This window comes from Salinivibrio sp. ML323, assembly GCF_001995745.1.
GTDB classification, from domain to species: Bacteria; Pseudomonadota; Gammaproteobacteria; order Enterobacterales; family Vibrionaceae; genus Salinivibrio; species Salinivibrio kushneri.
Map to the genome: position 1 here is coordinate 1 of NZ_MUES01000007.1, position 115,343 is coordinate 115,343.

Annotated in this window: 93 protein-coding genes, 1 pseudogene and 2 riboswitches (1 of these 96 running past the window's edge); of the genes and pseudogenes, 38 read left to right on the forward strand and 56 right to left on the reverse strand. The window is 51.1% G+C overall.

Features of this window, described 5'->3' with window-relative positions; genetic code table 11:
• Positions 1–750: 750 nt before the first annotated feature.
• Positions 751–1,020, forward strand: a complete 270-nt coding sequence (locus BZG13_RS06960) for a TIGR03643 family protein (RefSeq protein WP_077458187.1) — start codon at positions 751–753, stop codon at positions 1,018–1,020.
• Between the two features lie 325 nt (positions 1,021–1,345).
• Here the strand turns inward: BZG13_RS06960 and BZG13_RS06965 are convergent, their stop codons facing one another.
• Together BZG13_RS06965 and BZG13_RS06970 are read right to left on the reverse strand one after the other, a co-directional pair.
• A complete protein-coding gene (locus BZG13_RS06965) occupies positions 1,346–2,524 on the reverse strand; it encodes an amidase family protein (RefSeq protein ID WP_077486039.1) in 1,179 nt (392 codons plus the stop codon).
• 200 nt (positions 2,525–2,724) lie between these two features.
• The gene (locus BZG13_RS06970; RefSeq protein ID WP_077486041.1) at positions 2,725–3,891 is read right to left on the reverse strand and encodes a J domain-containing protein; all 1,167 of its coding nucleotides are present in this window, start codon (positions 3,889–3,891) and stop codon (positions 2,725–2,727) included.
• 259 nt (positions 3,892–4,150) lie between these two features.
• Positions 4,151–4,238: riboswitch (glycine riboswitch) on the forward strand.
• A 3-nt stretch (positions 4,239–4,241) separates the two neighbouring features.
• A riboswitch (glycine riboswitch) is annotated at positions 4,242–4,319 on the forward strand.
• 81 nt (positions 4,320–4,400) lie between these two features.
• On the opposite strand from BZG13_RS06970, the gene BZG13_RS06975 reads away from it, so the two are divergent.
• Positions 4,401–5,819 carry an alanine/glycine:cation symporter family protein gene (locus tag BZG13_RS06975; RefSeq protein WP_077458193.1) on the forward strand — a complete coding sequence of 473 codons (1,419 nt, stop codon included), beginning with the start codon at positions 4,401–4,403 and terminating at the stop codon, positions 5,817–5,819.
• Between the two features lie 117 nt (positions 5,820–5,936).
• Here BZG13_RS06975 and BZG13_RS06980 read toward each other — a convergent pair whose 3' ends face one another.
• Positions 5,937–6,611, reverse strand: a complete 675-nt coding sequence (locus BZG13_RS06980; protein ID WP_235607524.1) for an HAD family hydrolase — start codon at positions 6,609–6,611, stop codon at positions 5,937–5,939.
• Positions 6,612–6,935: 324 nt separating this feature from the next.
• Between BZG13_RS06980 and BZG13_RS06985 the strand changes: the two genes are divergently transcribed.
• The 5 genes from BZG13_RS06985 to BZG13_RS07005 all read left to right on the forward strand — a co-directional run bounded on the left by BZG13_RS06985 (position 6,936) and on the right by BZG13_RS07005 (position 12,203).
• Complete coding sequence (locus tag BZG13_RS06985; RefSeq protein ID WP_077486043.1) at positions 6,936–7,520, forward strand: FMN-dependent NADH-azoreductase; 585 nt, start codon at positions 6,936–6,938, stop codon at positions 7,518–7,520.
• Between the two features lie 216 nt (positions 7,521–7,736).
• Positions 7,737–9,158, forward strand: coding sequence for an exodeoxyribonuclease I (gene sbcB / locus BZG13_RS06990; RefSeq protein WP_077486045.1), 1,422 nt, complete (start codon positions 7,737–7,739; stop codon positions 9,156–9,158).
• 268 nt (positions 9,159–9,426) lie between these two features.
• Entirely contained in the window at positions 9,427–9,930 is a 504-nt protein-coding gene (locus BZG13_RS06995) for a hypothetical protein (RefSeq protein WP_077486047.1), read from the forward strand.
• Positions 9,931–10,315: 385 nt separating this feature from the next.
• Positions 10,316–11,206 (forward strand): cytidine deaminase, encoded by an 891-nt coding sequence (gene cdd, locus BZG13_RS07000; protein ID WP_077486049.1) that lies wholly within the window; start codon positions 10,316–10,318, stop codon positions 11,204–11,206.
• Between the two features lie 97 nt (positions 11,207–11,303).
• Positions 11,304–12,203 (forward strand): DMT family transporter, encoded by a 900-nt coding sequence (locus tag BZG13_RS07005; RefSeq protein WP_198935507.1) that lies wholly within the window; start codon positions 11,304–11,306, stop codon positions 12,201–12,203.
• 99 nt (positions 12,204–12,302) lie between these two features.
• Here the strand turns inward: BZG13_RS07005 and BZG13_RS07010 are convergent, their stop codons facing one another.
• Complete coding sequence (locus tag BZG13_RS07010) at positions 12,303–12,923, reverse strand: thiopurine S-methyltransferase (RefSeq protein ID WP_077486053.1); 621 nt, start codon at positions 12,921–12,923, stop codon at positions 12,303–12,305.
• Positions 12,924–13,112: 189 nt separating this feature from the next.
• Between BZG13_RS07010 and BZG13_RS07015 the strand changes: the two genes are divergently transcribed.
• Positions 13,113–13,529, forward strand: coding sequence for a hypothetical protein (locus BZG13_RS07015; RefSeq protein WP_077486055.1), 417 nt, complete (start codon positions 13,113–13,115; stop codon positions 13,527–13,529).
• 35 nt (positions 13,530–13,564) lie between these two features.
• Here BZG13_RS07015 and BZG13_RS07020 read toward each other — a convergent pair whose 3' ends face one another.
• Together BZG13_RS07020 and BZG13_RS07025 are read right to left on the reverse strand one after the other, a co-directional pair.
• Entirely contained in the window at positions 13,565–13,996 is a 432-nt protein-coding gene (locus tag BZG13_RS07020) for a hypothetical protein (protein ID WP_077486057.1), read from the reverse strand.
• 292 nt (positions 13,997–14,288) lie between these two features.
• Positions 14,289–14,654 carry a MarR family transcriptional regulator gene (locus BZG13_RS07025; protein ID WP_077486059.1) on the reverse strand — a complete coding sequence of 122 codons (366 nt, stop codon included), beginning with the start codon at positions 14,652–14,654 and terminating at the stop codon, positions 14,289–14,291.
• Positions 14,655–14,917: 263 nt separating this feature from the next.
• Between BZG13_RS07025 and BZG13_RS07030 the strand changes: the two genes are divergently transcribed.
• Positions 14,918–15,604, forward strand: a complete 687-nt coding sequence (locus BZG13_RS07030; protein ID WP_077486061.1) for a DUF2982 domain-containing protein — start codon at positions 14,918–14,920, stop codon at positions 15,602–15,604.
• Between the two features lie 55 nt (positions 15,605–15,659).
• Here the strand turns inward: BZG13_RS07030 and BZG13_RS07035 are convergent, their stop codons facing one another.
• Positions 15,660–16,304 (reverse strand): MBL fold metallo-hydrolase, encoded by a 645-nt coding sequence (locus BZG13_RS07035; protein ID WP_077486063.1) that lies wholly within the window; start codon positions 16,302–16,304, stop codon positions 15,660–15,662.
• Positions 16,305–16,514: 210 nt separating this feature from the next.
• Here BZG13_RS07035 and BZG13_RS07040 point away from each other — a divergent pair, with 210 nt between their 5' ends.
• On the forward strand, positions 16,515–18,269 hold the full coding sequence (locus BZG13_RS07040) for a GNAT family N-acyltransferase (RefSeq protein WP_077486065.1): 1,755 nt from the start codon (positions 16,515–16,517) through the stop codon (positions 18,267–18,269).
• A gap of 73 nt (positions 18,270–18,342) precedes the next feature.
• Here BZG13_RS07040 and BZG13_RS07045 read toward each other — a convergent pair whose 3' ends face one another.
• From BZG13_RS07045 to BZG13_RS07065, 5 genes are all read right to left on the reverse strand, one after another.
• Positions 18,343–20,118, reverse strand: a complete 1,776-nt coding sequence (locus tag BZG13_RS07045) for a L,D-transpeptidase family protein (protein WP_158074870.1) — start codon at positions 20,116–20,118, stop codon at positions 18,343–18,345.
• Positions 20,119–20,268: 150 nt separating this feature from the next.
• The gene (locus tag BZG13_RS07050; RefSeq protein WP_077486069.1) at positions 20,269–21,366 is read right to left on the reverse strand and encodes a DUF1513 domain-containing protein; all 1,098 of its coding nucleotides are present in this window, start codon (positions 21,364–21,366) and stop codon (positions 20,269–20,271) included.
• The gene (locus BZG13_RS07055; RefSeq protein WP_158074871.1) at positions 21,356–22,369 is read right to left on the reverse strand and encodes an imelysin family protein; all 1,014 of its coding nucleotides are present in this window, start codon (positions 22,367–22,369) and stop codon (positions 21,356–21,358) included. The genes BZG13_RS07050 and BZG13_RS07055 overlap by 11 nt, the downstream gene beginning before the upstream one ends.
• A 25-nt stretch (positions 22,370–22,394) precedes the next feature.
• Positions 22,395–23,792, reverse strand: a complete 1,398-nt coding sequence (locus BZG13_RS07060) for a di-heme oxidoreductase family protein (RefSeq protein ID WP_077486073.1) — start codon at positions 23,790–23,792, stop codon at positions 22,395–22,397.
• 60 nt (positions 23,793–23,852) lie between these two features.
• Entirely contained in the window at positions 23,853–25,109 is a 1,257-nt protein-coding gene (locus BZG13_RS07065) for an imelysin family protein (RefSeq protein ID WP_077486075.1), read from the reverse strand.
• Between the two features lie 412 nt (positions 25,110–25,521).
• Between BZG13_RS07065 and BZG13_RS07070 the strand changes: the two genes are divergently transcribed.
• The gene (locus BZG13_RS07070; RefSeq protein ID WP_069362512.1) at positions 25,522–26,019 is read left to right on the forward strand and encodes a MarR family winged helix-turn-helix transcriptional regulator; all 498 of its coding nucleotides are present in this window, start codon (positions 25,522–25,524) and stop codon (positions 26,017–26,019) included.
• Positions 26,020–26,295: 276 nt separating this feature from the next.
• On the opposite strand, the gene BZG13_RS07075 is transcribed toward BZG13_RS07070, so the two are convergent.
• Entirely contained in the window at positions 26,296–27,156 is an 861-nt protein-coding gene (locus tag BZG13_RS07075; RefSeq protein WP_077458279.1) for an aldo/keto reductase, read from the reverse strand.
• 289 nt (positions 27,157–27,445) lie between these two features.
• Here BZG13_RS07075 and BZG13_RS07080 point away from each other — a divergent pair, with 289 nt between their 5' ends.
• The 3 genes from BZG13_RS07080 to BZG13_RS07090 all read left to right on the forward strand — a co-directional run bounded on the left by BZG13_RS07080 (position 27,446) and on the right by BZG13_RS07090 (position 32,883).
• Complete coding sequence (locus tag BZG13_RS07080) at positions 27,446–27,943, forward strand: GNAT family N-acetyltransferase (RefSeq protein WP_077458229.1); 498 nt, start codon at positions 27,446–27,448, stop codon at positions 27,941–27,943.
• A gap of 100 nt (positions 27,944–28,043) precedes the next feature.
• Positions 28,044–30,359 (forward strand): methyl-accepting chemotaxis protein, encoded by a 2,316-nt coding sequence (locus tag BZG13_RS07085; RefSeq protein ID WP_077486077.1) that lies wholly within the window; start codon positions 28,044–28,046, stop codon positions 30,357–30,359.
• 208 nt (positions 30,360–30,567) lie between these two features.
• A complete protein-coding gene (locus BZG13_RS07090) occupies positions 30,568–32,883 on the forward strand; it encodes a methyl-accepting chemotaxis protein (RefSeq protein ID WP_077486079.1) in 2,316 nt (771 codons plus the stop codon).
• Between the two features lie 54 nt (positions 32,884–32,937).
• Here the strand turns inward: BZG13_RS07090 and mukB are convergent, their stop codons facing one another.
• Genes mukB through cmoM form a run of 4 tightly spaced genes read right to left on the reverse strand, consistent with a single transcriptional unit; the run spans position 32,938 to position 40,268 of the window.
• Positions 32,938–37,389, reverse strand: a complete 4,452-nt coding sequence (gene mukB, locus BZG13_RS07095; protein ID WP_077486081.1) for a chromosome partition protein MukB — start codon at positions 37,387–37,389, stop codon at positions 32,938–32,940.
• Positions 37,386–38,117, reverse strand: coding sequence for a chromosome partition protein MukE (mukE, locus tag BZG13_RS07100; protein ID WP_077458237.1), 732 nt, complete (start codon positions 38,115–38,117; stop codon positions 37,386–37,388). The genes mukB and mukE overlap by 4 nt, the downstream gene beginning before the upstream one ends.
• Positions 38,098–39,462: a chromosome partition protein MukF gene (mukF, locus tag BZG13_RS07105; RefSeq protein ID WP_077486083.1), complete on the reverse strand. Its 1,365-nt coding sequence runs from the start codon at positions 39,460–39,462 to the stop codon at positions 38,098–38,100. Before mukF ends, mukE begins: the two co-directional genes overlap by 20 nt.
• Positions 39,459–40,268 (reverse strand): tRNA uridine 5-oxyacetic acid(34) methyltransferase CmoM, encoded by an 810-nt coding sequence (cmoM, locus tag BZG13_RS07110; RefSeq protein ID WP_077486167.1) that lies wholly within the window; start codon positions 40,266–40,268, stop codon positions 39,459–39,461. Before cmoM ends, mukF begins: the two co-directional genes overlap by 4 nt.
• A 115-nt stretch (positions 40,269–40,383) precedes the next feature.
• Between cmoM and elyC the strand changes: the two genes are divergently transcribed.
• Positions 40,384–41,157 carry an envelope biogenesis factor ElyC gene (gene elyC, locus BZG13_RS07115; RefSeq protein ID WP_077486085.1) on the forward strand — a complete coding sequence of 258 codons (774 nt, stop codon included), beginning with the start codon at positions 40,384–40,386 and terminating at the stop codon, positions 41,155–41,157.
• Between the two features lie 86 nt (positions 41,158–41,243).
• Here the strand turns inward: elyC and kdsB are convergent, their stop codons facing one another.
• The 5 genes and pseudogenes from kdsB to BZG13_RS07140 form a co-directional block, all read right to left on the reverse strand.
• Positions 41,244–42,011 (reverse strand): 3-deoxy-manno-octulosonate cytidylyltransferase, encoded by a 768-nt coding sequence (kdsB, locus tag BZG13_RS07120; protein ID WP_077486087.1) that lies wholly within the window; start codon positions 42,009–42,011, stop codon positions 41,244–41,246.
• Positions 42,008–42,190, reverse strand: coding sequence for a Trm112 family protein (locus BZG13_RS07125; protein ID WP_046073143.1), 183 nt, complete (start codon positions 42,188–42,190; stop codon positions 42,008–42,010). The genes kdsB and BZG13_RS07125 overlap by 4 nt, the downstream gene beginning before the upstream one ends.
• A pseudogene (lpxK, locus tag BZG13_RS07130) lies at positions 42,171–43,195 on the reverse strand (tetraacyldisaccharide 4'-kinase). The gene BZG13_RS07125 and the pseudogene lpxK overlap by 20 nt, the downstream one beginning before the upstream one ends.
• A 2-nt stretch (positions 43,196–43,197) precedes the next feature.
• Positions 43,198–44,952: a lipid A ABC transporter ATP-binding protein/permease MsbA gene (msbA, locus tag BZG13_RS07135; protein ID WP_077486089.1), complete on the reverse strand. Its 1,755-nt coding sequence runs from the start codon at positions 44,950–44,952 to the stop codon at positions 43,198–43,200.
• Positions 44,953–44,995: 43 nt separating this feature from the next.
• Positions 44,996–47,209, reverse strand: a complete 2,214-nt coding sequence (locus tag BZG13_RS07140) for a DNA internalization-related competence protein ComEC/Rec2 (protein WP_158074872.1) — start codon at positions 47,207–47,209, stop codon at positions 44,996–44,998.
• 116 nt (positions 47,210–47,325) lie between these two features.
• Between BZG13_RS07140 and BZG13_RS07145 the strand changes: the two genes are divergently transcribed.
• Complete coding sequence (locus tag BZG13_RS07145; RefSeq protein WP_077486092.1) at positions 47,326–47,883, forward strand: DUF2062 domain-containing protein; 558 nt, start codon at positions 47,326–47,328, stop codon at positions 47,881–47,883.
• 204 nt (positions 47,884–48,087) lie between these two features.
• On the opposite strand, the gene lolE is transcribed toward BZG13_RS07145, so the two are convergent.
• The 3 genes from lolE to BZG13_RS07160 are packed head-to-tail and all read right to left on the reverse strand — an operon-like array spanning position 48,088 to position 51,192.
• Positions 48,088–49,326 (reverse strand): lipoprotein-releasing ABC transporter permease subunit LolE, encoded by a 1,239-nt coding sequence (gene lolE / locus BZG13_RS07150; RefSeq protein ID WP_077486094.1) that lies wholly within the window; start codon positions 49,324–49,326, stop codon positions 48,088–48,090.
• Positions 49,323–50,012, reverse strand: coding sequence for a lipoprotein-releasing ABC transporter ATP-binding protein LolD (gene lolD, locus BZG13_RS07155; RefSeq protein ID WP_077486096.1), 690 nt, complete (start codon positions 50,010–50,012; stop codon positions 49,323–49,325). The genes lolE and lolD overlap by 4 nt, the downstream gene beginning before the upstream one ends.
• A complete protein-coding gene (locus BZG13_RS07160; protein ID WP_077486098.1) occupies positions 50,005–51,192 on the reverse strand; it encodes a lipoprotein-releasing ABC transporter permease subunit in 1,188 nt (395 codons plus the stop codon). Before BZG13_RS07160 ends, lolD begins: the two co-directional genes overlap by 8 nt.
• Before the next feature lie 194 nt (positions 51,193–51,386).
• On the opposite strand from BZG13_RS07160, the gene BZG13_RS07165 reads away from it, so the two are divergent.
• Genes BZG13_RS07165 through BZG13_RS07175 form a run of 3 tightly spaced genes read left to right on the forward strand, consistent with a single transcriptional unit; the run spans position 51,387 to position 56,350 of the window.
• Positions 51,387–51,980: a PilZ domain-containing protein gene (locus tag BZG13_RS07165; RefSeq protein ID WP_077486100.1), complete on the forward strand. Its 594-nt coding sequence runs from the start codon at positions 51,387–51,389 to the stop codon at positions 51,978–51,980.
• A 4-nt stretch (positions 51,981–51,984) separates the two neighbouring features.
• On the forward strand, positions 51,985–55,449 hold the full coding sequence (gene mfd, locus BZG13_RS07170; RefSeq protein WP_077486102.1) for a transcription-repair coupling factor: 3,465 nt from the start codon (positions 51,985–51,987) through the stop codon (positions 55,447–55,449).
• Between the two features lie 28 nt (positions 55,450–55,477).
• Complete coding sequence (locus tag BZG13_RS07175) at positions 55,478–56,350, forward strand: peptidoglycan binding protein CsiV (RefSeq protein ID WP_077486105.1); 873 nt, start codon at positions 55,478–55,480, stop codon at positions 56,348–56,350.
• A gap of 130 nt (positions 56,351–56,480) precedes the next feature.
• Here the strand turns inward: BZG13_RS07175 and BZG13_RS07180 are convergent, their stop codons facing one another.
• The 9 genes from BZG13_RS07180 to hinT all read right to left on the reverse strand — a co-directional run bounded on the left by BZG13_RS07180 (position 56,481) and on the right by hinT (position 64,740).
• Positions 56,481–57,812, reverse strand: a complete 1,332-nt coding sequence (locus BZG13_RS07180) for a DEAD/DEAH box helicase (protein WP_077486107.1) — start codon at positions 57,810–57,812, stop codon at positions 56,481–56,483.
• Between the two features lie 236 nt (positions 57,813–58,048).
• Positions 58,049–59,050, reverse strand: a complete 1,002-nt coding sequence (locus BZG13_RS07185) for a cytochrome-c peroxidase (protein WP_077486109.1) — start codon at positions 59,048–59,050, stop codon at positions 58,049–58,051.
• A gap of 167 nt (positions 59,051–59,217) precedes the next feature.
• On the reverse strand, positions 59,218–60,507 hold the full coding sequence (locus BZG13_RS07190; protein ID WP_069362532.1) for an NAD(P)/FAD-dependent oxidoreductase: 1,290 nt from the start codon (positions 60,505–60,507) through the stop codon (positions 59,218–59,220).
• 263 nt (positions 60,508–60,770) lie between these two features.
• Entirely contained in the window at positions 60,771–61,313 is a 543-nt protein-coding gene (gene ycfP, locus BZG13_RS07195) for an alpha/beta hydrolase YcfP (protein WP_069362533.1), read from the reverse strand.
• 181 nt (positions 61,314–61,494) lie between these two features.
• Positions 61,495–62,358 (reverse strand): DUF6279 family lipoprotein, encoded by an 864-nt coding sequence (locus BZG13_RS07200; RefSeq protein ID WP_131825393.1) that lies wholly within the window; start codon positions 62,356–62,358, stop codon positions 61,495–61,497.
• Positions 62,359–63,222 (reverse strand): phosphotransferase, encoded by an 864-nt coding sequence (locus BZG13_RS07205; RefSeq protein ID WP_158074873.1) that lies wholly within the window; start codon positions 63,220–63,222, stop codon positions 62,359–62,361. It lies immediately after the preceding gene.
• On the reverse strand, positions 63,215–63,925 hold the full coding sequence (locus tag BZG13_RS07210; RefSeq protein WP_158074874.1) for a hypothetical protein: 711 nt from the start codon (positions 63,923–63,925) through the stop codon (positions 63,215–63,217). Before BZG13_RS07210 ends, BZG13_RS07205 begins: the two co-directional genes overlap by 8 nt.
• Positions 63,926–63,984: 59 nt before the next feature.
• On the reverse strand, positions 63,985–64,362 hold the full coding sequence (locus BZG13_RS07215; RefSeq protein ID WP_069362537.1) for a DUF1425 domain-containing protein: 378 nt from the start codon (positions 64,360–64,362) through the stop codon (positions 63,985–63,987).
• Between the two features lie 27 nt (positions 64,363–64,389).
• On the reverse strand, positions 64,390–64,740 hold the full coding sequence (hinT, locus tag BZG13_RS07220; RefSeq protein ID WP_046073123.1) for a purine nucleoside phosphoramidase: 351 nt from the start codon (positions 64,738–64,740) through the stop codon (positions 64,390–64,392).
• Positions 64,741–64,943: 203 nt separating this feature from the next.
• Between hinT and BZG13_RS07225 the strand changes: the two genes are divergently transcribed.
• Together BZG13_RS07225 and BZG13_RS07235 are read left to right on the forward strand one after the other, a co-directional pair.
• The gene (locus tag BZG13_RS07225; protein WP_077486117.1) at positions 64,944–66,299 is read left to right on the forward strand and encodes a dihydroorotase; all 1,356 of its coding nucleotides are present in this window, start codon (positions 64,944–64,946) and stop codon (positions 66,297–66,299) included.
• Positions 66,300–66,934: 635 nt separating this feature from the next.
• Positions 66,935–68,566 (forward strand): ABC transporter ATP-binding protein, encoded by a 1,632-nt coding sequence (locus BZG13_RS07235; RefSeq protein ID WP_077486121.1) that lies wholly within the window; start codon positions 66,935–66,937, stop codon positions 68,564–68,566.
• Positions 68,567–68,726: 160 nt separating this feature from the next.
• On the opposite strand, the gene BZG13_RS07240 is transcribed toward BZG13_RS07235, so the two are convergent.
• A complete protein-coding gene (locus BZG13_RS07240; protein WP_069362562.1) occupies positions 68,727–70,244 on the reverse strand; it encodes a fumarate hydratase in 1,518 nt (505 codons plus the stop codon).
• A gap of 255 nt (positions 70,245–70,499) precedes the next feature.
• Here BZG13_RS07240 and pabB point away from each other — a divergent pair, with 255 nt between their 5' ends.
• From pabB to BZG13_RS07260, 4 genes are all read left to right on the forward strand, one after another.
• Positions 70,500–71,897, forward strand: coding sequence for an aminodeoxychorismate synthase component 1 (gene pabB / locus BZG13_RS07245; RefSeq protein WP_077486168.1), 1,398 nt, complete (start codon positions 70,500–70,502; stop codon positions 71,895–71,897).
• Positions 71,894–72,658 carry an NUDIX hydrolase gene (locus tag BZG13_RS07250; RefSeq protein ID WP_077486123.1) on the forward strand — a complete coding sequence of 255 codons (765 nt, stop codon included), beginning with the start codon at positions 71,894–71,896 and terminating at the stop codon, positions 72,656–72,658. The genes pabB and BZG13_RS07250 overlap by 4 nt, the downstream gene beginning before the upstream one ends.
• 237 nt (positions 72,659–72,895) lie before the next feature.
• Positions 72,896–74,164: a serine/threonine transporter gene (locus BZG13_RS07255; RefSeq protein WP_069362540.1), complete on the forward strand. Its 1,269-nt coding sequence runs from the start codon at positions 72,896–72,898 to the stop codon at positions 74,162–74,164.
• 243 nt (positions 74,165–74,407) lie between these two features.
• Complete coding sequence (locus BZG13_RS07260; RefSeq protein ID WP_077486125.1) at positions 74,408–75,769, forward strand: L-serine ammonia-lyase; 1,362 nt, start codon at positions 74,408–74,410, stop codon at positions 75,767–75,769.
• Between the two features lie 84 nt (positions 75,770–75,853).
• On the opposite strand, the gene BZG13_RS07265 is transcribed toward BZG13_RS07260, so the two are convergent.
• Both BZG13_RS07265 and nfsA read right to left on the reverse strand, forming a co-directional pair.
• On the reverse strand, positions 75,854–76,441 hold the full coding sequence (locus tag BZG13_RS07265; protein ID WP_077486127.1) for an acetate uptake transporter: 588 nt from the start codon (positions 76,439–76,441) through the stop codon (positions 75,854–75,856).
• A gap of 254 nt (positions 76,442–76,695) precedes the next feature.
• On the reverse strand, positions 76,696–77,418 hold the full coding sequence (gene nfsA, locus BZG13_RS07270) for an oxygen-insensitive NADPH nitroreductase (protein WP_077486129.1): 723 nt from the start codon (positions 77,416–77,418) through the stop codon (positions 76,696–76,698).
• A 247-nt stretch (positions 77,419–77,665) separates the two neighbouring features.
• Between nfsA and BZG13_RS07275 the strand changes: the two genes are divergently transcribed.
• A complete protein-coding gene (locus BZG13_RS07275; protein ID WP_077458277.1) occupies positions 77,666–77,932 on the forward strand; it encodes a GrxA family glutaredoxin in 267 nt (88 codons plus the stop codon).
• Positions 77,933–78,062: 130 nt separating this feature from the next.
• Here the strand turns inward: BZG13_RS07275 and BZG13_RS07280 are convergent, their stop codons facing one another.
• The 7 genes from BZG13_RS07280 to BZG13_RS07315 form a co-directional block, all read right to left on the reverse strand.
• A complete protein-coding gene (locus BZG13_RS07280; RefSeq protein ID WP_077486131.1) occupies positions 78,063–81,272 on the reverse strand; it encodes a response regulator in 3,210 nt (1,069 codons plus the stop codon).
• Positions 81,269–84,127: a PAS domain-containing protein gene (locus tag BZG13_RS07285; protein ID WP_077486132.1), complete on the reverse strand. Its 2,859-nt coding sequence runs from the start codon at positions 84,125–84,127 to the stop codon at positions 81,269–81,271. Before BZG13_RS07285 ends, BZG13_RS07280 begins: the two co-directional genes overlap by 4 nt.
• 24 nt (positions 84,128–84,151) lie before the next feature.
• A complete protein-coding gene (locus BZG13_RS07290) occupies positions 84,152–85,801 on the reverse strand; it encodes a diguanylate cyclase (RefSeq protein ID WP_077486133.1) in 1,650 nt (549 codons plus the stop codon).
• Entirely contained in the window at positions 85,794–86,183 is a 390-nt protein-coding gene (locus BZG13_RS07295) for a response regulator (RefSeq protein ID WP_077486169.1), read from the reverse strand. Before BZG13_RS07295 ends, BZG13_RS07290 begins: the two co-directional genes overlap by 8 nt.
• A gap of 322 nt (positions 86,184–86,505) precedes the next feature.
• Positions 86,506–87,321 carry an arylamine N-acetyltransferase family protein gene (locus tag BZG13_RS07305; RefSeq protein WP_077486134.1) on the reverse strand — a complete coding sequence of 272 codons (816 nt, stop codon included), beginning with the start codon at positions 87,319–87,321 and terminating at the stop codon, positions 86,506–86,508.
• A gap of 60 nt (positions 87,322–87,381) precedes the next feature.
• Positions 87,382–87,624 (reverse strand): hypothetical protein, encoded by a 243-nt coding sequence (locus BZG13_RS07310; RefSeq protein WP_077486135.1) that lies wholly within the window; start codon positions 87,622–87,624, stop codon positions 87,382–87,384.
• 567 nt (positions 87,625–88,191) lie between these two features.
• On the reverse strand, positions 88,192–90,102 hold the full coding sequence (locus BZG13_RS07315) for a hypothetical protein (protein ID WP_077486136.1): 1,911 nt from the start codon (positions 90,100–90,102) through the stop codon (positions 88,192–88,194).
• Positions 90,103–90,805: 703 nt separating this feature from the next.
• Here BZG13_RS07315 and BZG13_RS07325 point away from each other — a divergent pair.
• The 3 genes from BZG13_RS07325 (at position 90,806) to BZG13_RS07335 (ending at position 94,632) form a co-directional block, all read left to right on the forward strand.
• On the forward strand, positions 90,806–92,485 hold the full coding sequence (locus tag BZG13_RS07325) for an aspartate:alanine antiporter (RefSeq protein WP_077486138.1): 1,680 nt from the start codon (positions 90,806–90,808) through the stop codon (positions 92,483–92,485).
• A gap of 101 nt (positions 92,486–92,586) precedes the next feature.
• Positions 92,587–93,261, forward strand: coding sequence for a response regulator (locus BZG13_RS07330; RefSeq protein WP_046073104.1), 675 nt, complete (start codon positions 92,587–92,589; stop codon positions 93,259–93,261).
• A gap of 3 nt (positions 93,262–93,264) precedes the next feature.
• Positions 93,265–94,632, forward strand: coding sequence for an ATP-binding protein (locus BZG13_RS07335; protein WP_077486139.1), 1,368 nt, complete (start codon positions 93,265–93,267; stop codon positions 94,630–94,632).
• Positions 94,633–94,775: 143 nt separating this feature from the next.
• Here the strand turns inward: BZG13_RS07335 and pgsA are convergent, their stop codons facing one another.
• The 4 genes from pgsA to BZG13_RS07355 all read right to left on the reverse strand — a co-directional run bounded on the left by pgsA (position 94,776) and on the right by BZG13_RS07355 (position 99,626).
• A complete protein-coding gene (gene pgsA, locus BZG13_RS07340) occupies positions 94,776–95,336 on the reverse strand; it encodes a CDP-diacylglycerol--glycerol-3-phosphate 3-phosphatidyltransferase (protein WP_077486140.1) in 561 nt (186 codons plus the stop codon).
• A 49-nt stretch (positions 95,337–95,385) separates the two neighbouring features.
• Complete coding sequence (uvrC, locus tag BZG13_RS07345) at positions 95,386–97,218, reverse strand: excinuclease ABC subunit UvrC (protein ID WP_077486141.1); 1,833 nt, start codon at positions 97,216–97,218, stop codon at positions 95,386–95,388.
• Positions 97,219–97,247: 29 nt separating this feature from the next.
• Positions 97,248–97,892, reverse strand: coding sequence for a UvrY/SirA/GacA family response regulator transcription factor (uvrY, locus tag BZG13_RS07350; RefSeq protein ID WP_046073101.1), 645 nt, complete (start codon positions 97,890–97,892; stop codon positions 97,248–97,250).
• A gap of 285 nt (positions 97,893–98,177) precedes the next feature.
• The gene (locus BZG13_RS07355; RefSeq protein ID WP_077486142.1) at positions 98,178–99,626 is read right to left on the reverse strand and encodes an NAD-dependent succinate-semialdehyde dehydrogenase; all 1,449 of its coding nucleotides are present in this window, start codon (positions 99,624–99,626) and stop codon (positions 98,178–98,180) included.
• A 224-nt stretch (positions 99,627–99,850) separates the two neighbouring features.
• Between BZG13_RS07355 and BZG13_RS07360 the strand changes: the two genes are divergently transcribed.
• Both BZG13_RS07360 and trxC read left to right on the forward strand, forming a co-directional pair.
• Complete coding sequence (locus BZG13_RS07360) at positions 99,851–100,987, forward strand: M14 family metallopeptidase (RefSeq protein WP_077486143.1); 1,137 nt, start codon at positions 99,851–99,853, stop codon at positions 100,985–100,987.
• Between the two features lie 139 nt (positions 100,988–101,126).
• Positions 101,127–101,558: a thioredoxin TrxC gene (gene trxC / locus BZG13_RS07365; RefSeq protein ID WP_069362733.1), complete on the forward strand. Its 432-nt coding sequence runs from the start codon at positions 101,127–101,129 to the stop codon at positions 101,556–101,558.
• Between the two features lie 34 nt (positions 101,559–101,592).
• Here the strand turns inward: trxC and BZG13_RS07370 are convergent, their stop codons facing one another.
• Positions 101,593–102,042, reverse strand: coding sequence for an Lrp/AsnC family transcriptional regulator (locus BZG13_RS07370; RefSeq protein WP_077486144.1), 450 nt, complete (start codon positions 102,040–102,042; stop codon positions 101,593–101,595).
• Positions 102,043–102,189: 147 nt separating this feature from the next.
• Here BZG13_RS07370 and BZG13_RS07375 point away from each other — a divergent pair, with 147 nt between their 5' ends.
• A complete protein-coding gene (locus BZG13_RS07375) occupies positions 102,190–103,113 on the forward strand; it encodes a DMT family transporter (RefSeq protein WP_077486145.1) in 924 nt (307 codons plus the stop codon).
• Between the two features lie 28 nt (positions 103,114–103,141).
• On the opposite strand, the gene htpX is transcribed toward BZG13_RS07375, so the two are convergent.
• Positions 103,142–104,020, reverse strand: a complete 879-nt coding sequence (htpX, locus tag BZG13_RS07380) for a protease HtpX (RefSeq protein WP_077486146.1) — start codon at positions 104,018–104,020, stop codon at positions 103,142–103,144.
• A 496-nt stretch (positions 104,021–104,516) separates the two neighbouring features.
• Here htpX and BZG13_RS15355 point away from each other — a divergent pair, with 496 nt between their 5' ends.
• Complete coding sequence (locus BZG13_RS15355; protein WP_176719660.1) at positions 104,517–104,690, forward strand: hypothetical protein; 174 nt, start codon at positions 104,517–104,519, stop codon at positions 104,688–104,690.
• A gap of 84 nt (positions 104,691–104,774) precedes the next feature.
• Here the strand turns inward: BZG13_RS15355 and bioD are convergent, their stop codons facing one another.
• Genes bioD through bioB form a run of 4 tightly spaced genes read right to left on the reverse strand, consistent with a single transcriptional unit; the run spans position 104,775 to position 108,506 of the window.
• Positions 104,775–105,449 carry a dethiobiotin synthase gene (gene bioD / locus BZG13_RS07385; RefSeq protein WP_077486147.1) on the reverse strand — a complete coding sequence of 225 codons (675 nt, stop codon included), beginning with the start codon at positions 105,447–105,449 and terminating at the stop codon, positions 104,775–104,777.
• On the reverse strand, positions 105,442–106,236 hold the full coding sequence (gene bioC / locus BZG13_RS07390) for a malonyl-ACP O-methyltransferase BioC (RefSeq protein WP_077486148.1): 795 nt from the start codon (positions 106,234–106,236) through the stop codon (positions 105,442–105,444). Before bioC ends, bioD begins: the two co-directional genes overlap by 8 nt.
• Entirely contained in the window at positions 106,233–107,447 is a 1,215-nt protein-coding gene (locus BZG13_RS07395; protein WP_077486149.1) for an aminotransferase class I/II-fold pyridoxal phosphate-dependent enzyme, read from the reverse strand. Before BZG13_RS07395 ends, bioC begins: the two co-directional genes overlap by 4 nt.
• Positions 107,448–107,453: 6 nt before the next feature.
• The gene (bioB, locus tag BZG13_RS07400) at positions 107,454–108,506 is read right to left on the reverse strand and encodes a biotin synthase BioB (RefSeq protein ID WP_077486150.1); all 1,053 of its coding nucleotides are present in this window, start codon (positions 108,504–108,506) and stop codon (positions 107,454–107,456) included.
• Between the two features lie 108 nt (positions 108,507–108,614).
• Between bioB and bioA the strand changes: the two genes are divergently transcribed.
• A complete protein-coding gene (bioA, locus tag BZG13_RS07405) occupies positions 108,615–109,889 on the forward strand; it encodes an adenosylmethionine--8-amino-7-oxononanoate transaminase (RefSeq protein WP_198935508.1) in 1,275 nt (424 codons plus the stop codon).
• A gap of 408 nt (positions 109,890–110,297) precedes the next feature.
• On the opposite strand, the gene BZG13_RS07410 is transcribed toward bioA, so the two are convergent.
• Together BZG13_RS07410 and BZG13_RS07415 are read right to left on the reverse strand one after the other, a co-directional pair.
• Entirely contained in the window at positions 110,298–111,503 is a 1,206-nt protein-coding gene (locus tag BZG13_RS07410; RefSeq protein ID WP_077486152.1) for a multidrug effflux MFS transporter, read from the reverse strand.
• 174 nt (positions 111,504–111,677) lie between these two features.
• Positions 111,678–112,475 carry a MetQ/NlpA family ABC transporter substrate-binding protein gene (locus tag BZG13_RS07415; RefSeq protein WP_077486153.1) on the reverse strand — a complete coding sequence of 266 codons (798 nt, stop codon included), beginning with the start codon at positions 112,473–112,475 and terminating at the stop codon, positions 111,678–111,680.
• Between the two features lie 155 nt (positions 112,476–112,630).
• On the opposite strand from BZG13_RS07415, the gene BZG13_RS07420 reads away from it, so the two are divergent.
• The 4 genes from BZG13_RS07420 to sstT all read left to right on the forward strand — a co-directional run.
• On the forward strand, positions 112,631–113,200 hold the full coding sequence (locus BZG13_RS07420; RefSeq protein WP_077486154.1) for an LON peptidase substrate-binding domain-containing protein: 570 nt from the start codon (positions 112,631–112,633) through the stop codon (positions 113,198–113,200).
• Positions 113,201–113,263: 63 nt separating this feature from the next.
• Positions 113,264–113,896 (forward strand): sigma-70 family RNA polymerase sigma factor, encoded by a 633-nt coding sequence (locus tag BZG13_RS07425; protein WP_069362720.1) that lies wholly within the window; start codon positions 113,264–113,266, stop codon positions 113,894–113,896.
• Complete coding sequence (locus BZG13_RS07430; protein WP_077486155.1) at positions 113,893–114,567, forward strand: ChrR family anti-sigma-E factor; 675 nt, start codon at positions 113,893–113,895, stop codon at positions 114,565–114,567. Before BZG13_RS07425 ends, BZG13_RS07430 begins: the two co-directional genes overlap by 4 nt.
• A gap of 306 nt (positions 114,568–114,873) precedes the next feature.
• Positions 114,874–115,343 carry the start of a serine/threonine transporter SstT gene (sstT, locus tag BZG13_RS07435; protein WP_069362718.1) on the forward strand. It continues 748 nt past the right edge of the window, so only the first 470 of its 1,218 coding nucleotides appear in the window; it begins with the start codon at positions 114,874–114,876; its stop codon lies beyond the right edge, outside the window.

Here is a 115,343-nt window from a genome sequence, read left to right on the forward strand (position 1 = left end):
GGTGTGATTTGCGCCGCGCGCAGTGCAACTGGCGCCAGTTGCACTGCGCCATCCGACATTGAGGCCAACGATTAACCTCGATCGTGACAGGCGCCCGTTGGCAATGTGCATCTATCCAACACCGTGCTGGGGCTTGTGTCACCTACGCCAATGGTACCACCGACGTTAAAGTTCGCGTAGGTCGGCATAAGCGCCAGCTCGATCGTGCAAACTTGGTATGATTTGCGCCGCGCGCCATCCGACATCGGAGCCAACTATTAACCCCTGATCGTGACAGGCGCCCGTTGGCAATGTGCATCTATCCAACACCGTGCTGGGGCTTGTGTCACCTACGCTGCCTATGCGGCAGTGAACTAGCGAGACCAGTCACCCTATAGAATCCGCAATTTCTAAGCTGCCTGTGCGGCAGTGAACATGAGTTTCGACAAAGCCGTGCAGCATGTGGTTTTCTAAGCTGCCTGTGCGGCAGTGAACCTGGTTTTAATAGGTACATAGCCGAGTTCTGTTTCTAAGCTGCCTGTGCGGCAGTGAACATAGAATAGCGTAATAATCGTCAGTAACAACAGGCCGTTAGGATAAACATCATCTTTTACCCTTGTTAAAAATGGCTTTCCGTAACTATCTGTATTTGCAGTTTATTTTTAAAGAGCCCAAAAACAAGGGTACCAGCATTGATGGGTTAGAAGGAACACGCTGATCGGTTTTTCCAACTCTACGCGTATTATTGGCCACCAGCACAAGGAGACCGACATGGCATTGAACGAACAACCGGGAGAGATTGACCGAATTATAGAAATGGCGTGGGAAGATAGAACCCCGTTTGAGGCGATTGAAGCACTCTATGGGCTACGCCAAGACGATGTGATTGCGTTAATGCGACGTGAATTAAAACCGCGGAGCTTCAAAGTATGGCGCGAACGGACTCGCGGGCGTAAAACTAAACATACCGCTCTGCGTTCCAGGCACGTGATGCGTAGCCATTGTAAGACACAGTACAAACTTAAATCAGCCAAAAAGTGACAACAGTGACAGCATCACCGGATCAGAATATGGATGAATACAGTCTCTACGCGGTGTTAAACCAAAGTGACAGCTAAATTGTCACTTTCTCGTAACACTCACCAGAGTTATCACCGAAAGCGATAACTTGTAAAATAAACCTATTTTTCATTAACTTATAAAGTTAAACACCGACTAATCCAAGCGGTTATCCACAGTTTCTGTTGATAGTAAACGCGTAACCCCTAACTTATTTTTTAGTTCATTATCAATACTTTAAAAGCAATAAACGGTTTTTTATAGAAAATTCTTGACGGCTGGGCGGATAAAGGTGCAATCCAAACGGTTAATCGAGCCAACGGCGTGCTACTTCCATCAATAACTTATCTTTGTAAGGGTGAGCCAGTAATGTTACCCCGTAAGGTGTGTTTTGATGCTCAAACAACGGGATAGTGAGCTGGGGTAAACCACAAACCTCCGCTAGCGCCATCAGTCGGCGCTGCGATAAATTAAACGCATCACTGTCTGACGCATCCGCATCACGAGGTATAATGGCGCCCGGTGTGGATGGAAGCAGCAACACCTTATCACTTGGCCACATAGCACAAACGGTATCTCTCAACTGCTTGCGGGTTTTCTTCGCCTGATAATGCGCTTTGTAGTCGACCGCTTGTAAGCGATCTAAATACTGTTGCGTTGAGGTGGGTAAATCAAGCTTGGCCTGTTGCAACCACGTACCATACATCAGCAAAAATTCTTGGCTAGCAATCGACACCTGCGCATTTTCAAGCCGCGACAGCACCAGTTTGTTCATGGCTAGGGTCGACTCTTGCGGTAAGCTTAAACGCTCAAGATGCTGATAAACCTGCGCCATCGCTTCGTCACTGTAAAACAAGGCAAACACCGCTTCGGCGATGACTACGCCCTGGATATTCGTCACCGCAGAGGAAGGCTTGGCGACCAACTCTTGAAACTGACTGAGCGGGCCAAGTGCCGCGCTGCACACACCCACATTATCAAAGGTTTCTGCGACAGAGATGATCCCCTGGGTATCGATCAGGCTTGGCGTGGGACGATAACCAAACAGGCCGCAGTGTGCTGCAGGGATCCGCACGCCGCCAAATGCATCATTACCAATGCCCAAATCAGCCAATTTTTTTGCCACCGCCACCGCAATACCTGCGTTTACTCCTCCCACGCGGTACTGACGAAAGTGGGGATTGCGAAGCTCCGCGTAAAAGGGATTAAAACCGGTAATACTAACGCCTAAGGGGTCCATTTGCAGTTGCCCTATCAGGCTGGCCCCTTGCGCCATCATGGTTTTAACCACCGCAGCGTCTTGGCTGGCGGCGGTGCGTCCCTCAGACCATGAGGGGATCCCGATACCAGCGACATGTTCCTCAACAGACACCGAGTGAGAGACTGCCAGTTTATAACGCCGAAACATCCCACTAAGGCTGTCTTGCCGTGGAGGATCGAATTGGTGCGCAAACATCGCTTGATCGAGCATAGTTACAGGCCTCATCAGTCACGCTTATTACTTATTGGTCAGTGTAATACATGGGCATGAAATCAGGCGCACTTTCACGGTTTACCGCACTGATACCTTGGGCGTGTGAACTCGCCGCGTGCGAACTCGCCGCCTGCTAGCTCGCTATCGACTTTTTTGCGATGCGATTTGATAAGCAAGGCAATGTAAGCCCCTCTGCTTAATCACGGTACTGTTTATAAGTTTACCGCGGTTAAGCCGGGTACTTGTCGGCACGATTGTTCAAATGCGCTGAGTTTGGGCGCCAAGTCAGCACTAACGAAGGTGTGTTCGAGTATTTGTACCTTACGTGCCAACTGCCAACTATCCACCGACGCCCCCTGCCCGTAGGGAATGGCATAAACATGAAAGTGCTGACGCTGTGCCAAGTAATTCAAGTTGGGTGGCACACGAAGCGGCTGATAGCTCTGATTGAGGTAGATATAAAATTCACCCATACAATTGGCAACCACATACGACCCTTGCTCGCTGCGTAATGCCAAGWAAGGCTGTGCGGTCTCAGCATATTGATTGATATGCCACTGACTCGCTTCAGGGTTAAGCTGAATCATGGGGGCAACGAGTCTCACTGGCGCAGGCGCCGCCTGAGGTGGTGGCGCATTATTCGCTTGCGTGGGCTGAGGCTCTGAAGGCGCGGGATCAATAATGCGTACACGTTGAGCCGTCTGATCCTGCTCTTGATCCAAAACGCGATCAACCCATTGCTGCCATTGCTCTAAAGGGCTAATTAGCAGTGCTATCATTGCCCAAGACGCAAGCACCCAGCGCCACGATAAGCCAGGTTTCGCTGGCTTTAATGTGACAGGGGTGGCTTTGCGGGTAAGATCGGTTTCCAGTTGCTCTGCGCGTGTTAGCGCTTCTTTTAACTCGCGGTTCACCTGCAGCAAATCTTTTTTGCGTTGGTCCTGCTCGCGCTGTAAAGCATGATGTTGAGATTCCAACGACTGGTGCTGTCGCTCGAGTTTTTGATATTGCTCACGCCATTGGCGGTTATCAAACTCAAGCTTGGCTATTTTGGCCGTCAAGTGGGCGGGGATTTGGGTATTGGCTTGGCGAGACTTCAGTGTTCGGTTTTCTTGTTGCAACGCCGACACTTCTTTTTGCAGTCGTGCGATCTGGCTGCGCAATGCCGCTTGGCTGGCGTCACTTTGTGATTGACCACGCGCACTCCCCTCGCCCTTGCCTGACTTCACCGCTTGATAGGCTTCACTGACCAGCTGCATTAGCCCCGTACTCCCTCCTTTGTCTGGATGTACGCGGCTAGAAAGTCGCTTATAGCGCTGTTTTATTTGCTCGGCATTATCGCCAGCATTCACGCCTAAAAGTTCGTTCCACGTGGTCATGTGACTGCTCGTTATCCTAGTATACGCCTGCCTAGATTAGTCAATTTATCGGCCAATGTGGGAAAAAATTAACCCCCTTTTGTCTCATTTAGCGTTAACAAACTCGGAGAAAGCGAGGGTTGTCGCCTCGGTTGTTAGAAAAATACACTAGAAATTTATATTTTTTACTCTTAAGAAAGAATTATTCCCCGTTCACTCATTTTTGCATTGCATTCAAATTTTTGTGATCTATCATACTTACCGTCATAACGACGTTCCGATGAAGACAGCAGGAGAGAGGTGGCAAACGCCATCCGCCGAAGAAGTAAATCTTTCAGGCACTTAATTGTATGGACTGCTGTTGGAGGAAACTCTGGAGAGACCCGTTAGTTCGGGCGCCGAAGGAGCAAGCTTGTACTCAAGTGAAACTCTCAGGCAAAAGGACAGAGGAGATACCCACCCCAATATGTAGCACTTTTGTTAATATTAGTGTGGTCTATCTCCTCCTTTGATGTTTAAAGGGGGAATTAATGCCATTTTTTTCGCAACTACCGGATATACAAACACTTCTAGGCACCATTGACGACTGGATATGGGGGCCACCGCTTCTTTTGCTACTCACCGGTACAGGGCTCTTTTTTACAGTACGGTTGGGGTTACTCCAACTCCGTCGCCTGCCGTTTGCGCTCAAGCAAATCTTTAAGTCCTCGAACGCCAAAACCCAGGGGGATGTGTCAGGGTTTGCGGCACTGTGTACAGCCTTATCCGCGACCATAGGGACGGGGAATATTATCGGCGTGGCTACAGCCATCTCTCTTGGCGGCCCTGGTGCGCTGTTTTGGATGTGGCTCGCCGCCTTTTTAGGGATGGCGACCAAGTATGCAGAGTGCTTGCTGGCGGTCAAATACCGCGAGACTGACCACAAAGGCAATATGCTCGGTGGGCCGATGATGTACCTATCTAAAGGGGCCGGTAAACCTATTCTCGCCAAGCTCTTTGCTTTATTTGGACTGGGCGTGGCATGTTTTGGCATTGGCACCTTCCCACAAGTGAACGCCATTAGCAGCGCAGCGACCCATTTATTCAACATTCCTACTGTCGCCGTTGCTGGACTTTTGACCGTACTTGTCGCCTTAGTGACATTAGGCGGAGTTAAATCCATTTCTGCCGTCGCCGCCAAGATTGTGCCCGTAATGGCAGTACTCTATGTAAGCGCATGCTTATGGGTACTCGTGGCAAACGCCGCGCAACTGCCACAAGCCGTCAGTTTGGTGTTTGAGTCTGCTTTCAACGGTATGGCCGCGACCGGTGGCTTTGCGGGTGCCGGCATGATGCTGGCGATTCAATCGGGTATTGCCCGTGGCGTGTTCTCTAACGAGTCTGGCCTCGGGAGTGCGCCCATTGCCGCGGCCGCAGCAAAAACCGACTCCTGTGTTGAGCAAGGCTTGGTATCTATGACCGGCACCTTTATCGATACACTGGTGATTTGCACCATGACCGGGCTCACCTTGATCCTGACGCAATCTTGGTCGGGTGAGTTAGCGGGGGCCGCCATGACTTCACATGCCTTTGCGGTAGGGATGGAAAGCGCTGTCGGTCCGATGCTGGTGAATATTGGTCTATTGTTTTTTGCCTTTACCACCATTTTAGGTTGGCACTATTACGGTGAACGCTGTGTTGCGTACCTGTTTGGCAAAAAAGCGATTTATATCTACAAGCTATTCTTTATTGGCTTAATTGCATCTGGTGCCTTTATTCAATTAAACACCATTTGGATACTGGCCGATATCGTCAATGGCTTAATGGCTATTCCTAACTTGATTGGCTTATTGCTGCTGCGCAAGGTAGTGATAGCGGAAACTCAAGCCTACTTTGCTTCCTATGACAACCGCGCAGCCTCAAACGCTGTGCCTAACCAAGGCAACAATGCGGTGGTTGATACACAGTAAGCAAGTCATGTATTGGCGAATGCTCGTCTGATAAAAAGCCAAAGCATCGATGCTTCGGCTTTTCTTGTCTGCTCATTGCTCGCGTTCACGCATTGTATCGCGTTTACACACAAGCGATTAGGCGTATTGGCGCTGCGATTCTTCAATGCCAAGCTTACCCAAAATAGCACGTGGGTTAGTAAAATTACTTACCCTCACATCATGCTCCACTTTGTCACCGACGGCGACAAACTCATAGTTAAGAGACTGTGTGGCTTGTTTATCCCACACCCCATCACCAAAATAAATGCGACGCTCAAAATGGACACCGTARTCTTGTTTGGCACGGAACGCTGCCAATGCCATTACCTCGCTGCGACTCATCGCATCTGAGCAAGAAGAAAAAACAATACCGTCAATATTAAAACCAGCGGCTTTAAGCTTCATCCGTGCGGTTTCTTCCCAACCGCCTGTTGCTATCGCCAAGGCAACCGTGGGCATATGACGCATCTCATCAATAAATGCCACTGCGCCTGGCAACGGCTTTAATCCTTGCTGAGCAATGGCGTCGGCCAGTTTATGGGTGAATACGCGCTTTATTTCTCGAAACAACATGATTTTTTCGCGCTGAAGCTCATGGCTATCAATCAGCTCTTCAATGATCCCCGCATCGGTGACATTGGTGTAGCCTCCCCAATCATCCGGCACCGTTAAGCCGGTGACGTCATAAACCGCTTCGCTAAAACACTCGTGGTCCATTTGGCAGCTGTCGACCAGCGTGCCATCCACGTCTAACATAAATAAATTTTTCACGCGCATTTCCTCAAACCCCGTTGCGTCCCACAAGCGACCGACTTGTGATTTGATCTGGCGCTTTGCCGTTCTTTGTTCTGGGTACCTAGCCAACACAACGGGAATTATAACATTATTCTTACATTTTGAACGACTATCGGCCGCCATCATACGCTCATACTCACGTCGCGCAACTCACCACGCCACGCGTATCGACATCAACAAAAATTTTGAACAAGTTTAACGAATCTGTACGCTGGAGTTCGTTGTGAAAATCTCTAGACTACATCAAGTCAACAAAACAACATCATGTGCAATACGCCTATTAACTTTAAGGAGAGACGCATGAAAGCGCTGGTATTGAAATCAAGTATTCTTGGCCCCTACTCAAGCTCAAACGCGGTGATTAATAGTGTGGTGGATGAGCTATCTCCTGACACGCTGATTGAGCGCGATCTTGCTTCTACCCCATTGCCAGTTCTCACTGGTGACAATGTGGGCGGTTTACGTGGGGCAGACGGGCTTACTGACGCCCAGCATCAAATACAGCAAGCCTCCGATCAGTTGATTGAAGAAATTCAGCAAAGCGATACCTTGGTGATTGCGGCACCTATGTACAACTTTACGATCCCCGTGCAACTCAAAGCCTGGATCGATCTCGTTGCCCGTGCCGGCGTGACCTTCCGTTACACCGAAAATGGCCCCGAAGGTTTATTGCAAGGCAAGCGCGCGATTGTTGTAACAACCCGTGGTGGCATGCATAAGGGCGGCGCAACGGATCATGTCACTGGCTATATGCAAACCGTACTTGGCTTTATCGGCATCACCGACGTCGAGTTTGTTTACGCCGAGGGACTGGCGATGGGCGAAGACACCGCAAGCCAAGCCATTGATGAGGCCAAGCAAACGCTTAAGCGCCTTGCCTCATAACGGAAAGCGGTGCGGTAAACCGATTTCGCAACGATCAACACTCTGCTCGCCTATGAGAGTCTGCCGACYGGCAGGCTTTCTTTGTTTCTGGATGCGTCACGCCTCCAATCACCCCAACCAAGCCAAGATTGGTGTTAAACGGTGCCAATGTTACCATGAGCCTTTATCGCAGGGTCTCAACCTGCCCCCTTTTGATTGATCAAGTTGGATTCGATTGTGACAGACGCCGACCAGCCAAGCTTTTTTTTCTACGACTTTGAAACATTCGGCACCCATCCAGGTAAAGACAGACCTTGCCAATTTGCTGGCGTGCGTACCGACAGTGACTTTAATGTCATCGGTGAACCCTTAGTCCTGTACTGCCAACCCCCCAATGACTACTTACCGGCACCAGAAGCCTGTTTGGTCACCGGGATCACACCGCAGCTGGCATTGCAAAAAGGCTTACCTGAGCCGGAATTCATCGCACAAATCCATGCTGCTTTCTCGCAACCCAATACCTGTATCCTTGGGTATAACAACGTCCGTTTTGATGATGAAGTGACGCGCTACACGCTGTACCGCAACTTTTTTGACCCATACGGCTGGAGCTGGCAAAACGGTAATTCTCGCTGGGATTTGCTTGATGTGATGCGCGCCTGCTACGCACTGCGCCCCGACGGCATTGAATGGCCCTACGATGACAACGGCAAGCCCAGCTTTAAACTCGAAAACTTATCCGTTGCCAACGGTATTGAACATAGCGACGCGCACGATGCCATGGCCGATGTACACGCGACCATAGAGCTGGCGAAAAAGATCAAGGCGGCACAGCCACGGCTATTTGATTATTTGTTAAAACATCGGAATAAAAACAAAATCAAGCATCTGATTGATGTGGTCAATATGACACCACTGGTTCATGTTTCCGGTATGTTCGGCACAGAGCGCGGCAACACCAGCTGGATCGTGCCCGTCGCCTGGCATCCTGATAACCCCAACGCAGTGATTACTGTCGATCTGGCCCGTGATCCAGCCCCTTTGTTTGAATTGGATGCCGATGCGCTTCGCGAACGTTTGTATACGCCCCATCACGCACTCGCTGACAATGAGTTACCCGCACCACTCAAGCTGGTGCATATCAATAAATGTCCCGTTCTCGCCGATGCGAAAACCTTACGCCCCGACGATGCCACCCGGCTCGGTGTGGATCGCGAAGCCTGCTTACACCATCTAAAAACATTGAAAGCCGCACCAGAATTGCGTGAAAAACTGGTTAATGTGTTTGCCGATGCCAAGCCTTTCGACGATCAGGACGTGGATACGGCTCTGTATGCGGGCTTTTTCTCGAAAAGCGATCGCAGTGCGATGGATATCATCCGTGCACGCGATCCAGAGAATCTTGCCGCGCTCGATCTTAGCGTTGACGACTGGCGTATCAAGCCACTGTTATTCCGGTATCGCGCGCGCAATTACTCGTGGACGCTGACCGACGCCGAGCAGAAAAAGTGGTTTATGCATCGACGTGATTACTTTGAAACACACCTTCCTGCCTATATGGATAATCTGCAGCATCTCGCTGAACAGCACCAAGCGGAGGAAGATAAGGTGCGCATTTTAAAAGCGGTTTACCACTATGTGGAATCACTGGTTGGCTAACACGGGGACGGTTACCAGAGACACATCGCCGACACACCAACTGCTCAGTAAGGCGACCCACCCTCACTCGACGTTCGTCTACCCATCAGGTGGCGAGCGCAGACACCTTGGGTCGCCTTCTTTTAATAACTTTATGTTTTTTAAGTGATTAACTAACAATGCTGACACGCTGCCTGCTTTGCCTTACCAAAAAAAAGATAGCTTGACCAGTTGCAGTTCTGTGATTTGAGTCCACACTTTTAAAAAGGATGTTGTTTGGAGTGTGGCAATGATGACAACAAAAGTAGATACGCGCTGTTACCGCTTTCCTGAGGTTGATTTCGAGCCAGAAAGCCGTACGTTATATTGGATCGATGACACGATGACGGTCCTCTCTTACGAAGAATCTCGTTTGCTCGAGATGCTCTGCTACTATGCCGGAGAGGTACTCTCTAGCCGCACATTGTTCAAACAAGTTGCCTTACCTGATAGCTCATTTGCCCAGCATCAAAGTGTGGTGACATCATTAATGGCCAAATCCTACCGCAACGGCAAAAAATGCCTGCCGTTTGAGGTGGTCGGTGAGTTTGGTTTTCGTGTGTCACTGCCACAGCAAACACTGGCTAAGCTTCCAGGACGAGCAACAAACGCTGCATCGCAGACGTCCCCAGCGTCTTTAACGGACTCAGCCACCATTGAGGCGTCGTCGTTTAGTATTGCTAAACCACTCACGATCCTGATCACGGCAGCGGCAGTCATTATTGGCATGACAGCGTTACTGACCCAAGCTTAGCGGTGATGCCCGTGCTATGCCGCGGGCATGTTGTGTCAGAGCGTCATGGTTGCTTTGCCCATTGGTCTTGATATCCGGGAGAGAGATGATGCCACGCCACTACTTACCGCTTACGCGAGGAGGGGGATCTCGCGCGTGAGTATCGTAAGGTGCATCGCCCCTATGTCGATTGGCAGCCATAAATGCATTAACCGCCTTTCGGCTCGCAAACGTTTCTGCCTACTCACGCCGTCATAATGGCCACTTTCATCGTCATAGAAACATTGATGTCACTCTAACTTTCAGCAACAAATATCTCTTTGCAAACCATACGTGACATTAATCACACAACTATCAGAAAGGCTTCTCTACACTATCCGCCCGTTAATGATAAAGAAGAGATGCTATGCGAACCGCACTTACTGACGCACTGACACAATTACCCGACGCCCTACAAAGCGTCGTCTCTGATTGGATAAATGACGCAAACTTTGGTGCTAGCTTCACACCAGAGCAGGTGGCGCAGATGGAATCCGCCAGTGGCCTTAGCGGCGCCGCACTGCGTCTTGCTTTATTGCCTTTGGCGGCGGCCTATGCCGTTACCCCCATTTCGCAGTTTAATGTGGGTGCGATTGTCCGTGATGAGAGCGGCATCCTGTATTTAGGCGCAAACATTGAATTCACCGGGGTGCAGCTAGGGCAAACAGTGCATGCCGAGCAATGCGCTATCAGCCATGCTTGGACAAAAGGGGCAAAACGCCTCACCGATATTACGATCAATTACAGCCCATGCGGCCACTGTCGACAGTTCATGAATGAACTCAATGGCGCTGAGTCCTTAAGGATCCAGCTGCCACAATCCGACGCGAAAGATCTGCACACTTATCTACCTGAGCCGTTTGGTCCTGCCGATTTGGGCATTGAATCTCGCTTATTGACCGACGAGTCCAATCAATTATCAACGGATGATATTGATATCCCCTTGCTAAAAGCGGCCGCTGACGCCGCTAACCGCAGTCACGCGCCCTACTCAGGTAACTATAGCGGGGCAGCGGTTGAAACCAGTGATGGCGAGTTTTTCTCTGGCATGTATGCCGAAAACGCGGCGTTTAACCCAAGCCTTCCGCCTCTTCAGGTCGCATTAATCGCGGTTAATATGGCGGGCTATCATTGGACAGACATTCGCTCTGTTGCGCTGGCCGAGATGGCAAGTAGTACAGTCAGTCACCTAGCCGATACCCAGGCAACACTGGATGCCATTGACCCAGATATTCCCTTAGTCTATTCAACCCGCTAAGCGCTCTCCTGATTGATCCGGTCTTCAGGGATTTCAGGTCGCCCTGAGGCCGGATTTGCGCTACTATCCGTGCGTCTTTTCTCTGATAGTCACGGCAATGAAACAGATTCATCACCCACTCCAAGGCGCGACCTGGATGCTAACCGCAGGCTTGTGTTTTGCCCTTGTTAACAGCCTGTCTCAGTACGTTAGTTTTAAAATGGGCTTACCCTCTACCACGGTTGCCTTCATTCAATACGCCATCGCCCTGGTGGCGATGATCCCTTGGTTGAAACAACTGGGGGTCCGTCAAGCACTGAAAACCCAGCACCTTAGTCAGCATTGCCTGCGGGTGTTTATCTCTGTGATTGGTATTCAACTGTGGCTCTGGGCGCTGGCCTATCCAGTGCCCATTTGGCAAGGGATTGCGCTATTAATGACCTCACCGCTATTCGCCACGGTCGGCTCGGGGCTGTTTTTGCGTGAGCGGGTCGGGATCGCACGYGGCCTTGCGACGCTCGCTGGATTTTGTGGTGCCATGATTATCCTCGAGCCTTGGTCAAGTGCGTTCACTTGGGCAACCTTGTTGCCCGTGGGGGCGGCGTTTTTCTGGGCAACTTACTCGCTGATGGTGAAACGTTTATCCGCTTACGATCCACCCACCACCATGGTGGTATACCTACTCTTGTTGATTACGCCCTTTAATTTGCTACTCGCCGTACCTGATTGGACGCTCCCCCAAACATCCCCTGCTTGGTGGATGTTATTTGGCGCTGGCATACTGACTGCCCTCGCCCAGTGGGCCATTGCTAAGGCATATGCCGTTTCCGATGCCTCTTTTGTCCAGCCTTTTGACCACGCCAAGCTCCCTCTTAACGTCCTCTTTGGTTGGCTGGTGTTTAGTTGGGTCCCTCCCGGCCGACTATGGTTAGGGGCGGGTATTATTATTGCAGCGGTCTTTTTTATTACTCACTGGGAATCACGCCAATACACACAGGCCAAAAACAAGCTCGCGTAACGGTTTTCCCGCTTCTACGTTCACTTGCCCACTAAGAAAGCGCTGTCAAAGAAAAGGGGCCGTTATGGCCCCTTAACATGCTCTCATTCAAATCAGCCACTACGAAGCCGCCGTTTTGATTAACCACACTTGTTCACCACGCTCGCCGTCTGGTTCCGTATGGGTTTCAAGCAACCGAATGTCTAACCCTTGGAACGCCTCTTCGACCACTGACGCATCAATGGAAAATGGCGGCGTGTCATCCGCTTGCGGATAAAATAAGGTAATCAGTAGCAAACGCCCCCCAGGTGCCAGCAAAGTTCGAATATGGCTGACATACTGCGCGCGCATCGCAGGCGGCATGGCCACCAAGGCGGCGCGATCATAAATCAATGGCATGGGGCTCAGGCGCGCGGTAAAGAAATCGCCATTGATCAGCTCCAGTTCATCAAAACAATAATGGGTATGCCCTGACGGTGCGCGATAAACCTGCGGGGTATATAAGTTTTCCGAGAAAAAGGCACGAACGGCGATCTCACTAAGCTCGACGCCAATCACATGCTGGTGTTTTTCCGCAAGCCAGTTGAGATCGATCGACTTTCCGCAAAGGGGCACCAAAACCGTTTCGTCACTTTGTGGTGCCAGTGACGGCCAATGGCGGATAAGCATCGGGTGTACCGTATCTCGGTGAAAGCCTATTTGATTTTCAGCCCAGCGCTGATGCCAGAACTCTTGTTCCATGCGCTCTCCAACGTGATGAAAACCGTGATTTTAGCAAGTTATTTTCCCAAACTCATTCATCGTATTAACCCGGTGCCTCGCGATCTAATTCCGATCCTGATCACAAACTAACCAGTGAGTGACTTGCGAGTGACGCCACAAAACATTACTGTTTAAACATACAGTAATGATGATATATACAGGTGTTTTATGTACGTGACGTCCAATGTGTCAAATCAAGCGAAAGCTCAGTCTTCTGCGCGTGTCACGCCATCGTCTTGCTATCATGCTGCTTTTACCGTCACCACACAGGTAAACGCACACTGGCAGGCGGTCTTACGCGCGATTGCACTACAAGCACGCCAGCCCAAGTGGGTCACGATCATTAATCCACCTCGCGCTTTAAATGCGGCACAGCTTAGCCTCTGGGGCATCAATACCAATCAGGTGCGAGTGGTCCATCGCCAAGCGGGGTACGATGATGAAGCGCTTATTGACGCAGCGTTAGCCGCTGACACCTCATGTGCCATTATTGCCTTTACCGCAACAGACAAGCCGTTCAATTATTGTGAGCAAAACAAACAAGGGATCGCGCGCGTCGATCCCGCCTTCATCCAGCGTCACTAATTCACGCAGTATCAATAAACTGGGCTTACGGGTGGTTAGGATTGAGGGTTAAGACTTGAGGATAGCGTTAGGCGAACCCATTCACGGTTCTCGTTGCTGTATTCTATTTGCGCATCGGTTTGCTGGCTAATGGTTTCCATTTGCCGATATTCAAGGGCATAAGGCATTAAAATAGTTAGCTCTTCAATGCCTTGTTGACGCGCAATGCGTGCGAGCTGTACCAAGTTGGCTGTATCGGTGTTACGCACCGACATTACGCGAGTGGCTTGCTGGTAAAGCTGCTCTTGTGCAGAAAGCGGTGGGTTGCCATCACTGGTTTGGTGTTCAAGCACAGTCGTAAAGATGGGCAATAAACTGCGAAAAATATCGGTAAACGTCCAATTGGGTTGCTGACTGTCACACAAAAAGTGGGTGTAGTCGAAAACGACTTCTGTGGGCGCTTTCAGCTGGGTTGACAGCACATCCATGGCTTACCTCCAGACAGAAAATGAAATAGACACTCCCACTATAGGCAGTTTTAAACGTATGTCTGGAAGATCGTACAGTATTTTGCGCTTGATCATGCTTTAGATAAGGGAATACGCAATAAAGACATACTTCATTAACACCATAAAAACAACTGGTTGATAATAGAAATTTTTATTTACCCTTACATCACAATGCAGGAAAAAAATCAGACAAGCATATTAGCGAGTCGGGTGAACATCCGCTTACGCATTAAATACCGTCATCAAACACGTAAGCGGGTGCGCAAAGGGATCAGCAAGCTTTGTAAATCACCTTGTTAGCGGCAACTTGAACACGCTCAACGGCGCCTTCTTCGGTCAGCTTTTTCAATGCACCTGTCGCCCACGATGCCGCTTTGGTGTCTTCTTGACCTGCCGCAAGGCCAATCCCTTTTGGATTAATTCCTTCAGGGTTTGCTTGAACAATCTCGAGCACTTGCTGTTGCTTCGGCRTCAATGAAGAGGCTGCGCTCGCCACCGGTGCCTTGGTAGATGGTTTTGCGGCGGGTTTCGCGGCGGCAACCGGTTTTGATTTAACCGGACGCTGACGTGCTGGCGATGATGCCTTAACACGTTTGTTGAGTTTAAGTTGTACCTTACGCTTGTGAGAGATTTTCATTCAATCATCCTACTCCGACGCACTGCGTTCAGGCTTGCTGAATGCAGCGGGTGAAAAACAAAGCGCGTGTTATACCAAATTTCCCGCCACTTTTGTAGCTAACCGCCCCCTAATAGGCGCAAAGATCGTGATATTCAGCGATAAGTGTTTACCAATCCAGTGATTCTTAGGCAAACTAATCAGACACTATGGGCGTATTATCCACCGATAGTTTATGAAAAATGCGGAGCGGTTCCGTCCCCCCTTGCGTAGAATGAATGATCATGGATGCTTTAAAAACGATCAAAATCTATCCTCCTCAATTTGAAGCGGCGCGCTGGAGCATGTTAGCCGCCATGGCGGTCGCATTTCTTTTGATCTGCTTTTTCCTCGTCCAACCCACGCTCTCTCTTGGCCAGGGCGTATTGGGCTTGGCGGCGATGATGGCTATTTTTTATGCCGTCAACCAGTTGCTTCAACGTGCTCAGCTCTCTTTTTCCTTATCATTTATGCATTTACAGCACCACAGTTTTCGCGGTGGCTGGGTGCTTAAGTGGCGAAACATTGAAGCCATTGGCATTCCGCATCTCCATCAGCAAGGGTTAGGTGAGCCGCTTCCATGGGTTGGGATTAAGATTAAGCGTTACGATGCGCTTTTAGACAGCATCAGCTTGCGCATGGTGACCCATATTATTATGACGCAACGCGCGTTGCTGATCACGGCGTATCGACGTGGAGACCATAAACCCAGCAAACCGCTGGAAGACATGATGTTTGATGACACGCCCTATCGGGGAAGTAACGGCGTGCTCTACAAAGGCTTGATGGCCATGCTGGCAAACCGTATGCGCTATACCAGAGAATTGCTGGGATACGATTTGTTTGTCAGTGAAGACTTGCTTGACAGGCCGCTCGAAGACTTTGTTGGCGTCACTCGGCGTTACTTGGCCGCTGCCAGCGGTGATCACTAACAGCCCCAGTTCTCAGCCTGGGGCACCAGCGAGGCCAGCTGCTTTCGACGATATGCTAGAACGCCCCGGTCAAAAAGGGATTCGTTTTCCGCTCATGTCCCAAGGTCGATGTCGGGCCATGGCCAGGGATAAAGGTCACATCATCCCCAACCGGCAGCAGGGTGTTTTTAATGGCGTTGATCAAGGTCGCGTGATCCCCTTTAGGAAAATCAGTCCGCCCGATCCCCCCGTTAAACAGCACATCCCCGACCCAAGCGGTGCGCCCTTCTAAATCGACAAACACAATGTGGCCTGGGGTATGTCCTGGGGCAAACAACACCGAGAGCGTACTATTGCCCACGGACACGGTGTCACCTTGTTGTAGCCACTGATCAGGGTCAAACGGCTCAGCGTGCGCGAAACCAAACATTTGGGCTTGTGCCGGCAACGCTTGTAGCCAGAAAGCGTCTTCTTTGTGCGGTCCCACCACGGGGACATTCAACGCGCTAGCAAGCTCGACAGTGCCACCAACATGATCTAAATGGCCATGGGTTAAAAGGATTTTCGTCACTGTCACGTCTAGTGAATGAATGACCTGGCGAATTTTAGCAATGTCCCCACCGGGATCCACGACAGCCGCCTGTTGCGTTTGGTCGCACCAAATAATGGAGCAATTTTGCTGAAATGCCGTGACCGGCACAATGTCATAATGCAACGCCATGGGGGTAACCTTCTCTTTGTCTGTTCAGTGGCGTAATAACACGCAATCCGTGACACGCCCTCAGGTTTTGAATCGTCAATACGCGCCTCACTATGCCACGCTGTCATCAGTTTGCAACTATGCTGCCAAGGAGATGTCACTTTTACTATCTAGGCTAACGCCAGGATATCTGGATAAATCAGATACGCATTTTTGCATGCAGGGTTGCTTATGTTAGATGTTGATAAAGTTCTATCGTCTCATTATCCCCAACTAGAACAGCGAGACTGGCTGAAACGCCCCGTCAGTAGAACCCTTAAACGGTTACTTCATGAACAGGAGTTTCAATCCTTTGCCGAGCGGTATCCTCATCTGCAAGGGTTTGAGTTTGTTGAGCAAGTGCTCGACTACTTTAACTTTAGCTATCGAGTGAGCGATCGTGAGAAAGAGCGAATCCCCGAATCAGGGCGAGTAGTGATTATCGCCAACCACCCTATCGGCTCGTTGGATGGATTAGCGCTGTTAAAACTGGTGCGTTCTGTCCGACCGGACGTCAAGGTGATTGCCAACGATTTATTGATGCAAGTTAAACCACTCCACGGTTGCTTATTGCCCGTCAACAATATGGGAGGGTATACCCCGAAACAAAACCTACAAAATATCACTCAGTGGCTGGAAAATGACGGGGCAGTCATCATTTTTCCGGCCGGCGAAGTGTCCCGGGTGGCACCAACCGGGATCCGTGATGGTGCCTGGCATCCTGGCTTTTTACGCATGGCGACCAAATCAAAGGCACCGATTCTCCCGATTCACGTCCATGGCCGCAATTCCGCCCGTTTTTATGGCGCATCCATGGTATACAAGCCGCTCTCGACCCTGCTATTGGTTGAAGAGATGTTTCGCCAAGAGAACAATACCATTGCTTTTACCGTCGGCGAATTGATCCCCCACCACAGTTACAGTGCCACCGCCTCCCTCCCCGTCAAAACACGGGTTAAGCTATTCCATAAGCACTTGTATCGTATTGCYAAACGCAAACCTGGCTTGTTTCCCACAGAGACAGCAATCGCCGCTCCCGAGCCTCGTTTAGCGCTTAAACAAGCACTCAATGCCGGCCAGCAACTCGGACAAACACCTGATGGCAAACTGATTTATTTACTCGACTATCAAGCCGACTCCCCAGTCATGCGCGAGATTGGACGATTGCGTGAAGTGGCGTTTCGTGCGGTGGGAGAAGGCACAGGTCAGCGACGTGATCTTGATAAATATGATCAGCATTACTGGCATTTGGTCCTTTGGGATCCTGCCGAGCTCGATATTGTGGGTGCCTACCGCTTGTGTGACACCCAAGCGACACTTAACACCCAAGGGCTGGATGGGATCTATAGCGCAAGCTTATTCGACTTTGAGCAAGGCATGCAGCCGTTTCTTGCGCAGGGGTTGGAGCTGGGACGTAGTTTTGTGCAACCCAAATATTGGGGAAAACGGAGTTTGGACTATTTATGGCTTGGTATCGGTGCGCTGCTCGCCCAGAAACCTCAGTATCGTTATTTATTTGGTCCAGTCACCATCAGCAACGCCATGCCACAGGCAGCTAAAGAGTTACTGATTTTCTTTTACCGTACCTACTTTACAGGCGAGAGCGAGTACGCACGCTCTAAACGCCCCTTTGAACTGGCAGACAGTAAAGAAAGTGAGCTTCTGGACCACTTCTGCGGGAACGATTACGCCAAAGACCTTAAACAACTTAAAATGCTACTCGATCACCTGGGCGTCGGGATCCCCACCTTGTATAAACAATACAGTGAGTTATGCGAGCCAGGAGGGGTCCAATTCTTGGACTTTGGTGTGGATCCTGACTTTGCCGATTGTATTGATGGCCTTGTGTTGGTCGACCTTAAACGCTTAAAGCCCAAACGCTATCAACGCTACATTGCCCCTCACCTGAGCCACCCACCTAACCCTAACGCTGATACCTCTCATTGAGATGACGACAATGGCGTGGCTCGCCGACATCGACATGAAAAGGGAGCCACGGTTGTACGCGGCTTCCTGATATTTATTGCGCTTGCATCTCCACAGAATGACGCTGCTGGGTTAAATAGCTAGGCTTTTGTGTGGTGATCGTCCGTTTTGCGGGGACATCGTAGGCGTACACGTCATCGCGAAAGGCCACTTCCCCGTCATCCGTGACCCAAGCCGTCTGATAAATGGTCTGCACCGCCAAACGTCTTTTGAGTGGTACCCACTTGGTCTGGGTTTTATCAATATAGTGCTGATAATCGGTCAGCTGCTTACCCGATAAATCCAGTAATAAGTCCGCCAGTTGCTCCGCTTGCTCGACACGGATACAGCCGGAACTAAATGCACGCCGTGATCGGCTGAATAAGCTTTGCGCTGGCGTATCATGCAGGTAAATCGCGTTACGATTGGGCGTGTTAAACTTGTATTTTCCGAGGGCGTTGCCACGACCTGGTGCCTGCTGAAGCCGGTAGGGAAACCCGTCGACTGACACTTTTTGCCAATCAATTGAGCTAGGATCTATCTGGGTATCACTTTGCCAGTTAGGCAGAATGCGGTACTGATGCTGAGAGAGGTAGTCGTGCCCATCAACCAGCTTGGGTAGGATATCTTTTTGCACGATGCTCCGGGGCACATTCCAGCTCGGATTGAGTACCACAGAGTCGAGCCTTGACGAGAACAGGGGCGTACGTCTCGATTGGCGACCGACCACCACCTTGCTTTCGAACACATTCTGATCGTTAGCCCACAGACGCATACGATAATCAGGGATATTAACCACAATGCGATCCGGTTGTTGCGCTGACCACAAGCGTAACCGCTCTGCGTTGAGAGCAAGCAGCCGGATACGCGCCGACGCATCTAAATTAAGCCATTTCAAGGTTGATGGGCCAATGATGCCATCCACACTCAGCCCGTGTTGTGACTGAAATCGTTTGACAGCATCGAGTAAATCGCCGCCATATCGCACCGTTTTACCATCCAGTGCCTCTAACCGCTGACTGTCCCCCCAATAACCCTGCATACTAAGGTTATCGACGAGATTGAGCGCCAGAGATATCGTGACTGCTTGGTCAGGGTAAATTAATCCATCACTGTTCACGGTCGGCCACATTGAGCGGGCTTGCCGTTGTAAACGAACAATCTGCTTAATAAGCGCGGTATATTGTGGATGCTGTGGCCGAAGCTTACGCAGAAAAGTAGGCAAAGACGGCCCCAAACCGGCTTTAAAAAACGCCTTTCGCTGAGACACGGAGGGCGCAGGCAATGGCGTGTGATGCAGCGAACCAAAAAACCAGCGCATACCTTTATCGGGCACCGCGTTCAGGTAACTCATCAAGGCATACGCCGTGTCAGTAGCAAAAATATCATACGCGGTATCGCTACCCTGTTGGCGGAGTTGGCGAAGTTGCCAGGCACGCCACTCAAATTCAGGACTGAAGCTGGCCAATGAAATCACATTAACTTGCGTTGCCAGCTCGTCCCGCGCCGCATCCTGGGTCCATAGCAGAGAAAACCCATTATCGAGATAGTCTTGCGTCAGCGCTGAGGGATAGGCTAAGACAGTGGCATCGGGGGCGGCCGACTCCAACCAGTCGCGCGCATACTGATAGGCGCGTTGACGATGATCGTCAGCCGACAGAGTTTGCTCAACCGACGTCGCTTGATCGGAGGCCGAGTGCGCCGAGGTGGATGGTGCCGCTAGCAGTCGCATGCCACCGGCCTCGATCTCCTCATTTGCCATACCGGGGTTTACCCAAAAACAACATCCTATCAGAAGGTTAGCCAACCAGGCATCGTGCCTTCTCACCATACGCCCCTCCTCATCCATGCTTTAATTATGGCAAATTTTGCCCCCGTCTCGACAAAATCATTGTCTGATTTTTTTCTCTCCCCCCAACCCGCAATAAAGAAAAAGCGGCAGCCTGTTCAGACTACCGCTTTTCACGCTACCACGCGTTCATTACACCAGCGTTATCCAATGATTATCCCATCGCACTGGCGTCATCTGATAATTGGGATGGTGTGCGCTATCAAGTGTCACCATTTTGCCGCCTCCCGAACTCAAGTTGATCACATCACCGTCACGACTGGCACCAGAGGCATCCACCAATGGATGCAAACCTATCATATTTTGGCTGTCTAATGACCAGATACCATAGCAATTGCCTCTGGGTGAGGTTGCCACCACCCAGCCATTGAGTGTCGCGATACTCGCTACATAGTTGTTAAATCGAGCCCATTGTTCAGGGGTGGCATTAAGCATTTTCATCGGCTCACCACGACGGTGAATGGCCACCAAGGGGGCATTATCCTGGCCATGGTATTGCTGCCCCGTCACCACATAGCCCTCGTCTGACACCATCAAATGACGAATACTCAGCTTTTTATTGGCTAATTCAGCACGCTCAACCACCTCCCCCGACTCGATGTCTATGTACACCAACGCCGGTGACATTGAATCGATATTTAGCACGGTGCGGCCATCGGTATGCATGCCACCGACCCCAACCACTAGCGTATTAGCATCCGCCAGTGCAATCTCATGAGGGCCAATCCCAAAGCCACTGATCTCACGTTCTTTTTCCACCTGGCCACGGGCGCTTAGTCGATAAACACCGACCACGCCCTCACTGGTTTGACGTTTACCTTCGGTGGTATATAGCCACTGGCCGTCATCAGAAATGGCACCATGCCCATAAAAGTAGCGGTCTGAACTGGCTGTTACCTGTGACAACGTCACGCCACGTTGATGATCAAACACCTGCATAAAATCACCGGGCCGACGCGCAAATGCCACACCCAGTGTCCCGACCGCTCGACGTTGAGCGGCGACACCATGACCGCGAGCGGGCAACGGAAGACGGAATACGGGCTGTCCGGTACGATCCGCGCCGACAACCGCGAACGTTCCATCACTGCTTAGCGCGCAGCCGAGTAACTCACAACGGTCGGCAGTAGGATTGCCGCGACAACCACTCAACGCATTGACCACTGTAGGCAACGCCGCCCCCATCAGTGCCGCTTTTAATAAGCGGCGTCGCTTTAAACTAGTCTCCATCTGATGCATTAAACCCGACGATAATCCCTAAATCTTGCGCGACCTGACCGCTAAGCACCAATTTGAGATATTCAAGATTATTGTAAACAGTCAGCATGTCTCGGTATCCCGCCACACTATTAAGCCTGTCAAATAAGGGCTCACCATCTTGCGGCACGCTGTTATACGCCAGTTGCCAATGCTCGCTGACACGAGCCGCAACCTCCTCATAGCCTCGCTCACGGAGCGCTTGCTCAATGCCATCCTCAGCATGATATTGCGTCTGCATCGCTTTGATGCTTTGGCGTAACAGTGTGAGAGAGTGTCGTGAGCGCCACGCTTCCCCTTGGTAAGGATTAGGAAAGCCCGGTTTACCCAGAGGGCCGGAGAGTTTTTTCAGCACATAATCCAGCTGATGGGTCAGCGCACCGAGCTTTTCTGACACCGCCATCGAAGGCGGCATGCCACGCCAAGGGTTGTGCTGCCAAGCCGTATTGAGCGCAGATGCCGTTTGTTGCAAGCGAGCACTGACCGCCATCGCCACTTCACAGTGTTTCGGTTGGCTCAAATCAGCTTGCTGGTCATAGAGCAACCACTCCATCGCGCCGACCCCTTGCACGGCCACACTTTGCTCGGCCAATGCCTCCGCGGTCCACTGTGTATCACTGGCCAGCAAGGCGTTAATTTTTCGCCCTGTGGTATTCTTTTTGTCCGGATAAAACTGAATACGCCAACTTTGCGCCAAGGCGTCCTCAGACCCTTTTTCTACCCCTTGCAATGGCATCCAATGGGCCATCACCGTCTTCCACGCTTGGCGCGCATCATCAATGGGCGCGCCCTGAGTACAGACCGATTGCGTGGTCTTAGCGAGATCCGTGGTCGCAGAAAGAAACTGCTCACTTCGCTGCTTTTGTAGTTGCCAAAGGCCGTGGTTAGGCCCGGTCTCGGTTTGAGATAAACACCCACCGAGTAATACCGTGGCGCTCAGAGAGAGCACGGCGATAGGATTGAGTCGAAAACGCATGCGACAAGACTCCAGCATATTGTTGTTATAAGGAACGTAAAAACGCGATTAAGGCGTCACGCTCCGCTTTCGGCATCGCCAGCACCCGCTGTTTCGCACTAGCGGCTTCGCCATCATGCCATAAAATGGCTTCCATAAGGGTACGCGCGCGACCATCGTGCAGATAGGTGGCATCCGCATTCACTTCTTTGGTGTACCCAATCCCCCACAAAGGTGGTGTGCGCCACTCTCTACCGTTGGCGATAAACTCTCCTCGATGATCCGCTAGCCCCGCTCCCATGTCATGCAATAACAAATCCGTATAGGGGTGAATACGCTGCTCGCTCAGTGCGCTAAGTTCGGGGCGTTTTGCGGTAGTAAATGACGCCACATGGCAGGCATTGCAGCCCGTTTGCACGAAGATATCTTGCCCCTGTTTCACGGCAGGATCCTGCACGTTGCGACGCGCTGGCACCGCCAAATGACGGGCGTAAAATTCGACAAACCCGAGGATATTATCGCTGACTTCTGGATCGCCACCATTGGGCATCTCGTCACACACAGACTGTGACGGCATACAATTGTGGTGCGGAAACATGGAAGTGGTTAATCCCACATCGCCATTGAAGGCCGCGGCGTTTTGTTGATTAACAGTGGGTAGTCCCGCCTTCCAACCAAACCGGCCAAGCGCAGTGCGTTGCTTCTCGATATCCCACACTTGATTGGGACGACCTGAGATCCCATCACCATTGGCATCTTCAGGATCAGCCAATGCGTAAATGTCTTCCGCTGGAATAGATTCCAACAACCCCAATCCAATCATCGGAGGCGCAATCCGCGCCGACATCTGAACATTCTCTGCCATCGGCCCATAGTTAAGCTCGGTGACGGTTAAATGTGGCTGACGCAGAGTGACAGTCTCACCATCGGCAAAGGTCACAGGAACGTCTGAATAGGTTAAGGCAACCTTTCCTTCTGGCTTCGCACCTGGCAGGGCAAAATCTTGTAACTGTCCCCCGTAATTTGGCTCGGGAATATTGCCATATTGGATCAATTTCTGCCGTTCTGCTTCGGTCATTGCCGGCACACTCAATCGCACCAACATCGACACGGCATTGGTATCACCAGGAGAAGGCGGATGTCCACGGCCATCTTTAATATGACAATTCTGACAGCCATTGGTATTGAATAAAGGGCCAAGCCCATCACGCGCATCGGTTGAAGCCGGCGAGCTGACCCAGGGGTTACGAAAAAAACTGTTCCCGACACTGAAGTCGATGCGCTCGCTCATGGGTAAGTTAGCGGCAGGCTGGGAGAAAGCGTTGGCCCCTTCTTTAACCACCGTGGTACTGCCACCCGAGGTGCGTTCAAAAGCAACCACTGACGCGCTCACCAAGGCACTGACGCCGATTGCACCAAGGTAAACAATGACTTTGGACTTCATGTTGTATCCTGACAAAGCAAAAAGCCCCGCGGCACGGGGCTTGACATCATTAGCGGACAATTAGAATTGATGATCCGCGGTATCTGGGTTGAGGTTATCAATGCCGATGATCTGAGCGGCTTTCTCAATGTGTTTGGTTTGGTCAACCAGTGCGGTGATGGATGCATTGACGAGTTGGTTACCCTCATTGTTGCCCGCCGCGATTAATTGATCAAAATGCACATTGTCTTTTTCCGCTGACACAACAAGTGTTTTTACTTGCTCACGCGCTTGCTCAAAGCTTGTCTTGATCGCGTTGGCCGCGTCAGTATCTTTGTCTTTAACTAAGTCAAGCACGGATGGCCCTGTCAGTTTGCTACCGTCAACACGCTGATAAGCGCCCATCATGACGTTGTAAATGCCCTGCTCATTGTAAAAGTGCGAGTTGTGGGTATTATCAGAGAAACAATCGTGTTCGTCTTCGGTCGAGTTGGCTTCCAATGCGACTTTCATGCGCTCACCCGCCARTTCACCCAACGAGAGGGACCCCATACCAAACAGCATCTTACGTAAGCCGTTCTCGCTAGAATCCGCCAATAGCGTCGCGCGATAGTTATCTTTATTACCTTCCGCCCACTGGTCGCGCATCCAGGCTAAATCATCCACCAAAAGATCGGCGGCCGCTTTCAAGTACTCGCGACGACGGTCGCAGTGGCCGTTCGTGCAATCTTCCCCGTAAGCAAAGTCTGAATATGGGCGCTCGCCCGCACCTGGATGAGTGCCATTTAAGTCTTGCCCCCACAGCAAAAATTCAATCGCATGATAACCGGAAGCAACGTTGGCTTCTGACCCGCCTACCTCATTAAGGCTTGCCAACAGTTTTGGCGTAATGTCAGCGACATCGAGATCCGTCGCACCAATTTGAATGCTTTGGTTAGCAATAATGTTTGCTGTCGCACCGGCATTCCCCAGCTCGGCTTGGTAACCGTCTGCCACATAATCAATCAAACCTTCATCCAGTGGCCATGCGTTCAGCTGCCCTTCCCAGTCATCAACAATCGCATTGCCAAAACGGAACACTTCTGACTGCTGATAAGGCACTCGTGCGTCTAACCATGCTTTTTTTGCTGCCTGAAAGGTTTTTTGAGAGGGGCTGGCAGTAAAAGCCTCAATGGCTTCATCAAGCGCGACCGCCGTCGTGTGGGAGTCTGCGAATACCGCATGCGCGATATCGGCGTAATGTTCAACAACGTCTTCTGGCGTCGCCGCATTAACGCCCAGAGGCGCGGCAAATAAGGAAAGCGCAATAAGGTTACGCTTAAAAGGGGTCATTTCCATAGTGCTTTGTCCTTCGCTTTAGTATGAACAGTTATGAGAACTATTATCGTTTGTATGCGAGAGATTCTAAGCATTATGTTACTAAATGCAACAAGGAATTGAGGCTATTAGCAAAGCTGTGATCTCCACACTCCAAGCAGGGTTTGGTGCAACGTGTTGCAACGCTGATCCGACCTCTTGACTACTTAAACTAATGACTATGTAGCACTTTTTGCGTCCGCTCACTGAAACAGTTAAAAATAACAATAAATTAGATTTAATTTACACGCTAAGGGTTATAATAGACTGAAAGCACATTGATTATTTGATAGTGAAAAAACCATAAAAAATCGATTTTTCTCTCGATGCCTTTGCACTCCAACCGCGGGTATTGTAAGTTTCGTTGGCGATTTTTTCTGGTGGAGGTGAATAAATGGAAAAACACGAAGAAGTACTGGTTGCGCTGCGGCAAATCATCCGCGCAATAGACTTGCATTCACGAAAACTTAACAAAGTCTCTGGGATCACGGGCCCACAGCTGGTGTTGATGCGTGCGATCAAAGAGTTGGGTCAAGTGACTATTCGTAAGCTCTCTACTCACACCAACATGAGCCAGGCAACGGCAACGACGATTCTTGATCGTCTTGAGAAGCGCGGATTAATTTTGCGTGTTCGTAGTGAGCTTGATAAACGTAAAGTGCACGCCCACTTGACCGAGCAAGGGGAAGCCGCGTTAGAACAGGCACCCAAACCCCTACAAGAAAACTTTATTTCACGCTTTCAAAGTTTAGATGAGTGGGAGCAATCGTTATTACTGTCTTCGGTACAGCGTATCTCTTCGATGATGAACGCCGATGATATTGATGCGGCACCGATGTTAGAAGTGTCTGCCCTCACCTCACATAATTCGCAACTCCAAGCAAAAAAATAATGGTCTCCGGCGGGTAAACAGGATGTCTCCACCGGTCTCACCTGCCTACTACGGCGTAGTAAAAGAAAGTGGCGTATTAAAAGCAAGGGACGTTCGCTTTTTGTCGCCATCAGTCGTGCGCTGGCCCTGCATGCTACTTTCAGTCGCACCGTTTAGCGTTTTCCACTCATTCGTCATACATATCACCTAGTGACCCTTTCCGTCACTGAACAATCAACAAAAAGACGGCTAATAGCCGCCTTATTAATTGAGAGTCAGTCGGTTACACGCTGTTATTTAAGGGACATTGTGCCCTTTTGACGCCACCCATATCCGATACCATTGCTCACGCGTGAGGTTGAGGTCATAAGCCGCTTTGGCAGCTTTAACGCGTTCAATATTCCCCGAGCCAATAATCGGCAAAGGTTGAGACGGATGACGCATCACCCAGGCATAAATCACCTGATCGATCGTCGCACCACCTAGCTCTTCGCCAATAGCATGCAAGGTATCACGTACCCGTACAGCCTGCTCAGACTCACCGTTAAACATCTCGCCGCCTGCAAGGCAAGACCACGCCATCGGTTTAATACGCAACCGCTGTAACTGATCCAGCGTACCGTCATGCACCACATCAAACCGTAGCGGGTTGATTTCCACTTGGTTGGTCACCAAGGATTCATCCCAACGAGACTGAAGCAGGTCGAACTGTGAAGGCGTAAAGTTAGAGACACCAAAGTGCGCCACCTTGCCGTGGTGGCGCAGCGTCGTGAAGGCTTCAGCCACTTCATCTGCATCCATTAACGCATCAGGACGGTGGAGCAGTAACACATCCAGTTTTTCTACGCCCAAGCGTGACAAGGAGTTATCCACCGACGCCAAAATATGCCGGTAACTGGTATCGTAATGGTTGATTTTACGGTTTGGGGCCGCCTCACTGACCAAATTGATATCGCATTTCGACACCACTTGGATATCATCTCTGACGCTGGGGTCAAGCTTCAGCGCTTGGCCAAACAGTGTCTCACAGCGATAATCGCCGTAAATATCCGCATGGTCGACCGTGGTAATACCTAAGTCGATGTGTGCCTTAAGAAAGCTTAAGCGCTGCTGCGGCGTCATTTGCCAATCATCCAGCCGCCAGTAACCTTGCACCATGGGCGAGAAAAACGGACCGACTGGAGAAATAGATGTCGCTTTAAACTCTGACAAAACGGATCCTTTATGCCGAGAACTAGAAACCTCATGCTAATCCGATCTTCCGCCACCCTCAATGCCTTATCGAGCATTTTGTTAGCCTAACAGTGCGTGCGTTTGTTTTCGCGCAAAAGACAGCAACATTTGGGTATTAAATGCACGACAAGTGTTTCATTTATCACCAACACTTGGCGGATGCGTTGAACTTCGTTATCTTATATCGCGCAAAAAAAGCGAAAAGGAAGCGAAAATGCTTATTCGACGCATGGAATTGCGTGATTGTGACGCGATCAATACGATTTATAATTATTACATTACACACACTGCCATTACGTTTGACTTGTGCCCATGGCCATTAGCTGAACGTGAACAATGGTTCGCTCAGTTTGATCCTTCCTCCTGCTATCAAGCCTGGGTGGCAGAGCAAGACCAACAAATCCTTGGCTTTGCTTACAATACGCCTTTCAATCCCAAGCAGGCTTTCCACATCGCCTCAGAAATCACCATTTATGCGGCCCCCGATGCCGGTGGCCGTGGGGTTGGCTCGGCATTAATGCAAACCTTGCTCGACGGAATGCGCGATAAGGCCCTGCGCCGCGCCTATTCTCTCGTCACGCTACCTAACCCAGCGTCATTGGCATTGCATCGTCGCTTTGGCTTCCAACAAGTTGGACAGCTAAATGATGTCGGTGAAAAGTTTGGCCAATACCACAGTGTGGCCATGCTAGAGTGCGACCTGACGGTTTGAGCATGTTATTTCCCTATCGAATAAGCCCCCACCTCCACTTTACGCCAGTAAGGTGCCTTGATTTGATGCCGTCATAACGACGTTTCAGGAGTTTAGTAGTATGAAAGTTCGCACCAAGGTTTCTGCGGCGATCATCTCCGCCTGTGTTATTTGTATTGTCGCCACCGCCGCGGTGTTGGCAAACCGAACCACCACACTGTTTGGCGATGAAATGCGAGAGCAGGCCATTAGCCAGCTCAAAGCCGTACGCGAAGCCAAGCACTCTGAATTAACCAGTTATTTTTCATTTATCGGCCAACAATTGACCTCAATGGCCGACTCCACCATGACCGAAAACGCGGTAACGTCTTTTAGCCAAGCTTATCGACGCTACAGCCGTGAAGTCCGCACTGATAGAGCGGCCCGGCGCGCGCTGCAAGGCTACTACACCGACACCTTCGGCGATGTTTACCAAGCGCGCAACGATACCAACGCCAATGCACGCTCCAACCTCGCAGCGCTCGCCCCTGCCACGCGGACACTGCAGCAATTTTATATCAGCGGCAGCCCCCATCCTTTGGGCGAGAAAGACAAGTTGGTGACCACCAATGATGGCTCCACGTATGACAAGGTGCACACTCAATATCACCCTAACTATCACCGCTTTGCCGAAACGTTTGGCTACCAAGACATCGTGTTAGCCGATGCCAATGGCCGTATTGTCTACTCGGTGGCCAAAGAGATTGACTTTGGAACCAGCTTATTTGCGGGTCCCTACGCTACTAGCGGCATGGGTGATGCCTTTTTAGAGGCGATTGATGCAAAAGCCGGCGCCATCAGTTTTGTGGATTATCGCCCTTACTTTCCCAGCTACGATGAACCGGCCTCATTTATCGCCACCCCTATCGTCGAGAACGGCGAAACGCAGGGTGTACTCATCTTTAAATTGCCGATTCAGCGTTTAAGTGGCGTGATCAGCAGTCAAGGCCAATGGCAGTCAGCAGGCTTTGGACAAAGCGGCGAAATGTTTATGGTCGGGCCTGATAACGTCCTTCGCACCGAAGCGCGCGCTTTACAAGAGGATAAATCTGAGTATCTACACTTGCTGCGCACCAATGGCGTCAAACCCGATTTGGTTCGCCGCATTGATTTCACCGATACCGCCGCGGGCCAAATGCCCATGGCGTCGCAAAGCATTGCTCAAGCGCTGGCGGGCAAAACGGGCACTGGCAAAGAGCAGAGTTATCGCAACCAAACCGTCTATACCGCTTACTCACCGATTGATGTCTTCGGCAAACGCTGGGCGCTGGTCAATCAAATCAGTCAACAGGAAGCGCTATCACAAGTGGCGACCATGCAGGGTACCATTCTCAAAGCGACGGTTATTACCTCGTTGGTACTTGTTGGCGTGGCGATCGTAATTGCCTATATTCTCGGTGGCAATATTGCCAAACCCATGATTGCGGTCACTACACGTATTAAATCCATTGCAGAAGATAAAGACTTAACCCAACGTTTACCTGATAGCGGTAAAGACGAAATGGCGCTGCTTGGTCGCTCGCTCAATGATATGTTCGCAAGCTTCCAACAAGTGATCCAAGAGGCGCACCAAGCATCTGGGCTACTCGGCCAAGCCTCCAGCGACATCAATCAAGATGTGGTAACCATGCGCGATCGCGTGACCGATCAGGTCAAGCATACCCATCAAGTTGCCTCAGCAGCGACAGAAATGGCTACCTCCGTCACAGATGTTGCCCAGTATGCAGATCAAGCCTCCACCGCGTCTGGTGACATCACCCAAGCCGTCAACAAAGGCTCACGAATTGGTGACGACCTGGTTGCGCAAATCCGTACCTTGTCATCGAGTATGGACGCTGCAACAGCGACCATGGGGCGTTTATCGCAACAGAGCGAAGAAATCGGCACCGTACTGGATGTAATTCAAGCCATTGCCGAGCAAACCAACTTATTGGCACTGAATGCGGCGATTGAAGCGGCGCGCGCGGGCGAGCAAGGCCGCGGGTTCAGCGTGGTCGCCGAAGAGGTGCGCACCCTCGCCTCACGTACCCAAGACTCGACCGAAAGTATCCGCGATAAAATTGCCGCATTACGTCAAGAGACGCAGTCAGCGGTGGCAGATATGGATAACACCAGCCAAACCGTTGAGACCTGTGTGGACTATTGTCAGCAAAATAACGCTGCACTGGTTGATATTGCCAACATGGTCACCGAAATCAATCAGATGACCTCACACATTGCCAATGCCACCCAGCAGCAAACACAAGTGACGACAGAAATCAGCGAAAGCATCACAGACATTGCACAATCAGCTGAAACTGTCTCGCAGCGTACACATGACACCGCCGAAACCGTCACTGGCTTAAGCCAACGATCAGCACGCCTGGCTGACACTATCGGTCATTTTAAAACACAATAAGCACTCTTGACGTTGAGAGGAGGCCCTCACGCCTCCTCTTTTTATTGGAACAGTTCACCCACATTTAGTGATGTTTTTGCCTAGAACTCACGTATAACGACTACCTTACTAGGCAATAACATCCATTTTTAATCAATTGATATTTTTTTCTGTGCACTTTTATCGGTCGTGACTAGATTCAAAATGTGAGGTAGGAAGGAGTGTCACGATGAGAATCAGCAATAAGATCACGCTCGCCATTGTTGCAGCATCATTAATCTGTGTGTTAACCATTGCGGCTATCTTAGCGTTTCGGGCTATCGGCTTATCATCACAGGCACTGGAGAAGAAAGAAAAGTCGMACCTAACAGCGGTGAAAGCGTCTAAAAAGTCAGAAATAAGTAACTATTTTAAGTTCATTGGTGATCAAATTAATACGCTGTCAGACTCAACCATGACAGAGGATGCACTGGCACAATTGACGCAAGCGTTTGAAAACATCGCCGCAGACAGCGCCATCTCCCCCGAACAAGAAAGCCAATTGGCAAGTTATTACCGCAATCAATTTGGCGCAACCTATCAAGAGATAAATGATACATCCACCGACGTAATGGGAAAATACAATCAGTTACCTGATGTAGCGAAACGGTTGCAACACGCGTATATCAGTGATAATCCCCACCCATTAGGAAGTAAAGATGCGATGGCAAAAGCCAACGACGGCAGTGTCTACAGTGAGATCCACAGCGTCTTTCATCCCAACTTTCAGCATTATTTAAAGACCTTCGGCTACTACGATATTTTCCTGGTCGATAATCAGGGCAATATTGTCTATAGCGTTTACAAAGAGCTGGATTACGCGACCAACCTGTTAACCGGCCCGTATTCAACCAGTGGCCTAGCAGATGCCTATAAAGCGGTACGCAACGCGCCTCAGGGTGAGCTGGGCTTTATAGACTTTCGCCCTTACTATCCCTCCTACGACAGTCCAGCTTCATTTATCTCGAGTCCAGTTTATAAAAATGGTCAGCAGATCGGGGCGTTGATATTTCAAATGCCGATCGATCGTATCAGTGAGCTCATTAGTAATAATGGTCAGTGGGCAGCGTCAGGGATGGGCAAAAGTGGTGAGATATTATTGGTTGGCCCCGATAACCTATTACGCACGCAACCCCGCCTGTTGAGTGACGACAAAGACGCCTACCTCGATGCGTTAGAGAGCCAAGGGCTTGATGCCGATACCATTCACCGCATTGATTATCAAAACTCCGCCGCTGGCAACCAACCTCTCGATAATCCCGCGGTAAAACGCGCGCTACGAGGGGAGCAAGGGTATATCACACAAACGAGTTATCGCAGTACGGAGGTGCTTGTATCTTACTCACCCATTGAGGTCTACGGAGTGACATGGGCGGTGATTAGCCAACAAGATGCCGACGAAGCCTTTACCGCCATAACCCAATTACGTTCCGACATCGGTGTTGTGACCGCATTCACTGCATTACTGCTCGGCAGCATCGCCGCACTGGCGGCGTACTGGTTGGGCAGAAGCATCGGCGCGCCTATTCTAAAACTCGCCACCAACATTAAACAGGTGGCAGACAGTAAAGACTTAACCATCACATTACACCATTCTGGTAAAGATGAGCTTTCTACGTTAGCTAACAGCCTCAACGAGATGTTCCAAAGCTTCCGAGAGGTGATTCAAAAAACACATGACGCCTCAAAAACCTTGTTGTCATCAGCCAGCGATATCAGTGATGACGTGGTGGCTGTACGTGGTCAAGTTGACGAGCAAGCCAAAAGCTCGAACCAGGTGGCCACCGCAGCCACACAGATGGCTGCCTCCATCAGCGAAGTATCAGAGCATGCGAGCAATGCCTCTGAAGCGTCCGACACGATTACCCAAACCGCCAATGAAGGCAGTCAAAAAGGCGAGGCCTTGGTTAGCCAAATGCAAACACTCAAAGATCATATGGACAAAGCCACCCGCTCGATGGAGAAGCTATCGCACGAGAGTGAGTCGATTGGAACGGTGTTAGATGTGATTCAAGAAATTGCCGAACAAACCAATTTGTTGGCACTCAATGCGGCGATTGAAGCRGCGCGAGCCGGTGAACAAGGACGCGGATTTGCGGTGGTCGCTGACGAAGTGCGCTCTCTCGCGACGCGGACCCAATCCTCTACCGAGGAAATTCGCGCCAAGGTCGATGCATTGCAACAGGAGACGCGCGGTGCCGCCGATGGAATGACCCAAGCCAATGACGCAGTGACCCAAAGCGTCGAGCATTGTTACGAAAACAACGACAAACTGGGTCAAATTAAAACCATGATTGAGCAAATCAACGAGATGAACATGCAGATTGCCACCGCAGCCAACCAGCAAACGCAGGTGACCGATGAAATCAGCCAAAATGTCAACACGATGGCGCAATCGGCTGACCATGTTTCAGAGCGTACGCGCAACACTGAACAAACCGTCAATCACCTACGAGAACACGCCAGCACCCTGGAAGCGCGGATCAGTCACTTTAAAACCGACTAAAACGCAAAGGGGTCAGCCTTAAGGCCGACCCCTTCTTTTCACCTTGACTGACGATTACTCCATCACCGGCTCGCGATCGAGCTCCCGACGCTTCTCTTCACCAAAGCCGCGTAAGCCCACGACATGGACGTGTTCGCGATCGTTGAAGATTTTACGCACCAGTTTATACGTCGTCCCTTGCTCTGGGCTGATGTTTTCCGGTGCCGCAATCAACAGCTGCATATCCAAGCGATGACACAACTCAAACAAGGTCGAGATCGATTTGGCATCCAGACGCGCTGCCTCATCCAGGAAGAGTAAGCGACAAGGGATCACATCTTTGCCACGCAGTCGGCGTGATTCTTCTTCCCAGCTTTGGATCACCATCAGCAAGATTGCCTGCCCAGTACCAATCGCTTCACCGGTCGACAACGCGCCGGATTCCGCTTTCAACCAGCCGTCGGTGCCACGATTCACCTCAATGTCTAATTCGAGGAAGTTGCGATAATCTAACAACTCTTCGCCTAAGGTCTGTGGCGCACGTTGCCCCATTTCAATATGCGGGTTTAAGCGCTGGAACAGTTTAGCCATCGCTTCCGAAAACGTCAGGTTTGGATTACCAAATAAATCTTGGTGCTGGTCAGCATGTTCAGCCAAGCCCATCAGCAACTGAGCATGGGTTTCACGGATAGACACATTCAGGCGCACGCCTTGCACTTGACCAAAGCCTACGTTCTGTAGCCCTTGGTTAAGCATGCGGATCCGGTTTTGTTCGCGCTGAATCGTCTTGCGAATAATATTAGCTACCGACTCGGAGCTGATCGCCAAGCGTTGTTCACGCTGCGTAAGCTCTTCAGTAAGACGGGCCAGTTCGACTTCCATTTCCTCAATCGCTTCGACCGGATCATCGGTGCGAATGATATCGTGACGGATACGTTCGCGCAGATGCTGATAAACAGCCACGTAGAACGAGACTTTACGCTCTGGTCGTCCAACATCCTCAGACGCCCGCAAGGCATCGCGCAAGGTTTCGTTGTCAGCAACCGCCAGGCGCAATGCCCCCAAGGATTTATCTGATAACGAACGCAACTCGTCAGCAGACATATACGCCATTTCTCGACGATGCAGTTGTTTTTCTACCCCATTGTCGCGCGCGATGCGCAGGACGCTACACCAGCCCGCTTTGGCGTTGACCACAAACTGACGCAGCTCTTTGTACTGCTTAAGCAGTTTACGCAGCTCTTTGGTCAGTGATTTGGTCTCCATCTCCAGCGATGTGATACCGCGGGAAAGCTCGCTATGGCGCTGCCGTGCCTGATGCATTTGCTCGTACAAAGCATCACGACGACTTTGCGCTCGCATCAGGGCGTCTTCATCCGCTTGCACACCTAACTCACTAAGCTCACGCTTAAACTCGTTCAATGTCTCTTGCTTAGATTGATGGGCGCTTTTGAGCGACGCGAGCACCTGATGATATTGGCTATTCTGCGACTGAATTTGCTTGAGCGATTCACGCTCACGTTGGCGCACCTGCTCGGCGTCTTTGAGTTTGGCTTTAAGCTGTTCGTTAAGCTCACTGCTTTGCGTCAGCATGTCTGACGCATCTTGATAGGCAAAATGCGGACGACGCTCCGCTAAATCGGCAACAGCAAACACTTGCTGCTTAATCGCCTGTAAGGTGTCATCCGCCTCTTGGTAGGCCTGTTCTAGTTTATCAAATTGCTCAGGGTCACTGTCGAGTGTTGCCAGGCTACTTTCCAATGCGGCCAAGGTTTTACCATGTTGTTGGATAAAACCTTGTGCTTCTTTGGCGGCCTCTACGCGCTCAACCGCTGCTTGCACGCGCGCGTCGAGATTCTCCTCTGTGAGCGCGTCGGCACAGTAGCGAAGCTTATCGAGAATTTGTAGCGCTTGCTGACAACGCGCCACCGCCGCCTCGTGTTGTACCAATACCTGCTTGGCTTCGGTTATTGCCCGCTGAGTCTGCGCACGTTTCTCGCGGCAAGCGGCGATCGCCTGTTCAGGATCGGGCTCAAACGCCACCGTGAGATGCTCAGCAATAAATTGACTAAATGCGTGTGACAAACGTTGCCACTTTTGTACATCAAAAGAGGCTTTGGCATGCTCTTCCACCAAGGCCTCCCGTTGTTCACGTAGCTGCTCAAGGCGGTGCTCACGGGCAGCTCGACCAAACAGAGGCGTAGCCGGGAAGCGCGAATAGCGCATTTGCCGATCGTTTAGGTGTACACACACGGCACCCGACAGCTCTTGAGCATCAAACACGCTATCATCAAACGCGTCGGCATCCCCCTCAATGATGTATAGATCATCGGGGCAAGCGTCCAAATCCGTCAGCTTATCCTTTACGCCTTTAAGATCAGGCACCACGATGGCATGCCGCGCCGGGCCATAGAGTGCGCTGAAATAAGGGGCGTCATCGAGCGTGATATCATCATAAATTTCAGAGAGTAAAGTTCCACCCAGGGTGTCGGCGAGGCCTTGCAATTGCGCATCGTCGCTGCCACCTGGCTGCGCTAATTGCTCAATCGCTTGTTCAATCTCTGTTTTTTGTTTACTCAACTGATCTTGGTGCTGCGTGCGCGTGCGTACCGCCTCATGCGTGGCATGCATCGCCTCCATCACCGCTTGACTGTCCACCAAAGTTTTTTCAGTTTGGCTTTCCAGTTTGGTCAAGGCGTCATTGGCCGCAAACCAAGTCGGTGCTTTTAGCTCAAGATCTTGGATTTGCGCGTCAACCACATCCTGTGTCCGCGCAAGCTCACGCAGTTGCTCAGCTTGGGTGTCTTTTTCCTCTTGTAGCGCGTCGCGTCGTGCTTGCTGCAGCGCGGCGGCTTGCTCGACCGCGTCACTGTCAGCCAGCGATTCGCCTGTTAGGTCCTGATATTCCGACACGAACTGGCTCGCTTGCTGATATTGCTCGGCCCGTTGGCTCAGTTCACGCTGCTCATACTGGCGCTGCGTCAGACTGTCGGCTAGATAGCGACACTCTCTGCCCTGCTCAACCCAGCGTTTGGCGGCCTTGCCAGCCTCAGCACGGGGCACAGAGGGATCAAGACGGTGCAAAAGATGCAAGCCCTGTTCAAACTGATTGGCCGTCGCTGACGCCAAATCGCGTTTATGCTTGAGTGACAGTACGCGATCGGTTTGTTCAGACTCTTGTGCTTTTAACGCGTGTAATCGTGTCGTGGCCTCGTCTGCACTGAGGGTCTCATCGCCAGTGAGGCGACGCGCGGTTTCCAAGGCATTGACGGCTTGTTGGTACTGCAGGGAACGCGTTTGTTGCGTGTTGAGCGCTTGTTGGTAGTCAGCAAGCTGAGTCTTGAGACTATCCACTTCCTCTTCACTTTGTGCCGCACGCAATTCAGCTTCAGCAAGCTGCTCTGTGGCCTCTTCCACCACCATGATTTGCTCTTCCAGCTTTTCAGAAAGATCGAGTAAGTCTTCCTCGTAACGCTGAATTWTTTCTTGTTGGCGCATCGCCGATTGCACCAACTGCAGATGATCAGCCGCCGCTTGGTGATCTTGTTCGAGGTGATCTTGTCCCGCCTCTAACTCGGCTAATTCTGCGCGCATGGTTTCCGCATGCTGCTGCTTTTGCTGCAACGTCTGCTGGGCAGCGTTCAGCTCCGCCCGCAACGACAGCGCTTGCTCAAGCTTACTACGACGCTCATTGGCATGGCGCATATAGTCCGAGGCCACATAATGGGTCGCTTCGGTGATCAAATGCTTAAACAAGTCACGGTCGCGTTGCGTCAGCTTGATCGCCTCTAGCGTCATACGGTTTTCTTTCAGCGCCACTTCCATATCTTGGAAGGCTTTTTTCACGCCGCCATTTTGTGGCAACAAATACTCGCGYAACGACTTGGTGATCGCGCTGGAAATACCGCCGTAGAGTGACGCCTCAATTAATCGATAAAACTTGCCTCTGTCTTGCTGGGTGCGCAGCTTTTTCGGTAGCACGCCAAACTCAAACATTTGCGCGTGATAGTCGGTGACCGAGTTAAAGGCTTTAAAGTGCGCGGTTTCATACTCACCCGCCGCCTCTTTTACCTCGTTAAGCTGACGGACTCGCGCTTGACCGTTATTTAAGGTCTCGACCAACACATCGGTCGGCGCCACAGAAGAAGGCAAGCCTTGTAAAACGAACGGCTTGATATCCACCTTCTTATCACGCCCCGCCACTTGTTGAAGACGCACCCCAAACAACACCCGCTGTTGGCGTGAATTCACCACATCCAAGGCGGCATAACAGGCACCTGGCTGCAATTTACCGTGCAAGCCCTTATCACGAGACGCGCTCGAGCTGCCTGCCTCTGTGGTGTTACGGAAGTGCAACAGGGTTTGGTCAGGGATCAATGAGGTGATAAACGCTGCCATAGTGGTCGACTTACCCGCGCCATTCCCGCCTGATAAGGTGGTGACAAGGGAGTCAATATCAAAGGTTCGGGCAAAAAAGCCGTTCCAGTTCACCATGGTGAGTGAGTGATACTTACCGCGCTGACTCATACTGTCGGCTCCTCCGTTGTCTCTGTATCGGCATTGTCTGCGTCTTCATCCGAGTGATCATCGAGCAGGCTTGATTGAATATGCGCTTGGCTGTGCACCACAGCTTCCCCGTCACGAATCAGACGCAACTGGGCTTCTTGTGGAGCGTCCCCGGCTCGTACATCGGCACCAAAGCGGAAAGTCGCTTCACTGACGCGGAATTTACTGCCTTCACCGATAGGTAAAATCATCCCAAGACGACGCAAACGTCGCAGCGAGGTTTTCACTTTGTCGAAAAGCTTTTCACGGTCAAGATCTGAGCCGGTGGCACGATGCGTGACCAACTTCATCAGTTTTTTCTCATCCGCCAACGCCAGCAGCTCATCAAACAGCTCTTGGGTGGTAAAGATCCCCTCTTGTGCCAAGCGCTCTGGGCTTAGGTACAGAAAACACAGGACTTTGCCAACCAGCATATCCAGTTCAGACAACACGCTGCGTCTAATTAAACTGGTTGAACGCGGGCGAAGATAGAAAAAGCCCTCTGGCGCGCGCACCAATTCAGCGTTATAACGCTGGTAGAAAATATTCAGCGCTTGCTCGTATTCCATCAGCAAGGCGTGGTTATCCAGATCGTCGCTGGCAATATGGCGGCCAGCACGCAATGCACTGTCCAACGCCGGGAACAAAGGGTTAGCAATGGCTTTTGCCAGCCCTTCTGGCATTGGCTGTTCAGTATTTATCGATGACATTCGCTTGTACCTTAGCTCCGAAGTCGTTAATCGCCTGCCAATCAGGCTGAATCGCGTTAAGATCAGATTGGGAGTAGCCCATGCGGACCGCTTGGTTGATCACTAAGCGCGCGAGATCAAAATGGCGAGCTTGTGGATGCTCGGCTAAGTAATCTTTCAGAACACGACCCAAGTCGATCGCTTGTCCGGTTTCTCGATGGCGGTTGAGCATCTGTGACACTGCCTGTGAAAGGCCATCGTCAACCACACTTAATTGTTCAAACGCCACTTCTTCTGGCATCTCGCCCGTGACTTCATCGTCACGTAACACCAGCGCTTCATCGCGCGTATCACGCAGTCGCTCCGCATCGGCGTAAGTCAAAAACCAAGGGCTATCAAAATAGTCGGAGACCGACTGGCGCAAACGCTGACTGAATGCACGGTTTTTATCCATATCAATCGCGGTACGAATAAATTTATGCACATGGCGATCGTAACCTATCCATAAATCGATGGCTTGCTGCCCCCAGTTCACGATACGGTCCAGCTTCATTTGCAAGCTGTATACCATGCTATCGACGAAATCGAGGTCATCGCGGCCGCGAACCACTTCTTGGATATCCAGCAGCTGGCTTTGAAGCTCATCCCCCGCCGCCTGCAGTGTTTCTTGCAACTCTTGCAAGGTGCTCGAGGTTTCGTTGAGCAAGTATTCGCAGTTAGCGATTGCGGCTTGCCAGTCCTGGGTGAGGAGCGCGGCAATGTCTTCTTTGACCTGTTGCTGCTGCTCATCCATTACCCGCTGGTTAAGATCGATGCGGTCAAAAATCTCGGCGACCGAGTACTTCAACACGCCATAAACGTTATGGCGCCAAAAAGTGGCATCCCCATCTTCTTCCGCCGCTCGGCGCGCCTTGGCAATTTCATCGGCCACCATGGATAGCTGTACTGAAAGCTTTAAGGTCGAGTACTCACGATGACGGGCGTAATAATCGGCAATACCGAGCGCCAATGGCGTGAGGCGGTAAATGCTGTCGCCATCAGTCATTTCACTGGTAAACCGACTTAGCAGTCTCGCTTGTACCATTTCGTTGATGGCATTGTTGGCGCGGAAGGCAACATTACCAAGACTGCCTCCTTCATCATTGGTAAACTGCTCGCTTACCAACCGAAAGACGTCCACGAGTTCGTGTTCACTCAACTCATCTTCTAATCGTTCCTGGCTCATTACCGCCATTGCCAGCAAGAATGCCAAGCGCTCCGGCGGCAGGTTTAACCCCAAGCCACTTTGTTTTACCCAACTGACCAACTCAGGTACTGTCTGAGCGTCGTCTGCCCAATGCTGGGAAGACTGAGCCTGATCACTCATCCGTTGTCCTTGTTTTCATCTTGATTGCTTGGGGCATGATGTTGGCCCCAGACATGAATATATCGCCCAAGAGACACAAACGGCTCTTGGCGGCAAAGCTGTTGCTCTAATGCAATAACTTGCTCAAAGGTAAAATCACCAATGTTGGTATCACGCATATAATCGTGAAAGGTGCGTACGCCTGTTTTACCTTTGAGGGTAATGTCACTGTCTTGCATCCATTGATAGACACTTTCGGGGTGCAAACCTTTGGGTGGCTGAAGTTTAAACCGCTTGCGATGCGGCATACCTTCCTCAACATGGGTGAGGTTACCGCACACGAGGTTCTTAAAGAGCAACCCGGTTTGGTTATAGAACATCACTGACGCCATCCCACCCGGTCGCAAGTGCTTGAGCAAGTCTTTCAACACCTGCTCCGGTTCGGCAGTCCACTCCAATACCGCATGGAATAAAATCACATCCGGTGGCTCGCTCAAATATTCGCCAATCGTCTGCGCCGAAGAATGAATCAGCTGATACTGCGCAAGTAAGCCCTGTTGTTCAATCTCCTGACGGGCTAAGTCGAGCATTTGCGAAGAAAGATCACATAAAGTGACCTTGTGACCACGCGCCGCCAAGTGCCGAGACATAGGGGCAACCCCACCACCCGCATCTAAAATATGCAGGGTCTGCTCAGGCGGGAAACAGTGCAGGATCTGCTCTATGTCCTGCCAAACAACCGCTTGGCGGATTTCGCCTTTGCCCGATCCATAAATGTTTTTAACAAATTTGTGGGCAATGTCGTCGAAATTTTTATCCTCAGTCACAATGGCATTCGTTATCATTGAGTGGTAGAAAGGCATATTCTGTCACAAGCCTTACGTTAATAAAGGTTTATGGCACTATTTGTGCCTCGTTTGACTATATTTCGGGCGACATTGCATGTTTGAATTAAAAAAACTTATCTCAACCTTGATAATGCCCTTGCCCGCGCTGCTGTTGTTGGGTCTTTTCGGGCTATGCCTGCTTTGGTTCTCTCAGCGTAAAAGGCTGGCATCTTTTGTTATCTTCGTTGCGTTTGCTGGGATTTTTCTCACTTCGTTTCAACCAGTCGCCTCGGGGCTCCTTCGTCCACTTGAGCGTCAATACACCGCGTTTCTCCCTACGGAAAAACCGGTAGACTTTGTAATGGTACTGGGCAACAGTCATGTGGTCGATGACGCTATCCCCCCAACCTCTGAGCTTTCTCGTGCGGCGTTAATGCGCCTGGCAGAAGGCATCCGTATTCACCGAATGTACCCCACTTCCAAGCTGATTTTGTCAGGCTATGACCATGGTTATGAAGTCAGCCATGCGCGTATGTTGGCACGAGTCGCAATGGCATTGGGGGTCAATAAAAACAGTATCCTGTTGCTTGAAACCGCCAAGGATACGTGGGAGGAAGCCTACCAAGCCGCATCGGTGGTTGGGAGTAGTAACCTAGTGCTCGTCACATCCGCGGCACACATGGATCGTGCCGTCTATGAGTTTCAAAGCGCTGGCCTCGATCCCATCCCCGCACCGACTAACTTCATGGCGCAAAAGCAAATTAAGCAGCCATGGATAAAATACGGTCCACGTGCGCAATACCTCGAGCAGTTCGAACGCTATTGGCACGAGCGATTGGGACAAGCATGGCAACGGCTCCGTGACTTTATCGCTCAGCCGACCAATTAAGCTCACCAACGCGTATCACCCACCAAAAAAGCCGCGATTAATTCGCGGCTTTGTTATTTTCATTCGCAGTAGGCGTAAAACTGCATCTATGCGTTGCTATCGGCGGCTAAATAGGCGCGCACTGCCTCTAAGTCTGCTTGGGTATCAACGCCATGCGGCGGCGTCTGTGTGGCAACGGCTACATGGATCTTCTCGCCATGCCATAGCACACGCAGTTGCTCCAATGACTCAATCTTCTCCAACGGGCTCGGTGTCCAGTGGATGTAACGGCTGATAAATCCTGCACGATAGCCATAAATACCAATGTGCCGCAGCAATGCTTGCGGGATCTCAGGTGATTCAGCTTCGAAATGGGTGCGATCCCACGGAATCGTGGCGCGGCTAAAATACAGGGCAAACCCTTTTTGATCCTTCACGACTTTGACCACATTGGGATTGAACACTTGCTCTTGGTCATCAATCGCAACCGCCAAGGTGGCCATCGGTGCCTGATCATTCTGACTAAGGTTCTCCGCCACTTGACCGATAACCGCTGCGGGGATCAAGGGTTCATCGCCTTGCACATTAACGATAATATCATCATCGGCAAAGCCATAACGTTCAACAACCTCGGCCAAGCGCTCAGTGCCAGACTCATGGTCGTCACGTGTTAAACACACTTCTCCACCAAAGGCTCTGACCGCCGCCTCAATACGCTGGTCGTCGGTGGCAACAATCACCTGAGTGGCACCCGCCGCTTGGGCGCGCTCATAAACGTGTTGGATCATTGGCTTGCCGGCGATATCAGCCAACGGTTTACCCGGCAAGCGGCTTGAGCCAAACCGCGCCGGGATCACCACATAAAACGGGCTCATCCCTGGACCTCTTCCAATGACATATCACGAGCTTCTGATTCAAGCAGCACGGGGATACCATCAATAATGGGATAAGCGACACGATCAAACTTACAAACTAACTCATTGTTATCGCGTTGATAATAGAGTTTGCCCTGGCATGATGGGCAGGCCACAATTTCAAGCAGACGGTGATCCATAGCGTTCCTTTATTTTTTATTCGCGTTTGTTTGCAAACGTTCTATCTTGGCGAGTACGGCCTGAGCTGCCTCGTCAGGCAGCCGCGCCTCTACCGGTAAATACCACCAGTTATCTTGGGCGATCCCTTGGTATTTTACCGCATCTTTTTCTGTCATCAGTAAATGTTGACCCTTCTTGCTCAAGCTGTCCAGCTCGTCGGCGTTGAGGGTTTGATGATCGTTAATCCCTTGGCTGTAAACAGGTGTCACGCCCATTTGCTGCAAGGTGTTAAAAAAGCGGGGAGGATGGCCAATCCCAGCAACTGCCACTACTTGCGGTAGCATTGAGGCTTGGCAGCGTTGTCCCGTACGTAGGTTGACCGCCAAGCCAGGGACCAGATGCATCCCCCATTCTTGGCCTTGTGGCGTGCCGCCATTAGTGACCAACATATCGACACTCTCAAGCCTATCGAGTGATTCGCGCAAGGGTCCCAGGGGCAGATAGTGACCGTTACCAAACCGACGCTGACCATCGATGATCACGATCTCTATGTCTCTATCCAGCTGGTAGTGCTGAAGGCCATCATCCGTGACCACGATATCGACACCTTCTTGCAGGATACGTTTAACCGCCTCGCTGCGGTTGGGGTCAACACAAACCGGCACCTGAGTGCGGCGCGCAATTAATACTGGCTCGTCTCCCGCCGTGCGCGGTGGCGTGGTTTGGCTGAGTAATAGTGGATACTGCTCAGATTTGCCGCCATACCCGCGTGACACTACCCCTGGTCGGTAGCCATGCGCTTTTAGTTGTTCCACCAACCAGATCACAAACGGGGTTTTGCCATTGCCGCCAATCATGATGTTCCCCACCACGATAACCGGCACTGGCGCCGAATAGCGCCGTGTTTTGCCGCGTAAATATTGACGACGGCGATGGCGTGCCACGAGGCCAAATAAGGCGCTAAACGGCCTTAATAATACCGACCATAGCGGGCGTTGATGACCAAACCACAGTTGCTCTAGCATACTCAGTCACCAAACTGAATACGGTGAAGTTGTGCATAAGCACCGTCACGCTCAAGGAGTGCTTGATGACTGCCTCGTTCGACGATCTCACCTTCATCCACAACCAGTATCTGATCGGCATCTTCAATGGTCGACAGTCGGTGTGCTATCACCAACACAGTACGATCTTTTTGCAGCTCWTCCAATGCCGCCTGAATCGCACGTTCAGACTCGGTATCCAGTGCCGACGTGGCTTCATCCAGGATCAAAACGGGCGCATTGCGTAGCAAGGCACGCGCAATAGCCAAGCGTTGACGCTGTCCGCCAGACAAGCTCACCCCGTTTTCACCAATCATGGTGTCATAACCGTGGTCAAGCTCTCGAATAAAGTCATCCGCGTAGGCAAGCTTTGCGGCATGCTCTATTTGCTCACGGCTGTATTTATGTTCTGCGGCATACGCGATGTTATTCGCCACTGTGTCATTAAACAGGTGAACGTTTTGCGACACCACCGCGACATGCTGACGCAAATTACCCAGGGTATAGTCCTCAATCGGGACGCCATCGAGCGTAATCGCACCACTGTCTAGTTCATAAAAACGGGTTAACAGGTTAGCAATGGTGCTTTTTCCTGACCCTGAGCGCCCCACCAGGGCTAGGGTCTGACCCGCTGGCAGCTCAAAACTGACATGATTTAGCGCGGGTGCGTCGCGAGTGGGATAGGTGAAGACCACATCCTCGACCTTAATGTCGCCACTCACTTGCTCCACCGCGTGTGTCCCGGTGTCTTTTTCCGTTTCCAGCTCCATCAGGTTAAATAAACTGTGGCAGGCCGCCATCCCGCGTTGGAACTGAGAGGTCACGTTGGTCAAGGATTTAAGTGGGCGCATCAGACCAAACATGGCACCAAATACAACTGCAAAGGTACCTGCAGTTAGCTCAGAGCGAATCGCCTCGGTGTTGGCCAAAATCAGTACCACCACCAATGCCATGGAGGCAATCAACTGGATCACCGGGTTGGCAATCGCTTGTGCGGACACCAGCTTCATGGTCTGCTGGCGCATACGATTACTGACTTTCTCAAAACGCGTCTTTTCAACGTCTTGGCCACCATAACTTAACACTACTTTGTGCCCTTTAAGCATTTGCTCGGCGGAGCTAGTCACCGACCCCATGGCATCTTGCATATTGGAAGAAATGCGACGGAAGCGCTTAGAGACGATGCGGATAGAAATCGCCACCACTGGCGCAATCACCAGAAGAATGGCGGAGAGCTGCCAGCTTGACCAAAACATCAACGCCATCAAACCGATAATGGATGCCCCTTCGCGCACCAAACTGACCAAGGCGCTACTGGTCGCTGACGCGACTTGTTCTGAGTCATAGGTAATCCGAGAAAGCAGTGCACCGGACGACTCTTGGTCAAAAAAGCTGACGGGCATTTTCATAAAGTGATTGAACATCCGGCGGCGCATGGTCATCACCACATGACCCGACACCCAAGATAAGCAATAAGCGGATACAAAGCTCGACAAGCCACGTATCACCATGAGTGCGACCAAATAGACAGGCATCCATTTGAGGAAATCGCCTTTGACATCGTCATAAGTAAAGCCTTGGTCAAGCAGAGGCTTTAGCATTGAGAGCATCAGGGTGTCACTGGCGGCATTAATCACCAAGGCGATAATGGCAACAATCAGCCCTACTTTATAATTGGCAATGTAGGGCCACAGCTGCTTAAACGTCTGCCAGGTCGTTTTATCTTGATATTCGCTCATTAAAATCGTTTAGATGTGTTAAACAGACGGGCATTCTACTCTTTTACAAGTCCGCGTCCAAATATACTGGCCGACGTTTAAACATCTGACGATACCAATAATCGCTGCGGTCCTGCCGCCAACGTGTTAACTGCCAACCCGAGTCGACACCCTGCCAACGCACTTGGCCATTTGCCGCCGTATCAAGCCAAGTGATACCGGCGTTTTGATAGGCCAATTTCACCTCTGGTGACGGAAGCTGCCATGGGTTGAGAAGCCCAGTTGACGCGACGGCCCAAACCGGATCAACGGCGCGAATAAACGCTGAGGAAGACGAAGACGCACTACCATGGTGGGGCACCAAAATGATGTCACTATTAAGCGCCTGTTTATCGGTCAGAGACGCCAACAAATCAGCCTCTCCACTGGCTTCTATATCGCCTGTGAGCAGCAGGCTACGTCCATCGCCAGACACTCGGATTACACAGGAATCATCATTATCAGCACGCGCCTTTTGTGCTGGGGGCCAGAGTACCGAAAAGGTGAGTCCTTGCCAGCGCCAACGCTCGCCGGCCACACAGGCTTGATACCCAGCACGACGCTCACTGGCACGGCGCCACTGCGGTGAATAGGTATCAGACATAAACGTCGCCCCACCATCATGATCACTGTCGCCATGACTGAGAATGAGGCCATCTAACTGCCTGATTTGACGATGGGTCAGAATCGGTGCGATCACCGCTTGTGCAATACCGCCCACCTGCCAGCGGTTGCCCGTGTCATAGAGCACCGCGCGGTGATTCTTACTGATCAATACCGCCAACCCATGCCCGACGTCCAACACATCAATTTGCCAGTTGACCGGTTTAGGATCTCGCCAAGCTACCACGGCTGCGACCAGGACCAGCATCACCGCCTTTAAACGATGCCAACGCCAGCCGTATAACCCCCAAACGAGCACCGTCGCCGATATTGCCCAGCCTGCCGAGGTGACTGGGGCGGGTAACCAGGTATCCGCCGCCAGATCGGCGAGTGCCATCACTGGATGAAGGCTGGCATTTGCCCCACCCCATACCCAATCCGCAACCCAGGAAAGCGATAGACTCTCACTCAGCAGGCCAACAAAGACCAGTGGAACGGTCACCATTCCCACCCAAGGCACCGCCACGAGGTTAATGGGCGTGGCAGCGGCGCTGATCCCTGCAAATAATCCTAACTGCAAAGGAAGCATTCCTACCAATAGAATCAATTGTATGCCGATAAGCTGCTTGATAGGGCGAAGCCAAGGCCTTGTTTGTATTCGACCATCAGAGGCGGCATGGGTCAGCGTGTAATGCGCCATGCATAAGGCCCCCACAGCGGCAAACGAAAGCCAAAAACTCATTGAGAAACCGGCAAAAGGGTCGCGGAGCAATACCAATAATAAGGTTAACTGCAACAGATTAAGCGGGGAAATCCGTGCTCCCAAGCGTTTACTGATTGAGACCAGCATCAAGGCAATGAGCGCGCGTTGAGTGGGCAGTGCAAACCCGGCCAATGCCGCATAGAGCGAGGCCACCCCAATCGCCACGTACAAAGGCAGCCATAAAAACAGGCGTCGTTCCGGGAGAAAGACGCGCGCCCAACGGCCGATTTGCCACCCAATCCCGTAGGCCAAACCAATATGCAATCCTGAAATAGCCATCAAATGGGCTAAACCACTGTGCGTCAGGGTGTCCCAGTGCGCTGGAGTTAACCATTCCCGCTCGCCAAGGCTCAATGCTAATAAATGCGGCCCAAAGGCAAGCGGCGACAAAGCTGGGCTGAGTGTATCAAGTAATTGCTGACGCCAACTCACCTGCTCGGTTAGCCGCGTTGCTTCTTTGAGTCGGGCCTTGGCATGCACTCGCCGTGCAACGTAGTATTTTTCCGCATCAAATCCCGCCTCGTTTAACCGTCCGTAAGGGGGCTTAAACGTCACCACCAATTGCCAACGTTCACCTTGCTTGGGATAAGGGGGAGATTGCCAATAAACGCGCACTCTGGCTGAGCGAAAAGGCGGCAATCTTGTCTGATTAATTTTATCAACGTCAAAAATAATCGCTTGCGCCCCCGTTTTTGCGCTGAAAAGGGTGCCCACTGTCCCACTGATTGTAGTATCCTCTTGGTGTGAAATGACGTGGATCACGTCGGCTTGATACAAGTTTGCGGACAATACAGCCCAAGTGAGCCCTAACGCGCTTCCAGCAAGCCACCACCAACGTCTTTTCCACCCAACAACGAAAACGWTCACTGTCATGATGCAGACCCAAATTGGCGGTAACATTGGCCACCAAGGTAGCGACAGCACGGCCATTGCGGCAGTCAATGTAAAGGTCAGCGTCATTGCGTAATTTCCAGGTAATGTAAACAGGTATGCCTAAGAAGTTTTTCCAACGCTATATGCCCAAGCGCGAAACATTGCGCGACAATAAGGCACTCAGGGTGTTTGGTAGCCTGTTGCATGATCCCAACTTATGGTGCCTTAACCGCCGGTCGGCATCCGGTGCCTTTGCCGTCGGCCTGTTTATGGCATTTGTCCCCTTGCCCAGCCAAATGATCATGGCCGCCGGGCTCGCGATCTTATTTGGGGTTAACCTGCCGCTCGCCGTTGCGCTAGTATGGGTAAGCAACCCCATCACCATGCCTGTGCTTTTTTATCTCGCTTATAAGCTCGGCACCTGGATGATGAATAGTCCGCCGTACCCGTTCCACTTTGAACTATCGTGGCATTACTTGGCGGAGCAAATGAGCCACATCGGCCCCCCGTTTTTATTAGGCTGCGCCACCAGCGGACTGGTGATGGCTGTCATCGGCTATTTCGCTGTACGTGGCATATGGCGCTATTCTGTGGTCAGAAGCTGGGAAAAACGTAAATTACGTTTGCCCAAGAAAATAAAAGAAGTGTTGCCTAACCCAAACAAGCCCTCCTAAATCGTCCTGATTTAATCTACGCGAGGCATCAAACGCGACCAACCTTCGTCAGGCAAAAGTGCGATGCAATCGTCAGCCCCGCGTCTGCACATGGTATTCCCTTCAGGGGTCAGCAAGGCAGAGCAAAAAGAGCCCATTGTCGGGCTCTTGGTGTTAATACAATAAAGCGTATCAGTGATCACAGCATGCCAAGCGGCATAGCCACTATTTGGCACTCAACACCGCGGCAGGCTCGAGCTGACAAGCTCTTCGGGCGGGATACCAAGCGGCAAGCAAACTAAGCAGTATGGCAGTGATACTCACAAGCGCCACGTCCGCAGCATGCAGTTCACTGGGCAAGAAATTAATAAAGTACACATCCCCTGATRAAAAGCGATGCCCGAGCCACTGCTCGACCTGAGACAATATCGCCGTGAGATGAGTGGCGAGAGTGACGCCCAAGATACTGCCCAACACACTGCCTAAGGCACCAGAAAAGAGCCCATACCAAATAAAGATGCGACGAATCAGCCGATCTTCTGCCCCCATGGTACGCAAAATCGCGATGTCCGCGGCTCTATCTTTTACGGACATCATCAAGGTTGACACCACGTTGAAGCAGGCCACGCCAATCACCAGCACCATGACCAAATACATGATGGTTCTCACCAATTGGATGTCTCGATATAAATAACCGAACTCACTGGTCCAGTCTTTTAGATACACATAGGTGGTTAGCGTTTGGCCGACTTCATGCACAATCTGACGGGCCTGCAACACCGGAGACACCTTTAGAGACACACCGGTCACTGACTGTCCCATTTGCATAATAGATTGCGCGTCCTGAAGTCGCATCAGGGCCAATGAATGGTCAATTTGGCCACCAAGGCGTAACAGGCCTGCCACTTGCATTCTCACTCGCTTTGGGGCGCGTAATGCAAGTTGGCTGTCCGTCGCAGGGACCATGACCGTTAACCAATCCCCTTGACTAACGCCCAGCTTCGCCGCCACACCTTGTCCCAACACAATCTGCGACTGCCCGACTGGCAAGCTCTCCCAGCCACCTTCAATATAATCACCAATGCGACTCACGGTTTGTTCATCACTCGGATCAACCGCGCGAATTTTCGCAGGCTGTAACGCCGAGCCATGTTCCATCAACACCGTCAGCTCAACATAGGGAGCCGCAGCCTCGACATTGGGATGCTGCTCAGTCTGACGTTTGACCTGTTGCCAGTTATCGATAGGACCATTAACACCAAACACTTGGGCATGCGGTACCACAGACAGCACACGTTGATTCAACTCACGTTCAAACCCGTTCATCGCCGACAGGCCGACAATGATCACCATGACCCCCACTGCAATCCCGATCACTGACGACAAGGATATAAAGGAGACCAAACGGTTTCTTTGTCTGGCGCGACTAAAGCGACGACCAATGGCCAGCGATAAAGGCTTCATGCTTCCTCCTGCCCCAGCAACTGGCCGTCTTGCATGGTCAGTTGACGACCCAATTTTGCTGCCAGCTCACCGTCATGGGTTACCACTAAAAAGGCCGTGCCATGTTGGGCATTTAACTGGCGCATCAAATCGTAGATTTCGAGCGCAGTGGTATGATCCAAGTTGCCGGTCGGCTCATCGGCCAGTACCAACTTGGGTTCATTGACTAATGCACGTGCAATGGCCACACGCTGCCGTTCGCCACCTGATAGCYCTGCCGGGCGATGGCTGAGCCGGTGTCCGACCCCTACCGCGTTGAGCATGGCCGTCGCACGTTCAGACGCGGCGCTGTGGCGCATTTTGTTGATCAAAAGCGGCATCATCACATTTTCCAGCGCGGTGAAATCGGCGAGCAAATGGTGAAATTGATAAACAAACCCAAGCGTTTGATTGCGCAGCTTCGCTTGCTGCTTGGCCGTCATCGCATTGACCGCCTCACCCTCAATCCACACATCACCTTCCGAGGGCAAATCGAGCGTCCCTAAGGTGTGTAATAATGTACTTTTCCCCGAGCCAGAGGAGCCCACTATCGCCACCAGCTCTCCCGGGGCAATGGTCAAGGAAACATCGTTTAACACGCAGGTCGGCTGTCCGCCCTCTTGATACGTTTTACTGACGCGGTGACAGGACAACAAAGATTTACTCATAACGCAGTGCCTCAGCAGGGTGAACAGATGCCGCTTTAAACGCAGGAAATAGCGTGGCTAGCACACTTAGCACGACCGCTAAGCCTAATACCATCACCACATGAAAAGGATTAATAACCACAGGTAACGCTAGGCCGTTACCCAGCAGACTCACGCCAAAAATAGACATGATTTCATTGATGTATGCCGATAGGAGCACACCAAGTACGCCGCCTACCGCCGCGCCCAGCACACCACTCAAGCTGCCTTGAGCAACAAAGACAGCCACAATGTCTTTATCTTGCATCCCAAGGGTTTTTAGAATCGCGACCTCAGATTGCTTTTCCATGACCACCATGATCAGCGCGGAAATAATGTTAAAGGCAGCAACAATCACAATCAGGCTGAGCATCAAACTCATCATGTTCTTTTCCATTTTTACCGCTTGAAACAGCTCGCCACGCCACACACGCCAATCCGTCCAAGTACCGGGATCAGCATGTGTCTTTAATTGGGTAATGGCAAATGGATCATCTAAAAACAGGCGTAAGTCGTTGGCTTGAGACGGCGGCTCCCCACTGAGTCTCGCCACATCCTCAATGTTAGCCAGCATTAACTGCCCATCGACATCCGTGCCGGTATGAAAGATACCCGCCACCGTAAAGAGACGCTGTGCGGGGATCCGACCTATCGGTGTAAAGCGGCTGGCACTGGTTACCATCACGCGCACGGCATCCCCGACGCGAAGTTGTAACTCAGAGGCCATGCTACGCCCAATGATCACTTGATAGCGCCCGGCGGCCAGTGCCGATAATTCACCTTGCAATAAGTGGGCAGCCAAGGGCTCATGCGCACTGGGGTCGATGCCCTCTAACAAGCCAGCGCTTAAGCCTTTGCGGCTTTGAATCACGGCATCCGTGGTTTGTATCGGTGCCGTATCAATCACGTGAGGCCAACGCTCAATCGCGGTTTGATCTGGATGTGCTTGCCCATTGGCAATAATCGCATGGGGCAACACGCCGAGAATTCGGCCTTTCAGCTGAGCTTCAAAGCCATTCATCACCGACGAGACGGTGATTAACGCCATCACGCCAATAGCAATGCCTGCCGTCGACATCGACGAGACGAAGCGGCCAAAACGGTCGGCTGAACGGCCGCGTAAATATCGCAAGCCAATAAACACCGACAAGGGTTGAAACATAGCGCACCTAGCTTATTGTTTTGATTCGCTGCAAGCATACCTGTCCAATTGGGGCACGCCAAGCCGACCTTGTACGAAAGGCACCATTGTCACCCTAATTAACGCCTCACCGCCCCCAGAAACTGCGACTGATCTTTACCTCTTGCCACGGGTGCGTGATAATCATTAATACAACTGCAACCTAAGGCACAGTGATGAGCCAAGACGAATATTTTTCTGTGCGAGCGGCGATTCGCATTAATGTTGAGCCTCTTGCTGACAATCAAGCCCAGCCGGATGCTCAGGCTTTTACCGCCGAAATCCCGGCGCCTTTTCGCCTGGCGAGTCAATGCGGCCAGCTCGATAGCGACGTAGAAAAAGATTTAAAGGCTATCGATCCAGAGGATGCCTCTGCGTTATTCCGGGTGCTGCAGGCTCAGAACGAAAAAATGACACTGATGATGGGCTATATGCTCAGTCACGAAGATCAGCCCGATCATCGCTTTGTGACACACACCTTTGGGGCGAGCAGTTTTTCTTACCATAGTCATTCACCGCTTAAAAAAGGCGTGCATGCGCGCGTGAAGTTATTTCTCGATTATCCGCCGACGGCCATCTATTGCTACGGCGTCGTCACCGGGTGCGAGCCTGATGCCGACAGTGAGCAAGAAAATCCTGACTATGTGATCCAAATCCAGTACACGCGTTTAATGGAAGAAGACCGCGACACGCTCATTCGTGCGGCGCTGCATCATCAGCAGAAACTACTAAAAAAACGTGCACGAAACCGCAAACAATCAAGCAGTTAAAATCATGACCCAACAACCGCTCTATGCTTTTACGCTGCCCTCAGGGCCAGGCGATGTTAAACATCTCGGTAATCTATCAGGGGCTGCATTACCGCTAGCCATTGCCACGCTCACGCAGCAACACGCCGGCCCGGTGTTTCTTTTGGTGCCGGACAACCAAACCGCCGTGCGTTTGCAGCCCGCCATTCGCCAATTTACTCAAGGCCATTGCGACCTCTTTCCTGACTGGGAAACCCTGCCCTACGACAGTTTCTCCCCCCATCAGGATATTATTTCCGCGCGTTTGTCGTGCTTGTATCAGCTCCCTCATCAACAAGACGGGGTACTCATTGCGCCAGCGAGCACCGCATTACAGCGCGTGACACCGCGACATTTTCTCCATCAACATGCCTTAATGGTGAAAAAAGGCGATATCTTATCGCTAGAAAAACTGCGCGATCAGCTCACCGATGCGGGCTACCGTCATGTTGATCAAGTGATGGAGCATGGCGAGTTTGCCAGCCGAGGTTCGATCCTCGACCTGTTCCCAATGGGCAGTGACGAACCTTATCGTATTGATTTTTTTGACGATGAAGTCGACACCATTCGTCAATTTGACCCGGAAAACCAACGCTCAACCGGGGAACTGGAACACATCCAGCTGTTGCCGGCGCATGAATTCCCCACCGATGATGCCGCAGTAGAATATTTTCGTGGCCGGTTTCGCGAGCATTTTGAAGCGCGCCGAGAGCCAGAATCCATTTACCAGCAGGTAAGTAAAAAAACCTGGCCGGCCGGGATTGAATACTGGCTGCCGCTGTTTTTTGAACAAACAGAAACCTTGTTTGACCATTTGCCTGACAATACATTGGTGTTATCGGTCGGCGATATGGAAAGCGCCATTGATCATTTCCAAGCCGATGTGGCAAACCGCTATGATCAGCGTCGCGTCGATCCGCTTCGACCGCTGCTCCCCCCCGATGCGCTCTGGTTAAGCAAAGAGTCCCTGTTTACTACGCTTAAGCACTACCCACGCTTAAAGCTAGAAAGTGACACTGTCACTGAAAAAGCAGGACGAGAAAACCTCGATATTACGCCGCTACCAACGTTGACGGTCAATCATCAAGCCAAAGAGCCCCTTGCGGCGCTGCGCCAGTTCAGCGAGCAATTTGACGGCGACATCATTTTCTCAGTTGAGTCTGAAGGGCGACGCGAAGCGCTACTCGATCTCCTCGCCCAAGCCAAAATCCGCCCGATGGTGGCTGATGGCCTGCCCGAAGCCTTGTCGCAACCCAGTCGATTTGGCCTAATCATCGGGCCCGTTGATCAAGGCTTTATTGATAACACCCGCCAATTTGCGCTGATTTGTGAAAGCGACATGTTTGGCGAGCGCGCGGTACAGCAACGCCGCCGCGACAAGCGAAAGCAGAGTGTCAGCAGCGATGCGGTGATCAGAAGCTTGGCCGAACTAAAACCTGGCCAACCCGTTGTGCATCTTGAGCATGGTATTGGTCGCTACCAAGGCTTACAAACCCTGGAAGCTGGCGGGCTCAAAACCGAATACATGACGCTGGAATACCAACAAGGTGCCAAGCTATATGTGCCGGTGGGCGCACTACACTTGATTAGCCGCTATTCAGGTGGCGCGGAAGAGAGCGCGCCTGTGCATAAACTTGGCGGCGAGGCGTGGGAAAAAGCACGCCGCCGCGCCGCAGAGAAGGTGCGCGATGTCGCCGCCGAACTGCTTGATGTTTATGCCAAGCGAGAAACCAAACCTGGCTTTGCCTTTAGCCATGACAAAGACGCCTATCGCGCCTTCCGGGCGACGTTCCCGTTTGAAGAAACCAGTGATCAATCACAAGCTATCAACGCCGTGCTGTCGGATATGTGTCGCCCCATTGCCATGGATCGCTTGGTGTGTGGCGATGTTGGCTTTGGTAAAACCGAAGTGGCCATGCGTGCCGCCTTCTTAGCGGTTAATAACAGCAAGCAAATTGCCGTGTTAGTCCCGACCACCCTGTTGGCGCAACAGCATTTCGAGAATTTCCGCGATCGCTTCGCTAACCTTCCTGTCCGTGTGGAGGTGTTGTCACGCTTTAAGTCCGCAAAAGAGCAAAAAGCGATTTTAGCCGATTGTGAAGCGGGCAAAGTGGACATTCTCATCGGCACCCATAAGTTACTGCAATCGGATGTAAAGCTGCGCGACCTCGGTTTATTGATTGTTGATGAGGAGCACCGCTTTGGGGTTCGCCAGAAAGAGAAAATTAAGGCGATGCGCGCCAATGTAGATATTCTCACCTTAACCGCCACGCCGATCCCCAGAACACTGAATATGGCGATGAGTGGCATGCGCGATCTTTCGATTATCGCCACCCCACCGTCGCGCCGCCTCGCGGTGAAAACCTTTGTCCGTGAACGCGAAGACAGCCTGATTAAAGAGTCATTACTGCGTGAGATTATGCGCGGTGGCCAGGTGTACTTTTTACACAATGATATCGAGACCATAGAAAAAACGGCCAATGAAATCAGTGAAATGATCCCAGAAGCTCGCGTGACCGTGGCCCATGGCCAAATGCGCGAACGTGAGCTAGAAAAGATCATGAGCGATTTCTACCATCAACGATACAACGTGCTGGTATGTACCACCATTATCGAAACCGGTATAGATATTCCCTCAGCCAACACCATTATTATTGATCGCGCCGACCACTTTGGTCTTGCGCAACTCCACCAGCTGCGCGGTCGAGTGGGTCGTTCGCACCATCAAGCCTATGCGTATCTGTTGACCCCCCATCCTAAACGGATGACCAAAGATGCGGCAAAACGGCTGGACGCCATTGCCTCGCTCGAAGATCTCGGTGCCGGCTTTACCCTTGCGACTCAAGACTTGGAGATACGCGGCGCGGGTGAATTGCTGGGAGACGAGCAAAGTGGTCAAATCCAATCGGTTGGTTTCACCCTATACATGGACATGCTTGAGCAGGCCGTCGAGGCATTGAAAGAAGGCAAAGAGCCGAGCTTAGATGTATTGCTCAATGAACAAACCGACATTGAGCTACGCCTGCCTGCGCTGTTACCAGATGACTACATTCCCGATATCAATATGCGTTTATCGATGTATAAACGTATTGCCAGCGCCAAGTCCAATGATGATATCAATGAGCTGCAAGTTGAGCTAATAGACCGCTTTGGCCTGCTGCCTGACGCTACCAAGAATCTGCTTCATATCCAGCAATTAAAAATACGTGCTGCCGCATTAGGGGTGAAAAAGATCGAAGCCAGTGATCGTGGCGGCATGGTCGAGTTTCACGAGGACGCGCAAATTGATCCCGGATTCTTGGTCGGGCTGTTACAATCGCGGCCAGACAAGTATAAATTTGACGGGCCAACCAAAATTAAGTTTATCGAAAGCCTCACCGATCGACGGGAGCGGATGAACTTTATCGATGAGCTGTTGACTCAATTTGCAAGTCACCAACTGGTCGCATAATGGCTTGCCAAAGAAAACGGAGTAACCTGTGAAAAATCATTCATGTCACCCACCAGGCTGGCTAGCACGCTATACCAAGCAGAGCCTTTGGGCGTTGCTACTGATCTCACTTAGCCAACCGGTTTTAGCTAAGCGACTTTATGATGTGGAATTGATTGTGTTTAAACGCAATCAAAACCCGGCCAGTGTCGAAGAAAGCTGGCCCACTCAAGCGGATGCCACGTCGGTCAGCCGTGCTATTCCCGTCACTAACAATAGCGCGCTACAAAATGCGGGACTCACCCCGCTGCCACCCAGCCAATGGCAGCTGACCAATGCTTACAACAAACTCTCTAACCATGCGGGCTTTACGCCGATGGTGCATGTTGCATGGCGTCAAGATGACAGTGGCCGCGCTGCCCTGCCTTTGCTGCGTGTCAGTGCCGGAAAAGACTACCGCGACCGCTTTAATCCAGACGGCACGCCGGTGACCGCGCAACCCACCTCGTCAAGCAACACGGCGTCAGATAGCAAACAAGCGTGGGACGAGCAGGCACTGGAAACGACGCCTCCTCGCCAACCCCTCTATGAGCTAGATGGCACACTGCGCGTCTACGTCCAGCATTACTTGTTCGTCGAAGCCAACATGGTGCTACGAGAGCCCAGTGAGCGGCGCGCACTGGTTGAAGACGTGATCAATATGCCACTGCAAACCACAGATGCGCAGCAAGGTGCCTCATCACAGACAGATAACGTGCAAGTTGCAGGCCTAGAAAAGGTCGAGAAGCAGTATCACATTGAGCGCTTTTTGCAGCCTTACGCGTTCACGCACAAACGACGGATGCGCAGTGGCGAAACCCACTATTTGGATAATCCCATGATGGGCATGATTATTCAGGTGCGTAAAGTTCAGGATCAATAAGTCCCCCGACTGTCGGTGCGACCGATAAGCGTTAAAACAAGAAAGCCGGTGTGACCACACCGGCTTTTTCTTTTTACTACACCATCGAAGGCACGCAATCAGCATGCCGATGCCTACCCTTACGCCCCACTTATGATGGCGTTTTACTCTGTGAACGAGATGAGTTGGGCTTACCGCCACTTGGTTTGTGGGTATGGCGACGGTTTTTTCCCACCGGTTTGTGACCACGTGCATTGTCACCAGAGCGTTGACCATCCTGACGCGGTTTGTTCTTTTTCGGTTTCTTGGGCTTGATTGGGCGCGTATCAAGCTTAGACTCTGGCACTGGGTTCGTCACCGGAAAGTCCGCCAAGCTATGGCGCGGGAGAACCTTTTTAATCAAGCGCTCAATGGCAAACAAATCTTTGGCTTCATCCGCACACACCAAAGAGACCGCATTGCCTACCGCCCCCGCACGACCGGTACGACCAATACGGTGAACATAATCTTCCGCCACATGAGGTAAATCGAAGTTCACCACTTGTGGCAGTTGGGCAATATCAATACCCCGCGCCGCGATATCGGTTGCCACCAACACTCGCACGTCACCGGTTTTGAATTGTTCAAGTGCTTTGGTGCGCGCGCCTTGGCTCTTGTTACCATGAATGGCGGCGGCACTGACGCCGTATTCATCCAGATAACGTGACAAGCGGTTGGCACCGTGCTTGGTTTTGCTAAACACCAACACCTGTTGCCAGTTATTGTCAGCAATCAAAGAAAGCAGCATCGCGGGCTTTTTCTTTTTATCAACCGGATAAATGCACTGCTCCACCCCTGTCGCGGTTTGGTTCGCAGGGCTCACCGAGATCTCAACCGGATTATTCACCAGCTCTTTCGCTAGCTGGCGGATGTCAGCCGAGAAAGTGGCAGAGAACAGCAAGTTTTGCCGCTTGGCTGGCAACAACCCCAAGATCTTGCGGATATCACGAATAAACCCCATGTCTAGCATGCGATCAGCTTCATCCAACACCAGCACTTCCAGCTGAGAAAAACGCACCGCATTTTGCTGATACAAATCCAATAAACGCCCTGGTGTCGCCACCAGCACATCAGCCCCTTTGCGAAGCTTCATCATCTGCGGGTTTATCTTCACCCCGCCAAATACCACCATAGAGCTCAGCGATGTATGCTGGCTGTACTGCTCAACATTTTTATGTACTTGGGCGGCAAGCTCACGCGTTGGAGTCAGAATCAGGGTGCGCACGTGGTTAGGACGCGCGCGTTTACCTGCTTGTAAACGCTCTAAAATAGGCAAAGTAAAGCCCGCCGTTTTACCTGTACCGGTTTGCGCGGCCGCCATCACGTCTTGGCCTTCAATCACCGCTGGAATCGCTTTTTCCTGAATCGGTGAGGGTGTGGTATAGCCTTGCTCTTGTACGGCTTTTAATAGTGGTGCAGATAGTCCTAAAGAGGAGAAACTCATCAATTGATCTCAATAAATAAAAAATGTCGTCACAGGCCGCATGGCCCATCACTTAGGGTCATGAATATCAATATCGTGGTGTGAGAAAAACTCGGCGTCAGGAGGGTTGCTCTAGAAGTGATATCAATAATCTTGATTGCGGGGCTATTGTGACGCCTTTCATGTCAGGCGGCAACCACTATCATGCAAAATGCCAGCTCATTCCAGTGCTAACCGGCACGAGCTGGCAACATCACTTAATCGTCAAACGGCTGAGGCACTGGGGTATCAGCGTTGGAAGGTGGAAGTGTCGGCAAGTCAAAGCTCGGCTGATCGCCAGTCAATGTGAGCAAGAACGCCACAATCTTCGCATTTTCATCATCGGTAAACTTACGACCTAATTGCAGACGCCCCATAATGTCGACCGCCTCTGTTAACGTTTGCGCTTCACCGTCATGGAAATACGGATAGGTTAATTCCACATTACGTAGCGTCGGCACCTTGAACATAAAGCGATCCGCATCTTTACCCGTGACCGCGATACGCCCTTCGACGGGATTATCAGTTTGATAAGGCTCAAGCAAGCCCATTTTCTGAAACGAGGTACCGCCTAACGCACTGCCGTTATGGCATGCCACGCACCCTGACTCGACAAACAGACGATAACCCGCCAACTCATAATCACTGATCGCAGAATCATCCCCCATTAACCACTGATCGAAAGGAGAGTTGGGCGTGACCAAGGTACGCTCAAACTCGGCAATAGCATCCGTCACGTGATCAATCGTGATCTCCGTGACACCAAACACTTGGTTGAATTCACGCACATATTGCGGAATGGACTGCAGAACATCGATGGCGAGCACATGGTTCGACGCCATCTCTCCTGGGTTCGCGATCGGCCCGCCGGCCTGCTCTTGCAAATCAGACGCGCGACCGTCCCAAAATTGAGCAATAGACAAGCTAGAGTTCAAAACGGTAGGCGAATTAATCGGGCCTTGTTGCCAATTATGACCAATCGACGTTTTTAGGTTATCACTGCCACCCATGCTGAGGTTATGGCAGGAGTTACATGAAATGAAGCCAGACTTAGATAGCCGTGGGTCAAAAAATAGTTTCTTACCAAGCTCGGCTTTTCCGATATGGATCTCTTCTGGCGGGGTAATAGGCGAGACGGGTTCGTTGCGGGGTAATGCTGATGCAACCTGACTCGCTATAAGTCCGGTAGCGACAATAACCGTCGTAATGATTGAACGCATTGCTCCTCCTGATGATATATTTTTATTTAGTCACCACTAATATAAAATAGTCACCCATCAAGACTTGTGCGAACGTAATATCTAACTTTATTGACTACGATCAATAAGACCGAGGCATGCCTCGGTCTTATTGTTTAGTTTCGCGGAGCCTGATGCAGGCGCAACGTTTAGTGCAACTTTAGACTTGGACGCAACACGCGGTTAATCCGTCCAACCAGCATCATCAAGCCAGTTTTGACATAACCGTGCAAGGCAATTTGGTGCATCCGGTATAGGGAGATATAAACCATGCGAGCAATCCGGCCCTCGATCATCATCGAGCCTTTGGTCAGGTTACCCATCAAGCTACCCACGGTAGAAAAGCGGCTGAGTGAGACTAAAGAACCGTGATCTTTAAACACATATGGTTTCAGTTCACGCCCATTCAACTTCGCCACAATGTTACTAAAACAGCGACTCGCCATCTGGTGAGCAGATTGTGCACGCGGCGGTACTTTGCTGCCGTCTTCTTGTGTACACGCTGCGCAGTCACCGATCACAAAGATGTTCTCGTCACGGGTGGTCTGCAGAGTGTTGTTTACTTCGAGCTGATTGATACGGTTGGTTTCTAAACCGGCAATATCTTTCAAAAAGTCAGGGGCTTTAATGCCTGCCGCCCACACCATAATATCAGCGTGGATGCGCTCACCTTCTTTGGTTTCCAACCCTTCCTCATCGGCCTTGGTGACAAAGGTATTGGTTTTTACCTTCACACCCAGCTTCAATAACTCCTGGTGTGCGGCACTGGAAATACGTGGCGGCAGCGCGGGCAAGATCCGCTCACCGGCTTCAACCAAGGTCACGTTCAGTTTCGAGTTCTCTAAGTCACGGAAACCGTAATTACGCAACTCTTTAATCGCATTGTGGAGTTCGGCAGACAGCTCCACCCCTGTCGCGCCCGCACCCACAATGGCAATATCCACACTGCCGTCACCGTGTTTCGCGTGTAAGCGCATAAACTCGTTATTCATCTCACGACGGAAACGATGCGCCTGCTTGGGGTTGTCGAGGAAAATACAATTATCCCGTACCCCTGGCGTGTTGAAATCGTTCGACGTTGAGCCAATCGCCATCACTAGGATGTCGTATTCCAGCTCACGCTCAGGCATCAACAGCTCATTGTTTTCATCATACATGGGCGCGAGCGTGATCACTTTCTGGTCACGGTCAATGTCCCATAGCGTGCCCATTTGGAAATCAAAGCCATGGTTTTTAGCGTGGGCACGATAGCTCAGTGCATCGACACCCTCGTCCATTGAACCGGTTGCCACTTCATGCAGCAATGGCTTCCACAAATGGCTACTGTTTTTATCCACCAAGGTGATCTCTGCACGACGTTTGCGGCCTAACGTGCGGCCCAGCTTGGTTGCAAGCTCAAGCCCGCCTGCACCGCCACCGACAACGATAATTTTGGTCACTTCTACATCCTTACCTAACTAAAAAAATACACGCTAGCCGCCCACCGGCGACTGGCTAAAACTGGCACTCATTGGCATTTTGTCAGTAACTAACAACATCTATTGCGTATTTTGCGTTCTTTTTTGTTGTGTTGTTCGTCAACGCGCGGCTCTATTTTGCCGTAAAACGACAATTACTTCGAGCCTTGTCTGCGCTTAATTAATGGATAACATGTAGGAAAATTACACCAAATGCTCGCAACACTAGGGTTACGAGCATGGCATTAGGCCGATTGTTTAAACTGGGCAATGGCTTGTAGGTGGGCGGAGAGATTTTTAAATTTGTGGCTTTGTTTTTCATCCCAGCGTACGGGATAAAACGGAGAGAGCAAATGGTAGCTACGTTGGCTATCTAACACTTCATCTTCTCGCGACAAGATAACTAATGCACGCTGCTGATTACGTTGGCGAAAGTCAGTCACGCATTTAGTGGCGATGTCTTCATACTCCTCTGGGCGGTCGATTTTGCCCTGCATGTTTTCATAAGGATGGAGGTTGGGGTTAATGATCACCTGCTTGATACCACACAGAAAGCCAATGCGCTCAGACCAATAAGCCCCCAAGCCGACACCGCAGATCAAAGGGTCTGGATCGCTACTGGCGTCAATTTGAGTCTGAACCTGTTTCAACAGATGTTGCATATCGTGCTTAGGGTGCATGGTGCTGTAGTTGATGGTGCGCACATCGTCATCGACAAACTGAAGCTGCAGCACTTTTTCATGGTTGCCGGGGCTGGTGGCATCGAAACCGTGAAGATATATGATCATGTAAAGCCATCCTTGGTTATCGCGGAGATGTGACCCTTATCAATAGCATAGCCCTCCGGACAGAAAAATGAGCAAGATCACCCTAAAAATAATCAGGGTATTGACCCGCCACGATGTCGGCACCTCGTCGCGATAATAAGACAACGCGACCCGCTCCAGCAGACATTGCGAGAGGTAAGGATCAACGGCTCATGTCTCGAAGACGCGTTTGCCACTCATTGAGGCTCTCGACTAAGCGGTTGCGTTGCGCGTCATCTAAACTGCGATCCAGGCGCAACAGCCAATCAAGCCGCCGCGAACGATATATCGCCATTTCGGTTTCGGTCTCTGGTCCGGCTCGCCACGCCACCACATCGTCCACCCATTGCGACAACGCCGCTTCGGTATCAATCGATTGTCTGTTATTGATAATGTTGAACAGACGGCTGACTAACTGCTCGCGTACATGACGGAATGTCGGCATCGCCGCTTGTTGGTATTGCGCCATTTCGGCGAACAGCGGCTGCTGATCGCGGTCGGTATCACCCACCCACTCTTCGGTATCTTCTTCTAAATCATCCCGCTGATAGGCCAACTGCTCATCCTCCGAACGCTTGGCACGACGCTGGGTGGCTTGTTCAATTTCCTCTTCCATCCACTGCGTCAGTGCTTGCGCTTGCTCATCGTCAAAACTATCCAGTAAACGTGCGGTGGCGGGAACAAAAGCCTGTAACGTCGCGCGAATTCTCTCTTTCACCGCGTCTTGATGCGCGCGCAACTGCGCCATCGTCTGCCGCTCGGTACTTTGTGTGGCGATCAGTCCTAAGCGCTCGGCAATCGCCGGTAATTCGTGAGTGCGGTGCCATTGTTGAATCTTATCGAGATCGGCTTTGACTTGGCGGGACTGCTCGGGGCGCAAATTAACAATATCGTCAATGTAGTAATGAATCCAAAACGGCAAGGTGTTATAGGCCAGCTCTGTGGTACAGCCCACCAGCAAGAGCAAACAGCCAGCTAACCACCCTGTTCGACAACCTTGTTTGACCATCCCTTCCTCCGTGTTCAATTAGCCTCGCCTTTGTACCGCCAGCTGTTCAAAAAGCTGATTAGCCGCCTCTTTATAGGCCGGTAGCCGATACAATTTGGCACCTACCTCATACCAGCATAGCGCCAAATAGTCGGCAAACGGCAACCACGCCAACACGCGCCTGCGCACCGCCTCCGTCGCTTTTATCTGTTGCTGCGCACAGTAGGTTTCAATCACCGCATCAGGCTGTAGGGCATTGGCACGACAAAACAACGCAATATCAAGGTGCGCATCGGCCGTACGTGCATATTCCCAATCGAGCACGACAGCCCCACGCCTGGGCGTCATTACAACGTTGTAAGCGCCCAGATCCATGTGACATACCACCGGAATATCGCCCTCCGTGGCAGGTCGCTGCGCGATTGCCCAGGCTTTAATATCCGCTAGACGATGCACGTTCGCGGCTGATAGCTGCTGCTCGTAATGCTGGCATTGTGCATCAACCGATGCGGTTTCAAGTTCAACCGGTAGCTGGTGTATACGAACCAACAAGTCAATTAAGATCGCTGCTGGATCATCGTCGCGCTGATCAAGTGGTTGACCGCTCACCCAGGGCACCAGCAAGCCTTCTGCTAACGGCACAATCGGCTGAAGTGCCAATCCATGATTGGCGGCCAAAGATTGTGCGCTAGCTTCACGCGCCCGATCGATGTCAAACGCTCTGACTGCTTGGCTATTAGGACGCCATACACTCTGTCCACCTTGAGAGTCCGTCAAACGCAAACATCGATTGGTCAAGCCTGCTTCCAGTGGCTCAACCGCCGTAATCTGGGTAGGTTGCGCGTAATATCGGCTTAGCTCGGTGTTAAGCTTGGCCTCTAGCGCTGGTGCCCAATCACTCACTGACAAACGTCTCAACCCCTTGCCACGCAATCACACCTGAGTGTAAGTCCATCAGTTGCAAGCGCAGATGATAGGGGCTCCCCGCCGTTATTTTGCCACTTAGCTGGTACTCAGCCCCCAGCATTCGGCCATATTGAACAATGGTAGAGGGATCCACCAATGCTTGATTTTGCGCCAGCCCAAGGGATTGACGTACCGCTTGCACTCTCGTCTCAGGCACTGGCGTAATGCGGCCAGCACTCACTAACCCGGCTTTAAGTTGCTCGGAGTACGTCTGTGTCGGAAAGTAGGTGTTACTCAGGTTTTGAATGGGCTGCACGAGGGTAACGGGTGACGATTGCAGAGGCTGGCTTTCAAGTAGTGCACTTACCGCCGCATGCATTGCCTGATCCAAGCTCAGATGTGGCCGACCAGAGGGGGTGGTTGTCTGTGGGCTCTGCGCACCCGGTTGATAAACCGGTTGTGTGCGTGGCGCACAACCCATCACGGTCAATAAGAAAAACGTCACGACCAGTGTGGTGAACAGTGAAGGCTGTCGCAGTGAATACTGTCGCAGCGAACGCTGTCGCAGTGAATACTGTCGCAGTGAATACTGTCGCAGTGAATACTGTCGCAGTGAACGCTGTCGCAGTGAACGCTGTCGCAGTGAACGCTGTCGCCCCGCCGACGGCATGGATAAACAAGCAAAGCGGACAAGTGCCATTGTTATTTCCTCAACAATAAGTAAGAGCCTGGCTGATGATCTCGGCGTAAAGAGACACGCTAGTGAACAATCACCATGCGGTACTGGGTCGCGCTCGCGGTCGGCATCCGAGTATTGATACGTTTAGAGGCCTTCGCAGGCAACGAAATACGCTGCCACTCAGACGGCGAGGCCTCCACTTGCAGCCCTTGTTTGTCGTACCAATAAAAGCGGTAACGCATCCACTGGGAATGCTGGCTACGATTGATCAGCGTCAAACAGGTTTGTTGTATGGTCTTCGCACCGGCACACGCCCGCCGTTTAACGTCGAGTACCTGTGCCAGTGTATTATCCGAATAAACCACAGATTGTCCTGGCGTGATAGAAAGCGATGGCTGGCCGGTGGCGCACCCAGCCAACAGGCTAAGGGTTGCCAGCAAACACAGCCATTTACCCATATATCACCCTCTTAACGCTTATCGTGACTAGCCGACCACCATCGGCCCCAACGCTCGGCCTCCGACTAGATGCATATGAATATGGTAAACCTCTTGCCCACCATGTTGGTTACAATTCATGATCAAGCGGTAACCGTCTTCGGCAATCCCTTCGTCAGCGGCTAATTTTTTCGCCACCGTAATCATACGTCCCAGCGCAAGCTCATCATCGGTATCCACATCGTTAGTGGTCGGAATCAACTTATTGGGCACCACCAAGATATGCACAGGGGCACGCGGGTTGATATCGCGAAAGGCGGTCACGAGTTCATCCTGATACAAAACATCCGCGGGGATTTCTTTACGAATGATTTTGCTAAAAATTGTTTCTTCCGCCATGGTTCACTCCCTTTTATTGTTGTTTACCGCGCCAAGTATGCGGCAGCCCTACTTGAAGGGCAATATGCTGACAATGCTAATGTACAATAATTGCGTCAACATTCGGTTAAGACTTGATTAATCTCCCTAAACAATCAGGGGCTGAATCAAGTAATCGATTGCGTTACTATAACGCCCATGCCTTGACATGTAAGGATCACAGCATGACCACCCTATTATTTAAGAATGTCTCCGTTGTCAACGAAGGACAGATTGTTGAAACGGATGTCCTGGTTGAAAATGGCCGAATTAGTCAAATCGCCCAAGATATCAGTGCTCCCGCAGCGGCCGATTGCCGCGTAATCGATGCCACCGGCAAGCACCTCCTCCCAGGAATGATTGACGATCAAGTGCACTTTCGTGAGCCAGGCTTCCCGAAAAAAGGCACCATCGCTACCGAATCCAAAGCCGCGGTCGCGGGGGGCATTACCACCTACATGGAAATGCCTAACGTCAACCCACCCACCACGACGCTAGAGGCACTGGAAGAAAAATATCAACGCGCCGCGCAATCCAGCCATGCTAACTACGCGTTTTACTTGGGCGCGACCAACGACAACATTGATGAAATCCGTCGTTTAGACCCAAATAGCGCCTGCGGAGTAAAAGTGTTTATGGGCGCCTCTACGGGCAATATGCTGGTCAATGACCCAGAGACACTCAACGCCATTTTTGCTGACTGTCCCACGCTCATCGCCACCCACTGCGAAGACACTCCCATGATCAGCGAGCTCGAGAGCATCTATCGCGAAAAATATGGTGAAGACGTGCCGATTGACGCCCATGCCCATATTCGCTCCAAAGAGGCATGCTTAAAATCCTCACAGCTGGCAGTCAATCTCGCTAAAAAGCACGGCACACGCTTACACGTACTCCATTTAACCACGGAAGATGAGCTGTATCAGTTTGAGCCTGCCAAAACGCTCGAAGCTCTGCAGCAAAAGCAGATCACTGCGGAAGCCTGTGTCCATCACTTATTCTTTAACCGTGATGATTACGCGACCAAGGGCACGCTGATCAAATGTAACCCAGCGATCAAAGAAGCTCACCACCAGAAAGCGCTGATTCAAGCGGTCAAAGACGGTGTCATCGACGTGATTGCCACCGATCACGCCCCTCACACCTTTGAAGAAAAACAAAACAGTTACTTTAAAGCGCCGGCAGGCTTACCACTTGTCCAACACGCGCTTCAAGTGGCGCTTGAGTTTTATCATCGTGGTATCTTCGATTTGCCTTTGGTGGTGCAAAAAGTCGCACACGCCCCTGCAGTTCGCTATCAGGTGAAAGATCGTGGCTTTATCCGTGAAGGCTATTGGGCCGATTTGGTGCTGGTGGATCTCAACCAAACCCAGACGGTTGGTCAAGATAACCTCTTCTACCAGTGCCAATGGTCACCGTTTGACGGCCACACTTTCGGCTCTAGCATTGATATGACCATCGTCAATGGCCAAATCGCCTTTGAGCACGGTCAACACAGCGACGAACGCTATTCAACGCGCCTTGAGTTTGACCGTCAGTAAGTCATTGAACATGCGCGCGACCGTGTGTCGCGCGCATCTTGTCTCTCCTTCCCTTTAAGCCACATAAGCTAACCGCACTGCTCGGTTCACTCAGCGTCTTCAGCGCGAATCAGCCATAGTCACCCCCACGAAAAGACAGATATTTCACTGTATAAAACGTAAACAAGGGTGTTTTTGTCTGACAGCTCAAACTCTGGCATCACAAACCTTGCGCGCAATAACGATTTGCTTTTATATCCGAATCGTATATTGTGTGGGTGATATATGGATATTCACGCTGCTTGGTTTCAACACTGGATGATGTTGAAAAGCTGTGTTCGCAAGGAGAGGTAACCTTAAGCGTCTTTCGGTTATCGCGACACTCGTATCCTACCTCTTCCACTGGCGCAAGCTGTTCATCATGCCTGTTTTGGCCTTTGATGAAACGCCCCAGCTGGCTGATATCCGCATCAGGGCGTGCATTGTGGCTGCGGCCAACAATGACCAACCCAACACGAATGACGGGCGTTTGCGTATCAATCGCAGGCGACCATCCAAATCATCGAGTCTCTACCGCGCCAACGATACTGAGCGCATTCAGTGTCAAAGGCTGTTGGTGAACTCGTGACGTCGAATAATCAACCAGTGAGGTGATGATGTCTTCATCTGCTTCTAAGCCACTTCTCAGTGTCGAAAACCTGAGTGTGTCATTTACCACCAACGACGGCATGGTCGATGCCGTTAAAAATGTTAGCTTTGACATCATGCCCGGTGAAACCGTGGCAATCGTTGGTGAATCCGGGTCGGGAAAATCGGTTTCTAGTAGCGCCGTGATGGGGCTGCTCCCCAATAACGCACTGGTAAAACCGGCCTCTAAAGTGACCTTTAACGACACCAATGTGTTGACGCTGTCCACCAAGCAAATTCAGAAGATGCGCGGCGATCGTGTTGCCATGATCTTCCAAGAGCCGATGACCTCGCTTAACCCGTACATGCGCGTTGGTGAGCAGTTGACCGAAGCGATTCAATGTCACCATCGCACCACAGCTGAGAAGGCAAAACAGCGCATCATTGACTTGCTCAATCTGGTTCACTTGCCTAATCCAACCAGCGCGTTAGAAAAGTATCCGCACGAGTTTTCTGGCGGTCAGCTTCAGCGCATCATGATTGCCATGGCACTGGTTAACGAACCAGATTTGTTGATTGCCGACGAGCCAACCACCGCGCTTGATGTGACCGTGCAAGCGGAAGTGCTTAATCTGATTGGCGAGCTTCAGCAAAAAATGGGCATGGCCATCATGTTTATTTCGCATGATCTCGGCGTGGTTAAACACCTGGCCGATCGTGTGGTGGTCATGTGCAAGGGCGAAGTGGTCGAGACCAACGACACCCAAGCTCTATTCGAGAACTCACAAAAAGATTACACCAAGATGCTGATCGACGCGGTGCCACGTGGCCGTAAAGAAGCCTCGCAGGACGATGCAGAAAACTTGCTCACCGTGGATAACGTCACCATCAAGTACTTCTTGGGGGCAGACTTCTTTGGTGGCAACAAACGCTATTTCGAGGCGGTCAGTGATATCAGCTTATCACTGCGTCGCGGCGAAACCTTGGGTATCGTCGGTGAGTCTGGCTCAGGCAAATCAACCCTAGGCCGCGCCATTATGCGCCTGTTGCCCGTCGCTGAAGGTCGCGTTTGCTTTAAAGGCCAAGATATTCACGGGATCAAAAACAGCGAGAACAAAGCACTCTGCCGCGATATGCAGATGGTTTTCCAAGACCCGTTTGGCTCTTTGTCTCCACGTATGACAGTCGGTGAAATCGTTGCCGAAGGCCTGCGCACGCACTTCCCCGAATTGAGTAAAAAAGAGCGCTTAGATCGCGTGAAAGATGCGCTGTATGAAGTGCGCTTGGATAGCTCGGCAATTAACCGTTATCCTCATGAGTTTTCAGGCGGCCAGCGTCAACGTATCGCGATTGCGCGTGCCCTGATCCTCAACCCAGCATTCATTCTGCTCGATGAACCAACGTCGGCACTGGACCGCTCCGTACAGCTGACCGTGATCGACTTGCTGAAAGATATTCAGAAGCGTCATAACATCGGTTATCTGTTTATCAGCCACGATTTGAGTGTGGTTCGTGCCCTCTCCGATCGGGTGATGGTGATGCAAAAAGGGAAAGTCATGGAAGCGGGTACCCCAGAAGAAATCTTCCATCACCCACAAAACGAGTACACGCGTAACCTGATTGCTGCCTCGTTCGACCTGGCGGAAGAGGAAGTGGCCTAGCCCACGCTGTAACGTCTTTACGCGTTACTCCATCTGATAGACAAAAAATGCGCCAAATTGGCGCATTTTTTAATGGTTTCTATCCACTTAAACGCTGCCCGACGCAACGCCCTCTCGCTAACGCAAGCAGACGTTGGACCGAACAAACCAAGTTAGTGGATTAATCATCCATTTCGGCGATCTTTACCTTCCAGGTGTCTGGGCCAATCTGATGCGCATTTTGTCCTTGTGAGTCGACAGCCACCGTGACTGGCATATCTTCGACGTCAAATTCGTAGATGGCTTCCATTCCCAAATCTTCAAACGCCACTACGCGTGCATGCTTGATCGCTTTCGAGACCAAATAGGCTGCGCCGCCAACCGCCATCAAGTACACGGCTTTGTGGTTCTTGATTGACTCAACCGCCGCCGAGCCACGCTCCGCTTTACCAATCATGCCCATCAAGCCGGTTTCGGCGAGCATCATGTCAGTGAACTTATCCATACGGGTCGACGTGGTAGGGCCTGCGGGGCCAACCACTTCATCACCCACCGCATCAACGGGGCCCACGTAATAGATAAAGCGACCATTAAAATCAACGCCCTCAGGAAGGCCTTCGCCATTGCGTAGCATTTCTTGCAAGCGCTTGTGTGCGGCATCGCGTCCGGTCAGAATCTTGCCTGATAACAGCACGGTTTCACCGGTTTGCCAGCTTTGCACGTCCTCTTTGGTGACCGTGTCGAGGTTGACACGACGTACATTATCACCGACTTCCCAAGTGACTTGCGGCCAGTCGTCCAATTTGGGTGGCGCCAATTCGGCAGGCCCGGTGCCATCAAGTGTAAAATGCACATGGCGTGTGGCAGCACAGTTCGGAATTAAGCACACAGGTTTAGACGCAGCGTGCGTTGGGGCGGTTTTCACTTTTACATCCACCACCGTGGTTAAACCGCCTAGCCCTTGGGCACCGATGCCCAGCTTGTTCACACGATTGAAAATATCGAGGCGCAGCGCTTCATCGGCATTGCTTGGACCACGCTCGATAAGCGCTTGAATATCAATGTGCTCCATCAGTGACTCTTTGGCTAACACCGCGGCTTTTTCTGCCGTGCCGCCAATGCCGATACCCAGCATGCCCGGTGGACACCAACCCGCGCCCATTGCAGGCAAGGTTTTTTCTACCCACTCGGCAACATCATCCGATGGGTTAAGCATCACCATTTTGGTTTTGTTTTCAGAACCACCGCCCTTCGCGGCAATTTGAATATCCACAGTGTCGCCTGGCACCATATCAATGTGCACCACCGCTGGGCTATTATCACGGGTGTTTTGACGTTTGCCTGCCGGATCAGCCACCACAGAGGCACGCAACGGGTTGTCAGGATTGGTGTACGCACGTCGCACCCCTTCATCCACCATTTGCTGCACCGTCATATCGTGGCGGTCCCACTGCACCGCCATCCCCACTTTGACAAAACAGGTCACAATGCCCGTGTCCTGGCAGATCGGGCGCTTGCCCTCGGCCGACATGCGCGAGTTAATCAAAATTTGCGCGATAGCATCTTTCGCCGCTTGGCTTTGCTCCTTGTCGTAGGCTTTTTCAAGGGCTTGAACAAAATCAAGGGGATGGTAGTAAGAGATATATTGCAGGGCATCTGCAACGCTTTCGATCACGTCTTGCTGTTTAATAGTGGTCATCATTGCCTCTGGTGTCATTTGCAGGACCCAAAGCGGGTATCCAGTGTTGGGGAGGCCTTCCCCTCGTTATTATCGTTTGGCTAGGCAGTTTTACTGCTCTGTGATAGAGAAGTCGATGGTTGACAGCAACCTCGCTTCGTCTTTTATTGTTGCTCGTGCCGGAAAAGGCCTAGCTATGATACGCTTAGCGCTATCTGCGCGCCACACGGCGTCTCAACCGTGATCACAAAAAGAAGAATGCAACCACAGAACGCCATGAAGCTCACTACCACGCCAATCGACTACGCCCCGGATCTTGCGTTGACCCTGTTTGATAAGGTCGCTCATCAGCCCTGGGCGATGTTGCTCCACTCGGCCACACGGACGCATCCAGATAGTCGCTTCGATATCCTGGTCGCCGATCCCATCGCCACGGTGACCGCGCGCCACAACCAAGTGACCACGCGATACCCCGATGGGCATACCACCACTGACGATCACGACCCCTTTCACTGGGTCGCACAATTACAAGCACAGCTATTACCAGCGGTTTCTGAAATCGCCCCCTGGCCCTTTACCGGCGGCGCCCTCGGGTATTTTGGTTATGACTTAGGGCGCTGTGTTGAAACCCTACCCACGCGGGCTAAAGACGAGCTCAATGTCCCCGACATGGCGGTTGGTCTCTACGACTGGGCAGTGGTGATTGATCATCACCAGCATCAAGCGGTGGTGATTGCACCGGACAGCGATCAGCGCTGGCAATGGCTCACTCATCAGGCTGCACCGTCCCGCCCATCGTTTGCACTCACCGAACGCTGGCGCGCGAACATGACCGAGACGCAATACCAGCAAAAATTTGCCCAAGTGCAAGCGTATTTACATGCCGGTGATTGCTACCAAATCAACTTGGCTCAACGCTTTTCCGCCTCCTATCAAGGTGACGAGTGGCAAGCCTATCGGAAATTAGCGACCCGTAATGGTGCGCCCTTCTCTGGCTTTATCCGCTTAGCGGACAGTGCCATATTATCCGTGTCACCGGAGCGGTTTCTTTCCGTACATAATCAACAGATTGAAACCAAGCCTATCAAGGGTACGCGCCCTCGCTATACCGACCCGCAACAAGATGCCGACAGCGCTCAAGCACTGAAATCGGCGGAAAAAGATCGTGCTGAAAATTTGATGATTGTCGATTTGCTCAGGAACGATATTGGCCGAGTTGCCTCGCCAGGCTCGGTTTCTGTGCCTAAACTCTTTGATATAGAGAGCTTTCCCGCCGTCCACCATATGGTGAGTACGGTGACGGGTAGGCTCCCTGACGAAAAAACAGGCCTCGATCTGCTTCGCGCGGCGTTTCCCGGTGGCTCAATTACCGGTGCTCCCAAAGTACGCGCCATGGAAATTATTGAAGAGCTTGAGCCACACCGTCGCCATATTTATTGCGGCAGTTTTGCCTACCTCAGTCGCTGTGGCCGGATGGATTCGAGTATTACCATTCGTACCCTGGTCGGCCACCAAGGCCAACTGCATGTGTGGGCCGGTGGCGGTTTGGTCGCTGATAGCGAGGCAGACGCCGAGTATCAAGAAACGCTCGACAAAGTCAGCCGCATCCTCCCCGTGCTGGCAGACGATGATAGCTTGGCTGCCCCTTTAACTGATTTAACGGAGTCACGATGACGCTAATCGCCGAGGAACATGCTTATTTCACGCCAATCCGCTGTACGTTGCGCGCGAAAGCAGCTTCTTGGTCTGCATCCCTGACGCATCCTCAATCCATTTGTGACGAGCCAGGCCGCCCCTTATCGCCTGCGGATGTAACCCGGGCTTTTTCGTTAACCCCGCTAGCGCGCCACGACAGCCGCATTTTGAATCGCGTTCGCCTCTCCCCCAGAATTTTGGGTGGCGCTGACTTTCAACCCGCGGCGGTGCTAATCGGCCTGGTGCCGCGCGAAAACGGGATCCAACTGGTATTAACCCAGCGCGCGAGTCACTTAAAACATCATCCTGGCCAAGTCAGTTTCCCAGGCGGCAAGCGGGAGCCTTCTGACAGAGATAACACCGCCACCGCCACGCGGGAAATGTGGGAAGAAACCGGGATTCGTGTTGCCCCTAAGGCGATTATTGGCCACTTATGCCCACTTCCCACCGTTACTGGCTATTACATTCACCCTGTCCTGGCGTGGGTCGATCCCGAGTACCAGCCTTGTCTGGATGACAACGAAGTCGCCGCCTGCTTTGAAGTACCGTTGGATACTCTCTGTCGTCCGGGGCATATTCGCGAGCAGCCTTTCTTACTCTATGGCCAGTGGCATCCTGTGTGTGCGTTTTATCACCAAGACCGGCTGATTTGGGGCGCCACTGCGCAATTGCTTCGTGCGTTAATCAGCCAACTAACATTGTTTTCCCCCTCGGGTCACCACTCGTCAATCTGCTCATAACCACTCTAATAGTATGGCTTTAGGCGCACATTGATGCATATTTATCCAACAAATATCTATACATCTATGCCTGCATAGTAGAGCAATCCACCTTTCGTTATTGATAGTCATCACATTTTGGTGCAATAGTCTGCGCACCACTTTTCATATAGCGATCTAGCTCTTGGTTTTCTCTGTGGAAATCGCCAGAATTCGCCTTCCCTGATTTCTGTTCCCGACAATGTGAGTAGTATTGTTATGCAAACCACCTCGACGACAGGTACCCGCGCAACGTCGCGCCCGCGCTGGACCAAACAAGATACAACCTGGGCGCTTTCCCTTTTTGGCACCGCGGTTGGCGCGGGTATTCTTTTCCTTCCTATCAACGCAGGCATGAGTGGATTCTGGCCATTAGTGGTCATGACCCTGCTTGTCGGCCCAATGACCTTCTTTGCCCACCGCGGCCTCTCTCGTTTTGTTTTATCTTCTAAAAATGCGGGCAGCGACATTACCGAAGTGGTTGAAGAACACTTTGGTGTTGGCGCGGGTAAATTGATCACCTTGCTGTACTTCTTTGCCATTTATCCGATTGTGCTGATTTATGGCGTGGGGATCACCAACACCGTTGACTCCTTCTTGGTCAACCAGCTGGGCATGGCGTCACCGCCACGTGCGATCCTCTCGCTAGCACTGATCCTCGGCATGATGTCGGTGATGCTACTGGGCGAGAAAATGATGCTGCGCGTAACCCAGTTTTTGGTCTACCCGCTGGTTGGGATCTTGGTCTTTATGTCCATCTACCTGATCCCAGAATGGAACACCGCGGCGCTATCGCAAGTGCCGTCCGCGGGTGACTTTACTATTACCCTGTGGATCTCGATTCCAGTGCTGGTTTTCGCCTTTAACCACAGCCCGGCGATTTCGTCTTTTTCCTTGGCACAGCGCCGTGATCACGGCGACGACGCGGAATACAAGTCTGGCCAGATCCTGATGCGCTCAGCGGCCATGTTGGTCGGTTTCGTGATGCTGTTTGTGTTCTCTTGCGTGCTGTCACTGACGCCAGCGGATTTAGAAGCGGCGAAAGCGGAAAACATTGCGATTCTTTCTTACTTGGCCAACAAACATGAAAGCCCGTTCATTTCCTTCTTGGGTCCATTGGTGGCCTTTGTTGCCATTGTGTCCTCGTTCTTTGGTCACTACCTGGGCGCACGTGAAGGCCTGAACGGCATTGCCACCAAAGCGCTACGCAGCATGGGTAAGCCGGTTGATCGCAAAAAAATCAACGTGTTTACCGTGGTATTCATGATCCTAACCATTTGGCTCGTCGCCACCCTCAATCCAAGCATTTTGGGGATGATTGAATCACTTGGCGGCCCAATCATTGCCACCATCCTGTTTATTATGCCAATGTATGCCGTGAAAAACGTGCCAGCAATGCAGAAATATTCAGGTACAATCAGCAACGCTTTTGTTCTGATTATGGGGCTGGTAGCCATTTCAGCGATTACGTACAGCATGATCTCTTAATCTCCAACGATTCTGAATCAGCCGTCTTGCTTAATCGAACACAGCGCGCGCAGCAGGCGCTATAGGACTGCTGCATTGGGCGCTATGCCCTCCGCATCCATCGATGTTTGCGGCTAACAAGGAGCAGTGAAGGCTGCTCCTTTTCATTATGGCGAGCCTGTGCTTGCCATCACAGTCAATACCATGGACGGATGGCGTAAACACTAAATCCATTGCCCTTAGGGCATTGACTGAGGTAGACACATGATCAGTGTTTTTGACATTTTTAAGATTGGCGTTGGCCCATCCAGTTCTCATACGGTTGGCCCAATGAAAGCGGGCAAGTGCTTTGTTGATGAGCTAACCGCCAGTCAGCGTTTAACCGACGTCGATCGGGTCACGGTTGACGTATACGGCTCATTGTCACTCACCGGTAAAGGCCACCACACCGACATCGCTACCATTATGGGCTTAGCGGGCAACACCCCTGAAACCGTTGATATCGATTCGATCCCCCGCTTTATTAAACGGGTCGAAGAGACAGAGCAATTGCCACTGGGTGAGCAGCAACACGCGGTGGCCTTTCCACGCGACGGAGGGATGAACTTTCATACCTCTAACCTCTCACTGCACGAGAACGGCATGCAAATCCATGCTTGGCAAGGCGATGAGTGTGTACTGAGTAAAACCTATTACTCGATTGGCGGTGGCTTTATTGTTGAAGAAGCCGAGTTTGGTCAGCCTGCCATGCAAGCGGTGCAAGTCCCTTACGACTTCAATAGCGCTGACGGCTTACTGGCACTCACCCAGGAAACTGGCTTTTCCATCAGTGGCTTGGTGATGGCCAACATGCGTAGCATGCACAGCCAAGAAGAAATCGACACCTATTTCGCCAATATTTGGCAAACCATGCAGGCGTGTATGGACCGCGGGATGGAAAACGAAGGCGTGTTACCTGGCCCGCTGCGCGTACCGCGCCGTGCGGCCGCCTTACGTCACCAGTTAAAAACCAGCGAAAAATACAACATTGACCCCATGACAGTGGTCGATTGGGTGAACATGTTTGCCTTTGCCGTTAACGAAGAAAACGCCGCCGGTGGCCGCGTGGTCACTGCCCCGACCAACGGCGCATGTGGCATTATTCCTGCGGTGCTCGCTTACTACGATAAGTTTATCGAGCCGGTTGATAAGCCAACCTACACCCGCTTTTTTGCCGCCTCTGGCGCAATTGGTGGTTTATACAAACAAAACGCCTCCATCTCTGGGGCAGAAGTGGGTTGCCAAGGTGAAGTCGGCGTTGCCTGCTCCATGGCCGCAGCCGGCCTCGCTGAACTGATGGGCGGTAGCCCGCACCAAGTGTGCATGGCGGCTGAAATCGCCATGGAACACAACTTAGGCCTCACTTGCGACCCGGTTGCCGGGCAAGTACAAGTGCCTTGCATTGAGCGTAACGGCATTGCCGCGGTGAAATCCATTAATGCTTCACGCATGGCACTTCAACGTTCGTCCGAGCCGCGTGTATCACTAGATAAAGTGATTGAAACTATGATGGAAACCGGCAAAGACATGAACGCCAAATATCGCGAAACCTCACAAGGCGGATTGGCCGTTAAAGTGATGTGCTAACTCTTCACTATCACGCTTAATCACGTATAAAAAAGCTCGGCCATGTAAGCCGAGCTTTTTTGATCTCAACAATCTATCAGGCGTTTAAGCGGTTTGCGGTGCTAGCGTTGCTTTTTGCTCGCCAACAGGCAACACGGTACGGCCATATTCTTCGTTAAGCACCTGAGCCATCGCGAAGTAAATCGCACTCAAGCCACACACAATGCCCTCAAAGCCTGCAATGGTGCCAATCAGCGCATTGCCGGTAAAATCGCGTGCCGCCAGCAAGAAGAAAAGTACGGTCAAGCTAGCAAAGACAAACTGCTTCGCCAGGCAGTAACGACGTGAACCGATGTACATAAAGCCGGTAAACACACCCCACATCACCAAGTACCAACCCATAAAGCCGGCTGGGCTCGGTTGAGCGATCCCCATTTCTGGCATGACAATTAGCCCTACCAGCGTCAGCCAAAACAGGCCATAAGAAGTGAATGCCGTGGTACCAAAGGTATTGCCCTTTTTGAATTCCATGATGCCGACAATCACTTGTGCCAAGCCACCATAAAAAATGCCCATCGCCAAAATCATGCTATCAATGGGGAAAAAACCCGCATTATGAATGTTCAATAATACCGTGGTCATGCCGAAACCCATCAACCCCAAAGGGGCAGGATTTGCCAGTTTGTTTTCCATCAGAGCCCTACTTCGTATAAAAACAATTTAATATTAAAAATGAGCGCGGATAACGTCAGATAAAAGTGATTATCACGCGCAAAAACGCGGCAATATTACGGTTTACAGGGCAGATGTAAATAGGTTTTAGGGCTTAGCGGCAGGATTAGACAATAAATCCAACAAATCGGATAGCAAACTGGACAAAACGAGGTGATAAATAATAAAAAAGCAGCAAAACGCTGCTTTTTTATCCATCACGTTTAGACACCCTCTTAACGGGTGCTAAACCCTTTGCTGTGCAGAAAGTCTTTCATAAACGGACGCGCTTCTTTTTCTAGCGTCGCGGAGATCTGCTCGCTCCAGCTCATGTCTTTATTGCCGCCCGTGCGGGTTTGATAATACTCACGCACTTGGTTGTCATAGTCGCTTAGCGCCGCCTCATCAATGGCTTGATAGCTGTTTTCGTGCACCAAAAGCTGTGCGGGCAATTTAGGCTTTGTTTCGGGGTCTTGCGCCGGCACACCCAAGCACATACCAAACAAAGGCATCACGTGATTCGGCATCGCCAACAACTCGGCCACCTTTTCCGGCTGGTTGCGCAAGCCGCCGATATATACGCCGCCAAAGCCCATCGACTCCGCGGCCACCATCGCATTTTGCGCCATGATGGCACCATCAATTGCACCGATAAGCGTCTGCTCGGTAAAGCCTAACTTGGCATTCGGGTTGATTTGCTCGTGGCGATGAAAGTCCGCACACCACACCAAAAACTCCGCACAATCAGACACATACGCTTGGTTGCCCGCGTATTCCGCCAGCACGCGTCGCTTTTCTTTGTCCGTCACACGGATAATGCTGGTGCACTGCAAGAAACTTGAGCTGGATGCCGCGCGCGCCGCATCAATAATCTGGGTTAATTGCTCGGGAGAAATGGCATCTTGAGTAAATTTACGAATAGAGCGGTGAGAAAGAAGTGTCTCAATCGTTGGATTCATTGTGCTTCCTTATTTGACGTTGAGCCGTTAAAGAGGGATTGAGAGGTTGTACACCTTTCTACACATGGAAGCAATCACCCTGCTCTGGCGCTTTACTCCCCACCAACCCCAAAAGCTCGCCACCGCACGCGTTGGCACATCTTGGCGCTTATCATCGGTTTTTCCTATTGGTGCGAGAGGGAAATTCATCTTTTCTAACGTTCGCACATCAGGCATAGTAGTGGTATTAACGCTAAAGGAGATGACTATGTTCGTCGTAATTTTTGGCCGCCCTGGCTGCCCATTCTGTGTTCGCGCTAAAGACCTCGCGGAAGAGCTAAAAACAAGCCGTGAAGATTTCAACTACCGCTATGTGGATATCCACGCGGAAGGCATCAGCAAAGCCGACTTAGAAAAAACCGTCGGCAAGCCAGTTGAAACCGTGCCACAAATCTTTGTTGACCAAGCGCACGTTGGCGGCTTTACCGAATTTGAAGCCTACGCCAAAGAAAACCTCGGCCTGTATCAAGAATAAGGCGCCGACAATCTTGCTAAAAAGCCAGCTTCTCGCTGGCTTTTTTGTTTGTAGCCACATTTTCATGCACCATTGGACACAATCATGCTGGTGCACACCGGGTGTTTCAGTCACGTTGACAAATTCTCTGTTAGCGCACAGGTTCATCGCTTGAGCACAAGCGCTGACGCCTAACGCGCTTACCGATAATATCGACTAACTTTTCCGTTGTCAGTCGCCTTTTCAGTAACACATCATGCACACTACCATAACGAGCAGCGCTTACCTCTTCCCCCGTTAACACAATGRTCGACGCTGTCGGCTGTACCTCTTTGATCTGCGGGATTAAGTTCCAACCAACACCGTCGGGTAGGCCAATATCCAGCAAGATCGCATCATACGTGTGTTGCACTATCAACGATTGCGCTTGATCCAGTGTGAGCGCATGATCGATGGTCATATAATCACTGACCATTGCCTGAACGATTCGATGTAAATCTATATCATCTTCAACATGCAAAATTTTTGCATGTGTCGCGTTCAGCAACTGTTGTTGTACCAAGCTGATAAGTTGTTTGTGCTCTATGGGTTTGGCTAACCACTCAATATTTTCAACGTCACCATTGAGCGCTAAACGCCCCTGCTCCATTTTTGCAGACACCACGACGATGGGAATATCAGCCGTTTCAGCATGCTGTCTTATACGGCGAATAATATCGAGCCCATCAATATCAGGCAGCATTAAATCGAGACTGATTAAATCATAATGCTTCGCTTCTAACGCGCTTAACGCTGTCATGCCATCGTAACTGATCTCAACCCGATATCCCGAATCTTCCAGCATGATTCTTAACAGGCTAGCAACGTCGGGATCATCCTCCACGACCAAAATATCATACAAAACACTCGCAGCTGGCCCATTAACAACGCTCGAATCGGTCAGTCTATCCTGAACAGTCGATTTCATTTTCGCCGTTTCATACACAGGTAGCTGAAAGTAAAAACGTGACCCTTTGCCTTCTGTTGATTCAACGTGGATCGTTCCATTCATATTCTCAATGAGTTCACGAGTAATCGCTAACCCCAGCCCCGTGCCGCCTTTTTGACGAGTATCTGTGCTGTCAGCTTGTGCAAACTTCTCAAACAGCTTGGGTAGGAAGTCTTCAGCAATCCCACAACCTTGGTCACTGACACTGACGATAACTTGCTTTTCATTCACTATGGAATCGATGACGACCGTGGCTCCATCAGGCGAGAACTTGATCGCATTAGATAGCAGATTAGCCATGACTTGCTTCAATCTTTGTTTATCTACCCGAACCTCGACATCCGCCGTTTCACTGTTCAAGATAATGTCGACTTGTCGCTCTGCACCGTATGCTTTATTTTCTTCTAAGCATTGCTCAAGGATGGAATCAATAGGTTGAACGTGCATATCAAAATACAACTGGCCGGCCGCTATTTTTTCGATATCGAGTAAATCGTTGATCAACAAGGTTAACCGCTCGCTATTACGATGTGCGGTGTCGAGTATTTTTTGGGCTTTATCAGGGATCTCGCCTAGGCGTCCACTTCGCACCAAACTCAGTGCCCCGGACACCGAGGTGAGTGGCGTGCGTAACTCATGACTAACCGTGGAAATGAACTCATTCTTCATTTGCTCATGGCGTTTACGTTCGGTGATATCTTGAGCAATACCGAGGAAACCGGTAATCGTTTGACGATCGTCGTATATCGCCGTCACTGTCAACGTAACGGGAATATAATGGCCTTGTTTGTGGATGTAACACCATTCACGTGTTTCTGCACCTTCTAACATCGGAATCGCCACGAAGGTATCGAACCCGGTTATCGGACGATTCAACTGGTCCGTTAACGTCTGAGCTCTTTCTTCCACCTCTTCAGGCACATGAAACAGTGCAGGGCTAACTTTATCGACGACCTCTGAGGACTGATAACCAAGTAGTCTTTCAGCGCCGGTGTTGAATAAGGTAATCCCCCCTTTAGTGTCGGTGGCGATAATCGCAACCTCAGTCGAGGCGGCCAATATATTACTTAATAGATCAGACGTTCTCGCCAGTTCTTGGGTGCGATTTTGCACTTCCTCCGTAAGACTCGCCTCAGCTTTCTCCAATTCACGGAAGTTATCGCTAAGCGCATGGCTCATATCTTGCAGTGATGTCGACAAGACAGCATATTCCGCTACTCGGCTGTGAGGCAGCACAACACGCGATTGATAGCGTATTTTTTCAGGTAAATGACGGCTTGCCCTATCGAGTCGTGATAGAGGCTGAATCAGGATTCGGCTCAACGAAAAGGCCGCGAGTATACTCAAAAAAGCAATACCCGATAGCACCGTAAAACTTTGATTACGCATATTTTCAATGTTTTTTATCAGTGGTGCTGCGGGCCGCTCTATAAGTAACGCGGACACGTTGGGCCGGTCTGCTATTGGTAATTGATACTGATAAAAACCCGCTTTCCAGCGGTTAACCAAATTATCCCCCGACGCCGGCAACCAAATAGACAGGTTATCGGCACTGGTTAGCGGCCGGACTCCCCCTGGTAAACCAGAGTGTAAATCACCGACCTGTACTGTCGGTGTTCCCTCGCGACTTAATATCGCCACACCAGACGCACCTTGAGACAGTGACGGCCGTAATGATCTCTTTTGACTATCAAGCGAGCGATCGGGTTGCTGGTTGAGCCGAGCCACGGCACCCTCGGCAACCCGCTTAAGTTCGTCAGCGACCCGTTGCTCGTTTTTTATTATATTATGTTGATTGTTGATAATGATGGGTGTCATCCCCGCGATAAGGGTCAGGCACAACAGGGCATCAAAAAGCAGCGCATGGAGCCGTATCTTTGCCGGTAACCAATTGATAGTGCCATTCTGGAAATACCAAATCAGCAGTTTCACCAATAGCCCTGCAATAAGCGCGTTGAATACGCCGTTCAGCGCTTGCTTCAGAGCAATCATGATAGCGGAACTGGCCTCCATCCCGATGACTATGACGTCGAGTGGCATCAGCACTATCGGACTCACCACTACCCAAAAAGCGAGATCCGCGAGTACCAAGTTTTTTACGCCGCGGCGATACAATAAACTGACTGCAAACGCTTCCAATGTCAGTGCCAGCATCGCGTAAGGGTGACCCCAAAGTATCCAGGTATAAGAACCGCCAGCTAACGCGACGAACACGGCTGGCCATAGCCCGATCAATCTTATGGCCAGCATGACAGCCACCGAGCCAAAGATAAAATGCACACCGAAAAACAAAGGCAAGTTAATCATGTTACCAACGACAGCAATAAGGGCCAGTAACAGCGTTGCCATCACCTGTTTAGCAACTACGCTCATTGTTCAACCTGCAACTGAATAAAAAACAATGCCCCGCCACCCTCAGCATCGCGGTACCCCACATCACCGCCCATTTGCTGACATATCTCCCGCGTAATCGCTAGCCCAAGTCCTGTACCAGCAACCTTGCGATTATCACTGCTGTCAGCCTGACTAAAACGTTGGAACAGTCGGTTTTGAAATTCCTTGTCCACGCCGGATCCGTAATCTCGGATGCTAATTTCAACGTCTTTACGGCTTTTTGTGACGGATACGTCCACCTGCCCTTCCTCAGGGGAGAATTTGATCGCATTGGACAGTAAATTGGTTAATGCTTGAATCAATCTTGCTCCGTCAACATTGACCATCACCGTCGGCCAGTTATTCGGGGTGTGTATTTGTATCGGGTTTTGATGCTGGTAGGATTTAACAGACTCTATCGCGTCATTTAGTAGCGGGCCAAGCTCTTGTTTTTTTAATTGAATGAGCATTTTTCCTGCGACAAGCTTTTCCATATCTAACAAATCGTTTATCAGTAGGCTTAAACGTGTTGCATTCCGTTCAGCCGTATGCAATAGCTGATTCGCCTTCGGCGGTAAATCTCCAGTTGCACCGCCATTCAAGAGCCCTAACGCGCCTTTGATCGACGTTAATGGTGTGCGCAGTTCATGGCTGACGGTGGCAATAAATTCATCTTTCATTTTGTCGAGTTTTTTACGCTCAGTAATGTCTTCGACAAGCGACCAGATCACCTTTCTTCCGTCCAACTCTGTGCTCAGCATGCCTTGTAGACGTACCGGATATCGACTGCCATCTTTGCGGATGTACTCTTTTTCAAACGGCCCATAGCGACCTGTGTTCTGCATACTTGCCAGCGCTTTTTTCTCTTCTGGCTCATATTCTTTGGGCGTGACATCCCAATAACTGAGGGAAACGAACTCTTCGCGCGTATAACCTGTGGGCGCTATGAGGGCATCATTTAAGTCAAGAAATTGTCCAGTTTCAAAATCATTTAACGCAATACCGATCGGAGAGAAGTCAAAAAGACCACGCAACCTTGCCTCGCTCTGTTCTAGAGCCAAGCGTGCTTGGTGATGTTCGTGAACATCCTGCAAATAACCATGCCACAAGACACTGCCGTCAATCATTTTTTCTGGCTGCGCCTCACCCGAAATCCAACGGTACCCCTTTCCTGGACAATCACTCTGGTAGGTCGCTTGCCAATATTCTAACGTGTCTGCCGAATGCTCAATGGATTGCTGGATAGCCTCGATATCACCAGGATGGATACGTTCAAACGCGGGCGTGGCGTCTTCAGCGGCCTGCTCTGGTGTAATGCCGTACAAAGATTCTATTTGAGGGGAGCTATAGGGAAAAATCATCCGTCCATCGGGAAAGCGACGGAATTGGTACAGCGTTCCCGGTAGCAATGCCGCTAACTTGGTCAGCCGTTGCTGGCTCAGATTTTGGGTCAGTACATCAGATAACCAGTTGCCCAATAGACGCAGAAACAGCTTTTCACCATCATTGTAATCTTCCGAACGCGCACGAGAAGACGACACGTTCAATGTGCCCCAAGGGCGACCATAGACATAAATAACCACACCTGCATAACTGCCTAGCGGTGCCGCTTTATAGCACGGGTGTTGGTAGAATTCCGGACGGCAGGTGTCAGCGATAAACTGTTCCGTCACAGATGTACGGGAATTTTCTGACATGAGCAGCTGGCACCAAGTATCTTTTAACGCAAACTGCTGTCCTGCATCAATGACCGAGTCTGGAGGTCCGACTATCCAGTTAACTATATACACATCGTCTTTGGTTTCACTGACAATCGCCAGTTCAGCCCGCAAATACTGCTTGGCTTCTTCCAAAGCATGATTAATTCTATCATCCAAGCTACTATGGCTTGAAAAGGCAATGTCAGTCAGCACCGCTAACGCCTGATGATGCCGCTCCAGCTGCGTCAGGGCATTGCGCTCTCGAGTAATATCGATAATAAACCCTTCAAGCACCTGTGGATGCCTAGGGTCTGTGTCTATACATTTACCTCGTTCTTCTACCCAGCGAAAACCCAGCGTACGATGCCGAACACGGTACTCAATATGCCATCCTTCATTATTGGCCATGGCGTTAGTAACAGCGTCATCAACCAATGAAACATCATCAGGATGAATGAGATCTGCATAACAAACACGTTTATTGTTTATCAGATCGTCGGCGGCATAACCACTGATGGTGTCAACTTGGTTACTGATGTAAAGCATGGTCCAGCTTTTATCTGGCAAACAACGAAACGTGATGCCTGGTATGTTATTAATCAGCGATGCCATTTCATCGTGGCTAGCCTGCAGTTGTTTCTGCAACGCTGTTGACTCACGCCGCTGATAGGTATCGCTCCAAATCAGATCCTCCACCATGCCAGCAAGGTTCTTTAGTTGCGCCACGTTTTCTTCACTAAACTGCCTTGGTTGGTTATCAATTAGGCATAGCGTGCCCAGTCGATAACCCTCGCTGCTGTGAATCGGCATACCCGCATAAAATCGAATATCTGGCGCCCCACAGACAAGTGGATTGTCACAAAAACGCATATCGTCTAGCACGTTTTCAATAATCAATGGTTCACTACCCATAATGGCGTGCCCACAAAAAGAGATATCCCTTGAGGTTTCAAAGGCATCTAACCCCTGACGAGACTTAAAGTATTGTCGCTCACGATCGATCAGTGACACCAGCGTGATAGGCACAGAAAACAAGTCAAGGCATAAGCGAGTAATGCGATCAAAGCGAGGGTCGGCACCACTATTAAGCAACTCGGTTTCGTCTAACGCCTGTTGACGCTGCACTTCGTTGTCTGGAACAGGTGGCGTTCGCATACAAAAGCTCCCGTGTATTCGCGGTTAAGAAGTAATGACTGCTTGTACCACACAATTTCGACCATCATGTTTGGCGCGGTATAAGGCTTTATCAGCGAGTGTCAATAGGGATTCACCTGTTTCTGCCGGAAAACGCTGATTGTCGGCAATACCAGCGGAAAGCGTGCACGAAAAAGGTGTATCATTTGCTTTAAACTTAACCGCTGCAAAGTCTTCGCGTAACTGGTTCACTAGTTTCTCTGCTTGGTRCATATCGCAATCGGGTAATACGAGTGCAAATTCTTCTCCGCCGTAACGGCCAAGCTTATCCGTATTTCTAAAGTGCTGACGTACCAGCGTGCCAATTGCCGCAATCACTTGATCGCCAATAGCATGACCGTAGGTGTCGTTGACGCCTTTAAAATGATCGATATCTAACATGACTACGCTAAAAACTTGCGACCGGCGCTGTGCCAATTGCCATTGCTTTTGCAACGCGTCTTTGATGCTCGCGTGCTTCAATAGACCTGTGAGGCTGTCTTGGTGCTGGGTACGATTGAAAGTCCGAAGGCGCTGGACCCTCCGCTGACAAAGGCTCATCAAAAGCGCTTTATCCACGGGAACCTCAAGAATGGCATCGCCGTCGATCAGCAATGATTGACGACGCAAATCTGCATTAGGGTCGCGAGAAAGGAAAATAATCGGCAGATGCGCCCAGTGTTCTGTCTGCGCCAGCAAAGTGGCCAATTCTGCACCCGTAACCTGAGATAACCAGACGCCAATGAGAATAACTTCAGGGTTGAACTCGCTGATACATTCAAAGGTTTGTTCGGGATTCGACACTACCTCGATGTGCATGTTTGCGTTTTCTAAAACAGATTGGCATTGCGAGACTAAAGCGGCGTCTTGATCAATAATCATAACTCGCCCAGGCTCTTTATCATTGTGCCCGAGCATGTACGCAAACTTGGACGCGAGTGTAGACATGTCCAACGGCTTGGTATAATAACCTGAGCCTCCTGCGCGTAATGCTTGCAGCCTGGCTTTATAACTTTCTTCCGCGCCAATGAAGAAGATTGGACATTTAAAGTCTCGCAGCTTGATTTTCCATACATCCGCTAAATTGGTATCAGGCGCGTCATTCTTAATGGCATGATGGTCAACCAGCATTAAGTCCGGTGCATGACTGGTTAATTGATTTACTTCGTCTGCTTCTTTGACCCAATGCACCTGGAAGCCAAAACGAGCAAACTGGGATCGGGCGTATTCAGCCAAAATATTATCGCGCTCGACCAAGCCGATAACAGGCGCTCCTTCCATGACCGGCTGCTGTATTGTTGTGGTGCTCTGATTTACTGAGAGACTGTCTTTGTTATGCGCTAACTCAAGCGCCTCGATCCAATCATCAGGTAAACTGGCTTGCTGTTCAACTTGAGATAAGCGATTGCCAACTTGTTGCTCGAACTGGCGAGCTGCCTCCCCAAGACTAGGAAAGCCAAATGTTCCTGCCGCGCCTGCTATCGTGTGCAACCCCGCGTGCAACGCTTTTAAGGTTTCCTGATCATCATGGCCTGATACTATCTTTTCATTGATGGCATGGAGCTGTTTAAATTCAGACGACAACCTTTTTGCATACGCCTCTTTAAGCCTTTCTAGTCGCTCATCGGTTTCGTTGTTCTTTTTGTTATCATTCATTGAATTCGTCCCAAAACGCCTTAATTTCGTCAGCCAATGTCATAGGGTCGAAAGGCTTAGAGATAACCTGACTCACGCCTAACGCTTTATAGCGAGCTACCTCTTCCGGATGAACTTTCGCGGTCATAAAAAGAACCAGTACCGAGTCATCAACGAACCCTCGTTCCCGCATCGCAGTGAGAGTTTCGGGTCCATCCATATTCGGCATCATGACGTCGAGCAGTATGAGTTGCGGCTTAAAGCCTTCCACTTCCTGCAAGGCTCGCTCACCAGACTCACAGGTTTTGAGAGTGAGGCCGCCCACATCCTCTAATGCGAGAGTAGCAATTTCGCGTATATCAGGGTCATCCTCGACATATAAAACTTTATCTAAAACAGACATATACATTCCTTGCTCATTCACTCAACGGTGTACAATCACCCGCTCGCTATTATCAGCCAGCTCAGCTTTCTCTTTAAATTTTAGTCAGTTGTAATTTTAGCGTAGTGCATATTGCTAACGTGTGATGAGAGAARTTGATTATTATCGCGTTCCAAACATAGTGCACAGCCCAGAGAACAACACAATCAACAAAGCAGCCAATAAAGACCGATGACAGCCACTACTCATAATGGCTCCAGCGCACTTTCACCATCTGTTCATCCTCGAGGACTTGATAGACCAAGCGATGTTGAATATTAATACGGCGTGAACACCCGCTCACTCAAGCCGCCGCGTTGGCCGTCACCAGTGCAAACGCAGTTTCCAACACCGCTTTGGGCGGTTGCAATAAAAACACCTCATGAACCAACTGGGTTAACTCCTCGACGCTATCGATACTTTTATCGGTAATAAGTTGCCCTGCCGCATCCCAGACCAAAAACTGCTGATTACGAATCAAATAGCGGTGTGAGGCGGTGATCAACGACACCACGAGGTTATTGACGAAAATGGCTTCAGGGTGCTGATGAGAATAGAAGTGCGCCACGTCAAAGTCGGCTTCTACCACATCATAAAGTTCAACCTCGTACAGTGTTAATGGCGGTTGGTCGGGCTCGTGTAATACCACCGTCACCACCTCACCATTGCGCGTGATTTGGTAGTTGTCCTGTCCAATAGTGCAGGTGCTACGGTTAATATTGACTAACCCGCGCGGTGTTTTGTCGCCAAAACCAACGTCCACTAGATAGGTTTCGCCATCGAGCTCAAGCACATTCATGCGGTGGGTGCGTGGATTGGTGGGCTTAACATTAAGCATCACCCGCGCTAGCACACTGCGCACCTTAAACCCCAAATGTTTCAGGGCAAGGTAGGCAATTTTATTGTGCTCAAAGCAATAGCCACCTTGTTGGTTCACCACCAACCGTTCAAACAAGGCATCCGTCTGTAAAGAAAGCGGCTGCCCCGCCATGGCATTAAGGCTAGAAAACGCATACCGCGCCAAGTGCTTTTCAATAAACTCAGTGACCAGTGCCGCGCCCTTCGCCTCACTCAACGCGAGGCGGTGTAAATACTGTTCAATCATGGTTGCTGATGTCATCGTCGACTCCTTATGTGAATGGCACCAGATTAACCCCTCAAGTTAGGTTGAGGTAAAGCCTCACGCAGGATTGCGGCTAAAGGCGGGGCGCAGCAATCCTAATCCTGCCAGAGCAAAGATCCCAGCCACTACTCGCTCGACCCAATGCGCCACTTTTTGGTAGACGTTCATCACGCCGTTGATTGAAAACAACAGGGAGTACATCCCATTCACCAAAAAGCCGACCAACATACAAGTCAGCACCGCCGCGACAAGAAATAGCTCATCGCTGCTTGAGCCCATTCCAACCGACAAAGCCGCCATCTATGCCACCACAGTTTTAGGATTAGAGGAATTTAAAACCACGCCACGAACAAACCATTTTTGGTATAACTCGTTCCCACGCTCCTGCGTGGGAATGTATACGAATTTTGAATCACAGGCAGGGTTCACCATAAAGTCACCGAATCGCACTTGACCCCTGCTCTAACACTAGCGGACAGCGTCACCTTTGGCGAAAAAGCCAGTTCAATGCCCTAGGCAGTATAATGTCATACTGGTTATGGTGCTGTTTGTGTTTGAATAATAGAAAGAGCTAGATATGCATTCCCACGCAGGAGCGTGGGAACGAGAAAAAAGTGTGCACGCCGCCTACCTCTGGTGACGCATTCACACTATCGCCACACCTACTCCCATGGCCTATTGATATTGCTTACTTTGTTTTCGCGGTCTGAGATAGTGTGAATGAGCATCGGCAAAGCGTGCGCTTAATTGGCATGCTTCCCACCGATAGGCTGGTTATCTATCTAGTATTTCCCATTCACGAGCGTGGGAGCGAGAAACTCTAGGAGTCCCTCTGCCTGGCTTGATTGTGCGCGCAGCCAGTCCTTATTAGCTTTCACCTTCCTCTCTGGATCTTAATGCGCCAGCCTCTTCGTCCGAGGCGACTTCTTCTAATTTTTTAGAGCCATCAGGGGCTTCAAGGTTGCCGACGTTACTTAATGCTGTAGCATTAGAGACGCGAGCCTGCTCATTCAACTTGTTAATGCCAGCAATTGAACTCAACTCTTTTTCATTTCGAATTGTTGCGACAGCTTCGCGGCCTTCGAGGAACGCCTGAAGATCATTTTTGATACTGATCAGCTCATTGGGAGCTTCATGCATTTCAAGAATGGTACGAGTGTACTCTAGGTTTTTTTGGCCTACACCAGCATATGTACACGTTACCAAACGAGAAACCATTACCCAAGGAGTTATACTGGAACGTACCAAGGTGTTTTCAGAACGGGTCGAGTCGTGGATCGACATGCCAGTACTCAGCTTGGATTCCGTGAAAGTACCTTCAGCCTTGAAATCGACAAGTAAGGACTCAAAATTAAGCTCTGCAAAAAATACGTGAGCACCATTGGTCAACATTTTGCCAAAGTTACTAATGATCGATGCGACGGCAAGCATTTGAACGATGTAAACAACTGGGCTAACAACGTTGCTACTTAACTCGTCGATTGATGGTTTGTTAGAAGCTGCTGTAAACCACTCTGCAAGCGTAGCAGCTGTAGAGGCAGAGCTGTAGAAAAGTATAGTAGCGAAAATTGCAAGGACTGCACCACTGATTGCGGTTAAGATGCGTATGCTCGTAAAACGACTGCCTAGCTCCATCGGCTTATATACCGGTTGCGTTTCTTGCATCAACGCTCCCTTGAAGGAACCCTTGTCAGCCGATTCCTGTTCAAGAGATGGATCAAGAGCTTCGTAGACACGGTTAGGCACTTCTTTATAGCGTCGGTCAGCCATAACTATATTTTCAAGGTTTGTGAAAATTTCGCGGGGATGCACTGATTCTTGCCAGTTTTCTTTAAGTTCCGACACTTCTGTCTTAGGATCGACTGCTGTAGTACGTGCATATACTAGGTAAAGAAGTAAGCCACACGATAAAGACGCAATAGTAAGTACAAATAGAATCAAACCGGTTGAGCTGATTGACTCGACGCCACTCCACATCAGATTGATTAGTGCTATATCTTCAGCGTCAAGGGTGTCAGTAACTAGGTTTATCCCGTAGCCCAATGTAATCGGGAACACTAGAGACATGATTACTACGCCTACAATAGAGCCAGAACCGGAGACTTCTACCTTTTGGGAACCTGAGCGTTCAATAGGATCAGCTTGACCACTCCATACTGCCATCAAAGCAATCAGCAACACAAACAGGTAAAGCTGCTGGATAACAGCACCAGCCTCTCCAGCAAGACCTGTGACGCAAACAAAGGTAACGATCAGGTATGACAAGACCCATGTTGCAGTCGACAACCATGACTTAACGATACGTTGAGCCAAGTTGCGGATAGGTGCCGGCAGGAAAAGCAATCGCGGAAATATGGAATGAATTAGGCGGGCAACGAGACCTACCGGCTCACTGAATGTTTCGTTCTTACGTCCCATCAGCATTTCGTAAAGAGTTGAGCGCGTGTAGCCGACAATATTGGCTTCCTGGGATGCGGTCTCACGTTCAGATGGCGCGTGGTTATATGCCAGTGATGTTGGCATATTCCGCCCCACAAAAAATCGCAGCGTAGCCATTAAGCCGGAACCCATTGATTTCAGACCGCCACCAAGGATGAATGCACCAGTGCCAACCATTGCCCAAGCGTAAACCATGCTAATTTTTACTTCAGAAACACCCTCATAAATGGCGTAAGCTCCGATTAATGTTTGCAATACCCCCTTAGTTAGTCTTATCAACCCTTCTTTTTTAAACGGGTTTGATATACCCAGCCCCTTAGATCCATAATCAAATGCCATATATTCCTCGGTAAGTTGACTGCTTTACTTGTTTGATTTCAGTTTGCTTCATAATAATGTATTAGCGCACGCTCACTTTCCCAAAACCGTTACACGCGTCTTTTCTTTCTTAACTTTCTGTTATTAAATGATTTTTCGCTTTTGGTGTCTGTCTCTTTCCCGAGAAAGTGTGCATGCCGTCTATCACTGGTAAGGCGTGCACATTATCACTGCACTTACATTTATAATGCATTGATTATATTGCATTTATAGTTTCTTTTACTGAGAAAGCGTGAATGCATGATGACAAAACGTGCATGCCATAGCGGTGCTCGAGGCGGTAAGCTGGTTCTCTATCCAGTATTTCCGCACGCTACCTCCCGCCGGTTTGCGACATCCAACAGGCCCTAAAAAATGTCGATTGTGGCAATAGCCTATCAAATACCTTGTTAGCTTTTCATTCCCTCATGTCTAAAATGTTAGCTAGCGCTAATTCTGTGAGATTGCTTCGAGGATTTGGCCGAGATCTTGCGGGCGTGTTGGTGCGTCTAAAAAGCCAGTCGGGGCTGCCATTTTTTGTGGATGCTTCCAAAAAGCGTGCAACTGGTCTTTTTTTACGCAAAATTAATGATTATTTCACTAAATTTGTACAACAAAGTGTGATTAAGGTTGGTATAATTTTCACCACATTAACCCCCTGCACGCTCTGTCGGACATTTGTGCTGTGAATATAGACGTCAATAACCTCCTGCTCCAAAACGATATTTTACTCCTTTTTGTGGTTCTCGCCCTCGGCCTCGCGGTCGGAAAGATCAAAATTGGTAGTGTGCAACTCGGCGGATCCATCGGCGTGTTGTTTACCGCGATCATTTTTGGCAACGCGGGGTTCACCTTCTCGCCTGATACCCTCAGCATCGGCTTTATGCTGTTTATCTACTGCGTGGGGATTGAGGCGGGGCCTAACTTTTTTGGCGTCTTTTTCCGTGACGGAAAATCATACCTATTGCTTGCCTTAGCGGTGTTACTCAGCGCCATTGGCTTAACCCTGTTCTTTCAAAACCATTTGGGGCTAGATATCAGCATTGCCACCGGGATGATGGCCGGCGCGCTTACCGCCACCCCGGTATTGGTAGGCGCGAAAGATGCGCTTAACTCCGGCTTAACCGGCGCGGAAGGCGAACAACTGGGGATGATGATTGATAACCTCAGTGTCGGCTATGCCATGGCCTACCTCACCGGCCTGGTGAGCTTGATTGTGCTGGCGAAATTGATGCCGAAGTTGCAGCGCCATAACCTTGAGCACTCCGCCCAACAGATTGCGATTGAGCGCGGCTTGGGCAGTGAATCACAGCGTAAGGTCTATTTACCCATTATTCGCGCCTATCGGGTGGGGCCTGAATTGATCGATTGGATTGATGGCCGCAACTTGCGAGAGCTGGGTATTTATCGCCAAACCGGCTGTTATATCGAGCGTATTCGCCGTAACGGCATTTTGGCTAACCCTGATGGGGACGCCATTTTGCAGCAAGGCGACGAGATTGCCTTGGTGGGCTATCCCGACAGCCATGCGCGGCTGGACCCCAGCTTTCGTAACGGTAAAGAAGTGTTTGACCGCGATCTGCTCGACTTGCGTATTGTCGAGGAAGAAATCGTGGTGAAAAATGACAGCGTGGCGCAGAAAAAGCTGTCGGATTTAAACCTGTCGGAATACGGTTGCTTTTTAAACCGAGTGGTGCGCGCTCAGGTTGAGATGCCGATGGACCAAGGAATTATCCTCAACAAAGGCGATGTGCTGCAAATCAGTGGTGAGAAAAGCCGCGTAAAAGGCTTGGCCGACCGCATCGGCTTTATTTCGATTCATAGCCAGATGTCGGATTTGCTCGCCTTTTGCTGCTTCTTTATTTTGGGGCTGGGCTTAGGGATGATCACCCTCACCTTCGGCCAAGTGACCTTTGGCCTGGGTAATGCCGCTGGCTTGCTGTTGGCGGGGATCAGCCTCGGCTTTTTACGTGCCAACCACCCCACTTTCGGCTATGTGCCCCAAGGGGCGCTGAATATGGTGAAAGATCTCGGCCTGATGACCTTTATGGCTGGCATTGGACTGAGTGCCGGTAGCCGGCTGTTTGATTACATCGCGGACATGGGCTTTTCGGTGATCCTGGCCAGCATTGTGATTAGCGTGATCCCCGTGATTATTGCTTATCTGGTGGGGGCCTATGTGCTTAAAATGAACCGCGCGCTCTTGTTTGGCGCAATCATCGGGGCAAGAACCTGTGCGCCGGCGATGGATATGATCAACGAGCATGCTCGCAGCACCATTCCTGCCTTGGGCTATGCGGGCACTTACGCGATTGCCAACGTTATTTTGACCTTGGCCGGCACCTTGATGATTATTTTGGTGTAACGTCACGCCGGAGACGGTCGCTGAGTCAGCCAAAATTCAGTTTATTAAACCTATAATAAAGGCGTCCACCTCGGGCGCTTTTTTGTTTTACAGGGGCTTTTATGCAGGTTCTTATTATTGAAGATGACTCGATTTTAAGTCATCACCTGAACACCGAACTCAGTGAACTCGGCCACCATGTTCGCTGTGCCAGCACTGCCAGCGAAGGGCTTTACTACGCTGACCAATACCCCAATGATATTGCCATTGTTGACCTCGGTTTGCCCGATCAAGATGGCATTAGCCTTATTCGAGATATTCGCGCCAAAGGGCTACGCCTGCCGATTTTGGTCCTCACAGCGCGCGCCAATTGGCAAGATAAAGTCACGGGCTTAGATGCCGGTGCCGATGATTATTTGGTAAAGCCGTTTCAAAAACCGGAACTAGTCGCACGACTAAACGCATTAGTACGCCGCAGTGCGGGTTTTGTGAAGCCCACTATCACCGCTGGCGATATCGAGTTAGATCTGTTGGCGAAATCGGTTACCGTCAATGGCCAAGCACTGGAGCTGACCGCCTTTGAATATGATTTGTTTGAGTACCTGATTCGTCACAGTCGCGAAGTGATCTCTAAACAACGCTTGCTCGATGTGCTGTATCATGACCAAGATGGCGACCCTAACACCATTGAGGTGATGATCAGTCGTCTGCGTAAAAAGCTGATCCAAACCGGACACGACAACCCCATCTCGACTGTGCGTGGCCAAGGCTACCTGTTCGAGATCCAAGCTGAGTAAACCATGAAACTAGGCCAATTTACCCTTTGCCAATGTCGCCCCCGACTGCGCACCCGCGTGCTCGCCACCTCGATTGGCATTATTCTGCTTTTCTCGATCGCGCTCGCGGCCTTGATTAATAAGCTGTATCAGCAAAATTCAATGGCGGCTTACTCGCGCGATCTGGCCTCACAAATTCCGATGGTGATGGCGCAGCTCAGTAAAGACGGGCTGATCCGCGCTGACCAGCTAACCGCTTGGATCCAATCGCTTGACCCGTCCAGCAGCGATTATATGTCGGTGCTATGTACGCCCGATAATCACACGCTGTGGACCTCGCGCGATGTGCAAGCGTTTAATATCGACGATATCTGCACGCTGATCCCTAACGAAGCGAAAAAGCCGCAGTATCTTTCCATTGCTGGTTTTAACGTGGTGGCGCAACGGCTTTCATCAGAAAAACAACCCGGTGATAGCGAGAACCGATTGTTTGTGCTGCGTAACGTGGACAAACAAAAACAACAGTTAGCCGATTTAGAAGCTGAGACGTGGTTTTACATCAGCTTGCTGTTTGTCTCGGCGTCGGCACTGGTGGTTGCCGCGTGTCATTGGAGCTTTTCCCCACTGCGCCGCTTGGCCAAAGAGCTGATCGCAATTACTGAATCACGCCAGCAAACACTAGATAACGACTACCCTGACGAGCTGCAAGATGTCACCCAGGCGCTTAACCGGATGATCACCCAGCGGGAAAAGCAAAAATCCCGTTATCGCCACGCCATGGATGATTTAGCGCACAGCCTTAAAACGCGTTTATCCGCCACCAATGCTCTGCTCGATGATAATCATCTGTCGCGCGAGCAGCTAAATAAGCGGATTTTGGAGCAGGTCAGCCAGATGGATGACATGGTGCAATATCAGCTCAAACGCGCATTGGTGGGCCAATGTGGACTGAAACGCGAAGATAGCCCACTGACCGCACCTATCGATAGCCTGACCGGCATGTTAGATAAAGCCTATCGCGATAAACCGGTAAAAGTGGTGCGAGCGTTTGATGAAAGCGCCTCTTTACCGGTGCACCGCAGTGATTTGATGGAGTTACTCGGTAACTTGCTGGAAAACGCCTACCGGTTTTGCCTTGAAACGGTGCAAATCCGGCTCGACGATCATGGCGAAGTGTGGCAACTGGCGATTGAAGACGATGGCCCCGGAGTACCAGCACAATATCGGGAAAGCATATTCCAGCGCGGGGTGCGTGCCGATCAGCTCAACCCTGGCACCGGCATCGGGTTAGCGGTGTGCGATGAAATCATTGCCAGTTACGATGGCAACATCCACGCCAGCGACTCTCCGCTGCAAGGCGCGGCCTTTGTGCTGACCATTCCCAAGCGCTAAGCCGAACGCTTAGCTTAAGCGCGACGCCAAATAGGCAGGTGCTTTCGCGCTGCCACCAGCAGCAAACAAAAAACGCAGCCCAAAGAGTGGCTGCGTTTTTATTGATAGGTCACCGGTGTGAATGCGTTTGCTCAGTGCCCGGTTTATTCATCTTCTGGGTCGGCAAGCAAGTCGTCTTTGGCTGCCATCATATACTGATACATCGACCAATAGGTCAGGCCTGCCGCGGCATATAGCGCGATGTAACCTAACCATTCAATCCAAGGCGCGCCATGCCAAAGCAGCATGGTCAGGGCGAACATTTGTGAGCCGGTTTTAAATTTCCCCACCCAAGAGACCGCGACGCTGGCACGTTTGCCGATTTCTGCCATCCACTCTCGCAGGGCTGAAATAATCACCTCACGCGCAATCATGGTTGCCGCGGGAATGGTGATCCAAATAGAGGCGTAGTGCTCAACAATCAGCACCATCGCAATTGCCACCATCACTTTGTCGGCGACGGGATCTAAAAAGGCACCAAAACGGGTCGATTGCTTTAAGCGACGCGCTAAATAGCCATCCAGCCAATCGGTGGCGCCAGCAATCACAAAAATCAATGCCGCCGCAAATGGTGCCCAGGCATAAGGCAAATAGTAGGCAATAACAAAGACCGGAATAAGCGCAATGCGCAAAAAGGTCAAAATGGTAGGTATATTTAGACGCATGCTCAGCTTTTTATTTTAGGATTAACTGGGTTATGGTGCCCCATTGCCACTAACCTTGCAATGAGGAATGAATTTTCTCTGCTAATGTGGCACTGATCCCGGGCACCTTGGCGATTTCTTCGACACTGGCGTTTTTCAGCTCTTGAATCCCGCCCAAGTATTTCAGCAAGGCCTGGCGACGTTTGGGGCCCACACCATCAATTTGGGTGAGCACACTTTGCTTGCGTGCTTTGCCCCGTGCCGCGCGGTGTCCGGCAATGGCATGATCGTGGCTCTCATCGCGAATATGCTGAATAAGGTGCAACGCCGGCGAGTCGGCGGGCAGCGAAAACTCCTCGCCCGAGACCTTAATCAAGGTTTCAAGCCCAGGCTTACGGCTGGTCCCTTTAGCCACCCCTAAAATAAGCGGGTTAACCGGCCAATCAGCAATCAGCGGCTCGAGCATCTCCCAAGCACGGCTGAGCTGGCCCTTCCCCCCATCGATTACAATGATATCGGGGATTTTTTCTGGCTCGACTTGTTTGCTATAACGGCGCGTCAGTACCTGCGCCATCGCAGCATAATCATCACCGCCGGTGATCCCTTCAATGTTGTAACGGCGATACTCTTTTTTCAGCGGCCCGTCTTGGTTGAACACCACGCAAGAGGCGACCGTTTTCTCGCCCATGGTGTGGCTGATATCAAAGCACTCCATGCGCTTAACCGGCTCTAAGCCTAAGGTTTCTTGCAGCGCTTGATAACGATTCTGGATGGTCATCCGATGGTTGATTTTGCTGGTCAGGGCGGTGCGCGCATTGGTGTTGGCCAGCTTCAAAAAGCGGGCTCTGGCCCCGCGCGGACGGCTTTGTAGGCGCACATTGCGGCCGGCGATTTCACTCAAGGTAGTTGACAGCCAACCAAGATCATCACCGATATCGTCAGAAATCAAAATATGGCTGGGAATGGTGCGCCCTTCCGCTTGCGCCAAGTAAAACTGGCTGACAAAACTTGAAACCACTTCACCAGGGTCGGTTTCTGCCGGCATCTTAGGAAAGTGGCTACGACTGCCCAGCACGTTACCCTGACGCAAAAAGAGCACATGAATGCACGCTACCCCGTTTTCTAGTGCAAAGCCGATAACGTCGATGTCATCGTCACTGTCTTGCGAAACAAACTGCTGCTCTTGCACACGGCGCAACGCTTGGATTTGGTCGCGGTATTCCGCCGCCTTTTCAAATTGCAGCTCTTGGCTGGCGGTTTCCATCTTGGTCACCAAGCTGTCGATCACTTCGCGGTCTTTGCCTTGTAAAAACATACGGGCAAAATTGACTTGCTCGGCGTAGTCGTCATCACTAATCAGCCCTGGTACACAAGGGCCGGAGCAGCGACCAATTTGATACATTAAGCAAGGACGGCTGCGGTTGGCATACACCGAGTCTTCACACTGGCGAACCGGGAATATTTTCTGCAACAGGTGCAGGCTTTTGCGTACCGCATTGGCATCAGGAAAGGGACCAAAATATTCGCCCTTTTTCTTTTTCGCGCCGCGGTGGATCGCCAGCCGTGGATGCTCGTGAGCACTGAGATAGATATAAGGGTAAGACTTGTCGTCTCGCAGCAATACATTGTATTTAGGGCGGTGCTGCTTGATCAGGTTGTGCTCGAGGATCAGCGCTTCGGTTTCGGTGTGGGTCACCGTCACCTCTACATCGGCGATGTTCCGCACCAAGGCTTTGGTTTTCTCACTGGAAACCTGCACCCGAAAGTAGCTGGCGAGGCGTTTACTGAGATCTTTGGCCTTACCCACATAGATAATTTCACCCGCGGCGTTCATCATGCGATAAACGCCAGGCTGGTGAGGGACGGTTTTTAGAAAGCTTTTCGCATCGAAGGTGTTCGGCACTGCGCGGTCTCGTCCTGGATTACTTCGCGTTACAGGGTTTCGGTGTCGAGCATGCCGTGCCTGATAGCAAGGTGGGTCAATTCCACATCGCCATTAATGCCCAACTTGCTGAATAAGCGATAACGGTAACTGTTCACCGTTTTCGGGCTCAGGCTAAGTTGCTCGGAAATGTCGGTAACCTTTTGCCCTTTGGTGATCATTAGCATGATCTGCAATTCACGCTCTGACAGTTCTTTGAAAGGATTATCTGAAGAGGCAGAGAACTGACTGAGTGCCATTTGCTGGGCAATGTCCGGTGAAATATAACGCTGGCCGCTATTGACCATGCGGATCGCGTTCACCACTTCATCGGCACCGGCGCCTTTGGTCAAATAACCCGCGGCGCCCGCTTGCATTACCTTAGTCGGGAACGGGTTTTCTGTATGGATCGTGAGCACGATAATCTTGGCGTCCGGCGAGTAACGAAGCAACTTGCGTGTCGCCTCTAACCCACCGATACCTGGCATATTCATGTCCATTAGGACAATATCGGCGTGATTTTGCCGGCACCACTTGAGTGCAGCTTCACCGCTGTCGGCTTCCCCTACCACTTTTATGCCACGAACGTCTTCTAAAAGACGTCGAATCCCTGTGCGAACCAGCTCGTGATCATCTACAAGGAACACATTGATCAAACTTGTATCTCCACTTGGTTTGGTTCGCCAACATGCTGCACCAAGGCAACGGTTGGACTTCTCTTACGCATATTACTTGAGTTTTACCACGGATGAAAAGCCAACAACAGAGCGGATGTGGGCAAATGCAAATATTCATACACTAAGCCGCCAAAAAACAGTCAACTTGCCTGAATTATCACCAGTTTGGTGGCGTTAGAGGCAAGTTGACTGCCATAAACCGCGTAAGAACCGCTTTACGTGTCAGTAATTTTTAACACTTGGCGGTACAAATCGCTCACGTTATCAAAGGCCCAAACACAAGTACTTCATTTCTAAATATTCATCGAGTCCCCAATGTGATCCCTCACGGCCAAGGCCCGATTGCTTCACCCCACCAAAGGGCGCGACCGCGGTCGAAATCAGGCCGGTGTTAATCCCCACCATGCCGTATTCCAACGCTTCAGCTACCCGATGCACGCGGCTAATGTCTTTGGCATAAAAGTAAGACGCGAGACCAAATTCGGTATCATTGGCCATGGCGATGGCATCCGCCTCTTCTTCAAAAGAAAATAGCGGGGCCACGGGGCCGAAGGTCTCTTCTTTAGCTATCTGCATCGCTGGGGTCGCGTATTTAATCACCGCCGGTTGGGTGTAGTTTTCTCCCAGCTCTGGGCACGCGCCACCCAGCTCAATCGCAGCGCCTTTTTGCTTGGCATCATCCAGATGGGCATTCACTTTTTCTATTGCCCCTTTGTTAATGAGTGGGCCAATGTCTACACCATCGTCGGTGCCTTTACCCACCTGCAATTGACTCACCGCCTGGATAAACTTTTCTGCAAAGACTTCATACACGCCCGCTTGCACGTAAATGCGGTTAACACAGACACAGGTTTGCCCAGCATTACGAAACTTCGCCGCGATGGCACCTTCAACCGCGGCATCAATATCGGCATCATCAAACACAATGAAAGGCGCATTGCCGCCTAGCTCTAGCGATAGTTTTTTAATGGTTGGGGCGCATTTTTCCATCAGCTGTGCGCCGATTTCGGTGGAGCCGGTAAACGAGAGCTTACGGACGCGTCTGTCGGCGCATAAGGTATCGCCGATGGGGCCCGACGCCCCAGTCACCACGCTGATCACCCCAGCTGGCACCCCAGCTCGTAACGCTAACTCCCCTAACGCCAGTGCCGACAATGGCGTATCGCTTGCGGGCTTCACTACCATGGTACACCCTGCCGCCAGGGCGGCGGCCGCTTTACGGGTGATCATCGCCGCCGGAAAGTTCCACGGGGTAATCGCCGCAGTCACGCCAATCGGCTGCTTGATCACTGAAATACGCTTGTCCGCTTGCTCCGCGGGAATGGTCGCGCCATACACGCGCTTCGCTTCTTCAGCAAACCACTGTAAAAACGACGCCGCATATTGGATCTCTCCCGACGCTTCTTTCAATGGCTTGCCTTGCTCAGCCGTCATGATCGCGGCGAGGTCGTCTTTATGCTCGAGCATCAGCTCGTACCAGCGATATAGCACGTCAGCCCGCGCTTTGGCGGTTAAATCTCGCCACTCGGGTAACGCCGCATCCGCCGCATCAATGGCGCGGCTGGTTTCCTCCGCCCCCATATTGGGTACCGTCGCCAAGTGCTCTCCGTTCGCAGGATTGGTCACTGCGCGGGTTTGTTGGCTATCGGCATCAACCCATTTGCCGTTAATTAAGGCCTGAGATTTGAGTAACGTCTGATCGTGAAGCTGCATAATGGCTCCTTTTTGAGTTCAAAAGCCTGGAGAATTGGCTTGGATCGAGATAGCACCTTGCCAGCTCACCGTTGGCACGGCAAGATAATCACAGAGATTCAATCAGCATAAATCCGTCAACGTCCGTTGTCTGCTCAAATAGGCAACAGAAGAAGCGGAAATAACAAAAGGCTTACCCTCAGGTGCAAACACAGCTGGCCTCTCAAACCGATAAAGGATGCTCTATGCGTATTTTTAGCCAGTTCGACAGCGGGAATATTCGCGTTGTTAACGATGACGACATCAACAACATTCAACTTGCCATTCATAACGACAACCAGTCTGAATTTTATCAGTGGTTTCACTTTCGCTTAGAGGCGCAAGTCAATCAGGCTCACACACTGCATATTCAGCAACTGGCAGGTTCGGCCTACCCTGAAGGCTGGAAAGATTATCAAGCGGTTGCCTCATACGACCGTGATACCTGGTTCCGCGTCCCCACCGAATTTGACGGCGACACCCTAACCATTAAAGTCACGCCGCAACATGGTTCGATGTATTTCGCCTACTTCGCGCCGTATAGCTATGAACGCCACCTGGATTTGATTCACCAAGCGCAGACCTATCCGCAATGTCAGCTAGAAACCCTCGGCCAGACCTTGGACGGGCGCGATATTAGCCTGCTGAAAATCCGCTCAGAGCTCAGTGAGTCTGCGCAACCGAAAACACCGATTTGGCTGATTGCCCGCCAACATCCAGGCGAAACCATGGCGGAATGGTTTATCGAGGGGTTGCTCGACCGATTGCTTGACGACACCGACACCACCGCCCGTGCGCTGTTGGCAAAGGCCAACGTTTACGTGGTGCCGAATATGAACCCCGACGGCAGTGTGCGTGGCCACTTGCGCACCAATGCAGTAGGTGCCAACTTAAACCGCGAATGGCAAGCTCCTACGCTTGAGCGCAGCCCTGAGGTGTATCATGTTCGTGCGCGCATGGAACAAACTGGGGTGAAAATGTGCCTCGATATCCACGGTGATGAGGCGATTCCGTATAACTTTGTTGCCGGTTGCGAGGGGATCCCGTCTTATGACGCGCGCATGGCGGATTTAGAGGACAGATTTAAGCGTGCCTTACTCACCGTGACGCCAGAGTTCCAAGACGAGCACGGCTACGACAAAGACGCCCCCGGTAAAGCCAATCTAACCGTGGGCTCGAACTGGATTGGTGAGCGTTTCAACTGCTTGTCGTACACGGTTGAAATGCCGTTTAAAGATCACAATGACCAACCGGATCCAGACTTTGGCTGGTCACCTGCGCGCAGCCAAGCCTTCGGTCGCGATATGCTCAGTGCCATCCTCAAGGTGGTGGACGCACTCTAGCGCGAAATGCATCAATAGCCAGCAATGAAAGCCGGTGCCTTGTCATCGGCTTTTTCTATTTGAGTGATTGATAAATTCAACTGGGGCGAGCCGAATTATCCACTTATATTAGGCACAAATAATTCAACGAGGAAATACCATGACAATCTTGACCTCACGCTGCCCTCACTGCCAATCCATGAACCGCATTCCAAGCGAGCGGGTGAATGACGCCCCCAAATGCGGCAAGTGTCAGTCTGATGTGCTGGACGGTAAGCCGATTGAAGGTACCAATGATAATTTTAATGCGCTGCTAAATAGCGATGTCCCTGTCGTGGTCGATTTTTGGGCCCCGTGGTGTGGTCCATGCCAAAGCTTCGCGCCTGCCTTTGCGGCAGTGGCCGAGCAAGAAGAAGGCCGCGCACGCTTTGTCAAAATCGATACCGAAGCCCAGCAAGCATTGGCGGCGCAGTATCGTATTCGCAGTATTCCGACCTTGATGGTGTTTAAAAACGGCGAGCGCGTTGACGTACTCAACGGTGCCCTGCCCCAAAATGCCTTTAGTGACTGGCTAAGTCAGCATCTTAGCTAATCGCTAACCACCCTTGCATGATGATCACGCGGCGCTACACTTTTAGCGCCGCGCCTTGTTTTACCGCGCGGATCGCCACATTGGTGTTAATGTCTTTAACCATCGCTAGGGTCTGTAACTGGCGCATAAAAGCTTCATAGTGCGGTAAATCTCGCGTCACCACTTCCAGTAAATAGTCATAAGTCCCTGAGATCACGTGGCCGTTGATTACTTCATCCATTTCCACCAGCGCGTGCTCAAAGGTGACAATCGCCTCTTCTCGGTGATTGCTCAAGCTCACATTGACAAAAAAGGTCATGTTTAGCCCAATCCGCTGGCGGTTGAGCGTGACCTGGTAGGACGCTATCACCCCATCGGCTTCCAACTTTTTGATTCGTCTTGCACAAGGCGAAAACGACAAGCCAACCGCATCGGCAATCTCTGCGGTCGTGCGGCGCGCATCGTCTTGTAACAGCGCCAGAATGGCTTTGTCTTTACTGTCCAAATCGCTTCCTTAGTGATTTTTAACAACAAAAAGATAATTAAAGATGATAAACGCCAACATGATGGCAAATCATCCTTTAATTTGCCACCAATCCCTCTTTTGACGCTGCCACACTAATTGAATCCGTTAACAAGGAAGTGATCAACCATGCCTGCCACCTCTCAACGTTTACTAGGCCTCGCCGCCATGCTTGTCACCGTGACCATTTGGGCGAGCCTGTTTATTTCATTGCGTCAGGCCAGCCAGTCGGTGTTAACCAGTGGCGATATTGCCCTACTGCGCTTTTTGCCTGCCGCCCTCCTATTTGGTTGGTTGAGCCGTCACCGTGTGCGCCATATTGTCTCCGTGCCCAAACGTTATCTGTTTGCGATTGCCTTTGGCGCAGGCTTACCGTTTTATCTGCTCGCCGCGACGGGGATGCAGTTTGCCCCTATCGCCGATGGCGCCTCGTTAATTCCCGGGATCTTGCCACTGTTTGTCTCCGCCATTGCTTGGAGCGTTTATGGCGAGTCGCTGTCGGTGGGACGGCGATTAGGCATCGGGCTGATCGTGATCGGCATAGGCGCATTTTTATGGCATTCGCTGTTCTTCTCACCGTGGAGCGTCACCCAAGGCCATTTGATTTTGCTCGCAGCCAGTATCAGCTGGGCATGGTTTACCATTGGCGTACGTGTGACGGGATTGAATGCCGCAGAAGCCGGTGCGGTGCTCGCGATCTCGGCCGTCTTGCTGCTGCCGGTGGGCGCAATCAGTGGCCTTGTCTCGTTTAACCTGCTCCAAGCACCTCTTGGCGAGCTGGGCTATCATGTGCTGGCGCAAGGCTTGGGCGTGGGGATCATCGCCAATTACAGCTATGCTTTTGCCATTCGCCGTTTAGGCGCAGAAATGAGTGCCGCAATAGGCGCATTCACGCCTGTGGTGGCCGCGCTGATCGCCATCCCTGTGTTCTCGGAAACCGTCAGTGCACTTACCGTGGTGGCGATGGCGTTGATTGTATTGGGTGCGATGCTCGCCAGTGAGGGGATAAAGTGGCGTCGCGCACACACAAAAAGCGGCCCGCAGGCCGCTTAATCTGTGATTCGACGTCAAGGCTATCTGGTTATAGATAGTCGCCACGACGCAAAGCATCGATACGTTTTTCTAGCGGTGGGTGAGTCATAAACATCTCACTCAGCGTTTTCTTACCGTTGATGCCAAATGCCATCATTGAGCCTTCCAGCTTCGGCTCATGGCTGACTTTCAAACGCTCCAGCGCGGCAATCATTTTCTGTTTGCCCACCAGCTGCGCCGAGCCTGCATCGGCGTGGAATTCGCGGTGACGACTAAACCACATGGTGAGAATACTCGCCAGAATACCAAACACGATTTCTAGCACGGAGGAAATCAGGAAGTACATCATCCAGTTGCCGCCACCTTCGCCTTCTTCGTCACTGTTCATACCGCTGACCGCACCGGCGATGACACGAGCAATAAAGATCACGAAGGTGTTCACCACCCCTTGCATCAAGGTCATGGTAACCATATCGCCATTGGCAATGTGGCTGATTTCGTGCGCCAACACGGCTTCGGCCTCATCACGGGTCATGTTTTGTAGTAACCCGCTTGAGACCGCGACGACCGAGTCATTGCGTTTTGCCCCAGTGGCAAAGGCGTTGATGTCAGGCGAGTTGTATACCGCCACGGTTGGCATACCAATACCAGCACGTTGAGCTTGCTGACTGACCGTATTCATTAGCCAGTGCTCGGTTTCGTTGCGTGGGTGCTCAATCACTTGTGCCCCCACCGAGCGTAATGCCATGGATTTTGACATTAGCAACGATATCAACGAGCCGCCAAAACCAAATACCGCTGCCAGTACCAGCAATCCAGATAAGCTGCCTGGTTGCATGCCTGTCACGGCATAAATGATATTCAGCACAATGCTAAATACGACCAGTACCGCAAGGTTGGTAGCAAGAAATAATCCTAAGCGTTTCATGGTGTGTCTCCGTCGCTTAAACCCAGTGTTTAGCGCTTATTTGTTGTAATGATAAAAATAGTATGGGCATTAATGATAAAAACAATCCTTTGATGCAATTTGTTACGAATAAATCCCAGTCGTCGCTTATGGCGCCCGCCCCATCCACTCTCTGCGCCGACCAGTTAGTGTGGCACGTTATTTCGATCTGATCTAAACAAATTGTGATACCGCGCAACCTTGTGTTTTTAACAATTTATTCAAATAGTTAACAATTAATGAGGCAGAAAAGCCCAACAAAAAAGACAAAAACCTGCCAATATAGACTTTGGTCGAGTTGTCATCGCGGTTTACTCAGGCTAATTTATGCGCAGCTGTTTAAAACTATGACGCTGATGCACTGCGTAAGACACCGAGTAATGGGCAGTCAGCGGTCATATCAAGCATTAAGTGTACAACCACCGTGAGTGGACAACCTAACCTTAACAACGCAACGCGTTATCAATGGAGTGAGACCATGGCAGAGCAAGAAAACTACCGAGTCGCTATCGACATCTTAACCTGTCATCTCGGCATGAGCTTCGATGAGGCCTGCTCAGAGCTTGGGTTAGCGTCGGATGACGCGTCAGCTGCACGCCAGATGGCCGAGGTTCAGCAAAGCCTAATGGGTGTGCAAGACGACCAAAAGTAATTGTCTACCCGAACTGCCTACCTAAATAGACAAAAAGCCAGCACAGCGCTGGCTTTTTTTGATCGCTATATTCCCACAATATGTTTACAACGGCGTAATATCTAAGTGGATCGCACATTGTGCTGGCGAAGCATCGGCAGCAAACGGCAAGTGCCCGAGACAAGGCGCATCTAAATGCGCATCCAGATAGCGCATCATTTCGTCACTGTGCTGCGCCTTGGGATCAACGGCGTTTGCGACCCATCCGGCTAATTCAAGCCCGCGGGCACGAATGGCCTCTGCAGTGAGCAAAGCATGGTTTAAACAGCCAAGTTTAATCCCCACTACCATGATCACTGGCAGTTGGTGGGCAACCACCCAATCGGCCAGCGTTTCAGTCTCACTCAGTGGCACTTGCCAGCCTCCAGCCCCTTCTACCAATACCGGGCGAGCCTGCTGTTTTAAATGCGCGAGCCCATCACTCAACATCTGGGTATCGATGGGCTTGTTGGCTAACACGGCCGCCCAGTGCGGCGAACACGGCGTTTCTAACAATACTGGGTTGATCGCGGCATACGGCAATGCAATCGCACTGGCGCGCTGTAAAGTGACAGCGTCACTATTTAGTTGGTAATCAGGCGCTAAATCGGCACCAGCGGCAACAGGCTTATAACCCACCGCTTGATAGCCCTTTGCGATAAAAGCGTGCAACAGCGCCGCCGTGGTATAGGTTTTTCCCACTTCGGTGTCGGTGCCGGTAATAAAGTAACTGTCATGCATGATGGTGAATCACTATGTAGCCAATTTGATAGGTCGCCGGTAAGGTGTTGGCGGCGAGTGTAAAACGCTGATACGCCTTTTCTACCGCGCTAAACTGCGCTCTTGTCGCCAGCCCTTGCTGCCCCGCCCCTTGCGGGCGATAGGTGGCACCAATGCCTTTTAAACTTTTCATCACCGCATGGGCATTGGCAAAGGTCAGCTGTTCGCTTTCTTGCAACACGGTTGCGTGCATCAGCCCGGCGCGTTGGGTCGCCTGCTGTAACTCTGAGAAGGAGATAAAGCGGTTCACTCGTGACGTGCCGCATGCTTGTTGCCATGCGCTGTCGAGCTCACACAAGGATCCGGTCAGCAGAGTCGAAACAAGGATTTGCCCGCCGGGTTTGACGACCCGACGCAGCTCCGCCAATGGCACATGCAAATCGTCGCACCATTGCAATGCTAACGAGCTAAATGCCAGATCGACACTGTTATCAGCCAGCGGCAAATGCTCCGCATCAGCTTGTACGCCTAGCATGGCATCGCCGCAGCGCGCTTTTGCCGTTGCAAGCATAGGGGCGCTGAGATCCAGTCCAATCACTGTCTTAGCGTAAATCATCCACTGCTGGGTGAAATAGCCGGTGCCACAGCCGACATCTAAAACGGTGCCGAGGCGGACAGCCTTTTGCTCTGACTCAGCCAATGCCATCAACCGCTGGCCGACACGGCGCTGCAGCGTCGCACTGTCGTCATAATGGGTCGCAGCTCGGCCAAACGCTCGAGCAATCGCTTGTTTATCGGCGACGGTCATGCTGTCACCCCACACGCTTTGTCGCTCGCTAATACCGGCTTCAGCGCCTCAATCAGTGCGGTGATATCTGTTTTTTGATGTTGCGCGGACAGGCTGATCCGCAGACGTGCGGTGTTGGCAGGCACAGTCGGTGGCCGAATCGCTCCTACTCGTATATGGGCTTTCATCAAAGCGTGATTCACCTGCTGTAACGCGGCCAAATCGCCGATAATCAGCGGCTTGATCGGGCTAGGCGTCGCAAGTAGTCGCGGTAAATGCTGCCGATTACCAGCGGGCGGTTCGAAAACAGACGTCGTCTCTAACCAATCGTGGAGCCCTTGCGCTAGCTGTTCAGCATGGGCGCTGAGTGTTTCTCGCCGCCAGTGCTCTGTTCGTGCCAGCCTAATCGCATCCTCAATGAGTGCCGCTTGCACCGGTGGCATAGCCGTCGAGTAGACATAATGGCGAGCGAACTGGCGTAAATAGTCAATGATGGTGGGAGAAGCCAACACTGCCGCGCCGGCGACGCCCAGGGCTTTTCCAAACGTCACGATTAAAATATCCGGCCGCGCGCCACGACTGATACTGCCCTCGCCTTCTTGCCCTAACACGCCAATCCCATGCGCGTCATCCAGAGCCCAGAGCGCCCCCGATTGGTTGGCCATCGCGGCAAGGCTTTCGGTTGGCGATACATCACCATCCATGCTAAATACCCCTTCCGAGACAATCAGCGATGCGGAAGGCTGGGTTTGCTTCGCGAGCAGTTGGCGAAGGTGTGCCATGTCGTTATGACGAAAGCGCCGCTGGGTGGCAGGGCTCAATACGCCAGCCTCAATCAAAGAGGCGTGGTTGAGTTTATCTTGAAACAAGGCATCGTCTTTACCTAACAGCGTAAACAGCAACGCCTGATTGGCGGCAAAACCACTGTTAAACAGTATCGCTTGCGGGTAACCGAGCCAGTCACACAGCTGATCACAAAGGGATTGATGCGCCGCGGTAAAACCGGATACCACCGGCGAGGCCGTTGCACCCACACCCCAGCGTTCAAGGTGCTGCTGCGCCTTTTTGACCAGACGCGGCTCTTGCGCGAGGCCTAAGTAATCATTACCGGCAAAGTTGCGCCATGACTCGGCGACGGCATTGTCACCACTTTGCCGCCATAAGCCTTGTTGCTGGCGTGCAGCCAGTTCGTCCTGATAACGACGGGTCAGCGCTGATGTTGCTTCAGTCATAGAGATTTAGATGCTGGCATCGTAGAACAAATCGCCTTCTTGCGGGCGCGATGCCACTCGCTCAGCCACTTGCTCAAGTAAGTCGTGCTCAGTGACTTGATCGGGCTTTTGGCTGACCGCTTCGCGATTGATACCCAGCTTTTTAAATAGCTGCATGTCCGCGTCTTCGTCTGGGTTTGGTGTGGTCAACAGCTTACAACCGTAGAATATCGAGTTGGCGCCCGCCATAAAGCACAAGGTTTGCATTTGCTCGTTCATGTCTTCGCGTCCGGCAGACAGCCGCACTGCCGATTTGGGCATCATGATCCGCGCCACCGCGATAATGCGGACGAAATCGAACGGGTCGACGTCATCGACGTTCTCAAGCGGTGTGCCTTTCACTTTAACCAGCATGTTGATCGGCACGCTTTCTGGGTGCGCGGGCATATTGGCCAGCTCAACCAACAAACCTGCGCGATCGCGGGCACTTTCGCCCAGGCCAATAATGCCGCCAGAACACACCTTCATTCCCGCGTCTCGCACATTAGATAAGGTATCGAGGCGTTCTTGATATGTCCGCGTGGTAATAATGTTGCCGTAAAACTCGGGCGAGGTATCGAGATTGTGGTTGTAGTAATCCAAACCCGCCTCCGACAAGGTTTTGGCTTGCTCGGCATCCAACATGCCCAGTGTCATGCAGGTTTCCAGCCCTAATTCTTTCACGCCTTGGATCATATCGAGCAAATACGGCATATCGCGTTGCTTGGGGTTTTTCCAGGCGGCCCCCATGCAAAAGCGCGTCGCGCCTGAGGCTTTGGCTTTTTCTGCCGCTTCGAGCACGCGTTCCACTTCCATTAAGCGCTCTTTTTCAACATCGGTGCGATACCGCGCACTTTGCGGGCAATATTTGCAATCTTCTGGACACGCGCCGGTTTTGATCGATAACAGCGTGCTGACTTGCACTTGGTTGGCAGGATGATATTCACGATGCACCTGCTGCGCTTCAAACAGCAAATCCATGAAGGGTTTATCGAACAATGCTTGCACTTCCTGTGCGGTCCAGTTGTGTCTTATTTCCACGCGGTTTTCCCCGTTGTTGTCGTTTTAATGCTTGGCTAGTCTACCCACAGACGTTAACCTGTCAACACAACAAGATTACACTGGTTTACATCTGATTTATTTATGACCATAAACACCCATTTTGACCGTGAACATATCTGGCACCCCTACACTTCAACGCTCGACCCTTTGCCTTGCTTACCTGTCTCACACGCAAGCGGCGCCGAGCTATATCTTGAGGACGGCACCGCTTTGATTGATGGCATGTCGTCATGGTGGGCAGCCATTCACGGCTACAACCACCCTGCTTTGAACGCCGCAGCGCATCAGCAAATCGATAAAATGTCGCATGTGATGTTTGGCGGCCTCACCCACCAGCCCGCGGTATCGCTTTGCGAGCGCTTAGTCACGCATTCACCCGCCCCGCTCACGCAAGTGTTTTTGGCCGATTCAGGATCTGTGTCGGTAGAAGTGGCGCTTAAAATGGCGATGCAATATTGGCAGGGACGCGGCGAGTCGCGCGCACAGTTTTTGACCTTGCGTCATGGCTATCATGGCGACACGTTCGCCGCCATGTCGGTGACGGACCCTGATAATTCGATGCACAAACTCTACAAAGGTTTTTTGCCCCAGCATCATTTTGAGCCCTCCCCACAAAGCCGCTTTGACGGTGAGTGGAACCCTAACGACATACACCCTATGCGCGACGCACTCGCCACCCACCATGGCCAACTGGCCGCGGTGATCTTAGAGCCCATCGTGCAAGGCGCAGGTGGAATGCGCTTTTATCATCCCGAATACCTGCGTCAAGTGCGCGCTCTGTGCGATGAATTTGATGTACTGCTGATTGTGGATGAAATCGCCACCGGATTTGGCCGAACAGGAAAACTATTTGCTTGCGACCACGCGGGGATCAGCCCAGATATACTCTGCGTCGGTAAAGCATTGACTGGTGGCTACATGACCTTGGCCGCCACGCTCACCACCCGCCATGTGGCTGATACCGTCTGCAGCGGTGATGCAGGCTGTTTTATGCACGGTCCCACCTTTATGGGCAACCCACTCGCCTGTGCCGTGGCCTGCGCCAGCATTGATACCTTGCTAGAAAGTGACTGGCCGCAGACGGTCGCGCACATCGAGCAGCAGCTGAAAACTGGCTTAGCGCCTGCTCGCGCGTTGGAATCTGTGGCGGACGTGCGTGTGCTTGGCGCAATTGGCGTGATAGAGCTGACCAAACCGGTGAACCTGGCCGATATTCAGCCCTTGATGACCGCCCAAGGCATTTGGGTTCGCCCGTTCGGCAAACTGGTGTATGTGATGCCACCTTATTGCATCCGCGACGACCAACTTCATCAACTCACTCAAGGCATGATCACCGCAATTAAGCAGTTTTTTGGTGAGTAGATAGGGCGTCAGTCACGATCGTATTGAAGTTAACCATCGATGTCGGAGGCGCCGTGCAACGGGCGCGCCACTTACATCGAGTCATGAGGGTCTCATCGCATTAGCGCTTGTCCGACCTACGCGTACTTTAACGCCGATGGTGCCATTGGCGTAGGTGACACAAGCCCCGGTAATATGTCAACCACTATGCACTATGTCGCCTGGGCGCCTGTCACGATCGATGCCGAATTTAACCCCGATGTCGGAGGCGCGCCACTTACATCGAGTCATGAGGGTCACATCGCACTAGCGCTTGTCCGACCTACGATTGATTCAAGATCTTGAATACAGAGCGCTTCGCTTCTAGCGGCTAGAAACTAAAAGAGCAGCTCGTATTCGTATTGGGGCTCTTGCTCTTTCTGTATTCCGTCAGATGGTGCCATTGGCGACGTTGACTTTTGGGGCGGCAAAACCGCGGAAAATATTGTGAACAGAAAGCAGCGCAAATACGCCCACCACTATACCAAGGTGCCAGGCTTCGCTAACGCCCAAACCCAATAGCGCCATACTCATCAACGCAGAAATAATCATCTGTCCGCCACCGGAGAGCGCAGCGACGGTGCCGGCTTGGTTAGAGTAAGGCTGCATCACCTGCGACTGGGCGCACGGCAGCGCAATCCCGTTGCCAAATACCATAAAGAACTGCCCGATCATCAGCAATAAAGGGTCCATCGGAGTCAGCCATAACCAAACCGCAGAGATGAGCTGCATCATCGGTGCCATCAGTAGCATGCGCTTAGTACCCAAACGCGGGCGAATGCGCGACACTAGCGTACTACCTAGCAATAAGCCACACGTGGGAATAAGCGCCCACAGCGCATATTGATCCGAGGTCATCCCGATGCGCTCTTGCATTAAAAACGGCATCAGCGACACCGTGGTGATCACCAAGGTAAAGTTCAGCCAGCTAATACTGGCGAAATAGAGAAAGTATGGTGTTTTTAGCAGTGCGCCATAACGGCCAAGTATCACCTTCACATTGGGCAAGGGTGAACGCGCGTGCATGCTCTCTTTGAACAGAAAAAACAGCACGCACCACACCAAGCTGGTGTACACCATCAGCAAAATAAAGATCGCCAGCCAGCCTAGATTGTGGTTAACGAACCCGCCAATAACGGGCGCCACGATGGGCGTGAACGACGCCACCATAATCAAATACGACATCGCTTGCGGCAGTTGATCCCCCGAATACGAGTCACGCGTAAAGGCGCGTGAGAGCACGGCACAGCAGCCGGTTCCCATTCCTTGAATACAGCGGCCAATGACCAACCCCGTGAAACTGGCGCTAAAGCTCACCATCACGGTTAAACCAATCAAAGAGAGTAATACACCGGCTAACAATACACGGCGACGACCAAGCGCATCTGAGATAGGCCCATAGATAAACTGTGATGGCCCGAACCCGAGTAGATAGGCAGAGATCAGTAGCTGGACATTGTCCATACTGAGGTTGAAATCACGAGCTATCCAGGGCAAAGACGGGAATACTAAGCCCATGCTGAATTGCCCAATGCTGACGGTCAGGCATGCCAGCAATACGGGCGACCAATTAAATGGGCGACTAGCCGATTGCATCCAATTTCCTATGCGTTTTAGTGATGTGGGGAGGTAGATCTCGCGACCCTAACACAGTGTGGATCAGCGAATCGCTACCATGGTAGCAGCAATAACTGTATGAGTGGTAAACAAATAGTGCCGTTTGGCTATCGGCCAGCATTGCACTGACCGATTATATGGGGTGACGGTGATTTAGAATGCTGGCTCTATGGTGCCATTGAAGGTGTCTTGCAAAAATTGACGTGTTTTGTCGGACTGGAATAACGCGAGTAATCGCTGATACGTCGGGTTATCTTGGTCGTCTTTGCGCGCGGCCACTACCATCACCGCGAGAGGCGCATTTTTGGATTCCAAGAAAATGCCCTGCTCGCTCGGATCAAGCCCTGATGACATCACATAGTTCATAGTGATCGCCGCGGCATCGACATCTTGTAAGCTGCGCGGCAGTTGTGCGGCCTCGACTTCAACAAATTCGAGCTGTTTAGGGTTGGATTGAACGTCCTGAAGCGTGGCTTTAAAGCCAACATTGTCAGCCAAAGTAATCAAACCTGCGTCTTCCAGCAATAACAGCGCGCGACCGGCATTAGTGGGATCATTGGGGATCGCAATTTGTGCGCCATTTGCTAACGCCTCAATATTGTCGACTTTGTCAGAATAAACCCCCATCCGCATTAAGATCGAACGACCAACCGATACTAACTCGCTATCGTGGTTTTGGTTAAAATTATCAAGAAACGGCTGATGCTGATAACTGTTTAAATCCAAGCTGCCATCCGCTAAGCCTGCATTAGGCGAGATATAGTCGGAGAACTCCACGACCTCAACATCAATCCCCTCCTCTTTCGCTTGCTTAGCCACCGACTCAACCACTTGCGCGTGGGGACCTACCGTCGCGCCAATTTTAATCGTTTCATTCTCCTCAGCGCATCCTGAGAGCAATACCGCGACGAGCAGTGACGCGAGACTGACACCAAGTTGTTTTATCTTCATTCCCTTTACCTTTCTTATTGGCCGTTTAGACATCCAGAATGCCACAGCAGCAATCAATGTCAATATGATTAGCGCCATCCAAAGCCTATCTTGATCGCATGCGCCCCACGACGCGTAGTGGGGAGCATGTTGAATCAATAGAAGGAGGCATCAGTATGACTAAGCTGTTTCCTTTGCCCCTGTTTTTGCTACCGGGTGGCAGGGCAAAACTGCGCATTTTTGAACCCCGCTATTTACGCCTCGTCCGAGAGTGCTCTGCAAACCAAGAGGGGTTCGTGCTGGCAATGATGCAGGGAAAACGCCTGTACAAATACGGCACACTGGTCGACATTGTCGATTTTGAAACACTCCCTGACGGCTTATTGGGGATTACGATCGCCGGCCGTCAACGTGTGGAAATTCTATCGACCGATCAAGACGCCGATAAGTTGTGGGTGGGTGACATACGGGCTCTCAATGATTGGCCTCATGATGAGTATTTGGATGATGACCAAGCCGACGATAAAGCGCATATTGCAGCCGGGCTAAAACATGTCTTTGCGGCCCATCCTGAGCACGCAGAGCAATATGAGGCGGCCCCTTTCGACGACTTAACTTGGAGCTGTCAGCGTTGGCTGGAGATATTGCCGCTTTCTAATGCGCAAAAACAATGGTTTATAGCGCAAGAATCGGCAGAAGAAGCGAAACAATTCATCAGTCAGCTTCTTGAAGAGGAAGTCGAGTGATCCAATCACTGCTACTCACGTACTGGTAGCCAAATGGACGGCTACGACAGATAGGACTCAACTATGACTGCGCCACAAACCATGTATACTGAGACCACCATTTCCAGACGGGACACGCGTGCCAACATGACTGACGTGACGAAGGAAGAGTTGTCTGCATTATTATTAAAAGTCTCGGAGAAGCGCGACCGCGCCGCTTTTGAACGTCTTTTCCGGTTTTTTGGTCCCAAGATCCGCTCGTACGGTGCCAAGCACCTTCGCGCTGACGGCCAGGCGATGGAATTGGTACAAGAAACCATGTTAGTGGTGTGGCGCAAAGCCCACTTGTATAACTCGGACAAAGGCGCAGCGACCACGTGGGTGTTCACCATTATGCGTAATATTAGCTTTGATATGTTGCGTAAGGTGCAATCGAACCGGGAAGACAATTTCAGTGATGATATTTGGCCCGTGCTCGAATCCGGCCAGCAGGACAATGAATCGGATGCGGGTGCGCAATATATGATGGATCAAGAGTTGCTGTCGTTCATTGATGAGTTACCCGACGTGCAACAACAAGTGGTAAGAGGCGTTTATCTGAAACAGCTTACCCATCAAGAGTTGTCAGAACAGTTGAACGTGCCGCTGGGCACCGTAAAATCCCGATTGCGTTTAGGTCTGGAAAAGCTCCGCAATCACCTGGAGGTAAAACAATGATTAAATATCACCCATCGACCGATTTACTCGATGCGTTTGCAGCTGGCAAACTGCCCACCTCGATGGCGATTGCGTTGTCAGCGCATGTTGAGCTTTGCCAGGAATGCCAAGCATATGTCGCCGCTGCAGAAGCTTCGCTTGCACAGACCGTGTTCGACGAGGAAGAAACGGCCGCTACTGATTGGGATTGTGCGGCTGAAGACGAAATGCTTGCTGCCATTTTCGAAGATACGGCCGCCAATGATGGTGCCGTCGATGCACAGGCGCCCGTCCGTGCAACACAAATAAGTGTCAGTGACAAAACCTACACACTGCCACGCGCGCTACAACGCTTTAGTGATTCCAACTGGTCATCATTTGGCAAAGTGCAGCGCGCTCGATTGAACCTTGATGAAGGAGCGACACGTGCCAGTTTCCTTCATATTGATGAAGGCGGCTCGGTGCCAGCGCACACCCACAAAGGTTATGAATTAACACTGCTGCTTGACGGTACCTTCGAAGATGAAAGCGGTGAATACGTCCCGGGCGATTTTATCTTGCTCGATAGTCGTCATCACCATACGCCATTCACCCAACAAGGCTGCCTATGCTACACGGTTGCGAATGCGCCGCTCTATTTCACTAAAGGCGTAAGCAAACTACTCAATACCGTGGGACATGCGATTTACTAAAAATTTCTGTGTTAGTTGTTATCCTTCTGGCGGCTGCGAAGCCGCCTTTTTTTATGCTAAAGAGGCAACAGAATGCATGCATTTACTCGGCGAAGCTCCCCGTTATCATCATTAATCTCGCAGCGATAACAGAATAATTACACCTGGTAAACCTTTACTTAATGACAACTCTCCGCCCCAGCCCTACATAACTAGTGCAAAGTAGTAATTTTCTCTTTACATCAGGTGAATCAAACTGGTTTAATTCGTCACTTCTAACGATTCATTAACAGCCATTGATAATAAACACAGTGAAGTGAGAGTCACATGAGTCAAACACAACTCGCCAGTGTCAGCCGAGGCAACTCGTTGGTACTTCAAATCCTTGTCGGTATTCTTGCCGGCGGTGTCCTTGCATACCTGTCTCCTGAGTGGGCAGCGAATGCAGGACTGTTCGGACAACTCTTCGTCAGCGCGTTGAAAGCCGTCGCCCCCATTTTGGTCTTCGTTTTAGTGGCAGCTTCCATTGCTAACCAAAAGCAAGGACAGCGCGCCAACATGCGTCCCATTATTGGTCTATATCTTGTCGGTACGCTGGCTGCCTCACTGACGGCAGTCACCATGAGTTTCTTATTCCCAACAACCTTGGAATTTGCCACCACAGATGCCAGCATCACCCCACCAGAAGGGATTGGCCAGGTATTGAGCACCTTGCTTTTCAATATCGTGGACAATCCAGTCAGTGCATTGATGAACGGTAACTACATCGGGATCCTCGCTTGGGCGATCGGTTTGGG

Bases quoted from the DNA above. Each gene is read 5' to 3' on its own strand.
- BZG13_RS07335 (WP_077486139.1), top strand. From the start codon at position 93,265: ATGAAACTAGGCCAATTTACCCTTTGCCAATGTCGCCCCCGACTGCGC.
- BZG13_RS07050 (WP_077486069.1), bottom strand. From the start codon at position 21,366: ATGGAGACTAGTTTAAAGCGACGCCGCTTATTAAAAGCGGCACTGATG.
- BZG13_RS07045 (WP_158074870.1), bottom strand. From the start codon at position 20,118: ATGGTGAGAAGGCACGATGCCTGGTTGGCTAACCTTCTGATAGGATGT.
- BZG13_RS07225 (WP_077486117.1), top strand. From the start codon at position 64,944: ATGACCACCCTATTATTTAAGAATGTCTCCGTTGTCAACGAAGGACAG.
- pabB (WP_077486168.1), top strand. From the start codon at position 70,500: ATGAAGCTCACTACCACGCCAATCGACTACGCCCCGGATCTTGCGTTG.
- BZG13_RS07410 (WP_077486152.1), bottom strand. From the start codon at position 111,503: ATGCAATCGGCTAGTCGCCCATTTAATTGGTCGCCCGTATTGCTGGCA.
- BZG13_RS06960 (WP_077458187.1), top strand. From the start codon at position 751: ATGGCATTGAACGAACAACCGGGAGAGATTGACCGAATTATAGAAATG.
- BZG13_RS07255 (WP_069362540.1), top strand. From the start codon at position 72,896: ATGCAAACCACCTCGACGACAGGTACCCGCGCAACGTCGCGCCCGCGC.
- BZG13_RS07075 (WP_077458279.1), bottom strand. From the start codon at position 27,156: ATGGTGCAAGGTTACTGGCGGCTGGATGATTGGCAAATGACGCCGCAG.
- hinT (WP_046073123.1), bottom strand. From the start codon at position 64,740: ATGGCGGAAGAAACAATTTTTAGCAAAATCATTCGTAAAGAAATCCCC.
- mfd (WP_077486102.1), top strand. From the start codon at position 51,985: ATGACCCAACAACCGCTCTATGCTTTTACGCTGCCCTCAGGGCCAGGC.
- BZG13_RS07235 (WP_077486121.1), top strand. From the start codon at position 66,935: ATGTCTTCATCTGCTTCTAAGCCACTTCTCAGTGTCGAAAACCTGAGT.
- BZG13_RS07330 (WP_046073104.1), top strand. From the start codon at position 92,587: ATGCAGGTTCTTATTATTGAAGATGACTCGATTTTAAGTCATCACCTG.
- kdsB (WP_077486087.1), bottom strand. From the start codon at position 42,011: ATGAGCCCGTTTTATGTGGTGATCCCGGCGCGGTTTGGCTCAAGCCGC.
- BZG13_RS07310 (WP_077486135.1), bottom strand. From the start codon at position 87,624: ATGGCGGCTTTGTCGGTTGGAATGGGCTCAAGCAGCGATGAGCTATTT.
- BZG13_RS07145 (WP_077486092.1), top strand. From the start codon at position 47,326: ATGCCTAAGAAGTTTTTCCAACGCTATATGCCCAAGCGCGAAACATTG.
- BZG13_RS07160 (WP_077486098.1), bottom strand. From the start codon at position 51,192: ATGTTTCAACCCTTGTCGGTGTTTATTGGCTTGCGATATTTACGCGGC.
- BZG13_RS07275 (WP_077458277.1), top strand. From the start codon at position 77,666: ATGTTCGTCGTAATTTTTGGCCGCCCTGGCTGCCCATTCTGTGTTCGC.
- BZG13_RS07425 (WP_069362720.1), top strand. From the start codon at position 113,264: ATGACTGCGCCACAAACCATGTATACTGAGACCACCATTTCCAGACGG.
- BZG13_RS07070 (WP_069362512.1), top strand. From the start codon at position 25,522: ATGGAAAAACACGAAGAAGTACTGGTTGCGCTGCGGCAAATCATCCGC.
- BZG13_RS07060 (WP_077486073.1), bottom strand. From the start codon at position 23,792: ATGAAGTCCAAAGTCATTGTTTACCTTGGTGCAATCGGCGTCAGTGCC.
- elyC (WP_077486085.1), top strand. From the start codon at position 40,384: ATGTTTGAATTAAAAAAACTTATCTCAACCTTGATAATGCCCTTGCCC.
- BZG13_RS07355 (WP_077486142.1), bottom strand. From the start codon at position 99,626: ATGCAGCTTCACGATCAGACGTTACTCAAATCTCAGGCCTTAATTAAC.
- BZG13_RS07305 (WP_077486134.1), bottom strand. From the start codon at position 87,321: ATGACATCAGCAACCATGATTGAACAGTATTTACACCGCCTCGCGTTG.
- BZG13_RS07085 (WP_077486077.1), top strand. From the start codon at position 28,044: ATGAAAGTTCGCACCAAGGTTTCTGCGGCGATCATCTCCGCCTGTGTT.
- BZG13_RS07240 (WP_069362562.1), bottom strand. From the start codon at position 70,244: ATGACCACTATTAAACAGCAAGACGTGATCGAAAGCGTTGCAGATGCC.
- htpX (WP_077486146.1), bottom strand. From the start codon at position 104,020: ATGAAACGCTTAGGATTATTTCTTGCTACCAACCTTGCGGTACTGGTC.
- mukF (WP_077486083.1), bottom strand. From the start codon at position 39,462: ATGAGTGATCAGGCTCAGTCTTCCCAGCATTGGGCAGACGACGCTCAG.
- BZG13_RS07125 (WP_046073143.1), bottom strand. From the start codon at position 42,190: ATGGATCACCGTCTGCTTGAAATTGTGGCCTGCCCATCATGCCAGGGC.
- BZG13_RS15355 (WP_176719660.1), top strand. From the start codon at position 104,517: ATGGCAGAGCAAGAAAACTACCGAGTCGCTATCGACATCTTAACCTGT.
- ycfP (WP_069362533.1), bottom strand. From the start codon at position 61,313: ATGATCATATATCTTCACGGTTTCGATGCCACCAGCCCCGGCAACCAT.
- BZG13_RS07035 (WP_077486063.1), bottom strand. From the start codon at position 16,304: ATGGCGTTGCATTATGACATTGTGCCGGTCACGGCATTTCAGCAAAAT.
- bioC (WP_077486148.1), bottom strand. From the start codon at position 106,236: ATGACCGTCGCCGATAAACAAGCGATTGCTCGAGCGTTTGGCCGAGCT.
- BZG13_RS06975 (WP_077458193.1), top strand. From the start codon at position 4,401: ATGCCATTTTTTTCGCAACTACCGGATATACAAACACTTCTAGGCACC.
- BZG13_RS07295 (WP_077486169.1), bottom strand. From the start codon at position 86,183: ATGTCTGTTTTAGATAAAGTTTTATATGTCGAGGATGACCCTGATATA.
- nfsA (WP_077486129.1), bottom strand. From the start codon at position 77,418: ATGAATCCAACGATTGAGACACTTCTTTCTCACCGCTCTATTCGTAAA.
- BZG13_RS07250 (WP_077486123.1), top strand. From the start codon at position 71,894: ATGACGCTAATCGCCGAGGAACATGCTTATTTCACGCCAATCCGCTGT.
- BZG13_RS07215 (WP_069362537.1), bottom strand. From the start codon at position 64,362: ATGGGTAAATGGCTGTGTTTGCTGGCAACCCTTAGCCTGTTGGCTGGG.
- BZG13_RS07315 (WP_077486136.1), bottom strand. From the start codon at position 90,102: ATGGCATTTGATTATGGATCTAAGGGGCTGGGTATATCAAACCCGTTT.
- BZG13_RS07185 (WP_077486109.1), bottom strand. From the start codon at position 59,050: ATGCGTTCAATCATTACGACGGTTATTGTCGCTACCGGACTTATAGCG.
- BZG13_RS07395 (WP_077486149.1), bottom strand. From the start codon at position 107,447: ATGACTGAAGCAACATCAGCGCTGACCCGTCGTTATCAGGACGAACTG.
- mukE (WP_077458237.1), bottom strand. From the start codon at position 38,117: ATGTCATCGATAAATACTGAACAGCCAATGCCAGAAGGGCTGGCAAAA.
- BZG13_RS07080 (WP_077458229.1), top strand. From the start codon at position 27,446: ATGCTTATTCGACGCATGGAATTGCGTGATTGTGACGCGATCAATACG.
- BZG13_RS07020 (WP_077486057.1), bottom strand. From the start codon at position 13,996: ATGGATGTGCTGTCAACCCAGCTGAAAGCGCCCACAGAAGTCGTTTTC.
- BZG13_RS07180 (WP_077486107.1), bottom strand. From the start codon at position 57,812: ATGAGTTTCTCCTCTTTAGGACTATCTGCACCACTATTAAAAGCCGTA.
- pgsA (WP_077486140.1), bottom strand. From the start codon at position 95,336: ATGCGTCTAAATATACCTACCATTTTGACCTTTTTGCGCATTGCGCTT.
- BZG13_RS07165 (WP_077486100.1), top strand. From the start codon at position 51,387: ATGAGCCAAGACGAATATTTTTCTGTGCGAGCGGCGATTCGCATTAAT.
- bioD (WP_077486147.1), bottom strand. From the start codon at position 105,449: ATGCATGACAGTTACTTTATTACCGGCACCGACACCGAAGTGGGAAAA.
- cdd (WP_077486049.1), top strand. From the start codon at position 10,316: ATGCGAACCGCACTTACTGACGCACTGACACAATTACCCGACGCCCTA.
- BZG13_RS06985 (WP_077486043.1), top strand. From the start codon at position 6,936: ATGAAAGCGCTGGTATTGAAATCAAGTATTCTTGGCCCCTACTCAAGC.
- BZG13_RS07285 (WP_077486132.1), bottom strand. From the start codon at position 84,127: ATGCGAACGCCACCTGTTCCAGACAACGAAGTGCAGCGTCAACAGGCG.
- BZG13_RS06995 (WP_077486047.1), top strand. From the start codon at position 9,427: ATGATGACAACAAAAGTAGATACGCGCTGTTACCGCTTTCCTGAGGTT.
- BZG13_RS07260 (WP_077486125.1), top strand. From the start codon at position 74,408: ATGATCAGTGTTTTTGACATTTTTAAGATTGGCGTTGGCCCATCCAGT.
- BZG13_RS07030 (WP_077486061.1), top strand. From the start codon at position 14,918: ATGGATGCTTTAAAAACGATCAAAATCTATCCTCCTCAATTTGAAGCG.
- BZG13_RS07055 (WP_158074871.1), bottom strand. From the start codon at position 22,369: ATGCGTTTTCGACTCAATCCTATCGCCGTGCTCTCTCTGAGCGCCACG.
- BZG13_RS07415 (WP_077486153.1), bottom strand. From the start codon at position 112,475: ATGAAGATAAAACAACTTGGTGTCAGTCTCGCGTCACTGCTCGTCGCG.
- BZG13_RS06965 (WP_077486039.1), bottom strand. From the start codon at position 2,524: ATGAGGCCTGTAACTATGCTCGATCAAGCGATGTTTGCGCACCAATTC.
- BZG13_RS07375 (WP_077486145.1), top strand. From the start codon at position 102,190: ATGCCTGCCACCTCTCAACGTTTACTAGGCCTCGCCGCCATGCTTGTC.
- BZG13_RS07360 (WP_077486143.1), top strand. From the start codon at position 99,851: ATGCGTATTTTTAGCCAGTTCGACAGCGGGAATATTCGCGTTGTTAAC.
- BZG13_RS07430 (WP_077486155.1), top strand. From the start codon at position 113,893: ATGATTAAATATCACCCATCGACCGATTTACTCGATGCGTTTGCAGCT.
- BZG13_RS07010 (WP_077486053.1), bottom strand. From the start codon at position 12,923: ATGGAACAAGAGTTCTGGCATCAGCGCTGGGCTGAAAATCAAATAGGC.
- BZG13_RS07015 (WP_077486055.1), top strand. From the start codon at position 13,113: ATGTACGTGACGTCCAATGTGTCAAATCAAGCGAAAGCTCAGTCTTCT.
- BZG13_RS07420 (WP_077486154.1), top strand. From the start codon at position 112,631: ATGACTAAGCTGTTTCCTTTGCCCCTGTTTTTGCTACCGGGTGGCAGG.
- trxC (WP_069362733.1), top strand. From the start codon at position 101,127: ATGACAATCTTGACCTCACGCTGCCCTCACTGCCAATCCATGAACCGC.
- BZG13_RS07265 (WP_077486127.1), bottom strand. From the start codon at position 76,441: ATGGAAAACAAACTGGCAAATCCTGCCCCTTTGGGGTTGATGGGTTTC.
- BZG13_RS07210 (WP_158074874.1), bottom strand. From the start codon at position 63,925: ATGGCACTTGTCCGCTTTGCTTGTTTATCCATGCCGTCGGCGGGGCGA.